108 protein-coding genes and 2 tRNA genes (1 of these 110 only partly in view) are annotated in these 106,434 nt (G+C 36.7%); 49 read left to right on the plus strand and 61 right to left on the minus strand.

Going from position 1 to position 106,434, the window contains the following annotated elements:
* Positions 1 to 73: 73 nt before the first annotated feature.
* From RTX21_RS17030 to RTX21_RS17045, 4 genes are all read right to left on the minus strand, one after another.
* On the minus strand, positions 74 to 514 hold the full coding sequence (locus tag RTX21_RS17030) for a heme-binding domain-containing protein (protein ID WP_312769592.1): 441 nt from the start codon (positions 512 to 514) through the stop codon (positions 74 to 76).
* Complete coding sequence (locus RTX21_RS17035) at positions 511 to 2,163, minus strand: Ig-like domain-containing domain (RefSeq protein WP_312769594.1); 1,653 nt, start codon at positions 2,161 to 2,163, stop codon at positions 511 to 513. The genes RTX21_RS17030 and RTX21_RS17035 overlap by 4 nt, the downstream gene beginning before the upstream one ends.
* Positions 2,164 to 2,295: 132 nt before the next feature.
* Complete coding sequence (locus RTX21_RS17040; protein WP_312769596.1) at positions 2,296 to 3,456, minus strand: GlmU family protein; 1,161 nt, start codon at positions 3,454 to 3,456, stop codon at positions 2,296 to 2,298.
* Between the two features lie 96 nt (positions 3,457 to 3,552).
* Positions 3,553 to 3,804, minus strand: a complete 252-nt coding sequence (locus RTX21_RS17045; protein ID WP_027383206.1) for a type B 50S ribosomal protein L31 — start codon at positions 3,802 to 3,804, stop codon at positions 3,553 to 3,555.
* A gap of 234 nt (positions 3,805 to 4,038) precedes the next feature.
* Here RTX21_RS17045 and RTX21_RS17050 point away from each other — a divergent pair, with 234 nt between their 5' ends.
* From RTX21_RS17050 to RTX21_RS17065, 4 genes are all read left to right on the plus strand, one after another.
* The gene (locus RTX21_RS17050; protein ID WP_312769602.1) at positions 4,039 to 4,785 is read left to right on the plus strand and encodes a hypothetical protein; all 747 of its coding nucleotides are present in this window, start codon (positions 4,039 to 4,041) and stop codon (positions 4,783 to 4,785) included.
* 637 nt (positions 4,786 to 5,422) lie between these two features.
* Positions 5,423 to 6,145 (plus strand): sensor histidine kinase, encoded by a 723-nt coding sequence (locus RTX21_RS17055; RefSeq protein ID WP_312769604.1) that lies wholly within the window; start codon positions 5,423 to 5,425, stop codon positions 6,143 to 6,145.
* Between the two features lie 2 nt (positions 6,146 to 6,147).
* A complete protein-coding gene (locus RTX21_RS17060) occupies positions 6,148 to 6,828 on the plus strand; it encodes a response regulator transcription factor (protein WP_312769607.1) in 681 nt (226 codons plus the stop codon).
* A 100-nt stretch (positions 6,829 to 6,928) separates the two neighbouring features.
* The gene (locus tag RTX21_RS17065; RefSeq protein ID WP_312769609.1) at positions 6,929 to 7,219 is read left to right on the plus strand and encodes a hypothetical protein; all 291 of its coding nucleotides are present in this window, start codon (positions 6,929 to 6,931) and stop codon (positions 7,217 to 7,219) included.
* A 343-nt stretch (positions 7,220 to 7,562) separates the two neighbouring features.
* On the opposite strand, the gene RTX21_RS17070 is transcribed toward RTX21_RS17065, so the two are convergent.
* From RTX21_RS17070 to RTX21_RS17120, 11 genes are all read right to left on the minus strand, one after another.
* Positions 7,563 to 8,318 (minus strand): enoyl-CoA hydratase/isomerase family protein, encoded by a 756-nt coding sequence (locus tag RTX21_RS17070; RefSeq protein ID WP_312769612.1) that lies wholly within the window; start codon positions 8,316 to 8,318, stop codon positions 7,563 to 7,565.
* 163 nt (positions 8,319 to 8,481) lie between these two features.
* Positions 8,482 to 10,527, minus strand: coding sequence for a phenylacetic acid degradation bifunctional protein PaaZ (paaZ, locus tag RTX21_RS17075; RefSeq protein WP_312769613.1), 2,046 nt, complete (start codon positions 10,525 to 10,527; stop codon positions 8,482 to 8,484).
* A 113-nt stretch (positions 10,528 to 10,640) separates the two neighbouring features.
* Positions 10,641 to 11,846, minus strand: coding sequence for a 3-oxoadipyl-CoA thiolase (gene pcaF / locus RTX21_RS17080; protein WP_312769615.1), 1,206 nt, complete (start codon positions 11,844 to 11,846; stop codon positions 10,641 to 10,643).
* A 190-nt stretch (positions 11,847 to 12,036) separates the two neighbouring features.
* Positions 12,037 to 13,221, minus strand: a complete 1,185-nt coding sequence (locus RTX21_RS17085) for a 3-hydroxyacyl-CoA dehydrogenase NAD-binding domain-containing protein (RefSeq protein ID WP_312769617.1) — start codon at positions 13,219 to 13,221, stop codon at positions 12,037 to 12,039.
* A 151-nt stretch (positions 13,222 to 13,372) separates the two neighbouring features.
* Positions 13,373 to 13,858 carry a 1,2-phenylacetyl-CoA epoxidase subunit PaaD gene (paaD, locus tag RTX21_RS17090; RefSeq protein WP_312769619.1) on the minus strand — a complete coding sequence of 162 codons (486 nt, stop codon included), beginning with the start codon at positions 13,856 to 13,858 and terminating at the stop codon, positions 13,373 to 13,375.
* A 129-nt stretch (positions 13,859 to 13,987) separates the two neighbouring features.
* A complete protein-coding gene (gene paaC / locus RTX21_RS17095; protein WP_312769620.1) occupies positions 13,988 to 14,752 on the minus strand; it encodes a 1,2-phenylacetyl-CoA epoxidase subunit PaaC in 765 nt (254 codons plus the stop codon).
* Positions 14,753 to 14,870: 118 nt separating this feature from the next.
* The gene (gene paaB, locus RTX21_RS17100; protein ID WP_063970555.1) at positions 14,871 to 15,158 is read right to left on the minus strand and encodes a 1,2-phenylacetyl-CoA epoxidase subunit PaaB; all 288 of its coding nucleotides are present in this window, start codon (positions 15,156 to 15,158) and stop codon (positions 14,871 to 14,873) included.
* Positions 15,159 to 15,265: 107 nt separating this feature from the next.
* The gene (gene paaA / locus RTX21_RS17105) at positions 15,266 to 16,225 is read right to left on the minus strand and encodes a 1,2-phenylacetyl-CoA epoxidase subunit PaaA (RefSeq protein WP_312769621.1); all 960 of its coding nucleotides are present in this window, start codon (positions 16,223 to 16,225) and stop codon (positions 15,266 to 15,268) included.
* A 348-nt stretch (positions 16,226 to 16,573) separates the two neighbouring features.
* Positions 16,574 to 17,656, minus strand: coding sequence for a 1,2-phenylacetyl-CoA epoxidase subunit PaaE (gene paaE, locus RTX21_RS17110; protein ID WP_312769622.1), 1,083 nt, complete (start codon positions 17,654 to 17,656; stop codon positions 16,574 to 16,576).
* 92 nt (positions 17,657 to 17,748) lie between these two features.
* Positions 17,749 to 18,348, minus strand: a complete 600-nt coding sequence (locus tag RTX21_RS17115) for a TetR/AcrR family transcriptional regulator (RefSeq protein ID WP_312769623.1) — start codon at positions 18,346 to 18,348, stop codon at positions 17,749 to 17,751.
* Positions 18,349 to 18,420: 72 nt separating this feature from the next.
* Positions 18,421 to 20,496 (minus strand): thiamine pyrophosphate-dependent enzyme, encoded by a 2,076-nt coding sequence (locus RTX21_RS17120; protein WP_312769624.1) that lies wholly within the window; start codon positions 20,494 to 20,496, stop codon positions 18,421 to 18,423.
* 197 nt (positions 20,497 to 20,693) lie between these two features.
* Between RTX21_RS17120 and RTX21_RS17125 the strand changes: the two genes are divergently transcribed.
* From RTX21_RS17125 to guaB, 8 genes are all read left to right on the plus strand, one after another.
* A complete protein-coding gene (locus tag RTX21_RS17125) occupies positions 20,694 to 22,085 on the plus strand; it encodes a hypothetical protein (RefSeq protein WP_312769626.1) in 1,392 nt (463 codons plus the stop codon).
* Positions 22,085 to 22,411, plus strand: a complete 327-nt coding sequence (locus RTX21_RS17130) for a nucleotide pyrophosphohydrolase (protein ID WP_312769627.1) — start codon at positions 22,085 to 22,087, stop codon at positions 22,409 to 22,411. Before RTX21_RS17125 ends, RTX21_RS17130 begins: the two co-directional genes overlap by 1 nt.
* 85 nt (positions 22,412 to 22,496) lie before the next feature.
* The gene (locus RTX21_RS17135; protein WP_312769629.1) at positions 22,497 to 23,717 is read left to right on the plus strand and encodes a 3-phosphoshikimate 1-carboxyvinyltransferase; all 1,221 of its coding nucleotides are present in this window, start codon (positions 22,497 to 22,499) and stop codon (positions 23,715 to 23,717) included.
* Positions 23,718 to 24,377, plus strand: coding sequence for a hypothetical protein (locus RTX21_RS17140; RefSeq protein ID WP_312769631.1), 660 nt, complete (start codon positions 23,718 to 23,720; stop codon positions 24,375 to 24,377).
* On the plus strand, positions 24,378 to 25,172 hold the full coding sequence (locus RTX21_RS17145; protein ID WP_312769632.1) for an SDR family NAD(P)-dependent oxidoreductase: 795 nt from the start codon (positions 24,378 to 24,380) through the stop codon (positions 25,170 to 25,172). It abuts the gene before it with no gap.
* A 134-nt stretch (positions 25,173 to 25,306) separates the two neighbouring features.
* Complete coding sequence (locus RTX21_RS17150; RefSeq protein ID WP_312769634.1) at positions 25,307 to 25,669, plus strand: GIY-YIG nuclease family protein; 363 nt, start codon at positions 25,307 to 25,309, stop codon at positions 25,667 to 25,669.
* 11 nt (positions 25,670 to 25,680) lie between these two features.
* Positions 25,681 to 27,288, plus strand: a complete 1,608-nt coding sequence (locus RTX21_RS17155) for a hypothetical protein (protein ID WP_312769635.1) — start codon at positions 25,681 to 25,683, stop codon at positions 27,286 to 27,288.
* 210 nt (positions 27,289 to 27,498) lie between these two features.
* A complete protein-coding gene (guaB, locus tag RTX21_RS17160) occupies positions 27,499 to 28,959 on the plus strand; it encodes an IMP dehydrogenase (protein ID WP_312769636.1) in 1,461 nt (486 codons plus the stop codon).
* Between the two features lie 139 nt (positions 28,960 to 29,098).
* Here the strand turns inward: guaB and RTX21_RS17165 are convergent, their stop codons facing one another.
* Positions 29,099 to 30,010 carry a T9SS type A sorting domain-containing protein gene (locus tag RTX21_RS17165; RefSeq protein WP_312769638.1) on the minus strand — a complete coding sequence of 304 codons (912 nt, stop codon included), beginning with the start codon at positions 30,008 to 30,010 and terminating at the stop codon, positions 29,099 to 29,101.
* Positions 30,011 to 30,320: 310 nt separating this feature from the next.
* Between RTX21_RS17165 and RTX21_RS17170 the strand changes: the two genes are divergently transcribed.
* Positions 30,321 to 30,668 (plus strand): hypothetical protein, encoded by a 348-nt coding sequence (locus RTX21_RS17170; RefSeq protein WP_312769640.1) that lies wholly within the window; start codon positions 30,321 to 30,323, stop codon positions 30,666 to 30,668.
* A 28-nt stretch (positions 30,669 to 30,696) separates the two neighbouring features.
* Here the strand turns inward: RTX21_RS17170 and RTX21_RS17175 are convergent, their stop codons facing one another.
* Positions 30,697 to 31,782, minus strand: coding sequence for a DUF4407 domain-containing protein (locus RTX21_RS17175; RefSeq protein ID WP_312769645.1), 1,086 nt, complete (start codon positions 31,780 to 31,782; stop codon positions 30,697 to 30,699).
* 151 nt (positions 31,783 to 31,933) lie between these two features.
* Between RTX21_RS17175 and RTX21_RS17180 the strand changes: the two genes are divergently transcribed.
* On the plus strand, positions 31,934 to 32,371 hold the full coding sequence (locus RTX21_RS17180) for a hypothetical protein (protein WP_312769648.1): 438 nt from the start codon (positions 31,934 to 31,936) through the stop codon (positions 32,369 to 32,371).
* Here RTX21_RS17180 and RTX21_RS17185 read toward each other — a convergent pair.
* Together RTX21_RS17185 and RTX21_RS17190 are read right to left on the minus strand one after the other, a co-directional pair.
* Positions 32,361 to 33,305: a YihY/virulence factor BrkB family protein gene (locus tag RTX21_RS17185; protein WP_312769651.1), complete on the minus strand. Its 945-nt coding sequence runs from the start codon at positions 33,303 to 33,305 to the stop codon at positions 32,361 to 32,363. The two genes, RTX21_RS17180 and RTX21_RS17185, sit on opposite strands and share 11 nt — an antisense overlap.
* A gap of 38 nt (positions 33,306 to 33,343) precedes the next feature.
* Positions 33,344 to 33,862 (minus strand): gamma carbonic anhydrase family protein, encoded by a 519-nt coding sequence (locus RTX21_RS17190; protein WP_312769654.1) that lies wholly within the window; start codon positions 33,860 to 33,862, stop codon positions 33,344 to 33,346.
* A gap of 315 nt (positions 33,863 to 34,177) precedes the next feature.
* Between RTX21_RS17190 and RTX21_RS17195 the strand changes: the two genes are divergently transcribed.
* The 3 genes from RTX21_RS17195 to RTX21_RS17205 all read left to right on the plus strand — a co-directional run bounded on the left by RTX21_RS17195 (position 34,178) and on the right by RTX21_RS17205 (position 36,603).
* Complete coding sequence (locus RTX21_RS17195) at positions 34,178 to 35,056, plus strand: NifU family protein (protein WP_312769656.1); 879 nt, start codon at positions 34,178 to 34,180, stop codon at positions 35,054 to 35,056.
* A 116-nt stretch (positions 35,057 to 35,172) separates the two neighbouring features.
* The gene (gene hemH / locus RTX21_RS17200; RefSeq protein WP_312769658.1) at positions 35,173 to 36,210 is read left to right on the plus strand and encodes a ferrochelatase; all 1,038 of its coding nucleotides are present in this window, start codon (positions 35,173 to 35,175) and stop codon (positions 36,208 to 36,210) included.
* 12 nt (positions 36,211 to 36,222) lie between these two features.
* Complete coding sequence (locus tag RTX21_RS17205) at positions 36,223 to 36,603, plus strand: VOC family protein (protein WP_312769660.1); 381 nt, start codon at positions 36,223 to 36,225, stop codon at positions 36,601 to 36,603.
* A gap of 55 nt (positions 36,604 to 36,658) precedes the next feature.
* Here the strand turns inward: RTX21_RS17205 and RTX21_RS17210 are convergent, their stop codons facing one another.
* Positions 36,659 to 39,391, minus strand: a complete 2,733-nt coding sequence (locus RTX21_RS17210; RefSeq protein ID WP_312769662.1) for a pitrilysin family protein — start codon at positions 39,389 to 39,391, stop codon at positions 36,659 to 36,661.
* Between the two features lie 102 nt (positions 39,392 to 39,493).
* Here RTX21_RS17210 and ruvC point away from each other — a divergent pair, with 102 nt between their 5' ends.
* On the plus strand, positions 39,494 to 40,048 hold the full coding sequence (gene ruvC, locus RTX21_RS17215) for a crossover junction endodeoxyribonuclease RuvC (protein WP_312769664.1): 555 nt from the start codon (positions 39,494 to 39,496) through the stop codon (positions 40,046 to 40,048).
* Positions 40,049 to 40,181: 133 nt separating this feature from the next.
* A complete protein-coding gene (locus RTX21_RS17220) occupies positions 40,182 to 42,308 on the plus strand; it encodes a helix-turn-helix domain-containing protein (protein ID WP_312769666.1) in 2,127 nt (708 codons plus the stop codon).
* A gap of 221 nt (positions 42,309 to 42,529) precedes the next feature.
* Here the strand turns inward: RTX21_RS17220 and serS are convergent, their stop codons facing one another.
* The 13 genes from serS to RTX21_RS17285 form a co-directional block, all read right to left on the minus strand.
* A complete protein-coding gene (gene serS / locus RTX21_RS17225; RefSeq protein WP_312769667.1) occupies positions 42,530 to 43,798 on the minus strand; it encodes a serine--tRNA ligase in 1,269 nt (422 codons plus the stop codon).
* 77 nt (positions 43,799 to 43,875) lie between these two features.
* Positions 43,876 to 44,391, minus strand: a complete 516-nt coding sequence (locus tag RTX21_RS17230; RefSeq protein WP_312769668.1) for a hypothetical protein — start codon at positions 44,389 to 44,391, stop codon at positions 43,876 to 43,878.
* 26 nt (positions 44,392 to 44,417) lie between these two features.
* Entirely contained in the window at positions 44,418 to 46,319 is a 1,902-nt protein-coding gene (asnB, locus tag RTX21_RS17235; protein ID WP_312769669.1) for an asparagine synthase (glutamine-hydrolyzing), read from the minus strand.
* A 70-nt stretch (positions 46,320 to 46,389) separates the two neighbouring features.
* Positions 46,390 to 47,652, minus strand: a complete 1,263-nt coding sequence (locus RTX21_RS17240; RefSeq protein ID WP_312769671.1) for a polysaccharide biosynthesis C-terminal domain-containing protein — start codon at positions 47,650 to 47,652, stop codon at positions 46,390 to 46,392.
* A 2-nt stretch (positions 47,653 to 47,654) separates the two neighbouring features.
* Positions 47,655 to 48,788, minus strand: a complete 1,134-nt coding sequence (locus RTX21_RS17245) for a glycosyltransferase (RefSeq protein ID WP_312769672.1) — start codon at positions 48,786 to 48,788, stop codon at positions 47,655 to 47,657.
* A 42-nt stretch (positions 48,789 to 48,830) separates the two neighbouring features.
* Positions 48,831 to 49,319: a hypothetical protein gene (locus RTX21_RS17250; protein WP_312769674.1), complete on the minus strand. Its 489-nt coding sequence runs from the start codon at positions 49,317 to 49,319 to the stop codon at positions 48,831 to 48,833.
* A 158-nt stretch (positions 49,320 to 49,477) separates the two neighbouring features.
* On the minus strand, positions 49,478 to 50,263 hold the full coding sequence (locus RTX21_RS17255; RefSeq protein ID WP_312769676.1) for a (Fe-S)-binding protein: 786 nt from the start codon (positions 50,261 to 50,263) through the stop codon (positions 49,478 to 49,480).
* A 49-nt stretch (positions 50,264 to 50,312) separates the two neighbouring features.
* The gene (locus RTX21_RS17260; protein WP_312769677.1) at positions 50,313 to 51,629 is read right to left on the minus strand and encodes a (Fe-S)-binding protein; all 1,317 of its coding nucleotides are present in this window, start codon (positions 51,627 to 51,629) and stop codon (positions 50,313 to 50,315) included.
* A gap of 2 nt (positions 51,630 to 51,631) precedes the next feature.
* On the minus strand, positions 51,632 to 52,582 hold the full coding sequence (locus RTX21_RS17265; protein WP_312769679.1) for an MlaD family protein: 951 nt from the start codon (positions 52,580 to 52,582) through the stop codon (positions 51,632 to 51,634).
* A gap of 125 nt (positions 52,583 to 52,707) precedes the next feature.
* Positions 52,708 to 54,849, minus strand: coding sequence for a SurA N-terminal domain-containing protein (locus RTX21_RS17270; RefSeq protein WP_312769682.1), 2,142 nt, complete (start codon positions 54,847 to 54,849; stop codon positions 52,708 to 52,710).
* A gap of 131 nt (positions 54,850 to 54,980) precedes the next feature.
* Positions 54,981 to 55,589 carry a hypothetical protein gene (locus RTX21_RS17275; RefSeq protein ID WP_312769685.1) on the minus strand — a complete coding sequence of 203 codons (609 nt, stop codon included), beginning with the start codon at positions 55,587 to 55,589 and terminating at the stop codon, positions 54,981 to 54,983.
* Between the two features lie 18 nt (positions 55,590 to 55,607).
* Complete coding sequence (locus RTX21_RS17280) at positions 55,608 to 56,195, minus strand: hypothetical protein (RefSeq protein WP_312769686.1); 588 nt, start codon at positions 56,193 to 56,195, stop codon at positions 55,608 to 55,610.
* 12 nt (positions 56,196 to 56,207) lie between these two features.
* Complete coding sequence (locus tag RTX21_RS17285) at positions 56,208 to 56,765, minus strand: sigma-70 family RNA polymerase sigma factor (protein WP_312769688.1); 558 nt, start codon at positions 56,763 to 56,765, stop codon at positions 56,208 to 56,210.
* A gap of 140 nt (positions 56,766 to 56,905) precedes the next feature.
* On the opposite strand from RTX21_RS17285, the gene RTX21_RS17290 reads away from it, so the two are divergent.
* The 7 genes from RTX21_RS17290 to glmM all read left to right on the plus strand — a co-directional run bounded on the left by RTX21_RS17290 (position 56,906) and on the right by glmM (position 63,641).
* On the plus strand, positions 56,906 to 57,655 hold the full coding sequence (locus tag RTX21_RS17290; RefSeq protein WP_312769689.1) for a DUF2520 domain-containing protein: 750 nt from the start codon (positions 56,906 to 56,908) through the stop codon (positions 57,653 to 57,655).
* Between the two features lie 58 nt (positions 57,656 to 57,713).
* Positions 57,714 to 58,613 carry a GLPGLI family protein gene (locus RTX21_RS17295; protein ID WP_312769690.1) on the plus strand — a complete coding sequence of 300 codons (900 nt, stop codon included), beginning with the start codon at positions 57,714 to 57,716 and terminating at the stop codon, positions 58,611 to 58,613.
* Between the two features lie 98 nt (positions 58,614 to 58,711).
* A complete protein-coding gene (locus RTX21_RS17300; RefSeq protein WP_074235714.1) occupies positions 58,712 to 58,966 on the plus strand; it encodes a FeoA family protein in 255 nt (84 codons plus the stop codon).
* Complete coding sequence (gene feoB / locus RTX21_RS17305) at positions 58,966 to 60,999, plus strand: ferrous iron transport protein B (protein ID WP_312769691.1); 2,034 nt, start codon at positions 58,966 to 58,968, stop codon at positions 60,997 to 60,999. The genes RTX21_RS17300 and feoB overlap by 1 nt, the downstream gene beginning before the upstream one ends.
* Before the next feature lie 7 nt (positions 61,000 to 61,006).
* The gene (locus tag RTX21_RS18040; protein ID WP_409414994.1) at positions 61,007 to 61,150 is read left to right on the plus strand and encodes a FeoB-associated Cys-rich membrane protein; all 144 of its coding nucleotides are present in this window, start codon (positions 61,007 to 61,009) and stop codon (positions 61,148 to 61,150) included.
* 39 nt (positions 61,151 to 61,189) lie between these two features.
* Positions 61,190 to 62,188 (plus strand): DUF4421 family protein, encoded by a 999-nt coding sequence (locus RTX21_RS17310; RefSeq protein ID WP_312769694.1) that lies wholly within the window; start codon positions 61,190 to 61,192, stop codon positions 62,186 to 62,188.
* Between the two features lie 70 nt (positions 62,189 to 62,258).
* Positions 62,259 to 63,641 (plus strand): phosphoglucosamine mutase, encoded by a 1,383-nt coding sequence (gene glmM / locus RTX21_RS17315; protein ID WP_312769696.1) that lies wholly within the window; start codon positions 62,259 to 62,261, stop codon positions 63,639 to 63,641.
* Positions 63,642 to 63,920: 279 nt separating this feature from the next.
* Here the strand turns inward: glmM and RTX21_RS17320 are convergent, their stop codons facing one another.
* The 3 genes from RTX21_RS17320 to RTX21_RS17330 form a co-directional block, all read right to left on the minus strand.
* On the minus strand, positions 63,921 to 65,156 hold the full coding sequence (locus RTX21_RS17320) for an MFS transporter (RefSeq protein ID WP_312769697.1): 1,236 nt from the start codon (positions 65,154 to 65,156) through the stop codon (positions 63,921 to 63,923).
* A 260-nt stretch (positions 65,157 to 65,416) separates the two neighbouring features.
* The gene (locus tag RTX21_RS17325; RefSeq protein WP_312769699.1) at positions 65,417 to 65,782 is read right to left on the minus strand and encodes a hypothetical protein; all 366 of its coding nucleotides are present in this window, start codon (positions 65,780 to 65,782) and stop codon (positions 65,417 to 65,419) included.
* The gene (locus tag RTX21_RS17330; protein WP_312769701.1) at positions 65,779 to 67,281 is read right to left on the minus strand and encodes a GH3 auxin-responsive promoter family protein; all 1,503 of its coding nucleotides are present in this window, start codon (positions 67,279 to 67,281) and stop codon (positions 65,779 to 65,781) included. The genes RTX21_RS17325 and RTX21_RS17330 overlap by 4 nt, the downstream gene beginning before the upstream one ends.
* A 346-nt stretch (positions 67,282 to 67,627) precedes the next feature.
* On the opposite strand from RTX21_RS17330, the gene rplU reads away from it, so the two are divergent.
* On the plus strand, positions 67,628 to 68,023 hold the full coding sequence (gene rplU / locus RTX21_RS17335; protein WP_312769703.1) for a 50S ribosomal protein L21: 396 nt from the start codon (positions 67,628 to 67,630) through the stop codon (positions 68,021 to 68,023).
* Between the two features lie 28 nt (positions 68,024 to 68,051).
* Positions 68,052 to 68,309: a 50S ribosomal protein L27 gene (rpmA, locus tag RTX21_RS17340; RefSeq protein WP_007842221.1), complete on the plus strand. Its 258-nt coding sequence runs from the start codon at positions 68,052 to 68,054 to the stop codon at positions 68,307 to 68,309.
* Positions 68,310 to 68,378: 69 nt separating this feature from the next.
* Here rpmA and RTX21_RS17345 read toward each other — a convergent pair whose 3' ends face one another.
* From RTX21_RS17345 to smpB, 3 genes are all read right to left on the minus strand, one after another.
* Complete coding sequence (locus tag RTX21_RS17345) at positions 68,379 to 69,119, minus strand: YebC/PmpR family DNA-binding transcriptional regulator (protein ID WP_312769706.1); 741 nt, start codon at positions 69,117 to 69,119, stop codon at positions 68,379 to 68,381.
* Between the two features lie 106 nt (positions 69,120 to 69,225).
* The gene (locus tag RTX21_RS17350; protein ID WP_312769708.1) at positions 69,226 to 70,716 is read right to left on the minus strand and encodes an OmpA family protein; all 1,491 of its coding nucleotides are present in this window, start codon (positions 70,714 to 70,716) and stop codon (positions 69,226 to 69,228) included.
* Positions 70,717 to 70,783: 67 nt separating this feature from the next.
* On the minus strand, positions 70,784 to 71,248 hold the full coding sequence (smpB, locus tag RTX21_RS17355) for an SsrA-binding protein SmpB (RefSeq protein ID WP_312769710.1): 465 nt from the start codon (positions 71,246 to 71,248) through the stop codon (positions 70,784 to 70,786).
* A gap of 73 nt (positions 71,249 to 71,321) precedes the next feature.
* Between smpB and RTX21_RS17360 the strand changes: the two genes are divergently transcribed.
* The 3 genes from RTX21_RS17360 to RTX21_RS17370 all read left to right on the plus strand — a co-directional run bounded on the left by RTX21_RS17360 (position 71,322) and on the right by RTX21_RS17370 (position 74,623).
* The gene (locus tag RTX21_RS17360; RefSeq protein WP_312769712.1) at positions 71,322 to 72,944 is read left to right on the plus strand and encodes an ATP-binding cassette domain-containing protein; all 1,623 of its coding nucleotides are present in this window, start codon (positions 71,322 to 71,324) and stop codon (positions 72,942 to 72,944) included.
* A gap of 47 nt (positions 72,945 to 72,991) precedes the next feature.
* The gene (locus tag RTX21_RS17365) at positions 72,992 to 73,159 is read left to right on the plus strand and encodes a hypothetical protein (RefSeq protein ID WP_312769714.1); all 168 of its coding nucleotides are present in this window, start codon (positions 72,992 to 72,994) and stop codon (positions 73,157 to 73,159) included.
* Positions 73,160 to 73,249: 90 nt separating this feature from the next.
* Complete coding sequence (locus RTX21_RS17370) at positions 73,250 to 74,623, plus strand: alpha-amylase family glycosyl hydrolase (RefSeq protein WP_312769715.1); 1,374 nt, start codon at positions 73,250 to 73,252, stop codon at positions 74,621 to 74,623.
* Between the two features lie 80 nt (positions 74,624 to 74,703).
* Here the strand turns inward: RTX21_RS17370 and rodA are convergent, their stop codons facing one another.
* From rodA to RTX21_RS17395, 5 genes are all read right to left on the minus strand, one after another.
* Positions 74,704 to 75,951 carry a rod shape-determining protein RodA gene (gene rodA, locus RTX21_RS17375; RefSeq protein ID WP_312769716.1) on the minus strand — a complete coding sequence of 416 codons (1,248 nt, stop codon included), beginning with the start codon at positions 75,949 to 75,951 and terminating at the stop codon, positions 74,704 to 74,706.
* Entirely contained in the window at positions 75,948 to 77,975 is a 2,028-nt protein-coding gene (locus RTX21_RS17380) for a peptidoglycan D,D-transpeptidase FtsI family protein (RefSeq protein ID WP_312769718.1), read from the minus strand. The genes rodA and RTX21_RS17380 overlap by 4 nt, the downstream gene beginning before the upstream one ends.
* An 86-nt stretch (positions 77,976 to 78,061) precedes the next feature.
* Positions 78,062 to 78,568 carry a hypothetical protein gene (locus RTX21_RS17385; protein ID WP_027383135.1) on the minus strand — a complete coding sequence of 169 codons (507 nt, stop codon included), beginning with the start codon at positions 78,566 to 78,568 and terminating at the stop codon, positions 78,062 to 78,064.
* Positions 78,558 to 79,412 (minus strand): rod shape-determining protein MreC, encoded by an 855-nt coding sequence (gene mreC / locus RTX21_RS17390; RefSeq protein ID WP_312769721.1) that lies wholly within the window; start codon positions 79,410 to 79,412, stop codon positions 78,558 to 78,560. Before mreC ends, RTX21_RS17385 begins: the two co-directional genes overlap by 11 nt.
* Before the next feature lie 103 nt (positions 79,413 to 79,515).
* A complete protein-coding gene (locus RTX21_RS17395; protein ID WP_027383133.1) occupies positions 79,516 to 80,541 on the minus strand; it encodes a rod shape-determining protein in 1,026 nt (341 codons plus the stop codon).
* Between the two features lie 284 nt (positions 80,542 to 80,825).
* Here RTX21_RS17395 and hemA point away from each other — a divergent pair, with 284 nt between their 5' ends.
* From hemA to hemE, 4 genes are all read left to right on the plus strand, one after another.
* Positions 80,826 to 82,115: a glutamyl-tRNA reductase gene (gene hemA / locus RTX21_RS17400; RefSeq protein WP_312769724.1), complete on the plus strand. Its 1,290-nt coding sequence runs from the start codon at positions 80,826 to 80,828 to the stop codon at positions 82,113 to 82,115.
* Complete coding sequence (hemC, locus tag RTX21_RS17405) at positions 82,084 to 82,992, plus strand: hydroxymethylbilane synthase (RefSeq protein WP_312769726.1); 909 nt, start codon at positions 82,084 to 82,086, stop codon at positions 82,990 to 82,992. Before hemA ends, hemC begins: the two co-directional genes overlap by 32 nt.
* Before the next feature lie 134 nt (positions 82,993 to 83,126).
* Positions 83,127 to 83,849, plus strand: coding sequence for a uroporphyrinogen-III synthase (locus tag RTX21_RS17410; RefSeq protein ID WP_312769729.1), 723 nt, complete (start codon positions 83,127 to 83,129; stop codon positions 83,847 to 83,849).
* A gap of 109 nt (positions 83,850 to 83,958) precedes the next feature.
* A complete protein-coding gene (gene hemE, locus RTX21_RS17415) occupies positions 83,959 to 84,984 on the plus strand; it encodes a uroporphyrinogen decarboxylase (RefSeq protein ID WP_312769732.1) in 1,026 nt (341 codons plus the stop codon).
* Between the two features lie 34 nt (positions 84,985 to 85,018).
* Here the strand turns inward: hemE and RTX21_RS17420 are convergent, their stop codons facing one another.
* From RTX21_RS17420 to RTX21_RS17430, 3 genes are all read right to left on the minus strand, one after another.
* Positions 85,019 to 85,294, minus strand: coding sequence for a hypothetical protein (locus tag RTX21_RS17420; protein ID WP_312769734.1), 276 nt, complete (start codon positions 85,292 to 85,294; stop codon positions 85,019 to 85,021).
* Between the two features lie 159 nt (positions 85,295 to 85,453).
* Positions 85,454 to 85,831 carry a hypothetical protein gene (locus tag RTX21_RS17425; protein WP_312769735.1) on the minus strand — a complete coding sequence of 126 codons (378 nt, stop codon included), beginning with the start codon at positions 85,829 to 85,831 and terminating at the stop codon, positions 85,454 to 85,456.
* Between the two features lie 98 nt (positions 85,832 to 85,929).
* Positions 85,930 to 86,418, minus strand: coding sequence for a YkgJ family cysteine cluster protein (locus RTX21_RS17430; RefSeq protein WP_312769738.1), 489 nt, complete (start codon positions 86,416 to 86,418; stop codon positions 85,930 to 85,932).
* A 98-nt stretch (positions 86,419 to 86,516) separates the two neighbouring features.
* Between RTX21_RS17430 and RTX21_RS17435 the strand changes: the two genes are divergently transcribed.
* A complete protein-coding gene (locus tag RTX21_RS17435) occupies positions 86,517 to 86,900 on the plus strand; it encodes a group III truncated hemoglobin (protein ID WP_312769741.1) in 384 nt (127 codons plus the stop codon).
* A 148-nt stretch (positions 86,901 to 87,048) separates the two neighbouring features.
* On the opposite strand, the gene RTX21_RS17440 is transcribed toward RTX21_RS17435, so the two are convergent.
* From RTX21_RS17440 to RTX21_RS17470, 7 genes are all read right to left on the minus strand, one after another.
* A complete protein-coding gene (locus tag RTX21_RS17440) occupies positions 87,049 to 87,384 on the minus strand; it encodes a DUF6122 family protein (RefSeq protein ID WP_312769742.1) in 336 nt (111 codons plus the stop codon).
* A complete protein-coding gene (locus tag RTX21_RS17445; protein ID WP_312769743.1) occupies positions 87,384 to 88,100 on the minus strand; it encodes a DNA alkylation repair protein in 717 nt (238 codons plus the stop codon). Before RTX21_RS17445 ends, RTX21_RS17440 begins: the two co-directional genes overlap by 1 nt.
* A 123-nt stretch (positions 88,101 to 88,223) precedes the next feature.
* Positions 88,224 to 88,853, minus strand: a complete 630-nt coding sequence (locus RTX21_RS17450) for a chloramphenicol acetyltransferase (RefSeq protein WP_312769744.1) — start codon at positions 88,851 to 88,853, stop codon at positions 88,224 to 88,226.
* Positions 88,840 to 90,126, minus strand: a complete 1,287-nt coding sequence (locus tag RTX21_RS17455) for a sodium:proton antiporter (RefSeq protein WP_312769746.1) — start codon at positions 90,124 to 90,126, stop codon at positions 88,840 to 88,842. Before RTX21_RS17455 ends, RTX21_RS17450 begins: the two co-directional genes overlap by 14 nt.
* 72 nt (positions 90,127 to 90,198) lie before the next feature.
* Entirely contained in the window at positions 90,199 to 91,413 is a 1,215-nt protein-coding gene (gene hflX, locus RTX21_RS17460; protein WP_312769748.1) for a GTPase HflX, read from the minus strand.
* A gap of 111 nt (positions 91,414 to 91,524) precedes the next feature.
* A complete protein-coding gene (locus RTX21_RS17465) occupies positions 91,525 to 91,935 on the minus strand; it encodes an OsmC family protein (protein WP_312769751.1) in 411 nt (136 codons plus the stop codon).
* Positions 91,936 to 91,968: 33 nt separating this feature from the next.
* Positions 91,969 to 92,406: an META domain-containing protein gene (locus RTX21_RS17470; protein ID WP_312769753.1), complete on the minus strand. Its 438-nt coding sequence runs from the start codon at positions 92,404 to 92,406 to the stop codon at positions 91,969 to 91,971.
* An 87-nt stretch (positions 92,407 to 92,493) separates the two neighbouring features.
* On the opposite strand from RTX21_RS17470, the gene RTX21_RS17475 reads away from it, so the two are divergent.
* The 5 genes from RTX21_RS17475 (at position 92,494) to RTX21_RS17495 (ending at position 97,451) form a co-directional block, all read left to right on the plus strand.
* Positions 92,494 to 94,629: a S46 family peptidase gene (locus tag RTX21_RS17475; protein WP_312769755.1), complete on the plus strand. Its 2,136-nt coding sequence runs from the start codon at positions 92,494 to 92,496 to the stop codon at positions 94,627 to 94,629.
* A gap of 111 nt (positions 94,630 to 94,740) precedes the next feature.
* Complete coding sequence (locus RTX21_RS17480) at positions 94,741 to 95,811, plus strand: ionic transporter y4hA (RefSeq protein ID WP_312769757.1); 1,071 nt, start codon at positions 94,741 to 94,743, stop codon at positions 95,809 to 95,811.
* Positions 95,812 to 95,829: 18 nt separating this feature from the next.
* Positions 95,830 to 96,333 carry a GNAT family N-acetyltransferase gene (locus tag RTX21_RS17485; RefSeq protein WP_312769758.1) on the plus strand — a complete coding sequence of 168 codons (504 nt, stop codon included), beginning with the start codon at positions 95,830 to 95,832 and terminating at the stop codon, positions 96,331 to 96,333.
* A gap of 135 nt (positions 96,334 to 96,468) precedes the next feature.
* Complete coding sequence (locus RTX21_RS17490; protein ID WP_312769760.1) at positions 96,469 to 96,984, plus strand: GNAT family N-acetyltransferase; 516 nt, start codon at positions 96,469 to 96,471, stop codon at positions 96,982 to 96,984.
* Positions 96,984 to 97,451: an effector binding domain-containing protein gene (locus RTX21_RS17495; protein WP_312769761.1), complete on the plus strand. Its 468-nt coding sequence runs from the start codon at positions 96,984 to 96,986 to the stop codon at positions 97,449 to 97,451. Before RTX21_RS17490 ends, RTX21_RS17495 begins: the two co-directional genes overlap by 1 nt.
* Here RTX21_RS17495 and RTX21_RS17500 read toward each other — a convergent pair whose 3' ends face one another.
* Genes RTX21_RS17500 through bcp form a run of 3 tightly spaced genes read right to left on the minus strand, consistent with a single transcriptional unit; the run spans position 97,452 to position 98,308 of the window.
* Complete coding sequence (locus tag RTX21_RS17500) at positions 97,452 to 97,724, minus strand: VOC family protein (protein ID WP_409415001.1); 273 nt, start codon at positions 97,722 to 97,724, stop codon at positions 97,452 to 97,454.
* Complete coding sequence (locus tag RTX21_RS18045) at positions 97,702 to 97,839, minus strand: hypothetical protein (protein WP_409415002.1); 138 nt, start codon at positions 97,837 to 97,839, stop codon at positions 97,702 to 97,704. Before RTX21_RS18045 ends, RTX21_RS17500 begins: the two co-directional genes overlap by 23 nt.
* A 22-nt stretch (positions 97,840 to 97,861) precedes the next feature.
* A complete protein-coding gene (gene bcp, locus RTX21_RS17505) occupies positions 97,862 to 98,308 on the minus strand; it encodes a thioredoxin-dependent thiol peroxidase (protein WP_312769762.1) in 447 nt (148 codons plus the stop codon).
* Positions 98,309 to 98,343: 35 nt separating this feature from the next.
* Here bcp and nth point away from each other — a divergent pair, with 35 nt between their 5' ends.
* A complete protein-coding gene (nth, locus tag RTX21_RS17510) occupies positions 98,344 to 98,964 on the plus strand; it encodes an endonuclease III (protein WP_312769764.1) in 621 nt (206 codons plus the stop codon).
* A 1-nt stretch (position 98,965) separates the two neighbouring features.
* Here the strand turns inward: nth and RTX21_RS17515 are convergent, their stop codons facing one another.
* The 4 genes from RTX21_RS17515 to RTX21_RS17525 are packed head-to-tail and all read right to left on the minus strand — an operon-like array spanning position 98,966 to position 101,810.
* Positions 98,966 to 99,409, minus strand: a complete 444-nt coding sequence (locus tag RTX21_RS17515) for a DinB family protein (protein ID WP_312769765.1) — start codon at positions 99,407 to 99,409, stop codon at positions 98,966 to 98,968.
* A gap of 3 nt (positions 99,410 to 99,412) precedes the next feature.
* Complete coding sequence (locus RTX21_RS18050) at positions 99,413 to 99,748, minus strand: HPP family protein (protein ID WP_409415003.1); 336 nt, start codon at positions 99,746 to 99,748, stop codon at positions 99,413 to 99,415.
* A 32-nt stretch (positions 99,749 to 99,780) separates the two neighbouring features.
* Positions 99,781 to 100,002, minus strand: a complete 222-nt coding sequence (locus RTX21_RS18055) for an HPP family protein (RefSeq protein WP_409415004.1) — start codon at positions 100,000 to 100,002, stop codon at positions 99,781 to 99,783.
* A gap of 5 nt (positions 100,003 to 100,007) precedes the next feature.
* Positions 100,008 to 101,810 carry a DUF885 domain-containing protein gene (locus RTX21_RS17525; protein ID WP_312769766.1) on the minus strand — a complete coding sequence of 601 codons (1,803 nt, stop codon included), beginning with the start codon at positions 101,808 to 101,810 and terminating at the stop codon, positions 100,008 to 100,010.
* Positions 101,811 to 102,032: 222 nt separating this feature from the next.
* Between RTX21_RS17525 and RTX21_RS17530 the strand changes: the two genes are divergently transcribed.
* From RTX21_RS17530 to RTX21_RS17560, 7 genes are all read left to right on the plus strand, one after another.
* Complete coding sequence (locus tag RTX21_RS17530; protein WP_312769767.1) at positions 102,033 to 102,491, plus strand: hypothetical protein; 459 nt, start codon at positions 102,033 to 102,035, stop codon at positions 102,489 to 102,491.
* Between the two features lie 74 nt (positions 102,492 to 102,565).
* Entirely contained in the window at positions 102,566 to 103,495 is a 930-nt protein-coding gene (locus RTX21_RS17535; protein ID WP_312769768.1) for a ferric siderophore ABC transporter substrate-binding protein, read from the plus strand.
* 102 nt (positions 103,496 to 103,597) lie between these two features.
* Positions 103,598 to 104,242 (plus strand): MotA/TolQ/ExbB proton channel family protein, encoded by a 645-nt coding sequence (locus RTX21_RS17540; RefSeq protein WP_312769770.1) that lies wholly within the window; start codon positions 103,598 to 103,600, stop codon positions 104,240 to 104,242.
* 3 nt (positions 104,243 to 104,245) lie between these two features.
* Positions 104,246 to 104,908, plus strand: coding sequence for a hypothetical protein (locus RTX21_RS17545; RefSeq protein WP_312769772.1), 663 nt, complete (start codon positions 104,246 to 104,248; stop codon positions 104,906 to 104,908).
* A gap of 79 nt (positions 104,909 to 104,987) precedes the next feature.
* Positions 104,988 to 106,229 carry a folylpolyglutamate synthase/dihydrofolate synthase family protein gene (locus tag RTX21_RS17550; protein WP_312769774.1) on the plus strand — a complete coding sequence of 414 codons (1,242 nt, stop codon included), beginning with the start codon at positions 104,988 to 104,990 and terminating at the stop codon, positions 106,227 to 106,229.
* Between the two features lie 41 nt (positions 106,230 to 106,270).
* Positions 106,271 to 106,345: transfer RNA gene (locus tag RTX21_RS17555), tRNA-Val, on the plus strand.
* A gap of 34 nt (positions 106,346 to 106,379) precedes the next feature.
* A tRNA-Val gene (locus tag RTX21_RS17560) sits at positions 106,380 to 106,434 on the plus strand; it runs 120 nt beyond the window's last position.

The following is a 106,434-nucleotide window of genomic DNA, read 5'->3' on the forward strand; positions in this document are numbered from 1 at the left end:
GTCTACAAAAGAAACTTTTAAGAAATAAAAACCAAAGAAAATCCAAGAAGAAAACTGTACTGGATAAAACTTATTAATACCCAAGGATGGTGGAACAATAATCTTCTAAAGCTTTTCTTTGTTCTGTTGTCAGGTCAGCCTTGGGATGATAACCGATGTAAGAAGGTAAAGGCATTTGTAAATCCCGAACAGTACTGATGGTTTTTTTTATTGCGTTTTGCTTGAGGTCATTATTATATTTTCCCCATTCTGAAAAATTGAGATATTTGCGACCTTCATTGATATGATCTTTAATAGTCCAGGAAATCGGAGCTATATAGGAATATTGTGGATAAACAGTTTCATTGGAATGACAGTCATAGCAAGCGTTCTTCAAAATTGTCCTTATATTTTCCGGAGTCTTATAAATATCAACGAAGTTATCTCTCCTATCGACAGGTTTATTTTCTCTATCAACAGGAATAAATTGTATTGCCAGAAATACAATAACTATCCAAAAAATTATTTTTTTCAATTGACGGGCTGCTCTTCCTTTGTTAAATCCCAATTTTCATTAATCTCCCACATTTGTCGTGCATTGATCTTGCTCATTACATCTTTTTCTCCAACCTTTTTGAAGAGAAAAACATCTTCTGCCAATGTTTCGGTTGCAAAATCGGCACTATCCCAGTATCCATTCTCATTGTTGTCAACCAAAATCCTTAGTTTATATGCCCCCGGCTTTATATTGAGAAATGCAATTTCAGATTGATTGGTATATTGCTGATAGGCGGCTTCATTTTTTTCATTAAGTAATTGTATCCAGAATTTCTGAGCAGGAGGATTTATAAGATGGACTTTAAAACTCCCGAAGTCTTCCGGCTTTGCAACTTCGAAATCAAAACGAACACTTTCACTAGATCTGTTATAATAAGAAATGACCGTATTTTTAGGAACAGTCAATTTATATTTCTTTCCTGAGATAAAATTTGACTTAACAATAACTTGTGTCGAGTCCAATTCCGAAATCCTTGCTGTGAAATCCTGAGCAATACTATCAGACTCCAACTTCCAGTTTTCCGGCTGAATCTTATTAATCATATAATTAGAAGAAAATCGGAAATCTGTTTCTGGTGCTAATTTATTCGAAAAGAGATTTGCAACGGTCATTTCATCTTTCGCAGGTTTCTTGTAAAATACAGACATTGTGTCTTGTTTGGAACCCGTGTCATAAGAGAATTTCAGATTTTCACTTACAGTTGCTCCAATATTCTCTTTTGCAGCATCGAACCAAATTCGCACAGAATCTGATTTTGCCTTGTGTGTCACTTTATAATCTGCCGGTTTTTCTCCTACCGTTTTCACAACAACTTTATCCGGATTACCCTCAAAGATCATTGCCACACCTCCAACAGAGGCAGCCATTTCTTTGTATTTTACCACTTTTTTGGATGGGAAAACTTTCATCTTCATTCCCGAAATACTATTTTCAAGGTCAATTTCCGTCTTTTGGAAAGCAACACCCTCCTTTCCCGAGTCATAAATGGAATTACCATTCTCATCATCAAAACCAATGATCCTATATTTTCCCGGTGTCAGGTAATTGAGTTCAAAATAGCCATCCTCATCAGCTTTTGTAATATAATAAGGTTTTTGACGGTAATTCATACTATCTTTCACCTGATAAAGTCCCACTACTAAATTTTTCTCTTTCCCTTCCGAGTTTTTAATATTCCCCAATGCATCAGAAATTGTCCCACTTATATAGAGGTCATCCAATTTTTCTCCCGTTGAAAAAGCAAAATTGAAATAGGGCAACACATTACCTTCATTAAGGTCCACAACTGAGTTGCCAAAATTGAAGTTATAAGTCGTATTTGCCTGCAAGGAATCTTTCCACTGGATTTCCAGATACTTGTTACCAGTAGAAGAAGGAAGGATCTTCGTATATTTTATAGGCGGGGAAATGATCAGGTTTTTACTAATATCTTTCAACTGGATATATTCGTTAAAATATATTCTGAGCTCTTTGAGATTCTTAGAAACATTAACCCTGGTTGTATCAATATTAGAACCTATCATTTTTGGAGCGATAGAGTCTTTTTTTCCACCCACAGGCGAACCCACTCTGGCACAACTTACCAAAACCAACGATGCAAAAAGCCAAAGAAGATACTGCTTCATTATAAATTTAGATATTAGATTTAGACTTTAGGCTAAAATCTTAGAATGCAAAAATAAGGAAACTTTGCTACAAAACTATTTCGACAAACTGTAAAGTAAGTTAAATTGAAAACAAAAAATGAGTTTTAAAAATTAAAACTCATTATATATATACTTCAAAATCTCTTTGTCCACTTCTGTGATCGCTATTTTTCTTCGCTCCATCGCCTTTTCGGCAACTTCATAGGATTTTTCCAATTTGAATTTCTCATCACCCTTCATTCCTCCCCAGGAAAAGTTATCTACTAAATTTGGCGGAAAACCGGATTTGAAGATATTAGCTGCAACGCCAACCACAGTTCCCGTGTTAAGTTGTGTATTGATCGCTGTTTTGGAATGGTCTCCCATTATCAGTCCACAAAATTGTAAACCTGTATCGAGGAATCTTTTCTTTCTATAATTCCAGAGCTTTACAGAAGCATAATTATTTTTAAGGTTTGATGAATTGGTGTCTGCACCGAGATTGCACCATTCGCCAATCACAGAATTTCCAACAAAACCATCGTGACCTTTGTTGGTATAACCAAAGATCACAATGTTATTGACCTCTCCACCGACTTTGGAATGTGGCCCAATCGTAGTTCCGCCATAAAGTTTGGTCCCAAGATTAATCTTTGAATCTTCGCAAAGCGCCAAAGAACCACGAATATTGGAACCTTCCATAATCTCAGCATTCTTTCCGATGTAGATTTTACCCGTTTTACAATTGATAGTAGAATATTCCACAACAGCGCCTTCTTCTATAAAAAGGTTTTCCCGGTCTCCAATAAAACCATTCGTGGGCGATAATTCCTGAGAATCCCGGTCTCCTTTTATCAAATCGAAATCGAAATTGATGGCAAAATCGTTATGTGAAAAAATATCCGTTGTTTTTTCTATGAATAATAATTTCTCATGAATATCCGTCATTTTATTGATCTGGTTCAAAGAAAAATTCTCCATATTGATGTTTGCAACTAGTACCTCATTTTCATAAACCAAGGCTTCTCCTGGTTGTAAATCTTTGATCTGTTTTAAAACTTCTTTTGAAGGGAAGAAATTTGGGACAATGAAAAGACTTTGTTTTGGTTCTGGTTTTTTGAATTTATCCTGAAGATAATTTTCAGTTATATAAAAAACATCATCTATCTCAAGAAGTTTTTTCCATCTTTCTGAGAAAGTCAGAATCCCCATTCGCATTTCTGCAACAGGTCTTGTAAAAGTTAGCGGAAGAAAATCTTCCCAATATTGTGCGTCTGAGAATACTAATTGCATTGTTCAGTTATAATTTTCGTGTTCAAAGTTGAGCAAATTTACAAATAAAAAAGCCTTCCGAAAACGAAAGGCTTGTATTTATAAAATCAGCTAAGATTATTTAGCGAATTTTTTGTATTTGTTCATGAACTTATCAACTCTACCAGCAGTGTCAACCAATTTGGTCTTACCTGTGTAGAAAGGGTGAGAAGTTGAAGAGATTTCCATTTTGATCAAAGGATATTCCTGTCCTTCGAACTCGATCGTATCTTTAGTATCAGCAGTAGACTTACAAAGGAACATTTCATCGTTGCTCATATCTTTGAAAACTACCAATCTATAATTTTCTGGGTGTATGCCTTGTTTCATTTTCAGAAGTTTTAAAATTTGTTATAATATGAGTTTCGGACTAATGGATCCAGCAACTCTGGTTTTGAGGATGCAAAAATAGGAAAACTTTTTTATTCTGCAAATATTTATTATTAATAATTAAAAAAAGCCTTCTTTTATAATTTTTATCAATTAATCATTAATAAATGCTTATTAATATTGTCACTATAGTTTTCTTTATATATTTTTATACCACCTAAAAAACATAAAAATATGCCTACATTAATTACTCGTGAATATACTTCTGCTATTGAGAACTGGAATCAAGCAAAATCAAACTACTCTGAGATACAAAGCGTTATCTCTCCTGAAAATGTTTTTACACTCTATCCTGGCCAGGTAGAATGGCTGGATGCTCAAAATGATGCAGAAGCTTATTTCTGTTTAGAGATCGGTATTTTTAACAATCAGCTAATATTAATCTGCTCTCCAAGAACCAGTACGGGAGACATGAAAATCTTACCGAGTTATGAATACACCACATTAGCTCCACTACAGAGTGACCTGAAACTGACCCAAACCAAGACCTATACCTTGACAAGTCATTATACTCTTTCTGTTGACCTTACCAAAAGCAAAAATGATTCCGATGTCAACTTTCCTATTATGAATCAACCCGTAACTGGACAACAGATTGCAGTAGATGAAATAGAATCTTGGAGAGAAAACGGAATGGACTGGCTAAGTTTGGAATCTAACGAGTTCAACGGGGAAAGAATCTTCCAGAACTTTTTCGTCCCAAAACAAGATCTTTTGCAAAACCCGGAAGATACAACCAGCATCGTAGGTGTTTTTGGATTAAAGTATTCTCCGGTTTATCAAAGGTTATTGCCGACAATAATCTTCATCTCATGTTTTGATGATGCCTCTGCTGCAGATATTGCGACAAGAATCCCTTCCAACACTTACGATTGGACAAGACCTAGCCCGCCTTATAGATATTCTATAATAATTCAATAAATACTGTGGAACAGTTTTTCAAATTCAGTGGGATACTAGCTGATATTTTTTTAGGTATTGCTCTGGTTCTCGCAATTATAAAATATAAACGCTTTACAAAAAACGAAAAATGGTATATCTATTATTCCATTTTTGTCTTTTGTATAGAAATAATAATGTTTTTCAAGATAGAAGGAAGCACCAAATTTCTATATCCCGTTTACATAGCTGGAGAATTTTTTTTATTGTCAGGTATATTTATTAAAAAACTAAAACTCCATAAGTACTATTTCATAGCAACAGCAATCTTAAGTTTACTTTTTTTAACAATAGGCAAAATACTACCCCAATATGAAAATGATTATTCGAAAGCTGTTTCTAATCTTATTATAATCGTTCTTATTGCTTATTCCCTCATTCAGGAGATCAAAATTTCATCCGGTAAAAATAATTTTTTACTTCTAGACGGAATGCTTTTTCTGTATTATACGGTCAGTATATTTATATTTATGTTCCAACAACAACTAATAGAGTTTCATTTAGATTCTTTTTATATTTTTTGGATAATCAATAATTCATTACTTGTTTTTCTATATTTTACAATCTTATATACTTTTTTAAAATTAAAGAAATAAAGATCAATATCATTTTTCTAATTATGTTGGTAGTCGTTTTGATTATCATCATATCCTTTATATTGTTGGTTTACAAAAGTTTTATCCAAAGAATCATTCATGAGAAGGACAAACAGTTTCTCGCAGAAATGGACCATCAAAAAGAACTGTCATTAGAAAATATAAAAGGACAGGAAGACGAAAGAAAAAGAATTGCTATTTCTGTTCATGATGACATAGGCAATCGTCTTAACATCCTTTCACTTTGGTTAAACAATCTGGAACCTGAAAATCAGGAAGCTTCCAAAAAAGTCATTACCACACAAATCACAGAACTTATAGATTCTACCAGAAATATCTCTCATTCGCTTTATCCTGTGAATTTGGAGAAGTTGGGTCTGGTTTTATATTTACAGGAATTAGTCACTAATCTTTCTCATAAATTAAATCTAAATTTACAGATCAATTCCAAATATGAGAAGAAAGATACTTTCACAGAAGTTCAGATCTACAGGGTAATTCAGGAGTTCACGAGCAATGTAATGAAACACTCGAATGCTGATGAAGTCACCGTTTATATTAGAAAACATTCGAAATATCTGACCATAATCCTTTCTGATAATGGAGAAAGTTTCAATTATGAAAAAGCAAACAAAGGAATGGGACTTAAAAATATCGAGTCACGAATAAACTCTGTGAAAGGTTTTTATAAATGGAAAAACGCGATTGGAAAAGGAAGTCGATTAATCATTAATATTCCTAATTAATTATGAGTGAAAAAATTAAAATCGTGTTGGTGGATGATGAGCAACTCATTCTGGAAGGGATCAAGATGCTGCTTTCCGCACAAACAAATATTTCTGTAGATCACACAGCAACATCCGGTAAAGATATCTTGGAACATTTGGAAAAAACAAACGCCGATGATTTTCCGGATATTGCCATGGTTGATGTCCAGATGCAACCGATGGATGGATTTGAACTTGTTGAAATTCTGAAAAAAAATTACCCCGACCTGAAGATCATTATTCTTTCTTCACACTACAAAAGCAGTGTTTTAGGATACATGATCAAATTGGGGGTTTCCGCTTTTCTTCCAAAAAACTCAGATAAAAAGACTTTTATAGAAGCTATTGAAGCTGTTGATCAAAATGGGATGTTTTTCACAAAAGAAGATCATGAAATGCTTCTGTCCTATATGAATGCTCCCTCTCGAAAAAAATCGTTATTTGAAAATGATGAAACGCTTACCAACCGAGAAATAGATGTTGTAAAACTGATCTGCCAGGAAAAAACCAACCATGAGATTGCTGATATTCTATTTCTAAGTCCCAGAACCGTGGAAAGTCATCGTCAAAGGATTCTTGATAAGATAGGCGCAAAAAACACAGTGGGAATTGTTATCTACGCTGTCATTAATAATATACATACCATTCCTATTAAATTATAACTTCTAAATATTCAGTATTTCTACTCTAACATAAGATTATTTTTTATTATTTCTTTGAAGTACGAAAATGTAAAAAACAACTATTCAAATTTTTTACAATATGTCTTCCCCAATAGAAATAGTGAACTCTACCAATTACATCATTTCAGGTGAGATTTCTTACATGACTATCTTTTGCTCCAGTCATTATTTTTTCATGAAACCTAATGCGAATTGGAAATCAGAAAAACGGAGGATCTTTCCAATTCTTGAGGTTTCTGCTACGATCAGAACACCAAGAGGTACTTTTACGGCCAAACCTTTTATTTGCATTGGAATCGGTAAAAATTTGTTTGAAGTGATACAGATCAGAGAAAACATCTTTCATATCATAAAATTGAGACGTACTTAATAAAAACAGACGAACTTCATATTTTTAAAGCTTCATCAATATATTTTGTATGGAGCTTTTTTTATACGTTCAAAACTTATTGGTATAAATACCTAATCTTGAAATTGGTAATTTTTCCTCTGTTTTAGTGCTTGCCTTCTCAACTATCTTTGTATAGAAGATACGGACACAAATTCATATATAATAGTTAGTAAGTTCTGCCGATGAGAGTAGAATACTCCAAAATTAGAAACTAATAATGATGAGAATGTTTCAGAAAATTAAGTTATGAGTCGGATCAGCAACTTAATCTCTTAAATGGAGAAAATCCCTTTCCAATTGGAAAGGGATTTTACTTGCATATTTATTTACTTTTAAAACTATTAATAGCCTTCACAGTAAAATCTGAAAGAACCAAATGCCCGCTGATTCCAGCACGTTCTGCTAATAAACCATCCCAATGTTCTGTTCCTTTCCAGAAAATTTCTTTCAGTTGAGACATAGCTTCGGGATTTGATTTTGCTAATTTCTCAGCCAAAATCTGGATTTCTGCGTCCATTTCTTCCGGTGTTTCATATACATCCTGATACATACTTTTTTCCTGTGCCCATTCCGCAGAATAAAATTCGGTTGCATTGATTGCTAATTGTGCAAAAGATGAAGCACCGATTTTCTTTTCTACAACCGGTCCTATAACGAAAGGTCCAATTCCGACAGCCAATTCGCTGAGTTTTACAGAAGCATTTTCAGTTGCAAAAGTATAATCTGCCGCACAGGCAATTCCAACGCCACCACCGACAGCTTTTCCGTGGATTCTTGCAATAATCAGCTTCGGAGATTTTCGCATCGCATTGATGACATTAGCGAAGCCTGAGAAGAAAGTTTTTCCTGCTTCGAAATCTTTGATGGAAATCAATTCGTCGAAAGAGGCACCTGCACAGAAAGCTTTTTCGCCGCCACTTTTAAGGATGATGACTTTTGCTTCGTCATTATGACTTAGATTATTGATTTCTTCAACAAGATTTTTAAGTTGCGAACTCGGCATCGAGTTGCTTTGCGGATGAAAAAACTCGATGGTTCCGATTCCGTTTTGTATGTTTGATTTTACGTATGCGTTCATTTTTGTTGTTGGTTGATAGTTGTTAGTTGATGGTTATTCATATATAGAATCTGCTGCCCGACTTGAGCGGAAATCCTTTTTTGCGTATTCTCAAGTTCTACTTAAACTGAAGTCGTCTGCAAAAAAGATTGGGAGCGGAAGGCGGATTAAGCTGCCCAAATAATTATTCTTGATTAAGTTTTTTTACCATTGTCAAAATCGTAGCAATCGCGACAGTCTCTCCAGTCTCATCATAAACATCGACTAGCCATCGCACGATTCCTTTGGCAATATCTTCTTCGTCACGTTTTTCCTGACTGATTTTTTCTTTGCAGGTAAACTTCACGCCAATCGTCATTCCTGGATACACAGGCTTTACAAAACGACATTCGTCCAAACCATAATTCAGTAAAACCGGCCCTTTTCTTGGGTCAACAAATAAGCCTGCAGCTTTACTCAGAATGAAATAACCGTGCGCAACTCTGCCTTCGAAGATTGTTCCTTCCAAAGATGTTGAATCCATATGCGCATAGAAATTGTCACCTGAAACATTGGCAAAATTGGTAATGTCCGCTTCTGTAACCGTATGCTTCGCCGTGATGTAAGTTTCGCCAACTTTCAACTCTTCAAAATGCTTTCTGAATGGATGAATATTATCCTCAAACTGTTTTCCGCCGTATTGATACTGTTGCGTGATATGTGTCAAAGTCGTTGGCGAACCCTGGATTGCCGTACGCTGCATATAATGAAGAACGCCCCGTTTTCCGCCCATTTCCTCGCCCCCGCCGGCTCTGCCCGGACCGCCGTGAACCAGCATTGGCAACGGCGAACCGTGACCTGTACTTTCTTTTGCACAGTCTGAATTTAGAATCAGAATTCGGCCGTGCATCGATGCAGCGCCGATGACAAAATCTCTTGCAAAATCGTCATCAGCCGTCACAACCGAACAGCAAAGCGAACCTTTTCCCATTCTCGCCAGTTCAATTGCTTCCTCGAGATTATTATAAGGAATCAAGGTGCTGACAGGTCCGAACGCTTCGATATTATGACAATCTGTGTATTTAAAAGGGTCTGAATTAAGGAATAAAATCGGGGAAATGAAAGCGCCTTTGTTTTTGTCCGCACCTTTCACTTCAAAATCATCCAAATTTCCGAAAACAATATCCTGAGTTTTGGCTAATTCCTGAACTTTCTCGGAAACTTCCTTCACTTGGTCTTTATTTGCCAAAGCGCCCATTCTCACGCCTTCGACATTCGGGTCACCGATGACAACGGTTGAAAGTCTTTGTCCAAGAGCAATCTGAACATCCTCAACCAAATTTGCAGGAACTAATAATCTTCTGACCGCCGTACATTTTTGTCCAGCTTTGGTTGTCATTTCGCGTGTTGCTTCTTTAATGAACAAATCAAATTCGGCTGTTCCGGGTTTCGCATCTTCGCCTAAAACCATTGCGTTCAAAGAATCGGCTTCCAAATTGAAAGGCACAGATTCTTCAAGAATTCTTGGATGAGCCTTCAACATTTTTCCTGTGGAAGCCGAACCTGTAAACGTCACAACATCTTCCATCGTCACATTTTCCAGAATTCCGTTGGCCGAACCACAAATCAATTGCAGACTTCCTTCTGGTAAAATTTGGGAAGCGATGATTTCTTTAACCACAACTTCGGTCAAAAAACTTGTTGCTGTAGCAGGTTTTACGATGGCCGGAACGCCAGCCAAAAGATTGACCGCAATTTTCTCCAACATTCCCCAAACCGGAAAATTAAATGCGTTGATATGAATCGCAACACCACGTTTTGGGGTGCAAATATGATGTCCGATGAATGTTCCTTCTTTGGAGAGCTTCACCGCATCGCCATCTATATAATAAGGTAAGTCGGGAAATTGTCTTCTGAGCGACGCATTGGCAAAGAGATTTCCGATGCCACCTTCGATATCAACCCAAGAATCTGCTTTGGTTGCGCCGGTTGCCCAACTCACTTTGTAGAAAATGTCTTTCTTTTCCAAAAGATGAAAAGCGAGTTTCTTCAACATCAAACCTCTTTCCTGAAATGTCAGTTTTCTCAAAGCCGGACCACCAATTTTTCTGGCATAATCCATCATCTCTCCAAAATCCAAACCTTTGGAAGTCGCCGTCGCCATCAATTCGCCATTGATAGAATTATATAAAGCCTGCCCTTCTCCTTCTCCTTTTATCCATCTCCCAAGTGCGTAATTTTCTAGTTGCATTATTTCTTTTTGTATTTATGTATAATGTAAAAGGTATTTATGACTTATTGTAACTACTTCAAATATTGATGCAAATCGTGAATACTTTTTACATCAATACATTTTACAATTCACTAAACTTTCTCAATTACCACCGCAAAACCTTGTCCCAAACCTACACACATTGTAACCAGGGCATATTTTTTATTTTGGTTGTGAAGTTCATACATTGCGGAATTCAGAATTCTTGCGCCGCTCATTCCAAGTGGATGTCCAAGTGCAATCGCTCCACCGTTCGGATTGATTCTGGCATCATTATCATCCAATCCCCAAGCTCGGATGCAGGCTAAACTTTGAGCAGCAAAAGCTTCGTTTAATTCGATAACATCAATATCACTAAATGTCAGTTCAGCTTTTTGTAATGCTAATTCAGCTGCTTTTACCGGACCAATTCCCATAAATTTTGGTTCAACACCAACAACAGCACTCGAAACAATTCTAGCTTTCGGCGTTAATCCAAATTCTTTAACAGCATTTTCTGAAGCTAACAAATTCGCCGCTGCACCGTCATTCAATCCTGAAGCATTTCCTGCTGTGACTGTTCCATCTTTTTTGAAAGCTGTTCTTAATTTTGATAAACCTTCTAAAGTTGTATCGCTTTTAGGAAATTCATCTTTATCAAAAATCAAATCGTCGCCTTTTCTTTGCGGAATATTAATAGATACAATTTCCTTCGCTAATCTTCCATTTTCCTGAGCAATCTTTGCTTTTTGCTGAGAATTAAAAGCAAATTTATCTTGGTCTTCTCTGGAAATTTGGTCTCGCTCAGCCAGATTTTCTGCCGTTTCGCCCATTGCATCAACGCCGTACATTTCTTTCATTTTAGGATTGATAAAACGCCAGCCGAAAGTTGTGTCATAGATTTTAGCATCACCACCAAAAGGGCTTTCGGATTTTGAAATCACTAATGGCCCACGCGTCATATTTTCAACACCACCGGAAATCATCAAATCAGCATCGCCAACCTGGATTGCCCGTGAAGCATTAATCGCTGCTGACAAACCCGAAGCGCAAAGCCTGTTGACGGTTTCGCCAGGAACGTGATAATCCAAACCAGAAAGGAGAGCCGACATTCTTGCAATGTTTCGGTTGTCTTCACCCGCTTGATTAGCGCAACCTAAAACAACATCATAGATCCTACTTTGGTCGATATTCGAGTTTCTTTCTAATAGTTTTTTGATGGCAAAAGCCGCCATATCATCGGGGCGAACAGAAGATAAACTTCCTTTCAACTTTCCGATTGGCGTTCTTACTCCGTCTATTATATATACTTGATTCATTTTTATGATTGATAAATGATAGTTGATGATTGATTTGAACACAAAGGACACAAGAAATCATTTTGATTATGCTTTAAGCTCACAAAGGCGTAAAACTTATAAGAGAAATTATTTCCCAATCTTATTCTAAGCGAAGCGGCTTTGTGAACAAAAAAAAATAAAAAACTTTGTGAGCATTGTGTTCAAATCATTAATAAAAAGTTTTATTTTGTTTGACTAAATTTCTAATGATTGGACTGCATCTGTAACGGTCTTCATGATAATAATTATAAAGTTGGTCCAATTCTTTTTCAAGATTTTCCAAACCAAATTCATCTGCCCATTTTAATAATCCTTTTGGATAATTCACACCTTTTGTCATTGCCAAATCGATGTCTTCTGCGGATGCGATGTTTAAGAAATAGGCATCTGAAGCTTCATTCATCAGCATTACTAAAATCCTGTTGAAAATCGTTTTGAGCAATTCCTGATTTTCATTTGGTATTGGTTGTTCTGCATTTTGGCTCTTTTCAGTCGCCGAACCACTGGTTTCAGAGTAATCATAAAATCCCCTTCCTGATTTCTTTCCAAAAAATCCAGCTTCGAATAATCTTTTTTGTGTGAATGACGGTTTGAATTTCGGGTCATAGAAGAATTCTTTGAAAACACTTTCTGTCACTCTATAATTGACATCGTGACCAATGAAATCCATCAATTGAAACGGTCCCATTCTGAATCCACCTAAACTTGTCATTGCAAAATCAATAGTCGCACAGTCTGCAATTCCTTCTTCCAGAATTCTGATTGCTTCTCCGTAAAAAGGTCTTGCTACACGATTTACAATAAAACCGGGTGTGTCTTTTGCAATAACCGGTAATTTCTTCCAGCTTTCTACTAAACTCTTCGTTTTCGAAATTAAATCTTTATCAGTCTGAATTGCAGGAATAATCTCTACCAAAGTCATCAAAGGTGCTGGATTGAAAAAATGAATTCCAATCACACGTTCCGGTTTCTGACAAGCTGATGCAATCGATGCAATGGATAATGATGAAGTATTGGTTGCCAAAATGCAATCTTCGGAAACTAAGCTTTCCAACTTTTGGAATAACTCTTTTTTGATTTCCAAATCTTCAATAATAGCTTCGATGATTAATTCGGAGTCTTTTAGTTCTGATAATTTATCACTCAATCTAATATTATCGAAATAAGTTTCTGCTTCTTCGTAAGTCAGCTTTCCTTTTTCGGCCAATTTCTGGAAATGCGTTTCCAGATTTTGTCCGGCTTTTTCTACAGCAATCGGATTGCTGTCGTACAACAAAACCTGATTTCCGGCTGTTGCAAAAACCTGCGCAATTCCACTTCCCATTGCTCCGCTACCGACTATTCCTATTTTCATTTCTTTTTGTAAAATGTATTTTTTGAACGCAAAGTGCGCAAAGTTTTTTAACTACTAAATGTTTTTAAGTTCGCAAAGGCGTAAAACTTAGCTAAGAACTCAAAGACTTATTATTAAATCTAACAACTATAAACCATCAACTAACAACTATTTAATGGCATTTAAAATAATCAAAAGGTTCTCTGCAATCATCACATTGATACAAAGCTTTGCAGGCTGTGGAACCAAACTGACTTATCAAATGTGTATGTTTTGAACCACAAAGTGGACATTCGACCTCATCTGTTTTTGAAAATAATTCGTCGCTATTTTTTGAATAGACAGGTGGTGCGATGCCGTAAGCTTTTAGCTTTTGTTTTCCTTCTTCCGTCATCCAATCGGTAGTCCACGCAGGACTTAATCGATTGGTCAATTTAATATTATTGAAACCTTTTTCAATCAGTTTCATTTTGATAGCCATATTAATCATCGAGGTTGCAGGACAGCCGGAATAAGTCGGTGTCACTACAATTTCGACTTCGTCTTCATTAAGATTCACATCACGGATGATTCCCAAATCCAAAAGATTGAGAACAGGAACTTCCGGGTCGGGAACTTCTTCTAAGATTTGCCAAATATGTTCTTCTGTGACTGTCATTTTTTGTTTTTATCGCAAAGGCACAAATAATTTTGATTAATTCAATGTTTTAAGTCGCAAAGGTGTACGCTATATTTTGCGACTTAAAGCAATTTTTATACACAGTTTTTACGCTTTTGCGTAATATTTCTACCATTCCATATTAGGATAAGTGCGTTGCATCACTTGCATTTCGGCCAGGATGTAACCCATTTTTTCCGTGTGTTTGCCGTCTTTTCCGCCCGTTAATCGTCTCGATTTTGAGAAATCGACAGACAAAGTTGCTTCATTAAGGATTTCAAGAACTTTTGTTTTCCATTTGGTTCGGAAAATTCTGATATCTGGAATTATATTTTGTTCAATTAATTCTAATTCCCAATTGGTTGGAATAAACATTTCGTCTGTAAAATCAATGATACTTTCCACTGATTTTTGAATTCTGTTATGACTTTCTTCTGTTCCGTCTCCTAGACGAATCATCCATTCGCTACTCCATTTTAAATGATAAGTCACTTCTTTCAGAGACTTTTCTGCGATGGAAGCGAGTTTCAAATCGGAATGATTTTTCAGTTCGGTCAATAAAAGATGATGATAGGCATCGAAGAAAAACTGTCTTGCAATCGTATCTCCAAAATGTCCGTTTTCTCTTTCGACTAAAAGCAGATTCCTGAATTCGCGCTCGTTTCTCAGGAAAGCTAAATCATCTTCCGTTTTTCCTTCATTCTGAATTTCGGCTGCATACTGATAATAGTTGGAAGATTCTCCCAACAAATCCAAAGCAATATTGGACATTGCAATATCCTGCTCCAAGACTGGTCCTTTTCCACACCATTCGCAAAGACGTTGTCCGAGAATTAAACTTGTATCTGCAAGATGCAGAATATAATTGAGCCAGTTGTTTTGATTGTTTTCCATTTTATTAAATAACGCTCTTTTTAAAAGTTGAATTACAGCAGCCCGACTTGAGCGGAGCTCATTCGCCAGAGGCGGATAGCGGGAGCGGAAGGCGGATTAAGCTGCCCTAAAAATCATATTACATATTTTTCACCTCTTCCGGAACGTGATAAAACGTCGGATGACGATAAACCTTGTCTTCCGAAGGTTCGTAAAATGCCTCGGAATCATCGGGATTTGTGGCATGGATGTGCTTGGATTCTACCACCCAAATGCTGACACCTTCCATCCTTCTCGTATAAACATCGCGCGCATTTTGTATTGCCATTTCCGCATCAGCAGCATGAAGACTGCCAACATGTTTGTGGTCAAGACCTTGCCTGCTTCTGATAAAAACTTCCCAAAGCGGCCATTCTGTATTTTGCATAATTCTTATTTTATTATTTCTCGCAGATTTAACAGATTATGCTGATTTTGTTTGAATAATTTGCTAAATCTGAATAATCTGCGAGAGAAAATTTACTTACCAAAAATCTAAACTGTTTTTCTGTTTTGTTCTTCTCTTAATTTTCTTTTCTCGTGATAAGCAGTTGCGGCTTCTCTTACCCAAGCGCCGTCGTCGAAGGCTTTTTTGCGGGTTTCAATTCTTTCTTTGTTACAAGGTCCGTTGCCTTTGACCACTTTCCAAAACTCATCCCAATCGATTTCTCCGAATTCGTAATGTCCGGTTTCTTCATTGAATTTCAAATCTGGGTCTGGAATTGTCAAGCCTAAATATTCTGCCTGAGGAATAGATACATCTATGAAACGCTGTCTCAGTTCGTCATTCGTGAATCGTTTGATTCGCCATTTCATTGATAATTCTGTATTTCCAGAGTCGGCATCTTTTGGTCCGAACATCATCAAAGTCGGCCACCACCAACGGTTGAATGCATCCTGAGCCATTGCTTTCTGCTCTGGTGAACCTTGAGCGAGTTTCATCATCAGCTCATAACCTTGTCTCTGGTGGAAACTTTCTTCTTTACAAATCCTAACCATCGCTCTGGCATAAGGTCCATAAGATGCTCTACAAAGCGGAACCTGATTCAGAATTGCGGCACCGTCAACCAACCAGCCGATTGCGCCCATATCTGCCCAAGTCAAAGTCGGATAATTGAAAATGCTGGAATATTTAGCCTTTCCGGAATGTAAATCGTTAATCGTTTCATCTCTTGTAACACCCAAAGTTTCGGTGGCGCAATAGAGATAAAGTCCGTGTCCTGCTTCGTCTTGAACTTTTGCCAACAAGATTTTTTTACGATTCAAAGTTGGTGCACGAGTAATCCAATTCGCTTCCGGCAGCATCCCGACAATCTCGGAATGCGCATGCTGAGAAATCTGACGAACCAAGGTTTTTCTGTACGCATCAGGCATCCAGTCTTTGGGTTCGATACGGATTTCTCTGTCTATTTTATTCTGAAAATGTTCTTCTAAATTGATTTCTGTTGTTTCCATAATGTTTTGGGGTTAATGGAATTTATTTAAACGCAAAGTGCGCAAAGTTTTTTTTAACTACTAACTGTTTTTAAGTTCGCAAAGGCGTAAAACTTAGCCAAGACTAATTCTAAATTATCTTTGTCATTCCGTAAGAATCTAAACTAGCGAGATTCCTACGGAATGACAAACTTTTGTTTATAGCCTTACTTGTTTTACACCAATTTTGCAGCCCGACTTGAGCGGAAATCCTTTTTTGCGTGTACTTCGAGTTCTATTGAAACTGAAATCTTCTGCAAAAAAGATTGGTAGCCCTTCGACTTCGCTCAGGATAAACTACAGGCGGAAATAGCTGCCATAATTATTATTTTATTTAATATCAAAATTAACAACCACTTCCTCCGACCTCGGATGTGCTTGGCAAGACAAGATAAATCCTGCTGCAATCTCGTCTGGTTCGAGAGAATAATTGATGTCCATTTCTACTTCACCTTTCTCTAATTTGCATTTACACGTCGCACAAACTCCGCCTTTGCAAGCGTAAGGTAAATCGGCTCCGTTTTGTAAAGCTGCATCCAAAATCGTTGGTCCGTGATAAGCTAAATCCAACTTCAAAGCTGTTGCATCCAATTTCACTGTGACTTTGCTAAAATCATCATCGGATTGATTGATTGCTAACTCGTGTTCCTTTTTCTTTTCCGCGGAAGCCGCACTGAAGAATAATTCGAAATGAATTTTCTTAGCTTCAACGCCTGATTGGATTAAAGTATCTCTAACGCTCAGAATCATTTCTTCCGGTCCGCAAAGAAAAACCTCATCTATTTTCTCTGCCGGAATGATTTTGTTGAGGAATGATTTTGCTTTCTCAGAATTGATTCTGCCACTCAATAAATCGGCGTCTGCAACCTCGCGACTGAGGATATGATAAATGCTCAATCGTTCCATAAAAAGGTTTTTCAAAACTTCGATTTCTTCTTTGAAAATGATGGTTCCTTTGTTTTTATTGCCATAAATTAGGATAAATTGGCTTTGAGGCTCGCTTTTCAAAACCGATTTGATAATGGAAATTATAGGTGTGATTCCACTTCCTGCTGCAAAAGCAACGTATGTTTTCTTATTTTCGGGATTCAGTTCTGTGTAGAATTTTCCCATTGGAGGCATCACTTCCAGAACGTCGCCTTCTTTCAGGTTTTCATTCATAAAAGAAGAAAACAGACCTTCGGGAACTTTTTTGACAGCGACTTTCAATTCGTTTTCGTGCGGACTGGCGCAAATCGAATAGGAACGACGAAGTTCCTGCTCGCCATTCATTTGTTTGAATGTCAAATATTGTCCTTGCGTGAATTTGAACTGTTCTGCCAATTCTGCAGGAACATCAAAACTCACGGAAACACAATCCTGCGTTTCTTTCTTGACTTTTTTTACTTTTAAAGGATGAAAAACTACTGACATTTATTTTTAAACGCAAAGTGCGCAAAGTTTTTTTTGATTAACTATATGTTTTTAAGTCCGCAAAGCCGCTTACGCTTAGCTAAGATTTGAATTTAATTATTTAAACCATTCATTAGCAAAGTTTTCAGATCATCTTCCAGTTGCTGTGGTGTGATTTTTCGGCTTGGTTTGTACCATAATTCTATCCATCGGATTGAAGACAACATCGTGAAAAGAGCAACAGAAACATTCATTTTTTTGAATTCTCCGCTTTCCATTCCCTGTTCTATGATGTTGGCAAAGCTTTTTTCGTAGGACTTTCTGGTTTCTTTGTATTGTTCTTTCTTATCATTAGACAAATATTTCCAATCGTTGTTCGCTACTGAAACCGATGCTGCATCTTCTATAATCAGTTGAACGTGAAGTCCAATGATGGCATTCAGTTTTTCCTGAAAGCTTTGGTTGGTATTTTCTATTTCCTGAAGCTGGGAAATATATTGGTTGGCAATTTTAAAACAAATCAATTCCAGGATTTCGTCTTTGGATTTGATGTGATTGTACATACTTGCGGCTTCCATTCCTACTTTCTCCGCCAAGTCACGCATACTGGTTCCGCCAAAACCTTTTTCTTTGAAAAGCATTGCGGCTTCGGACAAAATCAATTCTTTTTTATTGATTTTGTTTTTCTTATTAATTATTAATTCCTGTATCATAATGTGTCACTCCTACGGAGTTCCTTTAAAAATAAAAATCGTTTTGCTACAAACATTTCGCTCCTACGGAGCTTAGTATTTCAACAGTTGTTCTATTTCTTTAATTAATTTCTGTGTGTTTGGCAACATCTCCTTTTCCAATTCGGAATTGATAGGAATTGCAGGCAAATCTTTTGCACCAACCACTTTTACCGGAGCGTCGAGATGTCTGAAACAATTGTCACTGATTCTCGCTGCCAGACTTTGAGCGAAACTATTATTCACAGGTTCTTCGGTCAAAACGATGCAACGGTTATGTTTTTTTACACTTTCGAAAACCCGGTTCTCATCCAAAGGTGCGAGTGTTCTTAAATCGATGATTTCAATCTGATTATCAAACTTTTTCGCTGCATTCGAAGCCCAATAAACGCCCATTCCATAAGTAATGATGGTTAAAGTTGGCTTATCCTGCTGATTTTCACAAAGTAAAACTTCTCTAGCTTTTCCAAACGGAATAATGTAATCTTCGTCTGGCTCTATAGTTTTTGCAGTTTCTGTGCCTTCGATTTTTGTCCAATATAATCCTTTATGTTCTAACATCACAACTGGATTTGGGTCGTAGAAAGCAGCTTTCATCAAACCTTTTAAATCTGCACCTGTTGATGGATAAGCGATTTTGATTCCTTTAATATTGCACAAAACACTTTCCACAGAACTCGAATGATACGGTCCACCACTTCCGTATGCGCCAATCGGAACACGCAGAATCATTGAAACCGGCCATTTTCCATTAGACAGATAATAACTTCTGGAAACTTCGGTAAACAACTGATTCAAGCCTGGCCAAATGTAATCTGCGAACTGCACTTCGACAATCGGCTTCAAACCAACGGCGCTCATTCCGACTGTGGAACCAACGATAAACGCTTCCTGAATTGGTGTATTGAAAACGCGTTTCTCTCCAAATTGACCAGCCAAGGTAATTGCCTCACGGAAAACGCCTCCCAATCTCAATCCGACATCTTGTCCATATAATAAGGCTTCCGGATGTTTTGTCATCAATTCTCTGATGGCAAACAATGCGCAATCTACCATTACCGTTGGAATTTTTCCATTTGGAGAACGTTCTCCTCTTTCTTCGGTGATTGGCGTTGGTGCGAAATCGTGTTTGTACGTATCTTCCGGTTTTGGGTCTTCTGCTAAAACAGCATTTTCAAAATCATTTCTTACGATTTCTGCAACTTCTTTTTCTATGGTTTCAATTTCAGAATCTTCGATGCTGAATTCTGAAAGTGTATTTCTTAATTTGATTAATGGGTCATTCTTCGCACATTCTTCCAAATCATCGCGATACCATTCTTTTCGTACGCCAGAAGTGTGGTGATTGAGCAAAGGAACTTTAGCGTGAATCAACATCGGTCTGCGTTCTTCCCGAATGATTTTGATGCATTCTTTGACGGTTTCGTAAGATTTAATAAAATCAGTTCCGTCGATGGTTCTGGTTTCGATGCCGTTAAAACCCTGCATATATTTTGTGATGTCTTGCGCTCGGATTTCGTCTGCACTGGCGGAAATATCCCATTCATTGTCCTGAACCAGATAGAGAATCGGCAATTGTTTCAAGGCAGCCATTTGAAATGCTTCGGAAACTTCGCCTTCTGTGCAACTGGCGTCGCCGAGTGAACAAACTGCGATTGGTTTTTCGGTAAAGTTTTCGGCGATTCCTGTTTCTTCTTTGTATTTTATTCCCATTGCAATTCCAGTGGTTGGGATGGCTTGCATTCCTGTTCCGGAGCTTTGGTGAATCATTTTCGGGAAATCGTCTCGTCGCAAACTTGGGTGTGAATAGTATGTTCTTCCACCAGAAAACGGGTCGTCGCGTTTTGCTAAAAGCTGAAGTGTCAATTCATAAGGCGTAAGTCCAACACCCAATAAAATCGAGTCGTCTCTATAATAAGGACTCACGAAATCCTGTGACAACAATTGCATTCCCAACGCGAGCTGAATCGCCTCGTGTCCGCGGGATGTGGCGTGAACGTATTTCGATGTGATTTTTTTTTCTTGTTCAAACAAATCGCTCATCGTTTTGGCCGTAAACATCAAACGATAAGCAGATTTCAGTAAATCAGTCAGGCTAATTTCTTTGTTTAAAAAATGTCTTTTGGTCATTTCCATATTTAAACATTTGACATTCAATTTATTATTCTCAGTTTTGATAATTGAATGTGATTTATTCAAAAATACACTTTTTTATTAAACTAACAAATGTTAGTTAGTTTTTATGGGTGTTAAATTTATTTAAGAAAATTTGAGCTTTTACAAAATAAAAATTTAAATTTTGTAGTTTTGAAGATTAAACAAGATAAATGAAAATTAAAATACTTTTTGGAATTGCATTTTGGTCACTTTTGCTTTTGGCAGGTTGTAATCGCGATGATATTTCTTTTGATTCCCCAACTCAACTTTTGAGATTCTCTACCGATACAGTTTTTTGTGATACAGTTTACAATCAGATGCGTTCAGAAACTTATGCCGTGAAGGTTTATAATAATGAAGATAAAGATATTCTAATCCCAGAAATCAAGCTGGAAGGTGTCAATGCATCTCTTTATAAAATAAATGTTGATGGGAAAGTAGGCACTAGTTTTGACCGGGTTGCACTGAGAAGAAAAGATAGTCTTTATGTTTTCGTGGAAATTGCACCTACTACGACAGTTCCCGAATCTATTGCAGAAGCTCAAGTGGTTTTCAGAACGCCAGCCGGCGAACAGAAAGTAACACTTTTCTCGGTTGTTCAGGATGCAGAATATTTTATTAAAACAGATTCAAATCCTAATATCATTTCAGAAAATACAACTTGGACCAAAGATAAAGTGAAAGTGATTTTTGGAGATTTGACTATTGCTGAAGGTAAAACTCTAACAATGGAGCAAGGAACGAAAGTCTATTTCCGAAAGAACAGCGGGATGAATTTTGCGAAAAATTCGGTTCTTGATGTGAAAGGTGCTTTGGGCGAAGAAGTAATTTTCCGAGGCGACAGAAGTGACACCAAATATGATACTTTGCCAGCCAACTGGAACGGAATCAAAATGGATGAAGCGACAGTTCTTAATATGAATCATGCCAGAGTTTTTGGAGGAAACGTAGGACTTCAATTGAAAAATAATAACAACGCAATCATTAATAATTCGATTTTCCATACTTTCCAAAATGCCGGAATTTATGGTATTCATTCAAAATTGACAATGAACAATGTGGTGATGAACAACTGTGGCGAAGCTGATTTGGCAGTTGCAGGAAGCGGAACTTACAATGTCAATTATTCGACTTTGGCGAATTATTGGAATCTCAATTCATCAATGTCTGCAGTTGGAATTTTCGCTAGCAACACTTGGGAAAATGAAGAAGGCATTTTAGAATCTGGATTGGTAACTTTGGCTGTCAAGAATTCCATTATTTATGGAGATACATTGGATTTGGTTTCTTTTAGTAACAATTCTGCTGGAACAGCAGTTAGTGCTCGCTTTGATAATACATTATTGAAATTAAGTTCTAGCTCAGCATTCACTCCGATTGGCGATAACATTATCAAAAACGAAGATCCGAAGTTCCAGAATTATTTCACGCAGAAAATGAATTTGAGAGTTAAAGCAGATTCGAAAGCAAGAGGAAAAGGAACTAATCTTGGAGGGATCACAGCTCAAGATATTACCGGAAATACAAGAACTTATCCTGCAACTTTAGGAGCTTATCAATAATGGAAATTACAAGTCTCCAAACTCAGGTTGATGAATGGATAAAAACCATTGGCGTTCGCTATTTCAATGAGCTGACGAATATGGCAATGCTCACTGAAGAAGTTGGCGAAGTTGCCAGAATCATCGCCAGAAGATACGGCGAACAATCTGAAAAAGAATCCGATAAATCCAAAGATTTGGGCGAAGAATTGGCCGATGTTCTTTTTGTAACGCTTTGCTTAGCCAATCAAACCGGAACAGACTTGCAATCCGCATTCGATAAAAAAATGAAAATCAAAACTGATAGAGACAAAGACCGACATCAGAATAATGAAAAATTAAAATAATTTGTAAAACGTATTAATGTAAAATGTATTCACGAGTTGAATCAAATCATTAATACATTAATACTTCTTACATCAATACATAGAAATGATTATAAAAAAGTCTGAACTTATAGACGGAAAAAATATCCAAATCACCGGTTCGAAAAGTATTTCGAACCGTCTTTTGATTTTAGGGAAATTGTTTGGGAACATTGATATGCTCAATCTTTCCAATTCTCAGGACACAACTTTGCTAAAAAAAGCTTTGGAATCTGATTCAGAAACCATTGATATCCACCACGCTGGAACTGCGATGCGATTTTTGACTTCTTATTATTCCATTTTTGAAGGCAGAAAAACCATTTTGACAGGTTCTGACCGAATGAAAAACCGTCCCATCAAACCTTTGGTAGATGCACTTCAGTCGCTTGGTGCAGACATTATTTATCTTGAGAAAGAAGGTTTTCCGCCGTTGCAAATCATCGGCAAAAAGATTGAAAACAATTTAGTTAAAATCTCAGCCAACGTTTCCAGCCAGTTTTTGACTTCATTAATTTTAATCGGAGGAAAATTGGAAAACGGACTGACGTTGGAATTGGAAGGCGAAATCACCTCAAGACCTTATCTCGAAATGACTTTGAAAATCCTGAACGAAATCGGAATCAAGTCTCATTTTGCAGAAAACAGAATCGAAATCGTTTCACATAAAAACCATATCAGGACCGAACATTACGAAGTAGAAAGCGACTGGTCGTCAGCATCTTATTTTTATTCTTTATGCGCGATTGGCAGAAAATCAATCACCTTGAAAAGTTATCATACTTTGTCTTTGCAAGGCGACAGCGTGATTAAGGAAATCTACTGGAAATATTTCGGAATCAACACGGTTTCGGATTATGCAGAAAACTCGATTTCGCTTTTGCCAGAGCCCGCTTTCGAATATCCGGAATTGATTACGATTGATATGAACGATTGTCCTGACATCGCACAAACGCTTTGTGTGACGGCAACAGCGTTGAAAATCCCTTTCGTCATCACAGGACTTCACACTTTGAAAGTGAAAGAAACCGACCGTTTGGTAGCGCTTCAAAATGAATTATTGAAAATCGGCGGAAAAACTCATATCACGGTCGAGAAAATAGAATCTTGCGAATTCATAGAACCTCAAGAAAACATTTCGATCGCGACTTACAACGACCACAGAATGGCGATGGCTTTTGCCCCGTTTGCTTTGGTTAAGGAACTGAATATCGAAAATGAAGATGTTGTGGAGAAATCTTATCCTGAGTTTTGGGAGGATTTTGCTGAGGTTACTAAATCAAATTAAATGAAAAACATCTTTTCATTTTTAACCTTAATATATTGTTCAATTCTCCAATCTCAGGAATTGAAAGATTTCGTAGTTCCAAAAACTTACGAGAAAATCCTTGAAACTAAAGGCGACCTCGATAAAGATGGAAAAGATGAAATTGTAATGATTTTTAATATTACTCCAAGAGAAGAAGTATCGGGCAGGAAACTTTATATTCTTAAAGATGTCAATGGAAAATCGAAGATTTGGAAAGAGAATTCAACAATAATTTTTGACAGTAAAGAAGGATTTTATCCCACTGAAAATAAGTTAGAAGTAAATATTAAAAACAATAGTCTGAATATCCTTCAGTCCTATTACAACAATTCCCGCCATTCAGATACAGCAAAATACACTTTTCGGTTTCAGAACGGCGATTTTTATCTAATTGGAGCATCCATTTGTTTTGATGACACCTGTGAATTTAATTTCAAAAATGAGGTTAATTTCTCAACTGGGAAAGTGATTATTGACAATCAATATTCGGATTGTGACGACGATTCTGACAGGAAAATTCCTGAAAACTATTACAAAGAATTTACGCAAAAATTCCCTAAACTCATCAAAATGAACGATTTCAGGATTGGCAAAAATGAAATCAAAATCCCTAATTCAACAAAATCATTTAATTACTAAATGTCAAAAACTATCATCATCACAGGCGCTTCATCCGGAATTGGATTCGCACTGGCAGAATATTTCGGAAAAAAAAGAAACAAAGTTTACGGATTGAGCCGAAAGGTCGTGAGCTCTGAATATTTCGTGTCTATTCCGACTGATATTACAGAAAAAAAACAAATCGATAATGCCATTTCTGAAATCTTGAAAACGGAAACCAGAATCGATATTTTGATTAACAACGCCGGAATGGGAATGGTTGGTGCAATTGAAGATTCTACGAAAGACGACATTTTGAGATTATTTAATCTTAATCTAATTGGTTCTGTTCAAATGATGACAGCAGTTCTTCCAAAAATGCGTGAGCAGAAAATGGGAAAAATCATCAACGTTTCCAGCATCGGTTCAGAAATGGGATTGCCTTTCCGGGGATTCTATTCCGCATCCAAATCGGCTTTGGACAAGGTTACAGAAGCAATGCGTTACGAAGTTTATCCTTGGAACATCAAAGTTTGCTCGCTTCATTTGGGTGATATCAAAACCAATATCGCAGAAAACCGTGTCAAAACCAAGGTTTCTGAACCTTACAAAAATGTCTTCGAAAAAGTCTATTCTTTGATGAATTCTCACGTTGGCGACGGAACAGAGCCTTTGGATGTTGCCGTTTACGTTGACCAACTTTTAGGGAAATCAAAATGGAAAGCACATTATTATTTTGGTAAATTCGGACAGAAAATCGGAGTTCCTTTGAAATGGATTCTTCCGCAGAATACTTATGAGAATCTGATGAAGAAGTATAATAAAATGGATTAACCTCGGTTTTAAATATTAAAGTCTTCGTCGAAGTTTATATTGAGCGAAGTCGAAATACTCAGCCCGACAGTTAGTAAAAAAATAGTTAGTATTAGCGATGTCACATTGAGCGGAGTCGAAGTGCTTCCCACAAGATGAAACAATATTATGTTTACATATTAAAATTTTCTGATAACTCTTATTACACAGGAGTTACAAGCGACTTGGATTCTAGAATTAATAAACATCAATCAGGACATTATCCTGAAAGCTACACGCATAGCAGAAGACCAGTTCAATTGGTTTTTTATACTGAATTTAATGAAATCGACCAAGCTATTGCTTTCGAAAAACAAGTAAAAGGTTGGACTAGAAAGAAAAAAGAAGCTATAATCAATGACAATTGGGAGAAATTAAAAGAATTATCGATTTGTCAAAATAATAGCCATTCAGACAATTTTGAAAAGGGCTTCGACTCCGCTCAGCCTGACAACTCAAACAATTCATCACAACATTAGATTAAAATTCATTGAGTCGATTTCTATTCATATTAGCTTTATTCATATCTTTTTTCTCCAACGCGCAGAATAAAGAATATTGGCTCATCGACAAAGAAACAAACACCAAAAAAATCGTTTCCGATTCTGCCAAAGCAGTTAAATTTCTGGATTCATTAGCAGAAAATTCTTACTTCTTCACAGAACTGAAAGACGTTAAAAAAATAGAAAATCGGACAGAGATCTATTACGACAAAGGCCCAAATTTCAACAAAGCGAATGTGAAATTTTCAGATTCTTTGATGACAGATTTGAAGTTTCAGAAGAATGAGATTTACACCAAAAACTTAGATTCGCTCAAGAAAAATATCAATCAAAAATATCGGGACAAGGGTTTTGCTTTCAACCGTGTGAAAACCAAATTCCAGAAAATGGAAAACGGAATTCCGTCGGTCAAAATCTCAGTCGTTCCGGCTTCGCAACGGAAAATTGATGGCATTGTTTTCAAAGGTTACACGCGTTTACCGAAACAATTCGTTAAAAACCTCAACAAACAATATCTCGGTAAAAACTACGATGACAAGAATTTGGTTTTAATGAATCAATCTCTGCAAAATCATCAGTTTGTATCGTTGGAAAAACCGCCTCAGACTTTGTTTACCAAAGATTCTACCCAAGTTTTTCTCTTTACTCAAAAACGAAAAACCAACACTTTCGACGGAATGATTGGTTTCGGAAACGATAAAACCGAGAAATTTACCGTCAACGGAACTCTGAATGTCCAGATGAAAAATATGTTCAACAGCTTCGAAAGCATTGGCATCTATTGGCAGAGAAATCCCGACAAAGGACAAACTTTTGATTTGCAGACGGACATTCCTTACACGTTTGGAAGCAATGTTGGACTGAACGTGAACGTCAATATTTTCCGCCAGGATTCCACTTTTGCGAATGTCAAATTTTTGCCCGCGGTTTATTATCATCTTTCGCCAAAACAAAAACTCGGTCTCAAAGGGACTTTCGAATCTTCTGCGATTCTGGATTCACTTTACACAAGCGGTCGCGATTATAGCAAAAAAGGGATTGGTGTTTATTATCAATATCAGGAAGGGAGCGACATTCCACTGTTCATCAACAAAAGCAACATACGTGTTGAAGCTGATTTCCTCAAAACAACTTACGACGACACGCAGGAAAAGTTTGACCAAATCCGGTATTTTCTTTTTGCAGAACACAACTTCAATTTGTCCGGAAATCACTTTCTCAATATCAAAGGAGAATCGGCTTTGCTCAGTTCTAAAAACGAATTATCGACAAACGAACTTTTTCGGTTTGGAGGCTGGAACTCGCTTCGAGGCTTCAATGAACAGAGTCTTGTAAGCGATTTTTACGCATTTGCTGGAGCCGAATATCGTTATCTCGTGAACGACCAAGCCTTCTTCGACCTTTTTGCACAATATGGTCAAATGTCCAACAAAGCGCTGGGAATCACGCCAAAACTCTACAGTTTAGGTTTGGGTTTCAATTTTTTCCTTCCTGTCGGTCTGATGAGTTTCCAAATCTCCAACGGAAATGAGTTTGGCAATCCGTTTAAATTTAACGAAATAAAAATTCATTGGGGAATCCTCAGTCGATTCTAGAATTTTTAGGAGCCAGGAACCTGCTGTCCACTATATCTTTTGCAAAATCCATCCAAGTCCAAAGCTATTTTTGCAAAAGGATGTCGTTCCCATCAGGGCTAGGACATCAGACATCCAATCATCATTTCTCAGAATATTAATTATTTATCAAATAAATTACGATATTTTCAAATTCAATAAAAATAGCTTAATTTTGCAAAGAAAGTAAAGATGTCTATTCATAACAAAATTGTAGAGACAGCCATCACTTTCGATGACGTTCTTCTAGTCCCTTCTTATTCAGAAGTTTTACCTAATCAGGTTTCCCTAAAATCAAGACTTACAGACAAAATTTCGCTCAATGTTCCGATAGTTTCCGCAGCAATGGATACGGTTACAGAAGCTGATTTGGCAATTGCACTAGCGAGAGTTGGCGGCTTGGGTTTCATTCACAAAAATATGCCAATTGCAGAACAAGCTTCGCAAGTCAACAGCGTGAAACGTTCCGAAAACGGAATGATTGCCGACCCGGTGACATTGTCAAAAGACCACACTTTGGCAGAGGCGAAAGCATTAATGGCGAATTATAAAATCTCTGGACTTCCTGTAGTCGATAAAAATAATTACCTCATCGGAATCATCACCAATCGTGATGTGAAATATCAGGAAAATCTTGAAATCAAAGTTGAGGAAATTATGACCAAAGAAAACCTCATCACGTCCGATAAAACTACCAATCTTGAAAAGGCGAAAGAAATTTTGCTAAAAAACAGAATCGAGAAACTTCCGATTGTTGACAAGAAAAACAAATTAGTCGGATTGATTACAATTAAAGATATCGACAATCAATTAGAATATCCAAATGCCAACAAAGACCAAAACGGAAGACTGATTGTCGGAGCTGGTGTTGGTGTTGGTGAGGATACGATTGAAAGAATTACAGCATTAGTAAAAGCTGGCGTTGATATTGTTGCCATCGACTCTGCTCACGGACATTCGAAAGGTGTTTTGGATAAAATCTCTGAAATCAGAAAAACTTTCCCGGATTTGGATATCGTTGGTGGAAATATCGTAACAGCGGATGCTGCAAAAGATTTGATAAAAGCAGGAGCTAATGTCTTAAAAGTTGGTGTTGGGCCAGGTTCTATCTGTACAACGAGAGTTGTTGCCGGAGTTGGAGTTCCTCAGCTTTCTGCAATCTATAATGTTTATGAATTTGCTAAAAAGAAAAATGTAGCTGTTATCGCCGACGGTGGAATTAAATTGTCTGGTGACATCGTAAAAGCCATTGCAAGTGGTGCAGGCGCAGTAATGCTCGGGTCTCTTTTAGCTGGAACTGATGAAGCTCCGGGAGAAGAAATTATTTTCCAGGGAAGAAAATTCAAGTCTTATCAGGGAATGGGTTCTCTTTCAGCCATGAAACGTGGCGGAAAAGAGCGTTATTTCCAAAGTGAAGCCAAGAAATTTGTTCCCGAAGGCATCGAAGGCAGAGTTCCTCACAAAGGAAAACTGGAAGATGTGATTTTCCAATTGACTGGAGGTCTTCGCGCTGGAATGGGCTATTGTGGCGCTAGAGATATCGAAGCGTTGCAGAAAGATTCGAAACTGGTTATGATTACAGGAAGCGGATTGAAAGAATCGCACCCGCACGATGTAATTATTACGCAAGAAGCTCCGAATTATTCTTTGTAAAATAGAATATTTTCGAATTAAATAAAAGCTCTGATGATTATTAACTAATAATTCAGAGCTTTTTTATGATATAAAGATTAACAACATAAAAAAGAGCTACAAAAATGTAGCTCTTCAATTCTATTTAAAGTTTTAGAAATTACTTCTTGATAACTTTTGTGGATTCTTTAGAACCATCAACATACTTGATGTTTACGATATAAGAACCTTTAGCTAAATTCTCTACGTTGATAGAAGTCTCGGCTGTAGTTTTTACAATTTTACCAGCAACATCATAAATAGAAACTGATTCTACTTTCTTATCAGACTTGATATTAACAACATTCGTAGCAGGGTTTGGATAAACACTTACAGACGATTTTTTAGTTACATCAGATACAGCCAAGAAAGGATCTGTATTAGTAGCACTTACAGTAATATTATCAAATCCTGCAGTAGTAATACCAGCTAATAAAACATCTAATTCTTGAGGAACCAAGTCTGGAGTTCCTTCATAAGTAATAACATCACCATTATCTACTTTTATTTTCACTTCCCCAGTTGTCATATCATATGAAGCTTTGATATGGTACCATGTGTTAGCTGTTACATTATCAGCAATAATTATTCCAGCAATCTCATCCTGTAATGAAATATAACCTTCTCCCGGATCCCATCCAATCATCATTGGCATAGCATAGCCAGCATCGACATCATATATTTGTATATAGGCAGCCGCATCGGAACCACCAGTATCAGTTCCTGTGTAATAATCATATTCTACCACAAAAATGTTATTTCCACTTGTAGCCCCTTCCCAATTAGTCGCATGATAATGCCAAACACCATCTGCATTAGATGCTATACTGCCTAATTGAAAAGATTTTCCGTGAGTTGCGTCGATATTAGCTACTTTAGTCCAGTTTGCATTTCCACCTCCATCTCTAGCCCAACCTCCTTGAGTATTTAGGTTACCAACAGTATAAGTTTCAAAATTATCATTCCACAAACTTTGAGAATAAGCAGTAAAAGCCATTACTGCTGTTAAAGAAAAAGATAAAATTCTTTTCATAATAATTAAATTTAAAAATTAGGATGTCAAAGTTATTAATTATTTTTCAAAAAAAACAAACAAACATTTAATTTTTAATATTGATTTCTAATTTTAACGTTTACATTCACAATACCCATTTGTAGTATTTAACTATAAATAATTAAAAAACAAATATTTAGACCCAATCTTTACAATAAATAATAAATTTAATTTAACACATCTATTTTTCAATGGTTAAATTCAATATTTTCATAATTTAAACAAAAAAGCTCCTAATTTTTGTGTTGATTATCAAATATCTTAATAAATTTGCAACTTAGTTTTTACAATGAAGAAGACCACACTTTTCCCACTATTATTCTTAACCGTTTTTATTTTTGGAATGCTTTCTTTCACATCGAACAAGAAAGTAATTGCCGTCGTTTTCAACAAAGAAATGACAAGGAAGGACCTGATGAGTCTTCAGAAAAATCTGAAAGATAAAAACATCATCTTGGTATTCAATAAAATGAAATTTACTAAGAATCGATTGAGTTATATCGATTTTAGTATCGATTTTGGGGATGGTTTTTCAGGAACTTCAAAATCTGTAATTACAAAAAACACAGAAATCGGTTTTATGCGAGATTATAATGATGATGCCGAACAGCCTTTTGTTGTCGGTAATTTAAAATAAAAAAAGCTTCCAAATTTGGAAGCTTTTTTTATGTATTATTCTGGTTTTGTTTTCTTTCTTTTCTGATTTTAAGGTCATCTTCAAAATCATCGATTCGATAATCTGTCAACGAGTTTCCTTTTCTGATTTTCTCCTTAGAATAAAGTTTGAATTCGTTCTCAGTTTTCTCCAAAAGATAATCATAAGGTCCAACCGAAGAAATTAGTTTAATCAAAACCGGCGAAATTTCCAGAACAATAAACAATCCCATAATGAAACTTGCTGCCAAAGCGATGATTGCCGAATTTTTTCCCAACTCATCCAAAGCCTGCAATCTCGCTGCAAAACCATTGAACTTATCTTCAATCCCTTCAGTTGATTTCCTTTCGGTTTCAAGGTTAGAATAAACTTTGGAAATTTCGGTGTCCAAGTATTGCAGTCTCGGTTGCATTTGCTTTTGATAATTTTCAAGGTCAGCTCGTTTCTGTTCTTTCAGTTCGGCTTTTCTTTTGGCATTGGTTCCGTAACCAACTTTTCCGCTGGTTAAACCAGATTGTTTTCCGAGAATTTCTTTCTCCAATTCTACAGAAGCGGAATCATAAGTGATTTGATAATTTTTAATCTGATTTTGGATTTGTTTTTTTTCCAAATCAAAAGGACCGGATTGTTGCAGAATCCTTCCGCTCATTTCTGCCTGCAATTGTTTCTTATTTCTTTGAATAATCGTATTCAATTGTTTGTTAACTTCTTTCTCAAAGATTTTCAGTTCCAAAGGTTTTGAAATAATGATTCCGAGAAAAGTCGCTAAAATCAAACGTGGAATTGTCATCAAAACTTGATTCCACCAAGTTCCTGTTTTTTTGATTGAGGAAACAATATATCTATCCAGATTGAAAATCATTAATCCCCAAAGAATCCCGAATCCTACTGATGCCCAAAGATTATCGAAAACAGTAAACATTGCATATCCTGCGGATAATGTTGCAAAAATTGCAGTGAACAAAACAATTCCTCCGATTCCGGCAAACTTGTTCCATTCTGATGATGATTTTTTCAGCAGATGAATATTTCCACCGGAACAAATCATCAGAAAATGCTGAAACCAATTCATTTTATGTGTGTTAGTATTTTTCATTTAATTTGAATTCATCATAATTTGTCATTTAAAACGTTAATTTGTTACAAATAGTATTAGGCTTTACCTAATAACTAAATCTATACCAATTTATTTTTATTCATATTAAATTTCTAGGTATTATATTTGATGACAGACTTAAAAATATTTTATGAAAAACCTATTGTTACTAGCAGCTATTGCAACGCTTTCGTTCTCTTGTAAATCCACAATCAATCCAGATAATCTTCCCAAACCTCTTCCAGAAAGGCCAAAAGAAAGTGCGGAAAATGGAAATCTAACACAACAAGAAGCGCAGGAAATGGAGAATTTAAAATCCGAAATTCTGACAATGGCAAAAAGTGAAAAATGCGTCAATTCTGCTGATTGGAAATCTGTTGGACTTGGCGTGAAAGCTTGTGGCGGACCTGTTTTTTATATTGCATTTTCATCTAAAATAGATGAAGCCAAGTTTTTGGAAAAAGTCAATTTGTATAATCAGAAATCAACAGAATATAATAAAAAATACAATCTGGTTTCAGACTGTATGTTGATATTGCCACCGGAAAAAATCGAATGTGAAAACGGAAATCCTGTTTTCAAATATTAGATTCCGGATTCTGCGGCGTAACATTTTGCGCTTCAGAATCTCTGTATAATTTTTGTTTGCTCCATTTGGCGTGTTTAGACGGAACGATGGTGTGCCCTTTCCTGTAAGCATAAATCTTAGTAAACTCAGCCCCAAAGAATATCAATTGACAGGAATAATTAATCCACATCATCAACAGAATTACAGTTCCGGCTGCGCCAAAAATGGAAGTCGGCTTAGAAAAATCAAAATAAAAACTTATCGCCATCTTACCTAAATTAAAAAGTAATGCCGTAACAATCGCACCAATCCAAACCGATTTCCATTTGATTTCCACATCCGGCAACACTTTGAACATAAAAGCAAACAACACAGTTACAATCGCCAATCCCAGAATAAAATTACTCGCCTGGATAATCACATAAGTTTCCAGACCAAAATATTGCGTAATCAAATTGTTGGCGAGTCCAATCAGAGAAGATAAAAGCATACTTACCAGAAGAAGGAATGCGATGATGAGAATCATCCCTAGAGAATTGGCTCTATCCAAAATAAATTTCTGCCAGGCTTTTTTCGGTGCAGCTTCCACATCCCAAAGATTGTTAAGCGTACTCTGCATTTGAAAAAATAGACTGGTTGCACCAAAGACTAAAGTTCCGACTCCAAGAGCCTTCATCCAGAAATTCTGCTTATCAACCATTGCACTGGCAATAATATCCTGAATACTTTTCGCGCCTTCATAACCCATTATGCCTTGCAGTTGTCGGCGGATTTCGCCATTCACAGCTTCTTCGCCAAAGAAATGCCCTGCAACCCAAATCACAATAATCATCAGACCAGGCAGAGAAAATATTGCGTTATAAGCCATACTGGCGCTGTCTTTAGCAGCAGTAGAAGACATCCATTCGTTGAAGGTTTGTTTGAGAACTTCCCAAAAAGAGTTAAGCTTTTTCATTCCTTAATTTTCTTGGGAAATTCAATCTTTATACCAACTTAGTCTTCTTTATACCAGCTAGAGTATTTAACATAATTATTGGCTATTCTGTCAATTTCGCCCGTAATCAGGTTTTGGGAAACATCTTTCACTTTTTTTGCCGGAACGCCAGCCCAGATTTCACCTTCTTTGATATGTGTATTGGCCGTTACCACAGCGCCTGCCGCCACAATCGAGTTGCTCTCTACAATGCAGTCATCCATTACAATAGCGCCCATCCCAATCAGAACATTATCTTTTATCGTACAGCCGTGGACAATCGCGTTGTGACCAATCGACACATTGTTTCCAATAGTGGTCGGACTTTTTTGATATGTACAATGTATCATCGCATTGTCCTGGACATTCACTTTATCGCCCATTTTGATGAAATGAACATCGCCTCTCAAAACCGCATTGTACCAAATACTGCAGTCGCTTCCCATCATCACATCGCCGATTATCACAGCAGTTTCTGCCACAAAAGTATTCTCTCCAAGTTGAGGCGTTTTGCCTAAAAGTTCTCTTATAATTGCCATATTTTTTATAATTGATAAATGATAGTTGATAAATATTTTTAAAGTGATAATAGTTTGGGCGCCTTAATCCGTCCTCCGTTCCCGCTTTTTTGCGCCAGAGTTTTCCCAAGGCTTACAAAAAGAGCTCCACTAAGGCCGGGGCGCAGATTCGTGTTCCAAATCCCGTTTTGTCATCTGTTTTACAAAAAATCAATCTCATAGAAAAAATCGAAAATCCGTAAAGCTTCTCATAATCAAAACTTAACACAACATTGGGATTCGCCCGCTTTTTTCTTCCACCAAATTACGATATTTTTGTAGTTCAATATACTTAAAATGAGAGAAATCATTATAGAACCTACAGAAAACAAGAAAGTGATGAAGTTCGTGACGGACTACACTTTGATTCCCGGTTCACTGGAATTGGACAGAGATTCTGACATTTCCGAAATCCCGTTAGCTCAGGAATTGTTCAATTATCCTTTCGTGAACAGAATTTTCATTACGGCTAATTTTATTGCTGTGGCTAAAGAAGATACTGTAGAATGGGAACATGTTGCAGAAAGCCTGAAAAACATCATCGAAGACGAATTGTTGGCAAACCCGAGAATCTATCTTCAGAAGAAAAAAGAGATGTACCAAATCTATTCTGAGATGACGCCCAATCCTGCGGTGATGAAATTTATCTCCAGCAAGATGCTAATGGACGGATTCATTGAAGTTAAATCCCGTGAAGAAGCGGACGAAGTGCCTTTGGCAAAAGAATTATATGAAGCTTTTGATTTTGTGAAAGAAATCTATGTGAGCGACAATTTCGTGGCAGTAACTCGAGACAGCCAATTTGAATGGCACGAGATCATGAATCAAGTTCGTTCTTTTATCGCCGAATTTCTTCAGGCTGGAAAAACAATTTCAAATCTGGAACCTCACGCGCACGAGAATCCCGTCTTGAAAATCATCAACAGAGAATACACGAACGACGAGCAAAAAATCAGCGATATTCTGAATGAATATGTGGCACCAGCTGTAGAAAATGACGGCGGAAAAATCTCTCTTATCGAATATGACCAAGAGAACAAAACCGCAAGAATGTTGCTTCAAGGCGCTTGCAGTGGTTGCCCGTCATCCACAGCGACTTTGAAAAACGGCATCCAGAACATTCTGAAACAGTTCGTCCCGGAATTGGTGGAGAATGTAGAAGCAGTAAACGGATAAAATAGGTTCTCGCAGATTTAGCGAATTTTGCAGATTTTTAAAGTAAGATTTAATATCGGCTATATCGGGAAAATCTGCGAGAATTAAATATTTTTAAAAATTATTAAAAACTCATTTTGGAAAATAGCAACAAAAAAGGAATTCTCCTGGTCAACCTCGGTTCTCCGAAATCGACGGATGTCAAAGATGTTAAAGACTATCTGGACGAGTTCCTGATGGATGAAAAAGTCATCGATTACCGCTGGGTTTTCCGTGCATTATTGGTTCAGGGAATCATTCTGAAAACCAGACCGAAAAAATCTGCCGAAGCGTACAAAACGGTTTGGACGGACCAAGGTTCGCCTTTGATTGTGATTTCCAAAAAACTTCAGGAAAAACTTCAGGAATTGGTGGATGTTCCGGTTGGTCTGGGAATGCGCTATGCAGAGCCATCAATCAAAACCGGCATTCAGGAATTGGTTGACCAAGGCATTACAAATATCACGTTGTTCCCGCTCTATCCTCAATACGCAATGAGCACAACGGAAACGGTGATTGACAAAGCAGAGGAAGTTCGACTAAAATTCTTTCCCGATATCAAAATTAATTATGTAGAACCGTTTTATGACCGCGAGATTTACATCAATTCTTTGGCAGAAAGTATCAGAGAAAAACTGCCTGCGGATTTTGATTTGTTGCAGTTTTCTTATCACGGTGTTCCGGAGCGTCATATTTACAAAACCGACCCCACGAAGACCTGCAATATGAATAATTGCTGTCAGAAAGAAGACAATCCTTCGCACAAATTCTGTTACAGGCACCAATGTTATAAGGTGACGGAGTTGGTTTGTGAGAAGTTGGGCATTCCGAAAGAGAAAGCATTGGTGACTTTCCAATCACGATTGGGGAAAGATAAATGGATGGAACCTTATACAGACGCTACTTTGGAAGGTCTTGGCAAAAAAGGCATTAAAAAACTGGCGATTGTTTGTCCTGCTTTCGTTTCGGATTGTCTGGAAACCTTGGAAGAGATTTCTGAAGAAGGCAAAGAGCTATTCCTGCACGGCGGGGGCGAGAGATTCGATTATATCCCGTGTCTGAATGAGGAACAAAGTTGGGTCAATGTTGTTAAAACGCTTTGTGAAGAAAAGCTGGACGATTTTTATTTTCATTAATTTCTTCATCCAATGATTTTTCGATACGCAAGACATACTCAGAATCTGGAGAAGTTGATTGGCTTCTACACCAAAGTTCTGGACTTTAAAGTTCTTGGAGATTTTAAAGACCACAACGGTTATGATGGAGTTTTTCTTGGAAAGGACAATGAGAAGTGGCATTTGGAATTCACCCAAGATAACAACATTCCTGAATCTCAATTTGATGACGATGACATCCTGGTTTTCTATCCGCAATATTTGGAAGAGTTTCAAAAGATTGTCGCTAATCTTGAACTTTATAAAGTTCCCATTTTGCAACCGAAAAATCCTTACTGGAAAGAAAACGGAATCTGTTTTGAAGATTGTGACCGTTATAAGATTATTGTTTCTGACATTAGAATTACGCAATAAATTAAAAAACCGCCTCAATAATCTGAGACGGTTTTTCGTTTTATAAAAATTACTTTTACTTCTTGTTAAAATCTCCTGCAAATACAGAACTCATCTTATCTTCACTGATGTACTTTCTTAGAACATCATTTACCTGAGAGACTTTAAGCGCCGAAACTTTCGCTTCCAAAGCATCATACTCATCCAAAGACTGACCGTACTGTAGTTGGGAATTGACCAAATTCATCAAAGTATTATCGTTTCCAAGACCTGTTTTTCTAGAGTTGAGCCAAGAAGTCAAATTAGATTTGAATTCTTCTTCCGTGAAACCATCTTTTACCGCTTTGTTTACTTCTTCTTTCAAAGCTTTGTTCACCGCATCTTTTTTGGTCGGGTTGAAGAACGCGTACCAAGCCCAAGATGCAACGTTGTTATCAATCGGAATATTGACATAAGAACCTGCGCCGTAACTGATTCCTTCTTTCTCACGAAGTCTGGTCGGGATTCTCGCCGTCAGGAAACCGCCGCTTCCCAACATTTCGTTGGCAATCACAAATGCTGGATAATCCGGAGATTTTCTGTCCATAGAGAAACTGATCTTCCCTACAGCCGCCCCGTTTTCTTTGTCCGGCGTCAGATAATCTTTGTCTTGTTTTTTAGTCGCAAATAATTCCGGTTTGATGAACTCGTATTTAGATTTGGAATCCCATTTCCCGAAAGTTGATTCTAATAATCCTGCAACCGTTTTGCTGTCAACATCTCCGATAACAGAACCAACACCGTTGTTTCCGCCTAAGATTTTGTTGTAAAAATCTACCAACTGTTCTCTCTTTACTTTCTTGTTATTATCAATCTGTTCCTGAGTAGAAGCGGTGTAGTAGATACTTTCCTTAGGATAATTTTCAGTGATTTTCTCAATCTCTGTGAAAGCGATAGACTGAGGGTCGTTCAGAGAACTTTCGAGATAAGTATTGTACTCGCTGATAGTTTTAGCCAATTCTGTTTCCGGAAAAGTAGATTCAGTAAGGATTTCTTTAATAAGAGCCGTTACTTTTGGCAAGCTGTCTTTGTAAGTACTGAAATTTACGAACAATGTCTGACCACTGAACCCGAAATTGATGTTAGATTTCCATTGGTCCAGCATATCTTGGATTTGCTCTTTGGTATGGGTTTTAGTTCCTGTTTTAAGAACCTGAGCCATTAGAGAACCAACGTCAGATTTACCATTCAAATCCTTAGCATTACTCACAGGGAAACGGAAGCTTCCCAAAACTTTTCCACCTTTGATATCTTTTTTGATCAAACCGTATTTCATTCCGTTGCTCAATTTGCCTTCTGTCAAATTAGCTTTCAGATTTTTGATACTCGCTTCGAAAGGTGCTGCTTCTTTCTCAAGTGCCTTTCCTTTGTAGTCATTAGTAAGGGAGGCGATTTGCTCATTGGTATATTCGATATTCTTCACTCTTACCTCATCTTTTGCAGGGATGAAAACGCCCACAGTTCTGTTATTGGCTCTGAAATATTTCTCAGCCACTCTTTGAACATCGGCTACAGTCAATTTTTCAACTGCATCTCTATAAAGAAAGCCTAATTTATAATTTCCAGCTCCAACAATTTCCGTTAAATTAATGGCATAACCAATCGTATTATTTTTAATATTTTCGATTTGCTTCAACAATTTAGCTTTAGCTCTTGCAACATCCTGCTCAGTGTATTTGGTAGTTCCAACTTTATCCAAAACTGCACGGAAATCATTCTCGGTTGCTTTGATGTCTTTATCCGCCGGAACATCCAATCCGAAATACATAAAACTAGCATCTCTAACAGTCGGCTGATATGCATAGATAGAAGCTGCTTTGTGAGAATCGATCATGGCTTTGTAAAGATAACCTGAAGGGTCAGCTGTCAAAATCTCCTGCAATGCATCCAACGCCGCATAATCTTTGTCCGCAAAAGGAGCCGTGTGATAAAGCGCTCCCACAACTTTACTATCTCCAGAACGTTTAAGCTCTACAAAACGTTCCCCGTCCTGAGCTGGTTCAACCGTATAAGGTGTCTCGAGAACTCTTGCGGGTTTTGCAATGGTTGAGAAATATTGAGCAATATATTCCAAAGCTTTTTTCTCATCAAATTTTCCGGCAACAATTAGCGTAGCATTGTCCGGCTGATAATATTTTTCATAGAATTTCCTAAGCGTTACGGCTTTTACTCTTTCTACATCTTCCTTACTTCCGATTGTGCTGTTTCCGTAATTATGCCAAAGATAAGCCGTTGACATGATTCTTTCCATCAAAACACCACTTGGGCTGTTTTCTCCAATCTCGAACTCATTTCTAACAACAGAAAATTCTTTATCCAGGTCTGACTGAAGAATGGTTGCATTGACCATTCTGTCTGCTTCCATTTCCAAGAACCACTTCAAGTTCTCATCATTGGAAGGGAAAACTTCGTAATAATTGGTTCTGTCATAATAAGTTGTTCCGTTGGCATTTCCACCTTTGTCAGACAACATTTTCTTGATGTCACCCAATTTTTTTGTGCTTTTGAACAACATATGTTCCAGCAAGTGCGCCATTCCCTTTTCACCATAACCTTCGTGCTTGGAACCAACATTATAAACGATGTTAATGACAGCATTACTTTGAGAAGCGTCTGAAATCAAAAGGACTTTCATTCCATTACTTAAGGAATATTCTTTGATTCCTTCTGTATTACTGATGAATTTTGGAGTTTCGGCTTTTTGAGAGAATACAGGTGTTGCATAACCTGCATAGAACACGACTGCCGCAGTCAGTAGAAGATTCTTCATATTTTGATTGTTAATTTTTTAGAGTTCTAAAATTAAAGACTTTTCCTTAAAAATAAATTTTTCATTCGGTTTTTATGAAAATCTTAACGTAATTTTGTCAATATGGTAGTGGAAAAAGTAATTTTAGGTGTTGATCCGGGAACCGCAGTAATGGGATTTGGGATTATTTCTGTCAAAGGGAATAAAATGGAACTGATTGCCATTCACGAATTGATTCTTAAAAAATATGAGAATCACGAGACCAAACTTAAAGTGATTTTTGATAAAACTTTAGCCTTGATTGATGAATACCATCCTGATGAAACTGCTCTGGAAGCTCCTTTCTTCGGAAAAAATGTTCAAAGTATGTTGAAACTTGGAAGAGCTCAAGGTGTCGCGATGGCTGCAAGTCTTCACAGAAACATTCCAATTACAGAATATTCTCCCAAAAAAGTAAAAATGGCAATCACTGGAAACGGAAATGCCAGCAAAGAACAAGTTGCAGGAATGCTTCAGAATCTTTTAAAACTGAAAGAATTTCCTACAAAATATCTTGATGCGTCTGATGGATTAGCCGTAGCTGTTTGTCATCATTTCAATTCGGGAAATCTCTCATCAGACAAATCTTATTCTGGATGGGATAGTTTCTTGAAGCAAAATCCGGATAGGATAAAATAGTTGATGATTGAAGGATGATTGTTGATGGCTTTTGTCAGGCTGAGGCTCTCGAAGCCTTTTGTTTAAAGCCTTATTCCTTTTTCTTGATTTTTCCCTCTTGATTCTTGTCTCCTGATTTTCTATCTTTGAATCGATGAATGACTCTCTTTTTGAAATCGTAGAACATACTAACCGAAGCATTTTCCTGACAGGAAAAGCAGGTACCGGAAAAACTACATTTCTAAACGATTTTGTAAAAAAAACCAAGAAAAAACACATTGTAGTTGCACCCACGGGTATTGCTGCTATCAATGCCGGCGGCGTTACCATCCACTCTATGTTCGGATTACCGCTCAGAACTTTTCTCCCGACCACGGAAAGAATCGACCAAAATCTGGCCAACAACATTGCGGATCTGATGCCGCATTTCAAATACCGAAAAGACAAACTCAAACTTCTTCGCGAAATCGAAATTATCATTATTGATGAAGCTTCGATGCTACGTGCAGATGTTTTGGATATGATGGATTTTTCTCTGAGACACGTCCGCCGGAATCAGCAGAAATTCGGAGGTTTACAGATGCTGTTCATTGGCGACCTTTACCAGCTGCCTCCTGTGGTGAGGGATGAACATATTCTTTCGATGTATTATTCATCGCCTTTTTTCTTTCATGCCAAGGCTTTGGAAGGAAGCAATTTCATCACGCTGGAACTGACAAAAGTTTACCGACAGACCGATGAGCATTTCCTGGAAATTCTCAACGCCATCCGGGACGGAATTACAGAAGATATCGATTTCGACACGTTGAATGAACGATACCAACCCGATTTCGACCCAAAAGATGAAGCTTATGTTTATCTATGTTCGCATAACAAAATGGCGGATGACATCAATCAAAAAAAGATAAAGGAGCTTGGTGGAAAATCTCATACTTACACCGCAGATGTTGTTGGCGATTTCAAGGAAACACAATATCCGAATGATGAAGTTCTGGAACTGAAAGTCGGCGCGCAGATCATGTTCATCCGAAATGACACTTCGCCTGATAAAAAATATTACAACGGAAAATTAGCACAAATTTCTTATCTCGATGAAGATGAAATCTCGGTAATTCTCGATGGAAGTGAAGAAGAAATCACGTTAAAAGCAGAAACTTGGGAACAGAAAAAATATTCTTTGGATGATGAGAAAAATATCAAGGAAGAAGTTCTGGGAAGTTTCAAACAGTTTCCAATCCGTTTGGCTTGGGCAGTTACAATCCATAAAAGTCAAGGTTTGACATTTGATAGATTGATCATCGACGCGGGAAAAAGTTTCGCTTCCGGACAGGTTTATGTTGCGTTATCACGTTGTCGAACTTTGGAAGGAATTGTCCTTAAATCCAAAATCACACCCGAAGTTATTTTCTCTGATAAACGAGTTTCGAAGTTTCAGGACGAGACTCACGCCAATTCCAAAATAGAGGAAATCCTCAATTCTGAAAAGTACGATTACAGCATCCAGAAAGTCATTAGAAGAATCGATTGCGTTTGGTTTCAGTCTGCTTTGGAAAATTGGATGGTTATCAGCAGAAGCAGTAAATTCATTGACAAAGAAAAAGCGGATTATCTCTATCATTGTTTGAAAGCTGATATAGAAAATTACATTACTATTTTCCAAAAATTCGAGAGAATCTTAGTCCAGAAAACTCAGAAGTTCCTGCAGGGCGAAGAAGAATGGCAAGAAATTGAAATGAAAGCAAAAGGTGCTGTCAATTTCTTTTTCACAAATGTCAATGAGAAAGTTTTTTCTCCGCTTAAGGATTTCTATTCCGAAACAAAAGGTGTAAAAGGGCTGAAAGCTTTTAATGAAGATTTTCGTGTCTGGCTGGATGATATTGAAGATTATCTTAAGGACTTGAAAGATGTTTATCTTTTGGAAACACCTTTATTCGATAAAGAAAAAGATGTGGAAGTTTCTATGGCCATCAAGAAAGTTCCAACTCACGTTTTGACATATCAATTGTTCCAAGACGGAAAAACAGTTTCTGAGATCGCAAGAGAACGAGGCTTAGTCAACTCTACGATCTTTGGTCATTTGTCAAAATATGCAGAACAGAATCTATTGGACAGAAACGATTTGCTCAGAATCTATCCTAAGGAAAAAGTGACTGCTTTTGAAAAGATTTTCAAACAGAGCCCAAAAGATAATATCAATGATTGGAAAGCCGCTTTGCCATCGGATTTTGATTATGGCGAGATACGATTGATCTGGAATTACTTTTTGAATTTGAAGAAATAGTTTTAAACGCAAAGCCCGCAAAGATTTATTTTCACTGAATGTCTTTAAGCTCACAAAGGTGCTTCGCTCAACAATACTTTTACACTAATTTTGTCATTCCGTAGGAATCTAAACTTAGCTATCGAGATTCCTCCGGAATGACAATATTGAGACTAATAATAAGAAATAAAAAAGTCGCAAAGTAAAATTTGCGACTTTCGTATTTATGTTAAAAATCTGAATTAATTGATCAATTCAAATCTCGCATATTCTGCGATTTTCTTTGGCAATTTGATACCGTCTGCGGTTTGGTTATTTTCCAACAAAGCGGCCATAATTCTTGGTAAAGCCATTGCAGAGCCATTCAGCGTGTGAACTAATTGTGTTTTGCCATCGCCTTTGTAACGGCATTTCAAACGAGTCGCTTGAAACGTTTCGAAATTAGAAACAGAACTTACCTCCAGCCATTTTTCCTGCGCTGCACTCCATACTTCAAAATCATAAGTCATTGCCGATGCAAAACCTGTGTCACCTCCGCAAAGCCTCAGGATCCTGTATGGCAATTCCAGATCTTCCAAAATAGACTTGATATGCTCTACCATTTCTTCCAAAACAGCGTAAGAATTTTCCGGTTTCTCTATTCTTACAATCTCCACTTTCTCGAATTGGTGAAGTCTGTTCAAACCTCTCACATGTGCACCGTAACTTCCCGCTTCTCTTCTGTAGCATTGGGAAAACGCAGTATTCTTGATCGGAAGGTCTTTCTCATCCAACAAAACATCACGATAGAGATTCGTAACCGGAACTTCTGCAGTTGGGATCAGATACAGATCATCTGCCCCAACATAGTACATTTGTCCTTCTTTATCAGGCAATTGTCCTGTTCCATAACCGGAAGCCTCGTTCACAACGTGAGGCGGATTCACTTCCAGATAACCTGCCTCTGTATTTTTGTCAAGGAAATATTGAACCAAAGCTCTTTGTAATCTTGCACCTTTTCCAAAATAAACAGGGAAACCTGCACCGGCAATTTTAACGCCTAATTCAAAATCGATCAGGTTATACTTTTTTGCCAACTCCCAATGTGGGATTGCTCCTTCGCCAAGACCTTCAACCGTTGTAGATTCATAAATGATCTCATTGTCATCGGCAGAAACGCCGGCAACTACCTTTTCATTAGGAATATTCGGAAGCTGGTAAAGTATGTTGATCAAGTTTTTCTCAGCTTCATTCAGTTGAGTTTGTAATTCTTTGCTGGATTCTTTGTATTGCGACGTTTGAGATTTTGCAGCTTCTGCTTCCTCTTTCTTTCCCTCTTTCATCAGAATTCCGATTTCTTTGGAGATCCTGTTCATTTCGGAAAGTTGTGAGTCCAGCTCAAACTGTAATCTTTTTCTCTCGTCGTCAGCATTTACAGCTGCATCGACCAAATCTAATTCCTTGAAGTTTCTTTTCTTCAAGCCTTCCAAAACGCGCTCTTTGTTCTCGCGCAAAAAATTAACCTGTAACATAGTTTGGTTGTTGGTTGATAGTATTTAGTAATCAGAAAATCAATTTCAATTCTCTGACGTTTGCAAATTTAAGGATTTTATTTCACGATTCTGACCACATTTCTCTGGCCCTGAACTTTTGTGAACTTCAGTTGCTCATTATACCAAAGTTTCGAAATTTGAAAAAGTGATGGTTTCCAACTGTATTCTATCCTAATGGTATCCTGACTGCTAAGAGTCGATACGGAATTTACGATTTTAAAATATTGAATTATAAAATTAGAATAATAGATCTTTTCTTGCGAATCGGATGTAATTGTATCTTTCAAAAGTCGAATTGCTCCAGCTGGATAATCCATATAAACTACAGTATCTGCATCTTTTGGAAAAGTCTGACCCGAGATAGGTTTGTCAGCTGTAGTTTCATCCAAAAGATCCAACAATGCAACAGAAGAATAAGACCCTGGTATTTTAGAATTAAGCATATCCTGACCTGTAGCGTTGTGAACATACATCATCAGGACCTGATCTATTATCTGGGTGTTGTCTTCATCTCCGCGGCAGCAGACCAATGTAAGTAAGGCAAATGCGATTGTAAGAAAGTATTTCTTCATAACACAAAGGTAAAATAAAAATACGTTTATCGGTTTTCAAAATATTTCTGATACCAAAGTTCAAATGTAACAAGTTGCCAGACCTTCACAGAATCATATTCATTATTTTGATTATTCCACCAATCATCAATGACTTTCGGGTTGAAAAAATCTCTCTTTTTCAGACTATCCAGATTTTCCAAAATAAACGTCTTCACCTTAGGTTCGGTTTTGATGAAATGTGAGAGCGGAAATGAGAAGCCTCGTTTTGGCATTTTCAGAATCTCGGGATGAACATATTTTTCGGCTACTTTTCTCAGAAGCGGTTTATTCTGAACCCCGTTATATCTTAGATTTTCCGGCAATGTTGAAACATAATCGACCAGGTCATTGCTCAAATAAGGATAACGGAATTCTACACCATATTTCATCGCGCTCAGATCATCACGGAAAACATGATGGGAAGACAGAGAATATTTCATATCATATTCATAAAGACCTTGATAATCTTTTGTTTCTGATAATTTTTTATTGTTTAAATCTGAGTTGATCTTATTAAAGATCTTTTTCTTAAAAACACTTTTAGTTTCGAAAGGCTTCATTCCAACCTGGCTTTGTCTGAAAAAATCCAGCATACTGTCTTGAGAAAAATAATTTTTGACCTTTTTTGAAAAGCTGTCATTGGTAAAAATAAAATGACGGATAAAATTAAATTTTCTCATAGGCTTCCATTTATGAAGTTTCAGAGAATGGGAATATCCCGCAAAAAGCTCATCAGCGCCATTCCCGCTCAAGACAACTTTGAATCCTAGATCTTTCGCATATTCGGCTGCATTCATGAGAACTTCCAGACTGCTGTAGGGTTCCTCGAAATGTTGGATATTTTCTTTTAATTGATCCAGCACTTCTTCATCGGTAACATTTTTTATATGATGAGGGATTTCAATTTTCTCAGCCATCAGAGAAGCATTCTTCACTTCATTTTCTGAAAATTGATATGCAATCGTAAAGGCGTTGATATCTTCTTTGTAAGGTTTTGATTTTGCCGTGATCAGGGTAGAATCTATTCCGCCACTCATCATGCTTGTCACTGGAACATCTGCGAAAAGCTGTTTTTCCACACTTTCTGAAAGTAGTTTATCAACTTCGGTAATTGCCTCTTGTTCTGTTATCTGTATCAATTTTTTCGTTGGGAATTGCCAATACTTTTCTTTTGATGATGAAAAATCATTCATATCAAAGATCAAAAAAGTTGCAGGCTCCAGAGAATAGATATTCTGAAAACAGGTTTCAGGAGCTAATGTGGTCTGAAACAGAAAATTAGTATAAACGCCTTGCCAATTGATCTCGGGCGTGACACATTCATTTTTAAGGAGTGCTTTTATCTCGGAGCCCCAAATCAATTCGTTTTCTTTTTTATAATAGAACAGAGGTTTCATCCCTATCCTGTCCCTTGCCAGAAGCAACTTTTTTTTATCCAGATCGACCAAAGCTATGGCAAACATCCCGTCAAATCTGGAAAGCATATCCGTTCCCCATTCTTCATAAGACCTTAAAATAACTTCCGTATCAGAATGACTTTTGAAATGATGCCCCAGATCTTCTAACTCCTTCCTTAATGTTTTGAAATTATAGATCTCCCCGTTGAATGTGATCGTAATCCTTTCATTGTCAGAGAGCATCGGCTGATGTCCTTTTTCTGATAGGTCCAGAATAGAAAGCCGACGAAATCCCAATGCGATATTAGATACTGAATCTGGTAGAACCGGAAATGTATTTTTGACTTTTTGTGTAGAGTTCTCGCCAGAAAAAGATTGTCCTTGTTGTCCGTCCGAGAGCCAAAACCCTTCATCATCCGGACCACGATGCCGGATCGCATTATTCATCTCCAAAATATTCTTAGAGGAAATTCCTTTCTTTGATAAATAATAGCCACAGATTCCGCACATGTCCTGATCTTTTTCGATTCGTAAAAATAAGTTTTTGATTTCTATTTCTAAGAACTCCTGAATAGAAATATTAGTATTTTTTCCTGGAAAAAGTTTGTATCAGATTGGTAATTTCACTTTTTGATATCAAATAATCCTGAATTTTGAAATCTGTGGTCCGATAGAATTTCCAAAACAATATCGATCCTGAAACCAAATAAGAAGCTGATGTTACAAAACATGCGCCCCAAATCCCCCATCGCGGAATAGCAAAATAAGAAAGGATAACTGTTATAAGTAAACCTATAATTGATTTTACATTTAAGATCTTAAGCTGCTTGACCGCAGAAAAATAATAGCCGATCATATCACTTATTGCTATTGCGAAGATCCCGGGAGACAGCAGAAGCATAATTTTTTTGGTCTCGCTAAATTCATTTCCGAAAATCAAAACATAAACTTGTGCCGGAATAATGATAATTCCGATAAGAAAGACAAGCATGAGTGTGAAAGAAAGCTTGAGCGAAGATTTTGTCTTAACAACAGATTCTTCTTTGCTTTTAGAATTGACCACATCGGAATAAAGAACGACAGCAATACTTCTTGTGATTGTCCAAATCGCTTCGGAGAAAGTAATACCAATAGAAAAAATCCCAACTGCAGCAATGCCTTCAAAATATTCTAAAAAATAAAATGAAAGCCTGTAATTCAGGAATTGGACAAATGCACTCAATTGTGTTTTCCAACCGTATTCGAACATATCGATGAATACTGTTTTTGAGAACTTAAAATCTCTGATCTTGCATTTTCTTATGATCTGGTAAAAACTCAATAAAAATAACAACATCAGACATAAGGTCTGAGCAAGGAAATAAACAGAAACGTCTTTTAGTTTTACAAAATAGATCAAAACTACTATGAACAAAACGTGCATCAGCTGTTGTAAAACCGTATAAAGGTTGAACATCTTGATATTCTGAGTTCCTATGAACAGACTTATATTGGTCGTAAGCAGCGATGAAAACACAGAAATACCAATAAGATAATATAAATATGAATTCTGAAAAGAAGCAAAACTGAAGAACAAAGGAACAGAAATACCTACAATTATAGACCAAACATAGGAATACATCAGAACTTGCTCTATCTTGAATTTATGAGCAAAATATGATGTGCTGCTGCCGGAGAAAATACTACTGAAAAAACTTACAATGGCAACATTTGCAATGACAATCGAAATTGTTCCTTTTCCCTCGCTTCCCCAGATATTGGTAGAAAAGATGACCAAGCCAAAACTTAGTATCAATATCAAAAATCGGGAAATGAAAGTCTGAACAACTTTGAGCTGCTTCATTTTTAGCTTTTTGGTAAAGAATTTTCAATAAAGTTAACGAAAGAATCTCTAATGATATCCCAATTATATTTTTGCACAAATTCTCTTCTGGCAGCTTTTGCATGTAGGTCATAAAACCTAGAATCAGAAATATATTCTTCTATACAATCTGCAATATATTTAGATTCTTTTGGATCTACTAAAAACCCGAAACCTGATACATCCATATGCTTTCGAATCCCCTTCAAATTGGAATAAATAACAGGTTTTCCAGCTCCTATATAATAAAACAGCTTGATAGGAAGGGAATGATGATTCTCAAAATTAAATTCCCTTAAATCAAAACAAACATCGGCATCCGAAAAAGCCTTTGTAAAATCTTCAAATGATGTCGGTTTTCTAATCTCTATATCTTTGATTGATAATTTTGCAAGCTGACCATCGAAATAGACCTGGTCTTTTTCTGTTCTCGCAGAGCCTATGATGAGGATTTTAATGATCAATTCCGGTCGCCTTTTTGCAAGAATTTCGATAGCTTTGAAAAAATTCCCAATTCCCTTATCCTCAGAAAGTGCACCTGTATAACAAAGTGTGATCTTGTTATTTTCGATTGTTCTTATATTCTCAACAACGAATTTCTGATCCGGATAATATGGCAAAATAAGTTTCTTTTTGTAAGGGAAAAAATAAGCCAGTGGAAATTTTTTGGTCTCTTCCCCAAAAATAAAGTCTGTACTTAGAAAACCAGCGTATAGCTGAATCAGAAAAAACTTGACCCCATGAATCAATTTCATCGGAAAATTATGATTCTGAAGCATTGTCATCGCAGGATACCACTCTGTAATATCGTAAACAACACTTATCTTTTTATTTTTTCTGAATTTGTGAGCTGCAATTACCGCAATCGGTTCCGAACAGATAATGGAATCCGGCTGATAATCTTTACAAACCTTCAAAAAAGTTTCTATTTTTTGCCTTGAATTTTGGTTTAGTATTGAGTATGATTCGATTTGAATATTGCCAATAACTCCTGTAAATTCTGAACAAAGGCTACAAATTTTCACATCAAAACCACGTTTCACAAGTTCCGTTGCCTGATGATAAAAAATCCGATCATCATCATATTTGTGAGCCGTGGTCAGGAAAAGTATTTTCAAAGTGTGATCTTGAAATTTATTGAATCTGGAATTTAAAGAAAACTAAGCAATAGATGAAGCCCAGCTTCTTGCAAAAGGTTGTAAAAAATGACTGAGAAAATCCAGATAAGTATTTTTAGAAAAATCAAAAACCTCGATGTCTTTTGATAATTCACCACTTCTGATCTTACTTTTGAAGTCCGCCAGTTTCAAGGTTTTAACCTCTCCGTTTTCTACATAACTGGCTTTCATCCTGTCAAACAATCCCAGATCAAACTCAGCGTCCAATTCTCTCATTACTTTTCCCAAAGCATCTATACTACAGCCAGAAGCGGCTTCTTTTTCCTCGTCAACACAAATGATAATGAATTGATTTTTTTCGACTTTGAAAGACGAAGACAATTCTTTTCCGTGTGCTGCCCAATCGCCTAAGAAATCATATAACTTTTCTGCAATAACTTTACTTTCTTTCGCTGTAAAAGGTCTGGAAGCTGGGTATATGATGACGCGATAATCGTTTGTTTCTACAATGCTGGATTCCTCGATTTTCATAAGAAGATATTTATTGTTCTTTATTTGTCTTATGGAATCGCTATCGGCGATTTCATTGCTATAATTTTGAAGATATAAAATTACGGATTTTTTATCTAAAATGTAAAATGAAAATACCTCAGGAATCCTGAGGTATCTTATTATAATATTATAGGGATTTATAGATCTTCCGCTTCTGCTAAAAGTTCTACAATATCTTTAACTTCTACTTCTGTATTTTTATTGAAATGTTTAACACCATCCGTCATCATCGTATTACAGAAAGGGCAACCTGTAGCGATGATTTTTGGCTCGAATGAAAGTGCTTCCTCGGTTCTTTCCACATTGATATCCTTATTCCCTTTTTCAGGTTCCTTGAACATTTGTGCACCTCCAGCTCCACAACATAAGCCGTTCGTTTTGCAACGTTTCATTTCTACCAATTCAGCATCCAATTTCTCCAACAACATTCTTGGTGCTTCATATTCATCATTCGCTCTCCCGAGGTAGCATGGATCGTGGAATGTGATTTTTTTTCCTTTGAAACTTCCGCCTTCTATCTTCAGTCTTCCTTCCTGCATCAATTGCTTTAGGAATTGAGTATGATGCATTACTTCATAATTTCCTCCAAGACTCGGATATTCATTTTTCAAAGTATTGAAACAATGCGGACAAGCTGTTACTATTTTCTTGACTTCATAAGCATTCAGAACCTCGATATTCGTCAAGGCCATCATTTGGAAAACAAACTCGTTTCCGGCACGTTTTGCAGGGTCGCCGGTACAAGATTCCTCTTGTCCCAGAACAGCGAACTCAACATTGATCTTGTTAAGGATTTTGCAAAATGCACGTGTGATCTTTTTCGCACGATCGTCAAAACTTCCGGCACAACCTACCCAAAAGAGAATTTCGGGAGATTTGCCTTCCATTGCATATTCTGCCATTGTTTTTATAGTGAAATCCATTTTCTGTAAAATGTATTTTGTATTAATGAAAAACGTACTTTACTCAAAATCAGTCATTAGCCCAGTTCAAACGATCTGCCTGGTTATATTGCCAAGGTGCAGCATTGTTCTCGACATTGTTCATCATCAGATTCAATTCTGTAGGCGCTGCGGATTGTTCCATTACCAGGAATCTTCTCATCTCAAAAATGATGGACAATGGGTCAATCAGAACAGGACACGCTTCTACACAGGCATTACAAGTGGTACACGCCCAAAGTTCTTCTTTGGTAATGTAATCATTCAATAGTTTTTTTCCGTCATCAACAAACTTACCCCCATTTTTATTAAGATTTTTACCGACTTCTTCCAGACGATCTCTGGTCTTCATCATGATCAATCTTGGAGATAATTTTTTCCCCGTGATATTCGCCGGGCAGACAGAAGTACATCTTCCACATTCTGTGCAAGAATAGGCACTCATCAACTGATGCTGATTGAGGTCAAAGATATCTTCAGCTCCAAACTTCGCAGGAGCTTCCGCCTCACTTTCAACGGGAGCCGCATAAGGGTTGGCATTCGGGTCCATCATCAACTTGATCTCCTTCGTAACAGAATCCAAATTGTTGAACTTGCCTTTTTTCTCAAGATTCGCAAACCATGTATTCGGAAAAGCTAAAATGATATGAAGATGTTTGGAATAATACAGATAATTCATAAAGAACAAAATCCCGACAAAGTGAAACCACCAAGCTGATTTTTCTATAATATGAAGTGTTTCCAAACTAAAATTCTGAAAGAAAGGAAACAAATATTTTGAAATAGGAAAATTAGAACCAAAACGAACTGAATCCGAATAATAATCTGCACCGTTCATCGTGAAGAAAGCGACCATCAAAGAGAATTCGATGATCAGGATCCAATTGGCATCTTGTTTTGGCCAGCCGAACAATTCTTTCATCGTCAATCTCTTGACACCATAAAAATTTCTTCTGATAAAAAACACGACAACTGCCAATACGACCAAAGCCGCTAAAACTTCTAAGGTCCCTGTAAAAAATGAATAAACAGAATCCCCTAAAATGCTATCTAAAAAACGATGTGTCCCGAAAATCCCGTCAATAATGATCTCCAATAATTCTATATTGATAATCACGAATCCGACATATACAAAAATATGTAGAATACCGGCAATAGGACGTTTTACCATTTTACTCTGCCCAAGAGCAACTCTTGTCATGATTGCCCAACGCTCCGATTTCCTGTCAGTTCGGTTGATCTCTCTGCCTAATTTGATATTGCGATATAATTCTTTTAGACTTTTGGCAAATAATCCAAAGCCTGCCACCAAAAGAATTAAAAAGATTACATTGTCAATATATTGCATAGTTATTTTTTATCCGAGTTTTTTCCAAAAACAGAGAAATTCAAATATCTTTTTGGGTTGGCCTTAAAATCTACCACTAGCTCATTAAGATTATTAGAAGTCTTTGTTAGATTGTTGTAAAGCTCTTCATCTTTTGCCAATTTACCAAGAGAACCCTCTCCGTTTTGTATGCCGGAAATAACGTTATTCAATTTATTAGCAGTCTGATTAAACTGATCGATTGTCCCATTCAATTTCTCAATATCCACACGTTCAGCAACAGAGCCATATTTATCCAATGTTTTATTGGCTGTTATCATTGCTTGATTGGCGCTTGCAACCACTTCGTGCAGACCTTTTTCGTTGCTCGCCAAAATACCGTTGGTTCTATCGGAAGTCGCTTTGAAGGACTCGATCGTCCTGTTGAGATTGCCCAGCAATAATTTGATCTCCCTTCTATTCTGCTCATCTACAATTTTATTAGTACTTGCTAAGGTTGAATCTAACTTCAACAAGACTCCGGACAATTGATCTTTTACCGGTTTTACTTGGGAGGACAATGAATTCAGCATCGATAATTGATAATTACCTTTTAAAGTATCTCCGTCTTTTGCTGTATCTCCACCGTAGAATAGATTGATCTTGATCTCTTTTCCAGACATCAATCCCGGTTCGAAGATCTCAACCGTAGAGTTCTTTGAGAATTCAAAATTATCATCAACTGTCAATTTCACGACAAAATGTAATTTTCCACTGTTGGCTATTGGTTTTATCTCATCTACCTGTCCTACTTTTAATCCATTTATAGAAACGGGATTGGAAACAGAAAGACCTTCCACATTGTCATACTTTACATAGAAGATATTATCAGTAGTAAAAAGGTTTTTCCCTTTCATAAATTGATAAAGCACGACAAAGCTAATAATAGCAAATATGGCAATCAATCCTGTTTTTAATTCTTTACTTAACTTCACGTTTTTGTTGGTTTTTACTAATTAGCAAATATAAGAATATTGGATCTATAATTATTATAAATAAAAAAACAACAAAAGCGACAATCATGCCGCTTCTGTTTATTTTGATATAATATTGAATCTAATTATTGAGCCGCTTTGTCCCAAACTTCTATTCTATAATCCTTGATATCGGCATTATCCTGAAGGCTCTTTAGGAATGCACCTGTAAACTGTTGAGAATTCTGCTGATTGATAGACTCCGTGATCTGTTTGATATCTCCTGGCAATTTGTTGGTCTTAACAGATTTTTTAACTACCAGATAAACACCTGTCATCCCTTCGATTGGCTGAGATAATTTGTTTGCAGCTACTCCAAATGCAGCTCCAGCAACTTTAGGTTCCATCGCTCCATTTACAGCAGGATTGAATAGGTTGACATCTGCACTTCCTTTTGTAGTGCCAAAAGCTTTTGCTGCCTGATCAAGAGATGCATATTTTCCTGCATTGATCTTTTCGATGATCTTCTTAGCAAGAATTTTATTCTTCACAACAGGTTCGATCTGATCTCTTACAGTTTCCGGATCGGCAAGACCTTCGTCCTGTTTTCCTACAACGTAGGCTACGATTCTGTCACCTGTTCCTTCTACGGTAAAGATGTCTGTATCTCCAACATTTCTTTTCTTATCGAAAGCCCAAGCAATCACATCAGAATCTTTATCAGTATTAAGACCTGGAAGCGTTCCCTGGAAACGGCCTACAGATTTAGGATTATCGAATCTGTATTTATTTTTTTCAGCCAGACTTTTGAATTGATTAAAGCTTTTACCTTCTGTCTGTTGGATAAATCTTGTAGCTTGGGTCAACACTTGGTTTTCTGTTTTGTCAGAAGCTTTGATAGCTTTAGCAAGGTGAGCAATTTTGTAGGTCATTGCCCCAGATTTTTTGTCTTCAACATTAATAATGTGATATCCGAAAGCCGTTTCCTGCAATCCTGTTGCTCCTTTAGGATTATTGGCTAAAAAGCTCAAATATCCTGGCGCGAACTGACTTGCCGGAGTAGTCCAGCCTACACTTCCGTTTCTTTCAACAGCATTTGGTTCATCAGACAATTTAAGTCCATCAGCAAATTTCGAAGGATCAGCTTTGATGACAGCCAATAAACTATCTGCAGTTTTCTTAGCTGCCTCTTTAGTCCTGTTAGACGTTGATCTTTCGGCACCTTTATAGGCAATCAGGATATGCTTTGACAAAGTAGAGTCAGATGCTTTTTTATCTAATAATTTTGAAACCACATAAAGGCTTTGCTCTTTGTAAGGTCCAAAAGTCTGACCGATTGCGGCTGTGGCAATTTTATCTTTAAGTTCTGCTGGCAATTGTGTAGGACTTACATATTGAGGAATAAAGGGAACATCAGAATTAAGCTCTACAAACATTGAGTCATTCTTTGTATTTTGAAAGTTCTCTGTTCCGTTAGAAGCATCTGTTCCTTTAAGGAAAAGCTTGTTGATCTCGTTAAGCGTTGCTGCATCATCCTGTGCACTTGGTGCAGCTGGGAAATAAGCATATGCCAAGTTTCTGCTTGCAGTTGCTTTGAATCTTGTTGGATGCTGCTTGATATAGTCAGCAAGATCCTGAGTTGTAACTTTTACGTTGTTCTTTTTAGAAAACTCAAGATAGTCAACTTTTACGAAATCGATGTTGGCCATATCATCACGGAACTTCATCATCAACTCAGCTTCTTTTTTGCTGGTCGTGATACCAGAGGTCAAGTTTCCGAAAAGCATTCTTGCCATCATTCTGTACTCGATTGCTTTTTTGTTTTTCAACCAATAAGAATAACTTTCAGGATTCGTAGCTTGAGACGCTTCTATTTCTGACTTAAGTTGCTGCAGTTTGAAATTTCCTTTTTCATCAAAGTATTGCTGACTTTGAGCAAAAATCGGGTCATACTGAAGCTGACTCCAGAATATCTCGTCTGTAAGTTTCAGCCCCATTTTATCAAACTGTTGTTTTATCAATTTTGACTGGACAAGAATTTGCCAGGCTTGCTCTTCAAGACCTTTGGTCGGTTGCCCTTGTTGCTGGGCCTGTTGCTGCATTATGAAAAGCTGGTCGTTGAACTCATCTCTCGTAATATCGTCACCATTTACCTTCCCGAAAACATTCGGATTCTTTGAAAACATCTTGTCAAAGGTGTCAGCATTAAAAAGAAATGATACTAATCCTAAAGCTATGACGCCTAATAATAGCCACGACCTTTTTCTAATTTCGCCTAAAATTGCCATTTTATATTATGTGTTTATAATCAGTTTGCGAAAATACATATTTTTAAGAGAATAGGAAAAATAATTTGGATACATTTGTAAATGTGCCTGATAAAATAAAAAAACCTCTAAGATTTAGAGGTTTTTTTATTCTATTTATCGTTTTTCTTATCCAGTATCTTTTCGCGCATTTTGCCTTCGTTCTGGAAAAGCTTCAAAACCTGTTGTGGCGTCAGAATCTTTAAAAATTTGTCCGCATAATTTCTTCTATTATTAAGTAACTGTTGCCCAACTTCAAAACTCTGATTCAATCGATTGGTTGCCTCCTCATCAGAAAGTTTATCAAAATTCTTATCGGAATTGAATTTTTCCTTTATCTGTTTCTGATTACTCTGATATTCAGCGAAAAGACTTTTGAACTCCTCTTGTTTGTCTGCTGGGATGTCCAGGTCATCAATAGCTATATTCTCTTTCATTTTTTGGAGAAAAGCCGAACGTTCCTTTACGGACATATTACTTACCGCTGTTCTTTTTTCATCGATATTCATCGTTTTCCATTCAGATGCTCTAGGAATACTCGTTTGTCTCTGATAAGTTCCAGCAGGCGATAAAGATGATGCTGACGTTGAACTATTTCTTAAAGAAGAATTTGGAGTGCTTCTTTGTGTTGTATTTGTATTTCCCGATCTGCGTTCTTGTCCTCTTGCTGTGTGCGCAGAAAATAATCCTGCGATCAAAATAGTCAATAACAATTTTTTCATCTCTCTAATATTTTGTTATTAATTATAAAGGTCAAGGTAAACATCCTGTTCACTATTTCTATCAATATCTTTTATCTGGTCGGGAGTAAAAGCTACAAGAACTTTTTCAACTTCAGATTCAGATCTTCTTTTTGTTTCTACAGCATAACTTTGTCTATCTGTATTATCAAAACTATTGCTTCTATGATTTTCAGACTTAGCTAAGTTTAAATTATTAATAGATGGATGCGATTTCAAATGCTCAACTTTACGCCCAACAGATGGAGTTTGATTTGAAGCAGAATGATTATCAGCCATTGTATTGGCAGGTTTTTGTTCAGTAGAATGAATTTCGTAAACGCTATCAATAATTGGTTTTTGTTGAGCCATTTGCATTTCTAGATTATCATTAAGTCCAAAAAACGCAGTAATTCCTGCAATCAAAACAACTGCTGCCGCAGCCATCCACTTGAAATTCGGAGAGAAAATTTTTGCTTCTTTCTTAACTACAACTTGTTGTTCTCCAATTGTTTTCAAAATCACATTATCCTGAAGCGTTTTGAAAAAATCGTCCGAAGGCTCCGGGTAAGGCATTTTCCTGTTCAGTTTTTCTATATCGATTTTCATAACTTTTATAACTTAAAACTCTTCTGAGTAATTATCTTTTATATATTGTTCAACCTTATCTTTTGCGTAGTGATAATTGGTTTTCAGAGTTCCGACCGACATATCCAATATCTTCGAAATCTCTTCATAGGGCAAATCATCATAATATCGCATATTGAAGACCAGTTTTTGCTTTTCCGGCAAAGTCTGTATCGCTTTTTGGAGCAATATCATAATCTCTTCTCCATCTTTCCCATCGCTATCAGCAACCAGATTCTGCATATGATATTCTGCATCTTCGTCTGTTTTCTTCATTCGGTTCATCTTGTTGAGCTGCTGCAAAGATTCGTTGGTTGCGATTCTATAGAGCCAAGTGTACAATTTGCTATCGCTCTTGAACTGATGAATGTTCTGATACGCCTTGATAAAGGTATCCTGTAAAACATCCTGCGCCTGGTCATGATCAACAATCAATCGCCTGATATGCCAATAAAGACGACTCTGATAGATATCCATCATCGCGCGCAAACCTTTCTCTACAGTCTGAGGTGCAGTTAAAAGCTTTACAATTTCCTCATCCTTGAGCTTCATTCAGATGTTTCGTTGTTTTGATTAAAAAATAAGACCAAAGTTAAATTATTTTTTCAATTTTCTTTGAAAAACCTCAATCCAAAATCAAGCCTTTTCTATTAATAAGTCATTTCAATTTATCAAATTATTACCTTTGTTAGATGCAAACAGTAATTATCGGTTCGGGAAATGTCGCTTATCATTTAGCAAAAGCTTTTACCCAAAATAATATTAAAGTTCATCAAATTTTTGGGCGAAATGAAATTGAATTAAAAAAAATATCTGAAGAATTCAATATTCCTTTTTCGACTGAGAAATTGGAAGATGCCGATTTTTATTTGATTTCTGTTTCAGATTCTTCGGTTGAAGAAGTTTCAGAATTAATTAAAAAAGAAAATACTTTGGTTGCTCACACTTCCGGCTCGCTTCCAATGGAAATCTTGAAAGGCAATTACAGAAAAGCAAGCTTCTATCCTTTGCAAACTTTCTCAAAAACCAAAAATCTCGATTATTCCAAAATTCCTTTTTTCATAGAAGCTGAAAATCAGATTGATGAAAAATCATTATTTGAATTGGCTTCGATTATTTCCGAAAATGTTGAAACTTCGGATTATGAAAAAAGAAAATACATCCATTTGACCGCAGTTTTTGCCTGTAACTTTGTTAATCATCTTTTCGCAAGAGCGAAGGAAATTTCGGATTCTCAGGACTTAGATTTTAATTATTTTATCCCTTTGATTGATGAAACTATTGAGAAAATCCATCATCTGGAGCCAAAATCTGCGCAAACAGGGCCTGCCGTAAGAGGCGACAAAAGAGTTCTAAAGATTCACGAAGAATTGATTACCGACGAAGAACATTTGAAAATCTATCAATTGATGAATGAATCAATCAAAAAAATGTATCAATAATTCTGTAACATTTTTCAGAATCCTGCACTAATTAGTCAGAAACAAGAAATAAAAAAATATGAAATCTCTCAAAAAATTAGTCATTCTTCCTTTGTTATTATTAGGATTAATGGTTTCTGCACAAGAAACAGCTAATCGTTTCTTTTATGAATTAAGTTTCAAGCCAAAAAAAGATTCGGCAAAAATTGATAAAGTAATGGCAACGCTTGATATTGTGAAAGATAAATCAATCTATCAGGATTTTACCATCACAGCTCAAGATTCTATCATCAAAATGGCGGTGGAAGAAATGCAGAAAAGCAAAACATGGAAAGACTTATCGAAAACGATAAAAATGCCAAAATTCGCTTTCAAGATATATAAAATCTATCCTGATATGAAAGAGCAATATGTGGATAGAATCAGCAAAAATCTTTTCGCTTACGAGGAAACAATAAAATTTGACTGGAAAATCCTTTCTGACAAAGAAAAAATCGGAGAATACAACACACAAAAAGCAACAACAGAATTCGGTGGCAGAAAATGGACAGCTTGGTTTTCAACAGACATTCCTTTCCAGGATGGACCTTACAAATTCTACGGACTACCTGGATTAATCGTGAAAATTGAGGACGAGGGCAAAAATTACTCCTGGTTATTATCCGGAAACAAATCTGTAAAAGACTGGAAGGAGTTTTCTTATGTAGAAGAATTACAGGCACAATCCGGAATGATAAGTAATGAGAAAAAAATAATTCCGAAAGATAAGTTTGACAAAGCTTACTCCGCCTACAAACAAGACCCAATGGCAGAATGGAGAGCTCAAGTTCCGCAAAATATGCTAACGATGAAAATGCCAGGAAGCGATATGACAATTGGAGAAATGATGAAGAATCAGGAAAAAATCGCCAAAGATTTCTTTAATGCTAATGACAACCCGATAGAAGTGGTACAAGTCACAGAGAAAAAGAAAAAATAAATAAGAAACCGGAAATTAAATTTCCGGTTTTTTTGTGACAAACATCTTATTTAGATTAATTTGAAATAAGCTATCTTTGTAGTCCAAAAATTTTAGTCTTGCAAACAAAACACATCGATAAGCTCTGTTGTTTTCCGAAAAATAAAATCGGGAAAATTCTTGGTTACGACAACGAAAACCTTCAGATGCCAACCAAAATAATCGAAATGGGATTGCTTCCGGAAACTACATTCAGAGTTCTTTATCAGGCTCCTTTTAATGGACCTCTTTATATAGAATACGGTTCGGATAAAACCAGAATCGCCCTGAGAGAAGCAGAAGCAAGATTTATTCAGGTAGAAGTTTCGGAGTAATGCAGGAGAAAAAACAAAAACAAATTCTGTTGGTAGGAAATCCCAATGTCGGGAAATCCACCCTTTTCAATATTCTTTGTAACAGAAAACAAAAAACGGGAAACTACGCTGGTGTTACGGTTGCAAGCCATTCCGGAAATTACATTTACAAAAATGAGGAAATCGAGGTTATCGATTTGCCTGGTTCTTACAGCATTTACCCAACTTCCGAAGATGAAGCTATTTTTTCCCGCTATCTGATTCAGGAGCAGGAAAATTATTCCGGCGTCGTTTATATCGCAGACGCGATTAATATGCGAAGAAGTCTGTTGTTGTTTCAGCAGATTCAGGATTTGGGAATTCCGGCGATTATGGTTGTCAATCAGATTGATGAGGCGGAAAAACGCGGCATCACAATTGACACAAAAAATTTATCCGAGATTCTGAATATTCCGGTTTTTGAAACCAACGCTAAAAATAATATTGGAATAGAAACGGTTCGTGAGGCGGTTTTTAATAATGATTTCAAAATTGCAGAGACCAACTCTTTCGAAATTCCATTAGAACAAAAATCTTTGGTTTATAAGATTTCCTCTAATACATCTGAAAAGAACTTATACAAAATCTGGACACTTTTAGCGGCGGATACTTATCTCGGGAAAATTGAAAACATCCACGAGATTATCACTCAGGAAGACACCAAATGTAGTGTTCCAAAAAGATTACAAATCACAGAAACGGTAAGACGTTATCAGAATATTGATAAAATTACTTCCGAAATCACGGAGAAAAAACCACAGCTAAAAGAATTATTAACGGAAAAATTGGACAAAGTTCTGGTTCATAAAGTTTGGGGTTACGTCGTTTTCTTATTAATTCTATTATTGATTTTCCAGAGTGTTTTCTTCCTTGCAGAATATCCAATGACTTGGATTGAGGATTTCTTCACTTGGTTATCAGAGTTTTCAGGCGAACATCTTCCGGAAGGACCAATCAATTCGTTGGTTTCCAGCGGAATTATTCCAGGAATTGGTGGGATTCTAGTTTTTGCACCACAAATCGGGATTTTGCTTTATTTCCTTTATTTGTTAGAAGATTCTGGATATATGGCGAGAGTTGTTTTTTTGATGGACAGGATGCTAAGACCTTTTGGATTGAACGGAAAAAGTATTGTTCCATTGGTTTCCGGAACAGCTTGTGCAATTCCGGCGATCATGTCGACCAGAAACATCGAAAATGTCAAAGAAAGATTGATCACCATTCTCGTAACGCCTTTTATGACGTGTTCTGCGAGACTTCCGATTTACAGTATTATTATTGGATTGATTATTCCCGACGAGAGTTTTTACGGCATCAAATACAGAGCGATTACCTTAATGATAATGTATCTGTTAGGATTCTTGATGGCATTATTGTCTTCACTAATTCTGAAAAATTTCATCAAAACCAAAATCAAAAGTTTCCTGGTAATGGATTTGCCAACTTACAAAATGCCGTTGTTTGGTTATGATTTCAAATTAGTTTTGGGAAAAGTCTGGGAATTTATTTCCGGTGCTGGAAAAGTGATTTTTACGGTCAGCATTATTCTTTGGGCCTTGAGTTATTTTGGCCCGCCACAACATAATAATGAAGTTTTAGCAACAGATTCTTCGCTCGACCATTCTTATCTGGGAAGAATCGGAAGGACGATGGAACCCGCGATTGCGCCACTCGGCTACGACTGGAAAATGGGAATCGGAATCCTGACAAGTTTTGCAGCAAGAGAAGTTTTCGTCGGAACATTATCTACACTTTACAGTTTGGACGATGAAGCACCGGAAGGAAAATTAATTGAAAAAATGAGATTGGACATCAAACCGAATGGCGAAAAGGTTTTCAGTTTTGCAACAGGTGTCTCGATTTTGATTTTTTATGCATTCGCAATGCAATGTATTTCCACCATTGCCGTTGTTTACAGAGAAACAAGAAGCTTGAAATGGACAATGTTACAAACCGTTTCAATGACAATCTTGGCATACTTCTCGGCGTTGATTGTTTATCAAATTTTGAAGTAATTTTAAAATGGACAATTCTCTAATTATACAATATATTATCGTCGGCGTTATTGTTTTAGTGGCCGTTTATGCGATTGTCCGAAAACTCTCAAAAACGTTTTCCAAGAAAGATAACGGAAAAAACTGCGGCCCGGATTGTGGTTGTTCTTAAAACAAAAAAAGTTCGTATTTTAGACTTAGAAACTCATCAATGCGAATTCTCACTTTTATTTTGCTCAATTTCTGCATATCAACATTTGCACAGAATGACAGCATTAATAAGAATGTGATTTCGTATGATGAAAAAATCATCCTTCGTTTCAATCTTAACACAAACATTGATAATTATGTGATTTCTTCTAGGGAATTAGACATCAAACCCAGACTGAATCTCAATAATAAAATCAACACCACTTTCGGGATAGATTATAAATTCATCAATGCGACTATTTCTTTTGCACCTGATTTTCTTCAAGGAAACAATAACGATTTGAAGGGCAAAAGCAGTTTTACTAATTATACTTTCAGATTCTTTCCGAAGAATATTATCCAGACTCTTTCTTATAAGAATAGTAAAGGTTATTATATCAGCAATACACGCGATTTCGTGAGTGATTGGCAAAAAGGAAAAGACGTTTATTTGACATTTCCGGATTTGAGGATTCAAAGTTTGGGTGGTTCTACTTCCTATATTTTCAACAAGAATTTTTCTCTGAAGGGAATTTATTATCAAAAAGAATGGCAGGAAAACAGCAGTGGAAGTTTTGTGCCGTCGCTCAACTATGATTATGTAATTTTTTCAGACCAATTAAATTCAATAAAATCTCGCGAGCATCAGCTAAATTTGAATTTTGATGTCGCCTATTATTACAATTATGTAGTGACAAAGCATTTTAACATTGCTCCTTTTGCCTTTGCAGGACTAGGAAAAAAATGGAGCAATTACAAATCAGACATCACAAAATCTGAGAAAGAGAAACAAAACTTTTTCACTCAAAACTTCGGTGCAGGTTTGCATCTTGGCTATAATTCTGATAAATTTTTCTTTGGTTCGAAGTTCAATTATTCTGGTAATCATTATGAGGACAATGGTTCTAATATTACCAATAATGATTTCTATGTTCTGTTTTTTCTCGGTTATAGATTAAATGCACCTGCAAAAGTGAAAAAAGTCTATGAAAAAATACAGGATAAAATCCCTGCACTTTGATACGAATTCGAAAATCATAATCACATCTTTTTAATACATTTGCAATCAGAAAAAACCTTAAAACTATAAAATGTCATTAATAAAATCAATCTCCGGAATCCGAGGAACAATCGGCGGAAAAGTCAATGATAATCTGACACCGCTGGATGTGGTAAAATTTGCTTCTGCATTCGGAACTTGGCTACAGAATAATAAAAACAAAAAAGATTTGACTTTGGTTATCGGTCGCGATGCGAGGATTTCCGGTCAAATGGTTTCTTCTTTGGTCGCTTCCACCTTGCAAGGTCTTGGAATCAATGTGGTAGATTTAGGTCTGTCTACAACGCCAACTGTTGAAATTATGGTCCCGGAACTTAAAGCTGATGGCGGAATTATTCTGACTGCTTCTCACAATCCAAAACAATGGAACGCTTTGAAATTATTGAATGACAAAGGCGAATTCATCAACGGAGAGAATGGTGCTGAAGTTTTGGCGTTGGCAGAATCTGAAGATTTTGATTATGCAGAAGTGGATGATTTGGGGAAATATGAAACCAGAGATGATGCTTTTGATATTCACATCAAGCAAATCCTTGACTTACCAACTGTGAATGTTGAAGCGATAAAAGCTAAGAAATTCAAAGTGGTTTTGGATGCTGTAAATTCAACTGGCGGAATTTCTATTCCACCGCTTTTGGAGAAACTGGGCGTTGAAGTCGTAAAGCTTTATTGCGAACCAAACGGCCATTTTCCGCATAATCCGGAACCTTTGAAGGAACATTTGGGTGACATCTGCGAACTGGTCATCAAAGAAAAAGCAGATATGGGAATCGTAGTTGACCCTGATGTTGACAGACTCGCTTTGGTAGATGAAAAAGGCGAAATGTTTGGCGAAGAATACACTTTGGTTGCCGTTGCAGACTACCTTTTGAAAAATAAAAAAGGTGTAACAATCTCCAATCTCAGTTCTAGCCGAGCTTTGAGAGATGTTGCAAAAACCCATAAGTCCGAATATTTTGCAAGTGCGGTTGGAGAAGTGAATGTCGTTAACCTGATGAAGGAAAAAAATGCCGTAATCGGAGGTGAAGGAAACGGTGGCATCATCTATCCGGAACTTCATTACGGGCGTGACTCTTTGGTTGGTATCGCATTGTTTTTAACACATTTAGCTAAAGAAAATAAAACAGTTTCTGAACTGAGAGCAGGTTATCCGGCTTATTTTATGGGCAAAAAGAAAATCGAATTGACGCCGGAAATCGATGTTGATGCTTTGCTGGTGAAAGTTCAGGATGAATTTAAAAATGAAGAAATCTCTACCGTTGACGGTGTGAAAATCGATTTTGCTGAAAACTGGGTTCATTTGAGAAAATCTAATACGGAACCGATTATCCGGATTTACACCGAAGCTTTTTCGCAGGAAGAAGCAGATAAATTGGGCGATGATATGATTGCGAAAATCAGAAGTTTGATATAAAATTCAAGGAAGCAAAATTTGCTTCCTTTTTTATTTAGTTACAATCGCGCTTGTTTTAAACAGAAGTAGTTTGTTTTTTGTTCCAAACATTTTGCGGGAAACAAAAGTCATTCGTATTTGGTTACAGACAACCTTGTTTTAGACTTCCGTACTTTGTATTTTGTTTCAAACAACTTGCGGGAAACTTCCGTAGTCCTTCTTTGGTTAGAGACAAGTTTGTTTTAAACCTCCGTAGATTGCATTCGGTTTCAAACACAATGTTTGGAGGTTTTGCAGATTTTAATACTCCATTTTCCTCAACTTCTTAGAAGTTGCTCCGATAAACAATGCTGTCAAAACCGTCATCGCTCCGCCAAAAACAACAGAACGCACAACGCCCATCAGCTTCGCTGTCAATCCACTTTCAAATTGCCCCAATTCATTACTCGACATTATGAAAATCGAATTGACGCTCAGAACACGTCCACGGATATCTTCCGGCGTTTTTAATTGCACAATTGTTCCTCGTATCACTACGCTGATTCCGTCCAGCATTCCGCTTAGAACCAAGAATGCGAATGACAGCCAATATAGTTTTGACAATCCAAATCCGATAATACATAACCCAAATCCAGTTGCCACAAAAAGCAATATTTTCCCTTGATTTTTTCTTAATGGAACCAGAGAAAGCGTAATGATAATCAACATTGAGCCAATATCAGACGCCGCATTCAGCAATCCAAAACCTTCCGACCCGACTTTCAGAATATCACTAGCAAAAACCGGAATCATCGCCACTGCACCACCGAAGAGAACGGCAAACATATCCAGCATCTGAGCACCCAGAATTTCCTTCGTTTTATAGATATAAGCCAGACCTTCCTTCATACTTTCGAATACCTTGATATCCTTGTTTTTGTTTTCAGAATGTTGTTGGTTAATCGTCCAGAAAAACAAAGAAGCGAGAATCATACTACAAACAATCACCACCAAAGTCCATTTTATGGTAATCATTGCAATCAAAAATCCTCCCAGGGCGTGACCAGAAACCGAAGCTATCAAAAAAGTCGCTTGATTCAATGTCACCGCATAAGGCAGATTTTCCTGCTTCACAATCCTCGGAATCATAGACGGAACAAGCGGCCCCAGAAACGAACGGGAAATGCCCGTAAAAAAGATGACCGCATAAATAAAGTAAGTGATCTCGTGTCCCGTAAAATGAATTTTGTGCCCTAAAAATGCGGGAATCAAAAGCAAACTAATCAGAATGACATACGCATAATTACAAATCAAAAGTAATCTTTTCTTCTCATTCATATCGATAATATGACCGGCATAAAGCGCACAGGAAACGGCAGGAATCACCTCCGAGAGACCAATCAACCCGATAGAAAACGGATCCTTTGTCAATTGATAAACCCACCAGCCAAGAAGTGTTGCGAGCATTCTGAAAGCAATAATCAGAAAAAATCTCCCTGTAAGTAGATGACGAAATTCTATATTTTTTAAAACGCGGAGTGGTGTAAAAGAAATCATTATGCAAAAGTAGTCGTTGCCTGTCAATTACATCCCAATAATCCTGTAAAATTTTGGAACCTATTGACTTCAACAATTGTTTTGGGGCAATTCCCGCTGTCCGCTATAGGTTTTTTGTTTTTTCAAAATTTGTCATTCTGAGCTTGTCTCAGAATCCAAAACAAAAAAAGATGCCCTTAGTCAGAAAGATTTTTTTATAACAAAACATTCCAGCCCTTATCGGACTGGAATATTCTGAATTTACATCTAAAATCTATGTTCTAATAATAGTAATAATTATCAGTAGAATTGTTAACCAGTGAAACGATCAATGCAACAAATGCAGTTACGCCAGCAACAGAACCAACTACGATAGCAGTTGTCCCTCCAGGGTTGCTTTTCTTAATGGTTTTAATATTCTCTTTAGCGATGGTAATTTCCTGGTTGTTAGAAACTCCCACGATCTTATTTTCTTCTACAGCGGAAACCCTCACTTTGTTTTTAGGCTTGTTGTATTCATAAAATGTATAGTTCTTTCCCGTTTTGATAGAGGAAAAATCATTTTTATTTACGCTATTTTTATAGATAGTCGTGGTACAAGATTGTAAAAGGAAAAGGATAGAAATAATAAAGGAAAAAGTTCTCATTTTAAATTTAGTTTTTCCAAATATACTGCAATTTTTCTATCGTTTGCAAGCCTTGGGATTTTATTTTGTCCTCCTAGTTTCCCTTCAGATTTCGCATAATACTGAAACGCATTCTTCTTGAGTTTTGTAATGACCAATGGCTGCAGAATATTTCCTGAAATTAGATCATCATAATAAGTATTCCGTTGTCTAAGTTGAAAATCCAGTTCAGATTTGAAAGTTTCAAAATTTTCAGGTTCTTTTTCAAACTCGATGAACCATTCGTGGTAAGGCAAACCTTCTGCAGGATTGACTTGTGGTGCAAGATGAAACTCTGTAATCTGAGCAGGAAATTTCTCAACTGTTGCCTTCAAAGCTTCTTCCACTTCAAACGCAATCACGTGTTCCCCAAAAGCCGAAGTAAAATGTTTCGTTCTGCCGGAAACTAAAATTCTGTACGGATTTTTATCTATGAACCTTACAACATCTCCAATCGAATATGCCCAAAGTCCTGAATTGGTCGTCAGAATCAACGCATAATCTTTGTTCAGCTCAACATCTTTTAATGTCGATCTTTCTGCATTGGATTTTCCATATTGTTCGAGTGGGATGAATTCGTAGAAAATTCCATGATTGGTCAAAAGCAATAATCCTTCTTTTGTATAATCATCCTGAAAAGCAAAGAAACCTTCTGACGCTGGAAAAGTTTGGACAATATCAACTGGTTTTGCAAGCAATTCGTTCATCTTTTCACGGTAAGGTTCATAATTAACGCCGCCTGTAATTATCAGTTGAAGATTAGGGAAAATTTGGGTTATTTTTTTTCCTTTTCTTTCAATGAGTTTTTCGAAATACATGATGAGCCAAGGCGGAATTCCGGAAATCAAGGTCATATTTTCGTTCTCGGTTTCTTCTACTATTTTATCGATTTTGGTTTCCCAATCTTCGATGCAATTGGTTTCCCAACTTGGCAGTCTGTTTTTCTGGAGATAATTCGGGATGTGATGAGCAACGATTCCTGATAATCTTCCTGTTTTTACGCCATTGACTTCTTCCAATTCGGGAGAACCTTGAAGGAAAATCATTTTTCCATTGACAAAATCCGCATTATTTTTTTTCTCAATGTAATGGAAAATCGCACTTTGGGCAGCCGCAACCTGAAAAGGCATTGCTTCTTTGGAAATCGGAATATATTTGGAACCGGAAGTTGTTCCGGAAGTTTTGGCGAAATATTCCGGTAATCCCGGCCAGAGGATTTTAGCTTGTCCTTTTTTGACTTTCTCGATATAAGGTTTCAAATCTTCGTAATCTGCAACAGGAACTTTATTTTGAAAATCTTCAATGGTTTTGATATTTTCAAATTGATGTTCTCTTCCAAATAATGTTTTTTCGGCTGTTTTGACCAGATCTAAAAGCAATTCCTGCTGATTCTGAATCGCATTGGTTTTAAAATTTTTGGATTTTTCGATATGTTTTTTCGCCCAGATGAGCGCAATATTTTTCTTGATGAAATTTAGCATTGATGAAATTTTCAATTGTCAAATTTATGAACAATTCTTTATGTATAATTAATTACAAGTACAATCTTTGTCATTCCGTAGGAATCTCAGCAGTTTAGATTCTTACGGAATGACAAAACTATATTTTTATGCTGACTATTTGTTTTTATGTTAAAATCCGCAGCCCGACTTGAGCGGAAATCCTTTTTACGCAACGAAGTGGAGTGAAAAGATTGGAGCGGAAGGCGGATTAAGCTGCCCAAATCAATATTAAATATCAGGCAATTAAATATTTGCAATTAATGTTGTAATTTACAAACAAAATGTTTACTTTTGCACCTCGAATAATTATAAAAATTTATAAACAATGTTTGCAATTGTAGAAATAGCAGGGCTTCAATACAAAGTTGAGCAAAACCAAAAGTTGTTTGTGAACCGTTTGAAAGGAGATAAAGGCGCAAAAGTTTCTTTTGACAAAGTTCTTCTTACTGTGAATGGTGCAGTAACTGTAGGTGCCCCGGCTGTAAGCGGTATCACCGTAGATGTAGAAATTCTTGACCACGTTCAGGCTGACAAAGTAATCGTTTTCAAAAAGAAAAGAAGAAAAGGTTATGCTAAGAAAAATGGTCACAGACAGCAATTAACTCAAATTTTGGTAACTGGTATTACTGGATTTGACAGTGCGAGAAAAGAGGCTAAAAAAGCTGCTCCTAAGAAAGCTGCTAAAGCTGAAGTAACAGAAACCAGCGAAACAGCTGAATAATTTTTAATCCAAAAAAGCTTAAAATAAAATGGCACACAAGAAAGGAGTCGGTAGTTCCAAAAACGGTAGAGAATCTCACTCTAAAAGACTAGGTGTTAAGATTTTCGGAGGTCAAGAAGCTATTGCCGGTAACATCATCATCAGACAAAGAGGTACGCAACATCACCCAGGTGAAAATGTTGGTATGGGTAAAGACCACACTTTGTTTGCATTGGTAGACGGTAAAGTAGTTTTCAGAAAGAAAGCCAACAACAGATCTTTTGTTTCTGTTGAACCAAACGCATAATCAACAGCGTTTTATAAAATAAAAAATCCCGGCTTTTCAGTCGGGATTTTTTATGTTTGGATTTTTAAATTACATTGATTCCAATTGTTCTTCTGTGAACTCCATATTGTGAAATACATTCTGAACATCGTCATCTTCCTCAAAGCGCTCCAGCATCTTCATATTGGCTTTGAACTGGTCGTCGGTCATTCCTTTTGTATTGTTAGGAATTCTCTGTAATTCGGCACTTTTTGCCTCGATTCCAAGCTCATCAAGCTTATGAGACATAGAACCGAAATCTTCGAATGCTGTTGTAATTAATACTTCATTTTCGTCCTGGTCAATTTCTTCTGCACCACCGTCAATCATTTCCATTTCAAAATCATCCCATTCAGATTTGATTTGAGACTTTTCAATGGTGAAAATACCTTTTCTGTCGAAGATAAAAGCTAACTCCCCATTCTTACCTAAGTTACCGTCGAACTTGTTGAAAATCGCTCTGACATTGGCTACAGTTCTTGTTGGATTATTAGTCGTACATTCTACAAAGAATGCTACGCCGCCTTGTCCATAACCTTCGTAAGTGATTTCCTCATAGTTTTCCGCATCTGCACCACTTGCCTTTTTTATAGCTCTTTCGACGTTATCTTTTGGCATATTGGCTCCTTTGGCATTTTGTATACATCTTCTTAAGGCAGGATTGGATTCCGGGTCTGTCCCGCCGGCTTTTACTGCCAGTGCAATATCCTTTCCTATTTTGGAAAATGTTTTGGCCATCTTATCCCATCTGGCCATTTTTGAAGCTTTTCTATATTCGAACGCTCTTCCCATTTTGTGATTAATTTTATTTGTACAAAAATACTGAAATCCGAAAACAAAAAAAAATACCTCCAATAGAATTGGAGGTATTTATATTTAGAAAATTAATTATTTAAAATTATTTTTTCTTTTTAGCTGGAGCTTTTTTCTTAGCTGGAGCTTTTTTCTTAACTTTTACTGGAGTTGGATCATCGTAGTCTCTTTTCTTAAGAGCATTCCATTGTGCAGCATCTTCGATAGCTGTTACAACTACTTTTCTGTCAACTTGTCTTTCAGCATCAGTTGCAGTAGCAGGAACAGTAGCTTTAGCTTTACCTACTCCGATAGATTTAAGAGCGGTAGGATCTACACCTCTTGAGTCTAAAGCAGCAACTACAGAAGCAGCTCTTTCTCTAGATAATTTCAAGTTGTAAGCTTCAGAACCTTTAGCATCTGTTCTACCTTCTAATAGATAGTTACCTCCGTCTTTTTTGATTAATTCAGCAGCAGCATCTAAAGCACCTTTAGATTCAGCTTTGATAGTCGCTTTATTGAAATCGAAGAACACACCTCCAAAGATTTTCTCAGCCTCTTCAGCAGTTACTCTCTTAGGTTTAGGACAACCTTGGTATTCTTTCAATCCAGGAACTGTAGGACAAGCATCATCTTTGTCTAGTACTCCGTCTCCGTCTGTATCTGGCCAAGGACAACCTTTGTTTTCAGCTGGACCAGGAACATCAACACAAGCATCATCTTTATCTAATACTCCGTCTCCGTCTGTATCTGGCCAAGGACAACCATTATTTTCTTTTGGACCCGCTACATCTGGACATTGATCATCCTTATCTGGAACTCCATCACCATCTGTATCAGGACATCCTTGGAATTCTGGTAAACCTGGTGTGTCAGGACAAGCATCTTCCTTATCTGGGATTCCATCTTTATCTCTATCAGTGTTACCAAATCTGAACAACAATGAAGCAGAAGCTTGCCAGAAGTTAGCAACATTAGATTTATCAACCGGAGTTGTTACATAATCTCCTTGAACACCTAAACCGAAGTTTTTAGTTACCCAAAGATTAATACCAGCACCTGTACTAACTGTAAAGTGATTTGCTTTCCCAGTCAAGTTACCATCTTTATCATAAGCACCATAATACTCACCTCTTGTATCAGTTGCAGGGAAAGACAATCCTGTATAATCATGTCTCAAGTAGTTAGCACCAACTCTCAGGTAAGGATCGAACCAAGATTCTTCATCCCACAAAAGACCAGCTGCTTTGAACTGCACCCCAAGACCTGTTTGAAGGAAAAATTCCTTGTCCATAGAAAATCTCTTATTCTCAACATTCCCCACAGTAGTTTGCCAGTCAAGCACAATACCTTTGCTAAGGCTTCTCGCAACTGTCAATTTAGAAAGTGGTGGTGTAATAGAATATTTGGAAACACCAAACAAGTTGTCTTTAAAATTGTTGAATGACCAAGTATTGCTGAAATTACCTCTCTGAGCAACGTGATTCACTCCATGAGCACCTACTCCAATAACCCACGGGTTAGAAGTAGTTTGTGCGAAAACAGTAGAGGCAACAGTAAGCGCCAATGCTGAAATTCCTAATTTTAGATTTTTCATAGAATTAAATGATTAAATAATTGATAATGCAAAATAAATATAATTTTTCTTTATAAACAAAGTTTTTTTAGTTTTTCTTTAACAATCGCTCGATGTTAACTTTATTTTCTCTATCCTTTATAGCTTCCCTTTTGTCATACAGTTTCTTACCTCTGGCAAGCGAAATAAGCAATTTTGCTTTTCCGCTATTATTAATATATAACTTCAAAGGGATTATAGTATTCCCAACATCCTTTAACTTTTTTTTAAGTTTTTGCAATTCGTAATTATGCAGTAGCAACTTCCGTTCCCTTTTTGTTTTATGGTTATAAAATGTTCCTAATTTGTACTCATCTATCATCATATTAATGACGTACAATTCATCATCAATAAACTGACAGAAGCTTTCCGTAATAGATGCTTTGGAAGAACGCAGGGATTTTATTTCTGTGCCTGTCAATACAATTCCAGCTTCATATTCATCCAGAATTTCGTATTCGAAGCGGGCACGCTTGTTAAGAATATTAACAGATTTTTCTATTTTGACTTTCATAATTATAAGTAATTGTGGACACTTCACTATCCCAACTTATTTTCGTATTTTTGCGACAAATTTACAAAACTATATGTTAACAGTATCTAATTTATCATTACAGTTCGGGAAGAGAGTTCTCTTTGACGAAGTTAATATAAAATTCACAAAAGGAAATTGTTATGGGATTATTGGTGCAAATGGTGCCGGAAAATCTACATTTCTTAAAATATTAAGTGGAAAACAAGAGCCAACTTCTGGAAATGTGTCTTTGGAGAACGGAAAAAGAATGTCAGTTCTTGAGCAGGACCACTTTGCTTATGATAATTTTACGGTTTTAGAAACCATTCTTAGAGGAAACAAGAGACTTTTCGACATCAAAGAGGAGATGGACGCACTTTATGCAAAGGAAGATTTCTCTGATGAAGACGGAATCAAAGCCGGTGAATTGGGCGTTATCTATGACGAAATGGGTGGATGGAATTCTGAAGCCGATGCACAAACTTTGCTTTCAAATGTTGGCATTACAGAAGATATGCATTACCAATTGATGGGCGAATTGGAAAACAAAGACAAAGTAAGGGTCTTGCTTGCTCAGGCATTGTTTGGTAATCCGGACGTTTTGATCCTGGATGAGCCTACCAACGACTTGGACATTGCGACGATTGCTTGGCTGGAAGACTTCTTGGCTGATTATGAGAATACAGTAATCGTTGTATCTCACGACCGTCACTTCCTAGATACAGTTTGTACGCACATCGGAGATCTGGATTACTCCAAGCTTAACTTGTATACAGGTAACTACTCTTTCTGGTATCAAGCATCTCAATTAGCTACGAGACAAAGAGCCCAGGCTAACAAAAAGGCGGAAGACAAGAAGAAGGAATTGCAGGATTTCATTGCGAGATTCAGTTCCAACGTAGCAAAAGCTAAACAAGCAACAGCTCGTAAAAAGATGATTGACAAATTGAATATCGATGATATTAAACCTTCCTCCCGTCGTTATCCAGCAATCATTTTTGATGTGGAAAGAGAAGTTGGAGACCAGATCCTGGATGTAAAAGGCCTTGAAAAAACAAAAGACGGTGAATTATTGTTCACAAACGTTGACCTTAACCTTAAAAAAGGAGATAAAGTTGCCGTTCTTTCAAGAAACTCATTGGCAATTACAGAATTTTTCCAAATCCTTTCTGGAAATGTAGAGGCTGATAAAGGCGCTATCGCTTGGGGTGTTACGACCAACCAGTCTTATATGCCTTTGGACAACACCGATTTTTTCCAAGATGACCTTAACTTGGTAGATTGGTTGAGACAATTTACCAAGAATGATGAGGAGCGCCATGAAGAGTTCATGAGAGGTTTCCTGGGAAGAATGTTGTTCTCAGGAGACGAAGCTTTAAAATCGTGCAAAGTTCTTTCCGGAGGCGAGAAAATGCGTTGTATGTTCAGTAGGATGATGCTTCAGAAAGCCAATGTTCTTCTTTTGGACGAACCGACCAACCACCTGGATTTGGAGAGTATCACGACGTTAAACAACTCATTGAATAACTTCAAAGGAAACATCTTGTTGTCTTCTCATGACCACGAATTGCTTGGAACGGTCTGTAACCGAATCATCGAGTTGACGCCGAAAGGAATCATCGACAGAGATATGACTTATGATGAATATCTATCGGACAAAAAAATCAAAGAATTACAAGAGCAGATGTATTCTTAATTCTTAAAAAAAAAAAATTAAAAAAAAGCATTTCGAAAAAACTCGGAATGCTTTTTTTATTTGGAAATTGTCTTTTTATTTTGGCGGAAGCTTTGTTTGTTTTGGCGGATGACTTATTCACTTTGGCGGATGGCTTATTCGTTTTAACGGAAGGCTTGTTTGTTTTAGCGGAAGCCTTGTTCATTTTGGCGATGGCTTATTTGTTTTGGGATTAGGCGTTTGTACTTTTTAATCCGAAAAGAATTAAAAATAATTCAATAACTTAATTGGTCTTTTTTCTAATTTTAGAGAAATATATAAGCCTTATGAATTCTCTGAAATATCTTCTTTTAATTCTGATGATTCCTTTTTTGGGAATTTCGCAGACCAAAGATCCCCGTTATCAGCCAAAGCCTTACTTGCAGCTCAAACATCCGGAATGGAGCAAAAATGCAACGATCTACGAGGTCAATATCCGTCAATACACAAAAGAGGGAACTTTCAAGGCGTTTGAAAAACATCTGCCGAGACTCAAAAAAATGGGTGTCGATATTCTTTGGCTGATGCCAATCCATCCGATTGGAGAAGAACATAGAAAAGGAATACTGGGAAGTTATTATTCTGTAAAAGATTTCAAAGGTGTGAATCCAGATTTCGGAACCTTACAGGATCTGAAAAACTTAATTGACAAGATCCACGCAATGGGAATGCATGTTATCATCGATTGGGTGGGGAATCATTCCGCCTGGGACAATCCTTTGGCCAAAGAACATCCGGATTGGTACACAAAATCCAGAGAAGGTAATTTCCAGCCAACTCCCTGGTATGATTGGAATGATGTCATTGATTTTGATTATAACAACCCTGACTTTCGGGAGTATATGACCGGTGCTCTGAGATATTGGGTAAAAGAAGCCGATATTGATGGTTACAGATGTGATGTTGCAGGTTTCATCCCGGTTGATTTCTGGGAAAATGCACGAGAGGAACTTGACCGGATAAAGCCAGTCTTCATGCTGGCAGAATGGGAATCGCGTGACCTTTACAGAAAATCCTTTGACATGACCTATTCCTGGACGCTTTGGGACAAACTGAAACTCGCAACAACCGGCGGAAAAGGCGCCAATGCACTATATGAATATATGGCACACGACGTTGGAAGTTTTCCTTACGATTCTTACCGAATGTTGTTCACGGATAATCACGATAAAAACTCCTGGGAGGGCAATCAATTCTCTAATTTCGGAAAAGGATTGGAAACTGCTATGTCACTTTGCGGAACAGCTAATGGAATGCCTTTGGTTTACAGTGGACAAGAAGCCGGATTGGACAGAAGCCTTGAGTTTTTTGAGAAGGATGAAATCGTTTGGAAAGACCACAAATTCTACGGAATGTATCAGAAATTATTTGATCTGAAACATAAGAATCAAGCACTTTGGAACGGAAAATGGGGTGGCGAAATGATCAGAGTAACAAATAATCAAATGAATGACGTACTTTCTTTTTATAGAGAGAAAAATGATGATGCTATTTTATCGGTTTTTAACTTCTCGGACAAAAGTCTTCCGACTACTGTTGAGACCAAATATTATTTCGGACAATATCGAGAATTATTCACCGGAAAAATTTTCAATATCAATTATGAAAAGACAACTATCAACCTGAAACCTTGGGAGTATTTAGTTTTAGTAAAGAATTAAATTCAAATCACTAAAAGGCAGATTTTGCAAATTTGTTTTTAATATTAAAATTTTCAATTATAAATAAAATTCAGCTTCGTTTATACGAGGCTATTTTTATCTGCGTAATTCAGTTTGAAAAATATAAAAGTCATTATCGAGAATGCCAAAAGCGAACTTCCTCCGTAACTGAAAAACGGCAACGGAATCCCTACGGTTGGAAATAATCCCATAACCATCCCGAGATTGATGACAAAGTGGATCAATAAAATAGAGGCAAAACAATAGCCAAATACCCGGTTAAATGTTGATTTTTGATTCTCAGCGAGATAATAGATTCTACCAATGAAAATAGCATAACAAAGAATCAGAATTGTGCTTCCCAAGAAACCCCATTCTTCTCCAACAGTACAGAAAATATAATCGGTTTCTTGTTCAGGAACAAATTTTCCTTGTGTTACAGAACCTTGCTTATAGCCTTTTCCCATCATTCCGCCAGAGCCAATTGCTGTCTTGGAATACAACAGGTTATAGCCCGATGTATCCCGGAATTCCCTTTCCCCTTTATACAAGACCTCTACTCTTTCCTGTTGATGTTTGGGTAATTTCTCAAAAACAATTGGCGAAACGATGGATAATCCGGCTAGTAAAACAATTATCCCGGCTGCAGGCAACAAAGAATAAATATTTTTGTGCAGCATCGCAACATTGAAGATAAACCAGATCACGCCCAAAATAAGAATGATGACCGTAAAATACCAAAGATCGATTTTCAACGGATCATTGAGATAATTGGCAATAAGGAAAACAGCGGCGAATAATGTTCCGACCAAGAATAATTTTCCCGACAAACCTTCTCTATACAAAGCAATAACAAATGCAACAAATACCAATAATGACCCCACATCCGGAATCATCAAAACTACAATTCCGGGAATAGCGATGATGGCTAAAGACGTGATCAATGACCGCCTGTTGTCAATATTAAAATCCTGATTAGAAACATAGTTTGCCAGCATCAGTGTTGTTCCGATCTTTGCAAATTCTACAGGCTGCATCGTGAATCCTCCGAACTTGTACCAGTTTTTTTGTCCTAGGATTTCCGTGCCAAATGGAAATAATCCTATCAAAAGTAAAACGCCACCAACATAAATGATTGCCGACATATTCTCGAAGAATTTGGTTCTCATAAAGAAGATGATCATCCCAACGAAGCAAGAAATTCCAAAGAAAATCAATTGCTTTTGTCCCAACTCTTCTTTAACACTATAAATATTAAGAATTGCGAAGACACACAACAGAACGTATAATGTCATTCCTAATTTGTCAATCCCTTCTGCCCACTTCATTTTACTTTGGATTTTAGAGGTTTAACTTTAGAACTGTCTTTTTTTAATTTCTTATCTTGAATAGCCTTCAGGCTGTCTTTAATTTTCTTAAGCTGAACAGAATCTTTTGGCGGTTCTTTGTACCAACCCTTCCGCTTCATGTCGGCAATATACTGTCGTTTATACTCGGGCATAAAGCTGGAGGTTATCATTTTTTTATAAAGATGTTCTCTTTTCAGTTCTCCAGTGATGTATTTCTCAGCAATCGTTGAACAGGCCGGTCCGGCCCAAGTTGCTCCAAATCCAGCGTGTTCCATAACTGCTGCTACCACAATTTTCGGTTTATCAGCAGGTGCAATCAATACAAAAATTGAATTGTCTTTTCCCTGTGGAACCTGTGCAGTTCCTGTCTTAGCCAATTGCGTAAAATCTTTAGACATCAGACTTCTTCCGGTTCCTCTCAGCATTACTGCTTCCATCCCTTGTAGGACAACATTATAATAATGAGGGTTCTGGATCAAGGTCATATGTTTTTTCTTGAATCTAGGGTCTGGGTTTGGTTTTCCATCAATTGATTTGACCACGTGAGGCGTATAATACCAGCCTTTGTTTGCAATAGCAGCTACGAAGTTGGCCATTTGCATCGGTGTCAAAAGAACATCGCCTTGTCCCATACCATTATATATAGCTCCTGTCGGCATCTCGTCCCAGTTTTTATAATCTGTCCGTTTAGAGCCACTCGCTTTGTAAATGGATTTCATTCTCTTTTCATAAAACTCTCCGGAAGGAATTCTGCCTTTTGCACCAACAGCCAAATCGTTGTTAAGGAATTCTCCAACGCCAAAACTATTGAGAATTTTTTTCCATTCATCAACCCCTTTTGATGGGTTTCCCGGATATTTTTTTATGATTGATATATAGGCATAAGTGAAATAACAGTTACTGGAAACCTGTATAGATGGGATTAACGGATCTGCACCACCGTGCCCTTTAATGCTTTTCCCACGATAAAAGAAACCTCTTCCGCAAGGGAAAATCGTCTTATCTGTCATCACGCCCATTTCCATTGCAGCCAAAGCGGTCAGCAATTTGAAAGTAGAACCTGGTGGGTAAGCTGCCTGAACAGAACGGTCAAACGTAGGTTTGTTTTCGAAAATCGTATCGTTGGCTAATCTGTAAAGATTTCTGGATTTGTTTGGTCCGGTGAAAAGATTGGGGTCAATGTCCGGTCCGGTTGCCATTGTTAAGATTTCACCATTATTTGGGTCTAATGCTACAACTGCACCATGTTTATTAACTAACATTTCCTCCGCCATTCTTTGCAAATCGTAATCGATGGTTAATGTTAAATCTTTTCCAGTTACAACTTCTTTGTCAAGCTCTCCGTTTTTATAAGAACCTATGCTTCTTTGGCGAATGTCTTTCTGGATATATTTCATTCCTTTTTCACCTCGAAGTTCTTTTTCGTAAGCTTTCTCGATTCCACTTTTTCCAACAATATCTCCTGGCAAATAATACAATGAATCTTTCTTGATATCATTATCATTCACTTGATTGGTATAACCCAAAAGGTTTCCGGAAGTATTGATTTCATATTGTCTTTGTGGACGAGGAACTATTGAAAAAGCAGGATATTTGAAAATCAACTCCTGAATTCTAGCCATATCTTCACGACTTAGATTTTTCATAAAAGTCATTGGGGTGAGCTTAGAATAGTACTTTTCTTTCTCAATATTTTTCATCGTTTTGATGAAATCCGGTTTGGAAATATTCAATAATTTACAAAAACCAAGCGTATCAAAATCAGGTTTAAGAAGTGCTGCTGTATAAGAAATTTCGAACGCAGGCTGATTTCCTACAAGTATTTTCCCATTTCTGTCAAAAATAACGCCTCTTGGTGGAATGACGTATTCGATTTTAATAGATGTATTGGCGGCATTCAGCGCATATCTATCTGTGAATAATTGCAAATAAGAAAGCCTTGCAATAAAAATTAATGCAATAATAGAAAGAGCGAGAATGATTCTAAGATATTGTGATTTCATATGTACTTTTCTATATTTTCAGATGACATATGCAACCTCGGCTTCAAAGAGCGTATTTTTTGGTTTTGGATAAACATTCTTTCGGTTCAGACTTTTTGTTTGATTTTAAATGCTAATGTATAAGCTAATATAAATACAAACGAGATTATACTGGTAACTATTACATTAAATAAAATTTCAAAAAATCTATCGAACTTGAAAAACTCGATGTACTGCACCAAAAACTGATGGATAAAAATACTGGTTATGATAAAAAATATGAACTGTGTCCACTGGATACTTTGGAAAGAGAAAAAATCCGTAGTCGTATCAGTCGATGTTCTAAATATAATTGTTCTAAAATAAGCGATAACCGTCGTTGCAAAAGCATTGATTCCCCAAGTGCCTAAAAATGCATCCACACATAATCCCAATAAAAAACTCAATCCTAAAAATTGAAATTGATTTCGGAAAAATGGATAGAACATTACAAATACAGGATAAAGCACAGGAATGTATTGCCCAAACAAAGCAATCCTGTTCAGAATGAAAACCTGAAAAGCTGTAAGTATTGCTATTAAAAGCAAGTCTGATGCAATGTTTCTACTGACCATCTTTTTTAATTTGAGCTTTTAAAGTATCATCTATTTTCTGAACTTCAGATTTTTTAAGGTTTCTCACAACGTAAACCGTACTCAGTTTCCCCACTTTTTCGCTAAGTTCTACAGAAACATCCCAAAAACCTGTTTTGCTGTCAACCTGATAACCTGCCACAGTTCCGACCAAAATTCCTGCTGGGAAAATGGAAGATTTTCCATCCGTTACAACAGTATCTCCGACTTTCAATGGAACATATTTCGGAATATCAGACAATGTCATTGTTCTGGAATCATCGCCTTTCCAAGACAATGTTCCAAAATAACCAGACTTCTTAAGCGATGCGCTGATTTTGATTTTATTGGTACTCAAAACCGATTGAACCAAAGAATAATTATCTGTTGTATTGATAACGATTCCGGCAATTCCTCGTGGTGCAATAACACCCATTTTGGAACTCACGCCCTGCAAACGTCCTCTGTTGATAGTGAAATAATTATCTTTTCTATTGATAGTATTGTAAACAACTTCTCCGTCAACAAATGTGTAGATCTGTCCGCCTCCAATCGTATCATAAACTCTTCGGAAGACAGGCTTATCCAACTTTTCTTTTCCGTAAAGTTCCTTCATCAAGGCTTTATTTTGAATGACAAGGTCTTCATTGATCTGTTTTAATTTCAAGTAAGAAGTACCTTCGTCGATATAACCTGAAACCCAAGAGTTAAAGGCCGCAGTTTTTGCTGCCAAGAAACTTTGCTGCATAGAGTTTTTGCTGAATATCAGTACAATTGCAACCAATTGCAGGAATATAAAGAACACAAATAATGCATTCTTGGAAAAAAATCTCAGCAAAGCACCCATCTAAATTATAAATGATAATTGATAAATCATAAATGATCTGATATTAATTTGAATCATAAAAATATCGAACCATTAAATTTATTCAAATTTTAGAGAAAAAATATTATTTGATCAGGAAATTGAATTTATCCATATTTTTAAGAGCAATTCCAGTTCCTCTTACAACCGCTCTCAAAGGGTCTTCTGCTACGAAAACAGGAAGTCCCGTTTTTCTGTGCAGTCTGTCTGCCAAACCTCTCAAAAGAGCACCGCCACCAGCAAGATAAATTCCTGTTTTGTAGATATCAGCAGCCAATTCCGGAGGAGTTAATGATAAAGTTTCCATTACTGCATCTTCGATTCTGATGATTGATTTATCAAGAGCTTTGGCTATTTCTTTATAATTAACCATAATCTCTTTTGGCTTACCAGTAATCAAATCACGGCCTTGAACAGGAATATCATCAATTGGAACATCCAGCTCTTCAACAGCAGAACCAACCTCAAGTTTAATTCTCTCCGCCGTTCTTTCTCCGATATATAAATTATGATGCGTTCTTAGGTAATAAGCAATATCATTGGTGAAAACATCACCAGCGATCTTCACAGATTTATCACAAACGATTCCGCCAAGCGCTACGACAGCAATTTCCGTGGTTCCTCCACCTATATCGATGATCATATTACCTTCCGGTTTCTGAACATCAATCCCAACCCCTATCGCGGCTGCCATTGGCTCATAGATCAAACGAACTTCTTTGGCATTCACTTTCTGGGCAGAATCTCTTACCGCTCTTTTCTCAACCTCAGTAATCCCAGAAGGAATACAAATCACGATTCTAAGTGCCGGCTGAAAAAGTTTCCCTTTGATGCCCGGAATTTGTTTGATAAATTCCTTGATCATATGTTCTGAAGCGTGGAAATCCGCGATAACGCCATCCTTCAAAGGACGCACCGTTTTGATATCCTCGTGGGTCTTCCCTTGCATATGCTTCGCTTGCTCCCCAACGGCAATTGGCTTACCGGAAGAACGCTCTATCGCAACGATAGAAGGCTGGTCCACAACTATTTTGTTATTGTGAATTATAAGCGTGTTCGCAGTCCCTAAGTCAATCGCAATCTCTTGCGTAAACATATCCAATATACCCATTTTGTTCAGTCATTATTAAGTTTACAAAGATATAAATTTAGACTTATTCTCTATCTCGATTTCAAAATAATTTGGTTAAAATTTCCTTAAAATTTCAAGAATTTTCCATCACAGATAAATCTGAATTTCAATTAGAAATCAAAAATTATTACTCCGATAAAAATTTCTTCAAAACATTATTGTTCTTATATCTTTTTGAACTGAGTTTATAGATTTTATCAATTTTCGAAAATGAAATTCAGAAAGAGTCTTTGTTTTAAAAATTGTAATTTTGCAAACTGAAAATGAGTCCAAAACATAAATTTCATCAAACATCAGATTTTGCCGTTCTAAGCATCAGTTATGAAAAAGCCGATGCTGAGACCCGTGGGAAATTTGCTTTTTTTGATGACCACATAAAATCTTTTGCCAACAAAATCCATGAAGAGGATCTGGGCGATGCTTTCGTGGTTTCCACTTGTAACAGAACCGAAATATACTCTACAACCAAGAATTATCTTCATATTGCCGAGTTGTATTGCAACACAGTTGGCGTTCAGCTTTCAGACTTTTTGAAATATGTGAATGTGATTCAGCGAGAAGATGCTCTGTTTCATCTTTTCCGTGTCGCGGCAGGTTTGGAAAGTCAGATCATCGGTGATTTTGAGATTGTTTCTCAAATCAAGAATGCTTATCATCGATTCAAAAAATACAAGGATTTTTCTAATCCTTACTTGGAACGCGCCATTAATTCATCGATTCAGATTTCGAAAAGAATCAAGAACGAAACGGGAATCAGCACTGGTTCTGCTTCGGTTTCTTACGCAGCGGTTCATTATATATTGAACAACACGAGACATCTTCACGAGAAAAATATTTTACTTCTTGGCGTTGGCGAAATTGGACAAAATACGATTGAAAATCTTGTGAAGCACGTTTATCAGCCAAAGATCAAAATTGCAAACCGTTCTTTTGAAAAAGCTGAGAAAATTGCCGACAAATACAATATTCCTCAAATCGATTTCAACAGTTTCCCTGAAGAACTCAAACAAACTGATGTTCTGATTGTCGCAACCGGCGCTCAGAAATATATTATTGATGAGTCTAATTTTCCTAAAGATAAAGCAATGCTGGTCATCGATTTATCGATTCCAAACAACGTTCAGAAGGAAATCGGAAACTGTGAAAATGTGACTTTGATAGATGTTGACCAATTGTCGCAAACCATCAAAGCAACGATGGAACAGCGAAAAAAGGAAATCCCGAAAGCGGAAGAAATCATCAAAGAAATGGCAAAGGAATTTGTGGATTGGGAAAAGAAAAGAAAACTGGCTCCGAATATCAATCATTTCAAAAATTCTCTGAAAAAAATCGAGGAACACGAGATGCACACGATTCATAAAAAATTCAATTACGCCAAAATTGAAGATATGGAGCTCTCTAATAAACTTGTTCAGAAACTAACCAACCGATTTGCAAAATACATTCTTGAAAACCCTTCCCGCGCAGACGAAATCACGAAAATGATGGAAGATATTCTGGACATCCATAAACAAGAATCCGATGACGACAATAAAAATAGGAACGAGAAATAGTCCGCTTGCACTTTGGCAGGCTCACGAAGTTGAATCGAAACTGCAGAATCTTGGTTTCCAAACCGAGATTGTTCCTATCCTGAGTTCTGGCGACAAAAATCTGGACCAACCGCTTTATGCATTGGGAATCACAGGTGTTTTCACAAAGGATTTGGACATTGCCTTATTAAATAATGAGATTGATATCGCTGTTCATTCCTTAAAAGATGTACCGACGCAATTGCCAAATAACATTCAGATTTCTGCCGTTTTGGAACGAGATTTTTCTGAGGATGTTTTGGTTAGAAACAGCGATTCTGAACCTTTGGATTTGGAAGTTTTGAAAATCGCCACCAGCAGTTTGAGAAGACGTGCTTTTTGGCTGAAAGAATTTCCTGAAACTGAATTTACGGATATCCGAGGAAACGTCCAAACCCGTTTGAAAAAGCTGGATGATGGCGTTGCCAATGCGACTTTATTTTCTTTGGCCGGAATCAAAAGAATGAATTTGGATGTTCATTATGAGCAGATTCCGTTTATGTTGCAAGCACCGTCACAAGGTGTTGTTGCGATTGCCAGCAAAATTGACAATCCGGAATTATCATCGATTTTAAAATCAATTTCACATCCGGAAACTGAAATTTGCGTTAGTATAGAAAGAGAATTTCTAAAAACGCTGGAAGGCGGTTGTACAGCTCCAATCGGTGCGAAAGCTGAAATTCTGAATAACCAAATCAGATTCTTGGGAAGACTTTGTTCGCTTGACGGCAAAAACTGCATCGAAACCGATGAAATTTTTGACTGGAACGATTCTCAAAACTTCGGAGAAAAAATCGCTTTGAAGGTTTTGGAAAATGGCGGAAAAGAGTTAATGGAAGAAATTAAAAAATCTCTGTAGTTCTCTTTTTTGATTCATCATCAAGTTTGTCATTCCGTAGGAATCTCAACGGCCTAGATTCCTACGGAATGACAAAATAATGTTTAATAACTTTTATCTATTGTCAGTCTGAGGTTCTCGAATACCATATAAATATGAAAATCCTTTTTACAAAATCACTGGATAAAGAAAAAGTTTCTGAAAAGTTGGGAACACTTGCACTGAGCGGAGTCGAAGTGTCGGTTGATTTTGTTGAGGTGATTCATACTAAAATTTTAAAAACTAAACCTTTCGGTTTAAAAAACAATTCTTTGATTTTCACGAGTGTGAATGGGGTAAAAGCGTTTTTTGAAAACGGATTTTCTGCGAATGAGAATTTTGCTGAACCCAAAAATTACAACAAAATTTATGTGGTTGGTTCGCAGACGAAAAAGGAATTGAGGAAACATAATTTTGGGACTTTTAAACTATGTAAGAATGCGAGTGAGCTTTCGCTATTCATTGTAGAAAACTCGGTGAATGAGAAGTTTTTGCATTTCTGTGGCGATATTGCGTTGGATATTTTGGATGAAAAATTGCCTTTACAAAATATTTCTTACAAAAAAATGCCTGTTTATAGGACAGAACTACTCTATCCGAAAATCGATGAGAAATATCAGGCGATAGTTTTTTTCAGTCCGAGCGGAGTTCGTAGTTTTGCGAAGTTTAATCAATTTGATGACGTCAAGATTTTTTCGATTGGAAAAACAACGACTTCTGAATTGGAAAAACTAACTGATAATAAAATAATTACAAGTTCAAAAAATACTTTAGCTGATTTGTTGAATTTGATTTTAAAGGAAAGTTCAACTTTCGGAAATCTTGATTTGAAGGACTAAAGTTGTATTTTGCGAAGCGCGCCCCGACTTGAACGGAGCTCTTTTTCTTTTTTGAATAAAAAAAAAGCGGGAGTGGAAGGCGGAAAAGGCGCCCAAAATAATATTTAAAATGATTAAAAACGACCTATATTTAAAAGCACTTCGCGGGGAAACCGTGGAAAGACCGCCAGTTTGGATGATGAGACAAGCCGGAAGATACTTGCCAGAATTCATCGCTTTGCGCGACAAATACGACTTTTTCACGAGATGTCAAACGCCGGAATTGGCGTCGGAAATCACGGTTCAGCCGATTAGACGATTTCCTCTGGACGCGGCGATTTTGTTCTCCGATATTTTGGTAGTTCCTCAAGCAATGGGAATCGATTTCAAAATGAAAGAGTCGGTTGGACCTTGGTTGGACAACCCAATTAGAACAGCTCAACAAGTTGACGATGTGATAGTTCCGGACGTGAACGATACTTTGGGTTACGTTTTTGATGCGATAGAAATGACTTTGGAAAAGCTGGACAATGAGATTCCGCTGATTGGATTTGCCGGTTCGCCTTGGACGATTTTCTGTTATTGCATCGAAGGACGAGGTTCGAAGGATTTTAATATTGCTAAATCATTTTGTTTTTTACAGCCAGAAGCGGCGCACAAATTGTTACAAAAAATCACTGACACGACGATTGCTTACTTGAAAAGAAAAGTGGAAAAAGGCGTTTCTGCAGTTCAGATTTTCGATTCGTGGGGTGGAATGCTTTCACCTGCTGATTATCAGGAATTTTCCTGGCCATATATTAATCAGATTGTTGAGGCTTTGGCACCGTTGACGCACGTTGTAGTTTTCGGGAAAGGTTGCTGGTTCGCATTGGACGAAATGACGAAATCTAAAGCTTCCGCACTTGGCGTTGACTGGACAATTACACCGGAAAATGCGAGAAAATTCACTAATAATGCTGTGACTTTGCAGGGGAATTTTGACCCTTCGAGATTACATTCTACACCGGAAACCATCAGGAGAATGGTTCACGAAATGATTAATCGTTTTGGGAAAGACCAATATATTGTGAATCTCGGACACGGGATTTTACCGAATATTCCAGTAGAAAACGCCGAAGCTTTTATCAAAGCCGTGTTGGAATGGAAATTATAAAAAATTAAAAGGAGCAAAATAATTTGCTCCTTTTTTATTCTAATTGTCCGGGCGCTGGTTGCGCTTGTGGTTTTATTGCTTCGTCTGTTAGACCATCTCTCCGCGGCATCGCTGGCTGAGCCACTTTTTCATCTGCCTCTTTTTGTCTTTGTTCTATATTAGCAGTATCGACCATTTTCGGCGCGTTGCTTTTTTGAGTAGACTTTGCAGATTTGAGCATCGTTGTCTTTGTCGCTGATTTTGTTTCTACTTTCTTTGTCGTCTGAGCGGTCATAAATACACTTCCAAAAGCTAGAAAAGTGGCTATCATTAATATCTTTTTCATAATATTTTATTTTTAGTATTAATAAGACTAAGCCAAATATCAAACCAAATTTTTATAATTGAAAATTTCGCAATCATAAACGATTTTTCAAGCCAAAAAAAACCAGAGTAAAAACACTCTGGTCATTTTTAAGTTTACCAATTTTTATCTTGTTGGATTTGGATTAGTTGGACTATTTGGTCCTAAAGGTTGTTGTGGTACTGTCGAATTGTTTGGATTCGTTGTGTTTGGATTTTGCAAAGTTCCGTTGTTTGGTGAAGTTGTATTCGGGTTTTGCAATGTTCCATTGTTTGGTAAAGTATTTTGTTGTAATCTATCTGGATTACTCTGCATCTTTGACCTGTTGTTGATGGTTGCAGTATCAACAGTTCTGTTCATTCCGTTGGGCTGAACAGTTTCCAGAGATTTTTTCTTCATCTTTTTCTCTGTTTTTGTTTTTGTCGTGTCTTGTGGCGGTGTCACCTGTGCGGTAACAAACATTGCTCCGAAAATAATCAGACCGCCTGCTATTAACTTTTTCATAATACTTTTATTTAGTGTTGATTATGAAGACCAAACATTAAACCAATATTATGTTAAATTCGGAAATTATATGTTTTTTGGGAAAACTTTAGGATAATTTATTTTTCTAACACTTTTCTCAATTTCTCTACAAAAACATAAGCAGCAGGACAGATCAAAGTGTTCTTAATCGTAAGATTATTGATCTGATAAATCTTTTTTCTATCAGTGTGAGGATATTCTCTGCAAGCTTTTGGACGAATATCGTAAATTGAGCAAGTATTATCGTCATTCAGGAAAAAGCATGGCAAATTTTGGAGAACTTTATCGTTTTCTTCATCAACTCGTAGAAACTTAGATTCGAAATCAGCTTGTTTCATCCGTAGATGTTTGGATATTCTTTCGATGTCTTTTTCTGTATAAAGTGGGCCTGTCGTCTTGCAGCAATTCGCACAACTGAGACAATCGATCTCCTCAAATGTTTCTTCGTGTTTTTCCAAAACCAGATAATCCAGATTCTTAGGTGGCTTCTTTTTGAGTCCGTCCAAAAACTTTTTATGCTCTTTTTGTTTTTGCTGTGCTTGCTTTTTATATAAATCAAGGTCCATTTTGCAAAATTAGTGGTTTTTCAAACAAAAACTGACATTAATCTTATTTCAAGCTTATCCAAAAAGCAATAACTTTGATAGAATAAAAACATCGAATTATGAAAGATATTACAACCAGAAATGATGTGGAATTTTTAGTGAAGGAGTTTTATGACCAAGTTATTAAAGATGACTTGATTGGATTCTTTTTCACAGATGTAGCGAAAATTGACCTCAGCAAACACCTTCCAAAAATGTATAATTTCTGGGAAAGCATTCTTTTGGGAAATCCTGTGTACGAAGGTCATCCGATGGCAAAACATTTCCCAATCAATAAAGTTTTTGCTTTGGAGGAAAAACATTTTAACCGATGGTTACAGATATGGGAGAAAACCGTCCATGAAAATTTTGAAGGAGAAAATGCTGAAAATGCAATTAAAAGAGCGCTGAATATCGCCAGAATTATGAGTTTTAAAATGACGAATGCAAGAAATAACGATTAATAAATCATACATTAAAGCATTGAATTGCCTGCAGCCCGACTTGAGCGGAAATCCTTTTTTGTATGTTTCTTAAGTTCTATTTAATCTAAGCTTTCTGCAAAAAAGATTGGGAGCGGAAGGCGGAATAGCTGCCCAAATAATTATAACTCTAAAAATTCAGGTTATGTAACTGGCAATCTATCCAATCAGTTAGCATATGAAAGAGTAAACCAACGCCAATAATTCTTGGAAACCCTCTAAAAAATAATAACAGAAAGTAAACGCCAATCGCCCAATACGTGTGAAGCGGATGAAAATTGATGCTGCATCTGTCCGGCGCAAAAACAGGTGTGCTGAGCAAATGGTCTACATCTACCAACATTGTCCCAAGCATTATGAAATAAGCCTTTTTCCAGTTTTTTCGAAAAAAAACATAAGCCAACACAATGGGAAATCCAAAGTGTAAAAAGTAATGCAAAACCGGTCTTAGCCAAAAATAATCCATCAGATTTTTCCTTTCAAATAATCTTGCCGTAACGTCTCGTCCAGTTTCTCAATCGCATAACGGAGGCAAGTTCTTGGCATTTCTTTATAATGAAGATTGAGGAAGTCCAACAATTCGGTTTCGTTCATTTTTCCCATTTCGCGGAGAAGCCAGCCGTTGGCTTTGTGCATCAAATCGTGTGGATGTTTCAAATTCTTCAATGCAAAAATTTTTGTCAAATCAAATTGTCCTTTTTTGATGTGAAACATTGTTCCGACAATCGCCATTCGTTTTTCCCACATATCATCAGAATCTGATAATTTTTCAAGGATTTTAGAGTTCTGACTTTCAAAACAATATCGACCTAAAATTTTATAACAGGATGTATCAACCAAATCCCAATTGTTGATGTATTTTGTATGCTTCAGATAAAAATCGACGATTTCTTTTTGTTGAATTTTATGCTTAGTCTTCTCGAATTTGTAAACCAATATCAACAAAGCCGTTAAGCGATGTTCGTGAATTTTGGAAGACAATAATTCACTGAGTTCCTCGGGAGAAATTTTGTTGTAAAATGCTTTTGCAATACTTCTTTGGTCCGGAACAGTTACGCCAATAAACAAATCGCCTTCGCCATATTCACCTTTTCCGGTTTTGAAAAAGGTCTTCATACTTTCTGTTTTTCCTGGAATGACGAGGATTTCGAGAGCTTGTTTTATTTCTGTTGAGAATGGCATTTGTTTGGGTTAATTTGTGAAAACATTGAACTCCCTACGGAGTTCTTTTCTGGCTTGGATCAATTTTCGCTACAAACGGATTGCTCCTCTGGAGCAAGTTTATGTTTAACTAAAAAAGCTGAATTATTTCAAATTAAGCTGATTCTGAAATTCCTCCAAATATTTTGCAAGATGAAAACCATCCATCAAACCGTGATGCGCTTCCACAGAAATAGGCAACATTTTCCGTCCATTCTTTTCAGAGAATTTTCCAAAGACAATTTTAGGAATAGATTCTTTTGGGTCAAAATCTGTCGGATGAAGCAAACCTGTAAAATGAGTCCAAGGCATCGTAGAATGTCGGATATGATTCGGTGGCAATTCCTCATTTCTGATTCTTAAACCTGTTGAATTTTGAATTTCATCAATTTCTTGTTGTAAATTTTGATTAAATATTTGAAAATCATCAGAATATTCAAAGTAAGAGAATCCAAACGTTCCATCATTTCTGGCAATCGTAGAACCAACGTGAACGATATCAAACGCTATAACTTCACCATTTACAATTCGATATCCAAATTCTTCTACCGAATTAATCGCCTTCATTGATTTGTGAAGATAATGGGCGAAGAAAGATTCGTTTTTGTCTTTAGCAAATTGATAAGTTTCTGTACAATCAACTTCGGTTACTATTCCAAAATAAGGACTTTTCATTCCGGAAAAGAATTCGAAATGTTCTTTTCTTTTCCAGTTTTTTACATCAATGACTTTCATCTGTGTGAACTTCTTCTAATATTTTTTCTTCCGTAGCAATTTTCTTAGGATTCGCTACTTTAGCAATCGTTAGTCCTTGAACTATAATCGAAAATACAACCACGCAGTAAGTGATGCTGATGATAATTTGGCTGTACTCATTAATCGGAATTGATAAAGCCAAAGCGATAGAAACACCACCACGGATTCCGCCCCAAACCAAAACTTTCACAGTTTGTGGACTGAATCGATATTTAAAAGCCATAAACTTAGTCGGAACAAAAATCGCAACCCACCGTGCTAACAAAACGATTAAAATACAAATTCCACCAGCTACTAAATATTCATTTAAGTCTTTGATTAATAGCAATTCAAACCCAATAAACAGGAATAGAACTGCGTTCATAATTTCGTCAATTAGTTCCCAAAATTTTATCAAATAATCTTGAGTTTCGGATTTCATTTTGAAACTTTCACTGAAATTTCCCATGAATAAACCTGCAGCAACAATCGCCAAAGGAGCAGAAATATGCATCTCGTGAGCAATCAAATAACCGCCCATAACTACTGACAATGTGATGAGTACGGAAATAATATAATCATCCACAACTCGCATTGCTCTCGACGCCGAATATCCGAGAAGAACTCCTAGAAGTAAACCTCCACCCGCTTCACGAAGCAAAAGCAACCCGATATTTTCAACATTCAAATCGATTTCTTTTCCGATGGCAATCTGCAACACAACAGTAAAAACCACGACCGCCATACCGTCATTAAACAAAGATTCTCCGGCAACTTTGGTTTCCAAAGATTTGGAGACATTGGCCTGCTTCAAAATACTTAGAACCGCAACTGGGTCGGTTGGAGAAATCAGCGCTCCGAAAACGATACAATAAATCAGTGGCATCTGAACACCTACCAACGGCAAAAGATAATAAACACCAAAACCAACAGCAAACGTGGAAATGATAACACCGACAGTAGAAAAAATCAAAACTGGTCCAAATTGTTCTTTCAAATCTTTGATGTTGATATGGATTCCTCCCGCAAAAAGCAGGAAATTAAGCATCGCCCCCATCAGAACTTCTGTAAAATCGAAGTTATTTACTAATTGAGTAAGATGACTTGTAGTTTTTGGTAAAAAATTATCGCCCGATGCAACCAAGGTTACAGAAACGATAATCGCAATCACCATTATCCCAATTGTACTCGGTAATTTGAGAACGCGGTAATTGATATAGGCAAATAAAGATGCTAAAACGATAAGAACTGAAAATGAGTAATATAACTCCATTTATTTTTTATTTTGTGTTGATTGTTGAGATTTTCCAACTTGATTCAACTTATTTAAATTTATTTTATATTCTTAATTTTCTTCTTCGTCCTCAAAATATTCGAACAACAAATCATTGTACGGGAAACGTGAAATATGAATCCTGTGAACTTCATCATAAATCATTTTCTTCATCTCAGGGAAATTCTGTTTGTTAAGCGCAGAAATGAAAACCGTCGGGTATTTTGATTTTGCCATCCACGTTTTTTTCCATTCTTCCAGAGAAATATTCTTTTTAGATGAAGGCGTCAAATCATCTTCATCTTTCTTCTCATAACTGAAATCGTCAATCTTATTGAAAACCATAATCATCGGTTTCTGATGCGCATCAATCTCCTGAAGAATCTGATTAACAGAAGCAATATGGTCTTCGAAGCTGTCGTGAGAAATATCGACAACGTGAACCAACAAATCCGCCTCACGAACCTCATCCAAAGTGGATTTGAAAGATTCTACCAACTGAGTAGGCAATTTTCTGATGAATCCAACCGTGTCGGTTAAAAGGAATGGAAGATTTCCAATCACAACTTTACGAACTGTTGTGTCAAGCGTTGCAAACAATTTATTTTCTGCGAAAACATCGGATTTTGACAAAGCATTCATCAAGGTAGATTTTCCAACATTGGTGTAACCTACCAAAGAAACACGCACCATTTTACCTCGATTTTGTCTTTGAGTTCCCATTTGTTTGTCAATGACTTTCAATTTATCTTTCAGCAATGTGATTCGGTCCCGGATAATCCTTCTGTCGGTTTCAATTTCCGTTTCACCTGGACCACGCATCCCGATTCCCCCCTTTTGTCTCTCAAGGTGGGTCCACATTCTGGTTAATCGAGGAAGAAGATATTGATATTGAGCTAATTCAACTTGTGTTCTTGCGTAAGAAGTTTGAGCTCTTTGGGCAAAAATATCGAGGATAAGATTAGTTCTGTCTAAGATTTTGACTTCCATATCACGTTCCAGATTTTTTAACTGGGAAGGCGATAATTCGTCATCAAAAATCACAGTTCCAATTTGATGTTCTTTCACGTAATCACGAATCTCCTCCATTTTTCCTTTCCCCACAAAAGTTTTGGAATCTGGCTGAGACAATTTTTGAGTAAATCTTTTATCAACTGTAGCTCCGGCTGTAAAAGCCAAAAACTCCAATTCGTCCATATATTCTGTCAGTTTATCCTCATCCTGATTTTGGGTGATTACACCTACCAAAACCGCTCTTTCATACTGATGTTCTTTCTTTTCTAACATTTAAAATTTATAATTTTCTGATTCTCACAAGATACTATTTTTAGACAAAAAAACCAAAGAATATCTTTGGTTTCCTATAATTCGAGTTTAACTTAAAACTGAATTTTCAAATTAAACTAAAGTCGCAGTCAGCGATTTTTCAAAACTGAAAGCTTGACTTACAGGGCAATTTTCTTTGGCATCTTTTGCAATTTTCTGGAAATCATCCTCTGAGATTCCAGGAACTTTTGCGGTCAGTGTCAATTCTGACAATGTAATTTTTCCATCAACCAAAGAGATTTTACAATCTGTCTCCAAAGATTCTGGAATAAAACCTGCTTCCGACAACAAAGCTGAAGTTTTCATTGTAAAACATCCGGCGTGAGCGGCGGCCAATAATTCTTCCGGATTGGTTCCAACGCCGTCTTCAAATCTACTTTTGAAGGAATATTGTGTATCGTTAAGCGTTGTACTTTGCGTAGTTAAAACGCCACTTCCGTCTTTTACTGTTCCTTTCCAAAAAGCTTTTGCACTTCTTTTCATAATTTTTTTATTTTGGATTTATGATTTGTTTTTTTAGTCCCAATCTGCAGCAACAAACTTCATTGTTGATTTTCCGTCTGTTAAAGTTAAGAAATGTCCTTCGATTTTGTACTGATTCATATTGGGCAATTCTTTTCCAAACGATTCTTCCAATCTCATTCTGCCGTCACAATACATCATCGTAGAACCAACGCCAGAAAATTTAGCTTTCCCTTTATTGAATTCTGCCGTGAAAAACATCCCATTGCAACCCATTTTTGCAGTGTAACGGTTGGGCGCATCAGAATTGTTCGTCAAATCCATATTGGCTTCTAATTTTACAAGTTCATCTTTTGTGAAATCCTTGTATTCAACCAACATCCATTTTCTGTGAATATTTTCCATTGTTGTAGCGGATTGATTCGAAGTTTTACAAGAATACATTAAAAGCATTAACAATGATAAAACACCTATTGACTTTAGAAATTTCATCTTTTCAAATTTACTCAATCTCGTAGCCAAATTCATACCATTAGATTTAAAATAATCATTAAATTAGCCAGCAAAATAATATTCTCAATGAAAAAAATATTTTTAGCATTAACCCTGATTCTGGGCTATGCACAAATGAGAGCCGACGAAGGGATGTGGCTTCTGATGCTCGTTAAACGTCTGAACGGAGTTGATATGCAGAAAGAAGGTCTGCATCTGACGCCGGAAGAAATTTATTCTGTTAACAATTCCAGTCTGAAGGATGCTATTGTAAGTTTTGGTGGTTTCTGTACGGGTGAGATTGTTTCTAACCAAGGTTTGATTTTTACCAATCACCATTGTGGTTACGATGCTGTTGCGGCAGCTTCAACGCCTGAAAAAGATTATCTGAAGAACGGATTCTGGGCAATGAAACCGAATGAAGAATTCAATGCTAAGGGTTTGTATGTAAGATTTTTGGTGAGAATGGATGACGTTTCTGAGAGAATCAATTCCAAACTGAACAACAATATGTCTGCAGCTGACAGAAAAGCGGTTATTGATGCCGAATATAAAGCCATCCAGACAGAAAATTCTGAAAACGGAAAATATACGGTTGTAGTAAGAGATTTCTTCAACGGTAATGAGTTCTATTATTTTGTATATCAAGACTATAAAGACATCAGATTGGTTGGTGCGCCACCTTCATCCTTAGGAAAATTCGGTGGTGATACAGACAACTGGGAATGGCCAAGACACACAGCAGACTTTACTGTTTTCCGTGTTTATGCCGATGCTAACGGAAATCCGGCGGAATATTCTGAAGCCAACACGCCTTTGAAACCAAAACATTTCTTACCGGTTTCGTTGAAAGGTTATAAACCTGGTGATTTCACAATGATCTTGGGTTACCCTGGAAGAACCAACCGTTATCTGACGTCTTATGGCATCGAGCAAATGGTGGATAAAGATTATCCGGCTTGGGTAGAAGCTTCTAAAGTCGCAATGGATGTGATGAAGAAGTATATGGACAAAGACAAAGCAACTCAGTTAGATTATGCTTCTCAGTACGCAAGTGTTGCCAATTACTGGAAAAACAGACAGGGAACGATTGATGCGGTGAAGAAAAACGGAACAGTTGCTGAGAAACAAAAACTGGAGCAGACTTACAATCAGTGGGCAGCTCAGTCTCCAAATGAGCAGACTTATTATGGTGTTTTACCTGAAATTAAAGTGTATTACAACCAAGTTTCCGGAAGAAATGTAGAGAGAAATTATGCCGGGATTTTACAAAGAAATGCACATTACATTGCTACTGCTTACCAATTGGGAAGTCTTTTCAAAACGTATGCTGACCAGGATGATGCCGGAAAAGCAGCAATGAAAACTAAAGTTCTTGACGCTGTTGAAAAAGCTTACGACGGTTTTCACGACAATGTGGAAGGCGAAATGTTGAATTCTTTGGCATCACTTTATAAGGCAAGAGTAGCTAAGGAATTTGCTTCTCCAACTATTCTTGCTGCTGATGTGAACAATCTTTCTACAATGGCTTATGAATCTGTTTTCGCTAATAAAAAATCTGCTTTGGCTTTCATTGAAAATCCTGACCGATTGAAAATCGACGCTGATAAATTGAGACAATTTGCCAACGGCATTGTTGAAGACCAAAAATTAGGATTGGAAAAATATTCTAAAGTGGATGAGAATTTTGCTAAAAACAGCAGACTTTTCTTAGACGGACTTAGAAAAGCGCAGCCTGAGAAAAAATTCTATCCGGACGCTAACTCTACAATGAGATTAACTTACGGAACAATTGAAACATTGCCCGAAAGAGTGGACAGAAACTACAAAGGCATCAAGGAAAACTATTATACCGACATCAACGGTATGGTTGCCAAATACAAAAAAGGTGACGAAGAATTTGACCTTCCTCAAAAAGTTCTTGACCTTGCCAAGAAAAAAGACTATGGTCAATATGCGGATAAGAAAGGTGGATTTATGCCAATCAACTTCCTATCAAACAATGACATCACAGGCGGAAACTCCGGTTCGCCAATCATCGATGGAAACGGTCATTTGATTGGTCTTGCGTTCGATGGAAATAGCGAAGCTTTGAGTGGCGATATCGTTTTCGAACCAAAATTGCAGAGAACCATCAACGTTGACGTCCGTTACGTTCTTTGGATTATCGACAAATATGCTGGCGCAACAAGACTCATCAGCGAGCTGACTTTGGTTAAATAACATTAATTCTCTAAAATATTTAAGCCACCAGGATTTTGGTGGCTTTTTTGTTGCAACATTCACTCAAAACCATTTTCAGTAATTTTTTGTAAATTAGAGAAATCATTTTCTATGAGTATAAAAACTTTATTTCACTGGTCTTATATTTTTCCGATTTTAGCATTAACTTATTATCTGTTAGGCGTCACAGATGACAGTCCTTTACTCGCTGCTTTGGGAGGCGTTTTATTAATTTCTTCCGTTTTAGGCGCTGTACATCACGCCGAAGTTGTGGCACATAAAGTGGGCGAACCATTTGGAACCATTATTTTAGCAATCGCCATTACCGTTTTAGAAGTAGGATTAATTGTTTCATTAATGGTTGCTGGTGGAAAAGAAACCGACAAACTAGCAAGAGACACAGTTTTTGCAGCAGTAATGTTAATTTTGAACGGAATTCTCGGCGCGTGTCTTCTTCTTGGTGGTATCAAATTCAAAGAACAATTCTTCGCCAGAACTTCTGGAAATATGGCTTTAATAAGTCTTGTTGCGATTGTCGTAATGACTTTGATTTTACCTAATTATACAACCAGCGAATTGTCTGCCTCATTCAGCAAAGCACAATTAATATTCTTCTCAATTGCTTCACTTGTTATTTACAGTACATTTTTGATGGTTCAAACCGTGAGACACAGAAATTATTTCCTTCCTGAAAACGATGATGAGCCACACGCAGAACCACCAACCAACTTCGAAAGTACAATGAGTTTGATTTTTCTGATTATCTGTTTAGGTGTTGTGGTCTTTTTAGCAAAAGCATTATCGCCAAAGATAGAAGAAGTTGTTCATAATTTCGGTGCACCACAAGCATTAGTCGGAGTAATCATTGCAGCTGTAGTCCTTTTACCAGAAGGAATGGCAGCGATAAAAGCGGCACGACGTAATCAATTTCAAACGAGTTTAAATCTGGCATTAGGTTCTGCCATCGCAAGTATTGGATTGACGATTCCATGTGTTGCGGTAGTTTCTATTATTTACGAAATGCCACTATTACTCGGACTAGACATCAAATCAATGGTTTTACTGGCATTGTCTCTTTATACTGTTATGTTATCCTTAAACCGAGGAAAAACGAACATTCTTTACGGCGTTGTACTTTTGGTCAACCTTTTTGCTTATATTTTTACCGTTATCGTTCCTTAAATTTTATATTTTTGGTAAATGAAAACCTTCGAAACCGAACGATTAAGAATGAAACTCGCCGACCTGGACGATGCGGATTTCTTTTTGGAATTGTATAATTTGCCATCATTCATCAAGCATATTGGCGATCGAAATCTCCGTACCAAACAAGATGCTGAACATTATATTAAGGAAAGATTCTTACCTCATATTGAAAAATTAGGTTACGGGAATTATGTTGTGATTCATAAGGAGCTCAACAAAAAAATCGGTGCGGTTGGCGTATTTGTTCGAGACGGAATAGAAGTTCCTGATATTGGTTTTTCTTTCTTTCCTGATTTTGAAGGAAAAGGATTTGCTTATGAATCAGCTTCGAAACTAAAAGAATTAGTAGCTACAAATTTCGGTTTGACAAAAATCTCAGCAATGACTTCTGACGAAAATATTGCTTCTCAAAAATTGATTGAGAGATTGGGATTGAAATTCCAAAAATATGTCATTTTTTCTGATGACAATGAGGAATTGAGATATTATGAAAATTAATATTACCACATAGACACATAGTTTTCTATTATGGTTTAAGATTAAATAGTTAATCTCATAAGTCTATTTAATCTTTTTATTAATTTTAATATTTCATTTTCTATGTGCCTATGTTGTCCAAATACTCTAATAATTATGTCAAAAACTTACGAAACAGAACGCCTTATCATAAAGCTTGTCGATATTGATGATGCTGAATTTCTGATGCAATTGGTCAACACAGAAAAATGGCTGAAAAATATTGGCGACAGAAATATTCATACTATCGAAGATGCACAAAAATATGTGCGAGAAAAGAATCTTCCCCAGATTGAGAGACTTGGTTTTGGGAATTGTATTGTGATTCTGAAATCGGACAATACAAAAATCGGAACCGTGGGTTTGTATGACAGAGAAGGGATTGATGGCGTTGACATTGGCTTTGCCTTTCTGGAAGAATATGAAGGAAAAGGTTACGCTTACGAATCTGCCAAGAAAGTGATGGATATCGGAATCAATGATTTTGGAATTAAAAAAGTGAGTGCGATTACTTTACCAGAGAATTTTTCCTCAATTAAATTGATAGAAAAACTTGGATTGAGTTTCAAAGAAGTTGTCAGAATCCCGAATGACGATGCAGATTTGAATCTTTATGAATGGAATTTACAATAATGAATTTATCTCATAGAATAGAAATTATTGATTCCAAAAAATTGATTGGATTCAGCATCGCAACTTCTTATCAAAATGATCAAACACCAATTGTCTGGAGAAAATTGATGATAAGAAGAAATGAAATCGCCAATCGAATTTCGAATCGATTATTCTCGCTTCAAATCTATCCTGAGAATTTTACTCCGAATCAAACTTTCACCAAATATGCTTTGGCAGAAGTTTCTAATTTTCAAAATATTCCTGAAGAATTTGAAACTTTCGAATTAGAACGTGGAAAATACTTGGTTTTCAGTTATAAGGGCAAAGCGGAAAATGGGCCGGAAATTTTCAGATATCTATTTCAAACTTTCATTCCGGAAAATCAATTTGAGATCGACAACAGACCTCATTTTGAAATTTTCGGCGACGATTACAATCCTAATGATGATTCTGCCGAGGAAGAGATTTGGATTCCGATAAAATAGTTATTCCGTAATCTCTATGATATTATTTTCCGGATCTAGAATTACGCTTTCGTAATAACCGTCGCCAGTCGTCCTCGGTTCGCCAATGATTTCTAAGCCTTCGTTTCTAAGCCTTTCGGTCAAAGTATCAACCTTCTCTTTGCTTCCTGTTGAAAAAGCCAGATGAATCAATCCTAATTTCTGGACTTCATTGTGATTATTAGCTTCTGTTATGTCCGGACGAAACATTATTTCCAAACGAGACCCATTTTCAAAACTTGAAATAAGATTCAAATTTTTTAATCGGATTGATGTATTTCTCATTGGAAACCGCATCAAAATAAGTTTCGTAAAAAGACCTCATCTTTTCCAAATCCTTTACCCAAAAGGCAATATGTTCTATTTTCATTTTTTATATTATTGAAAATTAATTATTCTAAAATCTGAGCCGCATGGTCTTTGGTTTTGACTTTATCAATAACCTGAGTACAAATTCCGTTTTCATCAAAAACAAAAGTCGTTCTCACAATTCCCATAAACTCTCTCCCCATAAATTTCTTCAACTGCCAAACTCCAAATTTATCAATGATATCATGACTCTCATCGGCTATGATATCAAATGGCAACTCATTTTTATCACTGAAATTTTTTTGACGCTTCACAGAATCTGCACTAACACCCAATAACTGATAACCTTTCTTCTTCAAAACTGAATAATTATCTCTCAAATTACAAGCCTCGGCGGTACAACCCGGCGTGCTTGCTTTTGGATAAAAGAAAACAACGAGTTTTTTGCCTATCAGTTTTTGAGAATCGATTTGTTCTCCGTTTTGATTTGTTCCGATAAATTCTGGTAAAGAATCGCCAAGCTTCAACATAATTTCTATTTTTGTGTTACAAATTTACCATCAAAATGACGAAAAAGCAAAGAGCAAAAATAGTTCAACAAGAATTAGAAAAAATATATCCCGAAGTTCCGATTCCGCTGGAGCACAAAGATGCTTATACTCTGATGGTTGCAGTTGCCCTTTCTGCACAGACGACGGACAAAAAAGTGAATCAAATCACACCAAAACTTTTTACAGTTGCTGACACGCCTGAGAAAATGGCTAAGTTGAGCGTAGAAGAAATCAAGGAACTAATCAAAGAGATTGGGCTTTCAAATTCCAAAGCCAAAAATCTAAAAAAAATGGCTGAAGTTCTGGTCGAAAAGTACAATTCCGTTGTTCCTCAGACTTATGAAGAATTGGAAGGTTTGGCCGGAGTTGGTCACAAAACAGCTTCTGTCGTGATGAGTCAGGGATTTGGTTTTCCTGCGTTTCCTGTTGACACACACATTCACAGATTGATGACGCAATGGAAATTAACTTCTGGAAAAAATGTTGTCGAAACCGAACGTGATGCAAAAAATCTTTGGGATGAAAGTGTCTGGAACAAACTGCATCTCCAGATCATCTTCTACGGACGGGAATATTCGCCGGCGAGAGGAAATAAAGAGAAAGACCATATTACGAAAATGTTGTTTGAAAAGTAATTTAATCCAATAATCTTCTGTGATAATTGATTTGTCCAAGATGATAATCCAAATGAGAAAGCAAATGGATTAGGAAGTATCCTGTTGTCATTTTATAGCCTAAAGCTTCTGTAGGATAATCTTTTTCCAGATCTTCCTGAGATAATTTATCCAAAGTAGAATCAATCATTTTTATTGTAGCTTCTACTTTTTCAATAAGTTCGGTTTTAGGAATATTTTTTAGAGAAAATTCGAGTTCACGATTTCTGACATATCCAGTTTTTCCCAATTCTGCGCCAATATAAGTATTGAGATTTCCTACTAAATGAAGACAAAGATTGCCCGCAGAATTTGAAATGTTTTTATCAATTTTCCATATTGAATCTTCACTTTGATAAGATCCAATTTCAAATTTTAATTTGTTCAAATCTCTATTGTAAAGAGATTTCAGACTTTCTATTATCATAATTTAATCTTTATTCTTCATCATTCTCCTCATATGAACATATTTGGATTGACGAATTCTGTGTGGATATTTCCTTCCTTTCGGAATATTATTGAAAATCAGGGCAACAATTAATAAAATCAATGCACCACTCAAAACCGGAGACAAAGCATACCAATATCCCAATTCCTGAATCTTATCTGACGGAAGAACTGCGATCAAAGCTGTGGCCCCACCTGGCGGATGCATTGTTTTTGTGACCTGCATCACAACAATCGAAGAAGCAACTGCAACAGAAGCATTCAGCCAAAGAATTTCCGGTAAAAATTTAAAGACCGTAACACCTACCAAAGCTGACAAAACGTGTCCGCCAATCAGATTTCTTGGCTGAGCTAAGGACTATTAACAGCGCCATAAATCAAAACGCTTGACGCGCCGAAAGAACCAATTAGAAAAACATTTTCAATCTCGGAGAAATCTTGAGATTGAAGAAAAGCAATCAATCCAATTCCGAAAAAAGCACCAAGAAATGACCAAAAATGATCTTTGAAATCAACAAGTGTTTCCTGATAAAAGATATATTTGGTGTATCTTAGTCTTCTTTTGATATGCATTCTCATTATTTCACACCTTTCGCCCAAAGATTCATTTTTCTTTCCAAAACTTCCAAAGGAAGACAGCCTTGGCTTAAAACCTCATCGTGGAAAGAAGCCAAATTAAATTTCTTGCCCTGCTCTTTTTGATATTTATTTCTTAATTCTCTTATTTTCATCGCTCCGGTTTTGTAACTCAAAGCTTGTCCAGGCAAAGCCATATATCGCTCCACTTCAGCCGTTGCTCCGGCTTCGTCATAAGCAACATTGCTCAAGAAATATTTAATTGCTTCTTCGCGAGACATTTGTCCTGTGTGGATTCCTGTATCAATAACCAAGCGAACAGCGCGCAACATCTCATCACTCAAAGAACCCATTTTCTGATACGGGTCTGTATAAAGTCCAAACTCTGGCCCGAGCGATTCACAATATAAAGCCCAACCTTCACCATAAGCACCAATCCAGCCGAATCTCATAAACTTTGGCAACTTCAAGTTTTCCTGCTGAAGAGAAATCTGATAATGATGACCCGGAATAGCTTCGTGAAGGAATAGAGATTCCATTCCAGAAGTTACATTGAATTTTTTTGGGTCGGGAATTGGTGTGTAAAAGATTCCAGGGCGTTTTCCATCGGGACTTCCTTGGATGTATTCTGCACTTGCGCTGGCTTCCCTATATTTTTCCGTTTGACGGATTTCGAAAGGTGTTTTCGGGGTTACATTAAACATTGTTTTCAGCTTCGGAGTGATTTTATCCAGAATCGATTGAAAACCTGCCAATACTTCAGCCGAAGTTTTAAAAGGCATTGCTTTTGGGTCGGTTTTCACAAAATTTAGGAATTCTTCCAAAGAACCTTTGAAACCAACTTGAGCCTTCACTTTCTCCATTTCTGAACGGATTCTCTCAACTTCAGAAAGTCCTGTTTTATGGACTTCTTCCGGCGTTTTATCTGTTGTCGTCCAGCTTTTCACATAATAAGAATAGATATTATTCCCGTTTGGCAAAGCGTTATAACCATCAGTTGTTCTGGATTTTGGAAGATATTCTTTCTCAAGAAAATCAGCCATTTTAAGATAAGTCGGAATCAATTTATTTTTGATAGCGTCCTGATAAAGCTTCGCATATTTGTTCGCAATTACGGGTTTGAAATCTTTTGGAATATTCTTTATTGGACCATAAAAAATATTTTTTTCTATTTCAAATGTTGTAATCTCTTCTGCTTTCATTTGAGGAATCATTTTTATGACTAATGACTTTGGAAGAACCACATTATTTTTGATTCCTGCTCTGAAGTTTTCAATTGCGGAATCCATCCAGATTGGAAATTCATCAATTCTTTTCAACCAGTTATCATAATCTTTTTCGGTTTTAAAAGGCTGAATTCCACTTCCACTTCCCAACATAGGAAAAGTCAATGGCAAACCATCAAACTGTGTAAAAGGAATGTATTCCGGATGATAAGCGTAACGCTCCTGTTTGTCAATCAGTGTATATTCTAGAACATCGAAAACCACTTTCTGATCATTGTCTAAAGAATTGTAGTCCACAGATCTCAACTGATTCTGAACCGAGTTATAGAATGCAATTTCTTTTTTGATAAAATCCTGACTTAGGTTATTCGGTAAAAGGTCGTTGTATCTTTCGTCGCCTTGCGAGGTTGCTTCTAGAGGATAAAACTTAAGATATTCTTCGTAATAATTTGATGCAATAGAATCCAGGTCCGAAGATGCAGAACCTACCGAAGTCTTCATCATAGGAGAATCTCCTTTTTTACAGGAAAAGATGAAAAGGAGAGCTGTAAAAAATAATATTTTGTAAAAAGATTTCATTCTTAATTTTTTAGGCAGTGTAAAGATAATATTTTAAGATTATAAAAACTGACCTCAATTTTTTAAGGGGATCACGGTCTAAGATTAACACAATATCAAGAATTACATCAATCATTATGATTATTATCAAAAATAATCGTTAAAAATTTTTCACTTTCATCCAATTTTTTATCTTTGTTAGACACAATTAAAAAATTTTATTTCTAATTTACGATCCTTACAATGAAAGGAATATTGAAGATATACCATCCAGAGGAAACTCTGAAGTATTTTATTGACAGTACTTATTGCAAATCTGTCTATAGCAACAAGCAGAATTTTTTGGAAGTTGAGGTTATAACGAACGATTCTTTGGACCATGTTGAGGACGACTCGCTGCAATACAATTTTCCTCAGATCGCCCTTAATATTTTTGATTTTCCAATTACAACATCGGAATTGGAAGGACAGACTTTCTCTGTGGAAGATACGGATGATGATTCCTACACAGAAGTTGATCTTTTTGATGATGAGGAAGCGTTCTTGTTTGACAATAATTTGAAATTTGATAAAAACGACAATGATGACCTTCAGGTTTGTTGGACAGGAAAAATAACAGATTTCTACACCGGTTCCGAAAATCCTATCGAATTCAAGCTAAAATGCAACTTCCGTCCGGATGAGATAGAAGTTGACGATTGATCTTTTCAAAAAATAATATTTATATTTACGATTCGTTATAGATAATAAGTTATAACGCAAACAAGTTATTCCCTATGTATCAGGATTTAGATGATATTATTTTCGAAGACCGACATAAAGCTTACGGCGCCTACGAGTACCGAAAACATTATGATTTTACATTGACCAAGGCTTTGGTGGTTGGGATTTTTATTTTTTCCATCTTATTTTGCATCCCTGCTTCTTTTATCAAATCAAAAAAAATAACGGCTGTTAATAGCGAAAATATCATTCCTGTTGAATTGACAGAAATGCGTATCAATTATGGCGATAACAGAAACGGAAAAGACATAGAAGAACCGAAGGAGGAAGAAGGAAGCCCTGCTCCAATAGTTGAGAAAAAAGAGGAAAAAGAAATCGTAACCGAAGTTGAAAAAACCTCCAAAGAAAAAGCTGAAAAAGACATCCCGGAAAATGTAGTACCAACACCTACGAGAACAAAAAACCCACCTGTTACAAGCAAAAAATCGAATGAAAAATCTAATTCTCCAGTCATTGCCAATTCTACAAAAAATACAGCTGGAAAAAGTAACGCAAAAGGTGACATCAAAAAAGAAAATGCAACTGGAGACGGAAAAGGAAATGCCGCAATTGGAAATCTACTGAAAGGGAGAGGAACCAAATCCGGCTCTCAGGGAAATGGAACAGGACCCGGAAATTATGGAGACCCTCTTGGCGGCGATGGTGATGGAACAAGTTTAATTGGTGTTGACAGGAAGCTGATCGGGTTTATCCCCGGGACAATGGGAAGAGGCGGTGCGCAGCCCAACCACGAGTGTTCAGCAAGCGGAAGCATTACTATTTCTTACACAGTTGACAAATCAGGAAAGGTAACTTCCGCAAGAAGATTAAGTGGTGTTTCTGACCCTTGTGTTTCAAGTACAGCCACCAATTGGGTGAAGCAATATGTGAAAGCGGAATCCTCCAACACCACATCTAAAGGAACCTATAAAATTGTTTTTTAGCATTCCTATTAATAATCATATTTCGTAAAGTTTTCTTTAATCCACTTCGATTAATTCTCTGGTAATTCATAAATTTGAAACTGTAATAACAATCAATAAACTATGGCAAAACAATCGTCAATATCAATTTGGGAATTTCTTTTTGGAGGAGGTTTACTTAGTGTTTCCCTTATCATTATCCTCATATTTTTAGGAATTGCAGCCCTAGTTTTTTTTGGACAGAAATTATATGCCCTTAATAAAGAAAATCAGGTTGACCCTTACCTTTTGAAAAACGTGAATGACCTTCTGAACGACGGAAGAATCCAATCTGCTGTTGATTTTTGCAGAAGAGACAATTCTCCGGAATCCCGAAGTGTAGAAAAAGGACTTAACAGACTAGGTCGCCCGATAGGCGAAATTGCCAACGCAATGGAAACTCATGCTCAGATAGAGCTTAATAAAGCAGAAAAAAACATCAATTTTCTGGCAACACTTTCCGGTGCGGCTCCTATGTTGGGACTTCTTGGCGGTGTTCTTATTTTAGCTTCCACATTTGGAACAATTTCCAAATCCGAAACAGTTGTTGCCCAAAATCTTTTGGCCGCTGATTTTTACAAAGCACTTGCACCTTCTGCAATCGGGCTTTTGGTAGGATTTTTATCTTATGTTTTTCATAATATATTAGTTTCAAAAGTTGATTATCTCTTGATGAAGATCCAATATCACACCAACGAATTTTTGGATATCATCAACAAACCTTCTTAAGGAATGGAATTCAGCAGAAAAACAAAAAAATTATCTGGACTTCCGATTGCATTTTATGTAGTTGCGTTGTTATTTTTTGTGCTTTTATTTTCCTTTAATTCTCTTTACTACAAAGCTTCTGAACAACCAAAACCAATCATTGCAAAAGTTGAAAGACCCATTATCGAAGAACCCAAACAAGATTCTGCCGTAAAACCAGAAATCTATGTTCCGGATATCGAAGTCCTGCCTCCTGACACCGTTTCTATTACTAAAGCTTCTCCAAAAGAGGAAAAGAAAGAACAAACTAAAGAAGAGAAAAAGCCAACAGAAAAACTTGTAAAAGACGATAAAAAACTCACTAACAAAGAAGAAACAAAGGATTCTAAAAACATAGATTCCAAGGATGACAAAATCACCAAAATAGGGAAAGACAGAATTCTTACAGCTTTCATCCCTGGAACAATGGGAAAATCCGGAAAATTACCCCCTCACAATTGCCAAACCAAAGGTCAGCTCGTGATGTTTATTACCATTGATAAAGCCGGAAATGTAACCAACGCCGGACGAAGCAGCGGAATCAAAGACCCTTGCAACATTACTGCAGCGGTAATTTGGACAAAGCAATATGTGAAAGCTAAAAAATCTCAGAATATTTCGCAGGGAACTTATACGATTAATTTTTAACATCTTTCGGGTAATAGTTTATCAATCCAATTTCCACAATCAATTTTGGTTGATTGCTCCTCATTCATAAATTACAAATATGACCTCACTAGAATACCAGAAAGCTGTTGACTGGCTTTTTGTCCAAATTCCAAATTATCAAAGAGATGGTTCTTCGGCATATAAACCCGGACTTGATAATATCAAAAAGTTATGTACTTTCTTTGGAAATCCACAAGATAAGATCAGGACCATCCATATTGGCGGGACGAATGGAAAAGGTTCTACAAGCAATATGCTGGCGTCAGTTCTCCAGGAATCCGGTTATAAAATCGGGCTTTATAATTCTCCACATTTAATTGATTTTACCGAACGAATCAAAATTGACGGCCAAAATTGTAACAAGGAATTCGTTTACAATTTCATTCAGAAACTTAAACAATTACCAGAAGATATTCTTCCTTCTTTTTTTGAATTCACAACTATAATGGCTTTCGAATATTTTTATCAGCAAAAAGTTGATCTTGCTATTATTGAAGTTGGTTTGGGTGGACGATTGGATTCGACCAATATCATCAAACCTTTGATCTCTGCAATCACGAACGTTCAGCTTGACCATCAGAATATCCTTGGCGATACAATCGAAAGAATTGCCAGAGAAAAAGCCGGAATCATTAAAGAAAATACGACAATTATTTCCGGGGACGAAAATCCCTCGGTAAAAGAAATCATTATCAATAAAGCCAAAGAAACCCATTCTCCTTTTATTGATGCAACAAAAATCGAAACGATTCTAGAATCCGATTTAAAAGGTAATTATCAAAAGAAGAATATAAGAGTGGTTTTAGCGCTGGTGGATGAACTGAGAGAACAAGGAATCAATATTTCGGATGAGAATGTAAAATCCGGACTTCTGAATGTTCATCACAATACAAACTTTATCGGCCGTTGGTTTGAGTTTTCCAAAGAACCATTAACGATTTGTGATACTGGTCATAATCAAGCCGGGTTGGAAGAAGTTTTCAATCAATTGAATACTTACTTACAGCAAAAACATATTGTTCTCGGTTTCGTCAATGATAAAAAAATTGATGAAGTTATTCCAATGCTACCTTCAGAAGCAGAATTTTATTTTGTAAAACCAAGCATCAACAGAGGAAGACACCCCGATGATTATGAATATCTGCTGAAAAAATCAGAATTAAATTACAAGATCTTCGACAGCGTCCAAAAAGGCTATCTCTCTGCAAAACAGAACTGTAAAAAAGGTGAGATGATTTTCATCGGTGGAAGCAACTTTGTGGTTGGAGATTTTTTAGAAAAAAATTTGCTGATGACGTAATAAGTTGTATATTTGCACCACTCAAAACGGAAATCCGTTGCGGGCTCTTAGCTCAGTTGGTTCAGAGCATCTGGTTTACACCCAGAGGGTCGGGGGTTCGAATCCCTCAGGGCCCACAAAAAGGATACTGAAACCTTTTAAAAAATTTCAGGGCTCTTAGCTCAGTTGGTTCAGAGCATCTGGTTTACACCCAGAGGGTCGGGGG

Origin of the sequence: Epilithonimonas sp., assembly GCF_032054305.1 — a bacterium.
Classification (GTDB): domain Bacteria; phylum Bacteroidota; class Bacteroidia; order Flavobacteriales; family Weeksellaceae; genus Epilithonimonas.

Bases quoted from the DNA above. Each gene is read 5' to 3' on its own strand.
- RTX21_RS17195 (WP_312769656.1), top strand. From the start codon at position 34,178: ATGAGAGAAATCATTATAGAACCTACAGAAAACAAGAAAGTGATGAAG.
- paaA (WP_312769621.1), bottom strand. From the start codon at position 16,225: ATGGAAACAACAGAAATCAATTTAGAAGAACATTTTCAGAATAAAATA.
- RTX21_RS17145 (WP_312769632.1), top strand. From the start codon at position 24,378: ATGTCAAAAACTATCATCATCACAGGCGCTTCATCCGGAATTGGATTC.
- RTX21_RS17525 (WP_312769766.1), bottom strand. From the start codon at position 101,810: ATGAAATCTTTTTACAAAATATTATTTTTTACAGCTCTCCTTTTCATC.
- RTX21_RS17130 (WP_312769627.1), top strand. From the start codon at position 22,085: ATGGAAATTACAAGTCTCCAAACTCAGGTTGATGAATGGATAAAAACC.
- RTX21_RS17065 (WP_312769609.1), top strand. From the start codon at position 6,929: ATGTCTTCCCCAATAGAAATAGTGAACTCTACCAATTACATCATTTCA.
- RTX21_RS17430 (WP_312769738.1), bottom strand. From the start codon at position 86,418: ATGGACCTTGATTTATATAAAAAGCAAGCACAGCAAAAACAAAAAGAG.
- RTX21_RS17370 (WP_312769715.1), top strand. From the start codon at position 73,250: ATGAATTCTCTGAAATATCTTCTTTTAATTCTGATGATTCCTTTTTTG.
- rplU (WP_312769703.1), top strand. From the start codon at position 67,628: ATGTTTGCAATTGTAGAAATAGCAGGGCTTCAATACAAAGTTGAGCAA.
- RTX21_RS17275 (WP_312769685.1), bottom strand. From the start codon at position 55,589: ATGAAAAAATTGTTATTGACTATTTTGATCGCAGGATTATTTTCTGCG.
- RTX21_RS17255 (WP_312769676.1), bottom strand. From the start codon at position 50,263: ATGGATTTCACTATAAAAACAATGGCAGAATATGCAATGGAAGGCAAA.
- RTX21_RS17230 (WP_312769668.1), bottom strand. From the start codon at position 44,391: ATGAAGAAATACTTTCTTACAATCGCATTTGCCTTACTTACATTGGTC.
- RTX21_RS17120 (WP_312769624.1), bottom strand. From the start codon at position 20,496: ATGACCAAAAGACATTTTTTAAACAAAGAAATTAGCCTGACTGATTTA.
- paaE (WP_312769622.1), bottom strand. From the start codon at position 17,656: ATGTCAGTAGTTTTTCATCCTTTAAAAGTAAAAAAAGTCAAGAAAGAA.
- RTX21_RS18040 (WP_409414994.1), top strand. From the start codon at position 61,007: ATGGACAATTCTCTAATTATACAATATATTATCGTCGGCGTTATTGTT.
- rpmA (WP_007842221.1), top strand. From the start codon at position 68,052: ATGGCACACAAGAAAGGAGTCGGTAGTTCCAAAAACGGTAGAGAATCT.
- RTX21_RS17170 (WP_312769640.1), top strand. From the start codon at position 30,321: ATGAAGAAGACCACACTTTTCCCACTATTATTCTTAACCGTTTTTATT.
- serS (WP_312769667.1), bottom strand. From the start codon at position 43,798: ATGTTACAGGTTAATTTTTTGCGCGAGAACAAAGAGCGCGTTTTGGAA.
- RTX21_RS17470 (WP_312769753.1), bottom strand. From the start codon at position 92,406: ATGAAATTTCTAAAGTCAATAGGTGTTTTATCATTGTTAATGCTTTTA.
- RTX21_RS17085 (WP_312769617.1), bottom strand. From the start codon at position 13,221: ATGAAAATAGGAATAGTCGGTAGCGGAGCAATGGGAAGTGGAATTGCG.
- RTX21_RS17185 (WP_312769651.1), bottom strand. From the start codon at position 33,305: ATGAAAAAGCTTAACTCTTTTTGGGAAGTTCTCAAACAAACCTTCAAC.
- glmM (WP_312769696.1), top strand. From the start codon at position 62,259: ATGTCATTAATAAAATCAATCTCCGGAATCCGAGGAACAATCGGCGGA.
- RTX21_RS17515 (WP_312769765.1), bottom strand. From the start codon at position 99,409: ATGATAATAGAAAGTCTGAAATCTCTTTACAATAGAGATTTGAACAAA.
- hflX (WP_312769748.1), bottom strand. From the start codon at position 91,413: ATGTTAGAAAAGAAAGAACATCAGTATGAAAGAGCGGTTTTGGTAGGT.
- RTX21_RS17455 (WP_312769746.1), bottom strand. From the start codon at position 90,126: ATGGAGTTATATTACTCATTTTCAGTTCTTATCGTTTTAGCATCTTTA.
- hemA (WP_312769724.1), top strand. From the start codon at position 80,826: ATGAGTCCAAAACATAAATTTCATCAAACATCAGATTTTGCCGTTCTA.
- RTX21_RS17350 (WP_312769708.1), bottom strand. From the start codon at position 70,716: ATGAAAAATCTAAAATTAGGAATTTCAGCATTGGCGCTTACTGTTGCC.
- RTX21_RS17220 (WP_312769666.1), top strand. From the start codon at position 40,182: ATGAATGACTCTCTTTTTGAAATCGTAGAACATACTAACCGAAGCATT.
- rodA (WP_312769716.1), bottom strand. From the start codon at position 75,951: ATGAAGTGGGCAGAAGGGATTGACAAATTAGGAATGACATTATACGTT.
- RTX21_RS18055 (WP_409415004.1), bottom strand. From the start codon at position 100,002: ATGCATATCAAAAGAAGACTAAGATACACCAAATATATCTTTTATCAG.
- RTX21_RS17175 (WP_312769645.1), bottom strand. From the start codon at position 31,782: ATGAAAAATACTAACACACATAAAATGAATTGGTTTCAGCATTTTCTG.
- nth (WP_312769764.1), top strand. From the start codon at position 98,344: ATGACGAAAAAGCAAAGAGCAAAAATAGTTCAACAAGAATTAGAAAAA.
- RTX21_RS17050 (WP_312769602.1), top strand. From the start codon at position 4,039: ATGCCTACATTAATTACTCGTGAATATACTTCTGCTATTGAGAACTGG.
- smpB (WP_312769710.1), bottom strand. From the start codon at position 71,248: ATGAAAGTCAAAATAGAAAAATCTGTTAATATTCTTAACAAGCGTGCC.
- paaD (WP_312769619.1), bottom strand. From the start codon at position 13,858: ATGACAGTCACAGAAGAACATATTTGGCAAATCTTAGAAGAAGTTCCC.
- bcp (WP_312769762.1), bottom strand. From the start codon at position 98,308: ATGTTGAAGCTTGGCGATTCTTTACCAGAATTTATCGGAACAAATCAA.
- RTX21_RS17115 (WP_312769623.1), bottom strand. From the start codon at position 18,348: ATGATACAGGAATTAATAATTAATAAGAAAAACAAAATCAATAAAAAA.
- RTX21_RS17550 (WP_312769774.1), top strand. From the start codon at position 104,988: ATGACCTCACTAGAATACCAGAAAGCTGTTGACTGGCTTTTTGTCCAA.
- RTX21_RS17150 (WP_312769634.1), top strand. From the start codon at position 25,307: ATGAAACAATATTATGTTTACATATTAAAATTTTCTGATAACTCTTAT.
- RTX21_RS17325 (WP_312769699.1), bottom strand. From the start codon at position 65,782: ATGAGAACTTTTTCCTTTATTATTTCTATCCTTTTCCTTTTACAATCT.
- RTX21_RS17055 (WP_312769604.1), top strand. From the start codon at position 5,423: ATGTTGGTAGTCGTTTTGATTATCATCATATCCTTTATATTGTTGGTT.
- RTX21_RS18045 (WP_409415002.1), bottom strand. From the start codon at position 97,839: ATGAAAATAGAACATATTGCCTTTTGGGTAAAGGATTTGGAAAAGATG.
- hemE (WP_312769732.1), top strand. From the start codon at position 83,959: ATGATTAAAAACGACCTATATTTAAAAGCACTTCGCGGGGAAACCGTG.
- RTX21_RS17285 (WP_312769688.1), bottom strand. From the start codon at position 56,765: ATGAAGCTCAAGGATGAGGAAATTGTAAAGCTTTTAACTGCACCTCAG.
- asnB (WP_312769669.1), bottom strand. From the start codon at position 46,319: ATGTGCGGAATCTGTGGCTATTATTTATCAAAGAAAGGAATTTCCTCT.
- RTX21_RS17490 (WP_312769760.1), top strand. From the start codon at position 96,469: ATGTCAAAAACTTACGAAACAGAACGCCTTATCATAAAGCTTGTCGAT.
- pcaF (WP_312769615.1), bottom strand. From the start codon at position 11,846: ATGAATCAAGTATATATAATAGACGGAGTAAGAACGCCAATCGGAAAG.
- RTX21_RS17395 (WP_027383133.1), bottom strand. From the start codon at position 80,541: ATGGGTATATTGGATATGTTTACGCAAGAGATTGCGATTGACTTAGGG.
- RTX21_RS17425 (WP_312769735.1), bottom strand. From the start codon at position 85,831: ATGAAAAAGTTAATAGCAGGCGGTCTGATTATTTTCGGAGCAATGTTT.
- RTX21_RS17060 (WP_312769607.1), top strand. From the start codon at position 6,148: ATGAGTGAAAAAATTAAAATCGTGTTGGTGGATGATGAGCAACTCATT.
- RTX21_RS17445 (WP_312769743.1), bottom strand. From the start codon at position 88,100: ATGCCATTCTCAACAGAAATAAAACAAGCTCTCGAAATCCTCGTCATT.
- RTX21_RS17450 (WP_312769744.1), bottom strand. From the start codon at position 88,853: ATGAAAGTCATTGATGTAAAAAACTGGAAAAGAAAAGAACATTTCGAA.
- mreC (WP_312769721.1), bottom strand. From the start codon at position 79,412: ATGGGTGCTTTGCTGAGATTTTTTTCCAAGAATGCATTATTTGTGTTC.
- RTX21_RS17140 (WP_312769631.1), top strand. From the start codon at position 23,718: ATGAAAAACATCTTTTCATTTTTAACCTTAATATATTGTTCAATTCTC.
- RTX21_RS17440 (WP_312769742.1), bottom strand. From the start codon at position 87,384: ATGGATTATTTTTGGCTAAGACCGGTTTTGCATTACTTTTTACACTTT.
- RTX21_RS17410 (WP_312769729.1), top strand. From the start codon at position 83,127: ATGAAAATCCTTTTTACAAAATCACTGGATAAAGAAAAAGTTTCTGAA.
- RTX21_RS17495 (WP_312769761.1), top strand. From the start codon at position 96,984: ATGAATTTATCTCATAGAATAGAAATTATTGATTCCAAAAAATTGATT.
- RTX21_RS17540 (WP_312769770.1), top strand. From the start codon at position 103,598: ATGGCAAAACAATCGTCAATATCAATTTGGGAATTTCTTTTTGGAGGA.
- RTX21_RS17070 (WP_312769612.1), bottom strand. From the start codon at position 8,318: ATGAACGCATACGTAAAATCAAACATACAAAACGGAATCGGAACCATC.
- RTX21_RS17475 (WP_312769755.1), top strand. From the start codon at position 92,494: ATGAAAAAAATATTTTTAGCATTAACCCTGATTCTGGGCTATGCACAA.
- RTX21_RS17435 (WP_312769741.1), top strand. From the start codon at position 86,517: ATGAAAGATATTACAACCAGAAATGATGTGGAATTTTTAGTGAAGGAG.
- RTX21_RS17190 (WP_312769654.1), bottom strand. From the start codon at position 33,862: ATGGCAATTATAAGAGAACTTTTAGGCAAAACGCCTCAACTTGGAGAG.
- RTX21_RS17125 (WP_312769626.1), top strand. From the start codon at position 20,694: ATGAAAATTAAAATACTTTTTGGAATTGCATTTTGGTCACTTTTGCTT.
- ruvC (WP_312769664.1), top strand. From the start codon at position 39,494: ATGGTAGTGGAAAAAGTAATTTTAGGTGTTGATCCGGGAACCGCAGTA.
- RTX21_RS17330 (WP_312769701.1), bottom strand. From the start codon at position 67,281: ATGCTAAATTTCATCAAGAAAAATATTGCGCTCATCTGGGCGAAAAAA.
- RTX21_RS17135 (WP_312769629.1), top strand. From the start codon at position 22,497: ATGATTATAAAAAAGTCTGAACTTATAGACGGAAAAAATATCCAAATC.
- RTX21_RS17320 (WP_312769697.1), bottom strand. From the start codon at position 65,156: ATGATTTCTTTTACACCACTCCGCGTTTTAAAAAATATAGAATTTCGT.
- RTX21_RS17240 (WP_312769671.1), bottom strand. From the start codon at position 47,652: ATGAAGCAGCTCAAAGTTGTTCAGACTTTCATTTCCCGATTTTTGATA.
- RTX21_RS17210 (WP_312769662.1), bottom strand. From the start codon at position 39,391: ATGAAGAATCTTCTACTGACTGCGGCAGTCGTGTTCTATGCAGGTTAT.
- RTX21_RS17545 (WP_312769772.1), top strand. From the start codon at position 104,246: ATGGAATTCAGCAGAAAAACAAAAAAATTATCTGGACTTCCGATTGCA.
- RTX21_RS17250 (WP_312769674.1), bottom strand. From the start codon at position 49,319: ATGAAAATCGAGGAATCCAGCATTGTAGAAACAAACGATTATCGCGTC.
- RTX21_RS17205 (WP_312769660.1), top strand. From the start codon at position 36,223: ATGATTTTTCGATACGCAAGACATACTCAGAATCTGGAGAAGTTGATT.
- RTX21_RS17260 (WP_312769677.1), bottom strand. From the start codon at position 51,629: ATGCAATATATTGACAATGTAATCTTTTTAATTCTTTTGGTGGCAGGC.
- feoB (WP_312769691.1), top strand. From the start codon at position 58,966: ATGCAGGAGAAAAAACAAAAACAAATTCTGTTGGTAGGAAATCCCAAT.
- paaB (WP_063970555.1), bottom strand. From the start codon at position 15,158: ATGCAAAATACAGAATGGCCGCTTTGGGAAGTTTTTATCAGAAGCAGG.
- RTX21_RS17270 (WP_312769682.1), bottom strand. From the start codon at position 54,849: ATGGCAATTTTAGGCGAAATTAGAAAAAGGTCGTGGCTATTATTAGGC.
- guaB (WP_312769636.1), top strand. From the start codon at position 27,499: ATGTCTATTCATAACAAAATTGTAGAGACAGCCATCACTTTCGATGAC.
- RTX21_RS17420 (WP_312769734.1), bottom strand. From the start codon at position 85,294: ATGATAGCCACTTTTCTAGCTTTTGGAAGTGTATTTATGACCGCTCAG.
- RTX21_RS17045 (WP_027383206.1), bottom strand. From the start codon at position 3,804: ATGAAACAAGGCATACACCCAGAAAATTATAGATTGGTAGTTTTCAAA.
- RTX21_RS17360 (WP_312769712.1), top strand. From the start codon at position 71,322: ATGTTAACAGTATCTAATTTATCATTACAGTTCGGGAAGAGAGTTCTC.
- RTX21_RS17380 (WP_312769718.1), bottom strand. From the start codon at position 77,975: ATGAAATCACAATATCTTAGAATCATTCTCGCTCTTTCTATTATTGCA.
- paaZ (WP_312769613.1), bottom strand. From the start codon at position 10,527: ATGCAACTAGAAAATTACGCACTTGGGAGATGGATAAAAGGAGAAGGA.
- RTX21_RS17530 (WP_312769767.1), top strand. From the start codon at position 102,033: ATGAAAGGAATATTGAAGATATACCATCCAGAGGAAACTCTGAAGTAT.
- RTX21_RS17465 (WP_312769751.1), bottom strand. From the start codon at position 91,935: ATGAAAAGAAGTGCAAAAGCTTTTTGGAAAGGAACAGTAAAAGACGGA.
- RTX21_RS17485 (WP_312769758.1), top strand. From the start codon at position 95,830: ATGAAAACCTTCGAAACCGAACGATTAAGAATGAAACTCGCCGACCTG.
- RTX21_RS17295 (WP_312769690.1), top strand. From the start codon at position 57,714: ATGAAATCTCTCAAAAAATTAGTCATTCTTCCTTTGTTATTATTAGGA.
- RTX21_RS17035 (WP_312769594.1), bottom strand. From the start codon at position 2,163: ATGAAGCAGTATCTTCTTTGGCTTTTTGCATCGTTGGTTTTGGTAAGT.
- RTX21_RS17480 (WP_312769757.1), top strand. From the start codon at position 94,741: ATGAGTATAAAAACTTTATTTCACTGGTCTTATATTTTTCCGATTTTA.
- RTX21_RS17535 (WP_312769768.1), top strand. From the start codon at position 102,566: ATGTATCAGGATTTAGATGATATTATTTTCGAAGACCGACATAAAGCT.
- RTX21_RS17040 (WP_312769596.1), bottom strand. From the start codon at position 3,456: ATGCAATTAGTATTCTCAGACGCACAATATTGGGAAGATTTTCTTCCG.
- RTX21_RS17345 (WP_312769706.1), bottom strand. From the start codon at position 69,119: ATGGGAAGAGCGTTCGAATATAGAAAAGCTTCAAAAATGGCCAGATGG.
- RTX21_RS17180 (WP_312769648.1), top strand. From the start codon at position 31,934: ATGAAAAACCTATTGTTACTAGCAGCTATTGCAACGCTTTCGTTCTCT.
- hemC (WP_312769726.1), top strand. From the start codon at position 82,084: ATGACGACAATAAAAATAGGAACGAGAAATAGTCCGCTTGCACTTTGG.
- paaC (WP_312769620.1), bottom strand. From the start codon at position 14,752: ATGGAAAACAATCAAAACAACTGGCTCAATTATATTCTGCATCTTGCA.
- RTX21_RS17365 (WP_312769714.1), top strand. From the start codon at position 72,992: ATGCTTTTTTTATTTGGAAATTGTCTTTTTATTTTGGCGGAAGCTTTG.
- RTX21_RS17165 (WP_312769638.1), bottom strand. From the start codon at position 30,010: ATGAAAAGAATTTTATCTTTTTCTTTAACAGCAGTAATGGCTTTTACT.
- RTX21_RS17280 (WP_312769686.1), bottom strand. From the start codon at position 56,195: ATGAAAATCGATATAGAAAAACTGAACAGGAAAATGCCTTACCCGGAG.
- RTX21_RS17385 (WP_027383135.1), bottom strand. From the start codon at position 78,568: ATGGTCAGTAGAAACATTGCATCAGACTTGCTTTTAATAGCAATACTT.
- RTX21_RS17290 (WP_312769689.1), top strand. From the start codon at position 56,906: ATGCAAACAGTAATTATCGGTTCGGGAAATGTCGCTTATCATTTAGCA.
- RTX21_RS17310 (WP_312769694.1), top strand. From the start codon at position 61,190: ATGCGAATTCTCACTTTTATTTTGCTCAATTTCTGCATATCAACATTT.